85 protein-coding genes, 2 tRNA genes and 4 pseudogenes (1 of these 91 running past the window's edge) are annotated in these 115343 nt (G+C 43.0%); 49 read left to right on the top strand and 42 right to left on the bottom strand.

Features of this window, described 5'->3' with window-relative positions:
- Nucleotides 1-578, bottom strand: a 578-nt coding sequence (locus AAC852_RS03245; protein WP_340619784.1) for a condensation domain-containing protein, incomplete at its 3' end; no start/stop codon positions are given.
- Between the two features lie 863 nt (nucleotides 579-1441).
- The gene (locus tag AAC852_RS03250; RefSeq protein WP_340619785.1) at nucleotides 1442-2341 is read right to left on the bottom strand and encodes an AraC family transcriptional regulator; all 900 of its coding nucleotides are present in this window, start codon (nucleotides 2339-2341) and stop codon (nucleotides 1442-1444) included.
- A 457-nt stretch (nucleotides 2342-2798) separates the two neighbouring features.
- On the opposite strand from AAC852_RS03250, the gene AAC852_RS03255 reads away from it, so the two are divergent.
- From AAC852_RS03255 to AAC852_RS03320, 14 genes are all read left to right on the top strand, one after another.
- Nucleotides 2799-3011, top strand: coding sequence for a hypothetical protein (locus AAC852_RS03255; RefSeq protein ID WP_340619786.1), 213 nt, complete (start codon nucleotides 2799-2801; stop codon nucleotides 3009-3011).
- Nucleotides 2959-3546 (top strand): hypothetical protein, encoded by a 588-nt coding sequence (locus AAC852_RS03260; RefSeq protein WP_340619787.1) that lies wholly within the window; start codon nucleotides 2959-2961, stop codon nucleotides 3544-3546. The genes AAC852_RS03255 and AAC852_RS03260 overlap by 53 nt, the downstream gene beginning before the upstream one ends.
- A 3-nt stretch (nucleotides 3547-3549) precedes the next feature.
- Complete coding sequence (locus tag AAC852_RS03265) at nucleotides 3550-4656, top strand: thiamine pyrophosphate-dependent enzyme (RefSeq protein ID WP_340619788.1); 1107 nt, start codon at nucleotides 3550-3552, stop codon at nucleotides 4654-4656.
- 17 nt (nucleotides 4657-4673) lie between these two features.
- On the top strand, nucleotides 4674-4997 hold the full coding sequence (locus tag AAC852_RS03270; RefSeq protein ID WP_340619789.1) for an indolepyruvate ferredoxin oxidoreductase subunit alpha: 324 nt from the start codon (nucleotides 4674-4676) through the stop codon (nucleotides 4995-4997).
- Between the two features lie 32 nt (nucleotides 4998-5029).
- A complete protein-coding gene (locus AAC852_RS03275) occupies nucleotides 5030-5299 on the top strand; it encodes a hypothetical protein (protein WP_340619790.1) in 270 nt (89 codons plus the stop codon).
- Nucleotides 5229-6455: an indolepyruvate oxidoreductase subunit beta family protein gene (locus AAC852_RS03280; RefSeq protein ID WP_340619791.1), complete on the top strand. Its 1227-nt coding sequence runs from the start codon at nucleotides 5229-5231 to the stop codon at nucleotides 6453-6455. The genes AAC852_RS03275 and AAC852_RS03280 overlap by 71 nt, the downstream gene beginning before the upstream one ends.
- Before the next feature lie 13 nt (nucleotides 6456-6468).
- Nucleotides 6469-6888 carry an acyl-CoA thioesterase gene (locus AAC852_RS03285; RefSeq protein ID WP_340619792.1) on the top strand — a complete coding sequence of 140 codons (420 nt, stop codon included), beginning with the start codon at nucleotides 6469-6471 and terminating at the stop codon, nucleotides 6886-6888.
- Nucleotides 6889-7026: 138 nt separating this feature from the next.
- Entirely contained in the window at nucleotides 7027-9351 is a 2325-nt protein-coding gene (locus tag AAC852_RS03290) for a bifunctional salicylyl-CoA 5-hydroxylase/oxidoreductase (protein WP_340619793.1), read from the top strand.
- Nucleotides 9352-9401: 50 nt separating this feature from the next.
- The gene (locus AAC852_RS03295; protein ID WP_340619794.1) at nucleotides 9402-10271 is read left to right on the top strand and encodes a cupin domain-containing protein; all 870 of its coding nucleotides are present in this window, start codon (nucleotides 9402-9404) and stop codon (nucleotides 10269-10271) included.
- Nucleotides 10262-11173 (top strand): fumarylacetoacetate hydrolase family protein, encoded by a 912-nt coding sequence (locus tag AAC852_RS03300; protein WP_340619795.1) that lies wholly within the window; start codon nucleotides 10262-10264, stop codon nucleotides 11171-11173. The genes AAC852_RS03295 and AAC852_RS03300 overlap by 10 nt, the downstream gene beginning before the upstream one ends.
- A gap of 35 nt (nucleotides 11174-11208) precedes the next feature.
- Nucleotides 11209-12237 carry a carbon-nitrogen hydrolase family protein gene (locus AAC852_RS03305; RefSeq protein ID WP_340619796.1) on the top strand — a complete coding sequence of 343 codons (1029 nt, stop codon included), beginning with the start codon at nucleotides 11209-11211 and terminating at the stop codon, nucleotides 12235-12237.
- Nucleotides 12234-12983: a maleate cis-trans isomerase family protein gene (locus tag AAC852_RS03310; RefSeq protein WP_340619797.1), complete on the top strand. Its 750-nt coding sequence runs from the start codon at nucleotides 12234-12236 to the stop codon at nucleotides 12981-12983. Before AAC852_RS03305 ends, AAC852_RS03310 begins: the two co-directional genes overlap by 4 nt.
- Nucleotides 12984-13166: 183 nt before the next feature.
- Nucleotides 13167-14588: an aminotransferase-like domain-containing protein gene (locus tag AAC852_RS03315; RefSeq protein WP_340619798.1), complete on the top strand. Its 1422-nt coding sequence runs from the start codon at nucleotides 13167-13169 to the stop codon at nucleotides 14586-14588.
- A 125-nt stretch (nucleotides 14589-14713) separates the two neighbouring features.
- On the top strand, nucleotides 14714-15280 hold the full coding sequence (locus AAC852_RS03320) for a HutD/Ves family protein (protein ID WP_340619799.1): 567 nt from the start codon (nucleotides 14714-14716) through the stop codon (nucleotides 15278-15280).
- 121 nt (nucleotides 15281-15401) lie between these two features.
- Here the strand turns inward: AAC852_RS03320 and AAC852_RS03325 are convergent, their stop codons facing one another.
- Nucleotides 15402-16025 (bottom strand): beta/gamma crystallin domain-containing protein, encoded by a 624-nt coding sequence (locus AAC852_RS03325; protein WP_340619800.1) that lies wholly within the window; start codon nucleotides 16023-16025, stop codon nucleotides 15402-15404.
- Nucleotides 16026-16378: 353 nt separating this feature from the next.
- Nucleotides 16379-17569: an L-2-hydroxyglutarate oxidase gene (gene lhgO / locus AAC852_RS03330; protein WP_340619801.1), complete on the bottom strand. Its 1191-nt coding sequence runs from the start codon at nucleotides 17567-17569 to the stop codon at nucleotides 16379-16381.
- A 455-nt stretch (nucleotides 17570-18024) separates the two neighbouring features.
- Here lhgO and AAC852_RS03335 point away from each other — a divergent pair.
- From AAC852_RS03335 to AAC852_RS03365, 7 genes and pseudogenes are all read left to right on the top strand, one after another.
- Nucleotides 18025-18248, top strand: a pseudogene (locus AAC852_RS03335) (transposase); the annotation flags it as partial.
- 132 nt (nucleotides 18249-18380) lie between these two features.
- Nucleotides 18381-18728, top strand: a complete 348-nt coding sequence (locus tag AAC852_RS03340; protein WP_340619802.1) for a hypothetical protein — start codon at nucleotides 18381-18383, stop codon at nucleotides 18726-18728.
- A 485-nt stretch (nucleotides 18729-19213) separates the two neighbouring features.
- Nucleotides 19214-20050, top strand: coding sequence for an alpha/beta fold hydrolase (locus AAC852_RS03345; RefSeq protein WP_340619803.1), 837 nt, complete (start codon nucleotides 19214-19216; stop codon nucleotides 20048-20050).
- 41 nt (nucleotides 20051-20091) lie between these two features.
- Nucleotides 20092-20262 (top strand): hypothetical protein, encoded by a 171-nt coding sequence (locus AAC852_RS03350; RefSeq protein WP_340619804.1) that lies wholly within the window; start codon nucleotides 20092-20094, stop codon nucleotides 20260-20262.
- A 469-nt stretch (nucleotides 20263-20731) separates the two neighbouring features.
- Nucleotides 20732-23491 (top strand): amino acid adenylation domain-containing protein, encoded by a 2760-nt coding sequence (locus AAC852_RS03355; RefSeq protein WP_340619805.1) that lies wholly within the window; start codon nucleotides 20732-20734, stop codon nucleotides 23489-23491.
- Nucleotides 23492-23502: 11 nt separating this feature from the next.
- A complete protein-coding gene (locus AAC852_RS03360; protein WP_340619806.1) occupies nucleotides 23503-24249 on the top strand; it encodes a thioesterase II family protein in 747 nt (248 codons plus the stop codon).
- 770 nt (nucleotides 24250-25019) lie between these two features.
- Nucleotides 25020-26010 (top strand): annotated as a pseudogene (locus AAC852_RS03365) (beta-eliminating lyase-related protein).
- Between the two features lie 87 nt (nucleotides 26011-26097).
- On the opposite strand, the gene AAC852_RS03370 reads toward AAC852_RS03365, so the two are convergent.
- From AAC852_RS03370 to panP, 11 genes and pseudogenes are all read right to left on the bottom strand, one after another.
- On the bottom strand, nucleotides 26098-26841 hold the full coding sequence (locus AAC852_RS03370) for a metallophosphoesterase family protein (RefSeq protein ID WP_340619807.1): 744 nt from the start codon (nucleotides 26839-26841) through the stop codon (nucleotides 26098-26100).
- Nucleotides 26838-27536: a VUT family protein gene (locus AAC852_RS03375; RefSeq protein ID WP_340619808.1), complete on the bottom strand. Its 699-nt coding sequence runs from the start codon at nucleotides 27534-27536 to the stop codon at nucleotides 26838-26840. Before AAC852_RS03375 ends, AAC852_RS03370 begins: the two co-directional genes overlap by 4 nt.
- Nucleotides 27533-28015 (bottom strand): hypothetical protein, encoded by a 483-nt coding sequence (locus AAC852_RS03380; RefSeq protein ID WP_340619809.1) that lies wholly within the window; start codon nucleotides 28013-28015, stop codon nucleotides 27533-27535. The genes AAC852_RS03375 and AAC852_RS03380 overlap by 4 nt, the downstream gene beginning before the upstream one ends.
- Before the next feature lie 10 nt (nucleotides 28016-28025).
- Entirely contained in the window at nucleotides 28026-28679 is a 654-nt protein-coding gene (locus AAC852_RS03385; protein ID WP_340619810.1) for a helix-turn-helix domain-containing protein, read from the bottom strand.
- A gap of 428 nt (nucleotides 28680-29107) precedes the next feature.
- Entirely contained in the window at nucleotides 29108-35275 is a 6168-nt protein-coding gene (locus AAC852_RS20155) for an amino acid adenylation domain-containing protein (RefSeq protein WP_340619811.1), read from the bottom strand.
- Nucleotides 35226-39449: a non-ribosomal peptide synthetase gene (locus tag AAC852_RS20160; protein ID WP_340619812.1), complete on the bottom strand. Its 4224-nt coding sequence runs from the start codon at nucleotides 39447-39449 to the stop codon at nucleotides 35226-35228. Before AAC852_RS20160 ends, AAC852_RS20155 begins: the two co-directional genes overlap by 50 nt.
- 161 nt (nucleotides 39450-39610) lie before the next feature.
- A pseudogene (locus AAC852_RS19920) lies at nucleotides 39611-49196 on the bottom strand (non-ribosomal peptide synthetase); the annotation flags it as partial.
- Between the two features lie 35 nt (nucleotides 49197-49231).
- Entirely contained in the window at nucleotides 49232-52702 is a 3471-nt protein-coding gene (locus AAC852_RS03410; protein ID WP_340619815.1) for an amino acid adenylation domain-containing protein, read from the bottom strand.
- Nucleotides 52703-52728: 26 nt separating this feature from the next.
- Complete coding sequence (locus AAC852_RS03415) at nucleotides 52729-55983, bottom strand: non-ribosomal peptide synthetase (RefSeq protein WP_340619816.1); 3255 nt, start codon at nucleotides 55981-55983, stop codon at nucleotides 52729-52731.
- Nucleotides 55984-56472: 489 nt separating this feature from the next.
- A complete protein-coding gene (locus tag AAC852_RS03420) occupies nucleotides 56473-58110 on the bottom strand; it encodes a cyclic peptide export ABC transporter (protein WP_340619817.1) in 1638 nt (545 codons plus the stop codon).
- A 749-nt stretch (nucleotides 58111-58859) separates the two neighbouring features.
- Entirely contained in the window at nucleotides 58860-60533 is a 1674-nt protein-coding gene (gene panP / locus AAC852_RS03425) for a pyridoxal-dependent aspartate 1-decarboxylase PanP (protein WP_340619818.1), read from the bottom strand.
- 694 nt (nucleotides 60534-61227) lie between these two features.
- Here panP and AAC852_RS03430 point away from each other — a divergent pair.
- Both AAC852_RS03430 and AAC852_RS03435 read left to right on the top strand, forming a co-directional pair.
- Entirely contained in the window at nucleotides 61228-61458 is a 231-nt protein-coding gene (locus AAC852_RS03430; RefSeq protein ID WP_047681369.1) for a hypothetical protein, read from the top strand.
- 121 nt (nucleotides 61459-61579) lie between these two features.
- Nucleotides 61580-61762: a hypothetical protein gene (locus tag AAC852_RS03435; RefSeq protein WP_340619819.1), complete on the top strand. Its 183-nt coding sequence runs from the start codon at nucleotides 61580-61582 to the stop codon at nucleotides 61760-61762.
- 146 nt (nucleotides 61763-61908) lie between these two features.
- Here the strand turns inward: AAC852_RS03435 and AAC852_RS03440 are convergent, their stop codons facing one another.
- The 4 genes from AAC852_RS03440 to pth form a co-directional block, all read right to left on the bottom strand.
- Nucleotides 61909-64008 (bottom strand): peptidase domain-containing ABC transporter, encoded by a 2100-nt coding sequence (locus AAC852_RS03440; protein WP_340619820.1) that lies wholly within the window; start codon nucleotides 64006-64008, stop codon nucleotides 61909-61911.
- Complete coding sequence (locus tag AAC852_RS03445) at nucleotides 64001-65299, bottom strand: HlyD family secretion protein (RefSeq protein ID WP_340619821.1); 1299 nt, start codon at nucleotides 65297-65299, stop codon at nucleotides 64001-64003. Before AAC852_RS03445 ends, AAC852_RS03440 begins: the two co-directional genes overlap by 8 nt.
- 298 nt (nucleotides 65300-65597) lie before the next feature.
- Nucleotides 65598-66689 carry a redox-regulated ATPase YchF gene (gene ychF, locus AAC852_RS03450; RefSeq protein WP_340619822.1) on the bottom strand — a complete coding sequence of 364 codons (1092 nt, stop codon included), beginning with the start codon at nucleotides 66687-66689 and terminating at the stop codon, nucleotides 65598-65600.
- A 122-nt stretch (nucleotides 66690-66811) separates the two neighbouring features.
- Nucleotides 66812-67402 (bottom strand): aminoacyl-tRNA hydrolase, encoded by a 591-nt coding sequence (gene pth, locus AAC852_RS03455; RefSeq protein ID WP_340619823.1) that lies wholly within the window; start codon nucleotides 67400-67402, stop codon nucleotides 66812-66814.
- Nucleotides 67403-67672: 270 nt separating this feature from the next.
- On the opposite strand from pth, the gene ychH reads away from it, so the two are divergent.
- Nucleotides 67673-67951: a stress-induced protein YchH gene (gene ychH / locus AAC852_RS03460; protein WP_340619824.1), complete on the top strand. Its 279-nt coding sequence runs from the start codon at nucleotides 67673-67675 to the stop codon at nucleotides 67949-67951.
- Nucleotides 67952-68179: 228 nt separating this feature from the next.
- Here ychH and AAC852_RS03465 read toward each other — a convergent pair whose 3' ends face one another.
- The 6 genes from AAC852_RS03465 to lolB form a co-directional block, all read right to left on the bottom strand.
- Nucleotides 68180-70168: an autotransporter domain-containing protein gene (locus AAC852_RS03465; protein WP_340619825.1), complete on the bottom strand. Its 1989-nt coding sequence runs from the start codon at nucleotides 70166-70168 to the stop codon at nucleotides 68180-68182.
- A 346-nt stretch (nucleotides 70169-70514) separates the two neighbouring features.
- The gene (locus AAC852_RS03470; protein ID WP_340619826.1) at nucleotides 70515-71846 is read right to left on the bottom strand and encodes an autotransporter outer membrane beta-barrel domain-containing protein; all 1332 of its coding nucleotides are present in this window, start codon (nucleotides 71844-71846) and stop codon (nucleotides 70515-70517) included.
- An 88-nt stretch (nucleotides 71847-71934) separates the two neighbouring features.
- Nucleotides 71935-72525, bottom strand: coding sequence for an SGNH/GDSL hydrolase family protein (locus AAC852_RS03475; RefSeq protein ID WP_340619827.1), 591 nt, complete (start codon nucleotides 72523-72525; stop codon nucleotides 71935-71937).
- Nucleotides 72526-73402: 877 nt separating this feature from the next.
- Nucleotides 73403-74350 (bottom strand): ribose-phosphate diphosphokinase, encoded by a 948-nt coding sequence (gene prs / locus AAC852_RS03480; protein WP_340619828.1) that lies wholly within the window; start codon nucleotides 74348-74350, stop codon nucleotides 73403-73405.
- 181 nt (nucleotides 74351-74531) lie between these two features.
- Entirely contained in the window at nucleotides 74532-75431 is a 900-nt protein-coding gene (gene ispE / locus AAC852_RS03485; protein WP_340619829.1) for a 4-(cytidine 5'-diphospho)-2-C-methyl-D-erythritol kinase, read from the bottom strand.
- Nucleotides 75431-76048: a lipoprotein insertase outer membrane protein LolB gene (gene lolB, locus AAC852_RS03490; RefSeq protein WP_340619830.1), complete on the bottom strand. Its 618-nt coding sequence runs from the start codon at nucleotides 76046-76048 to the stop codon at nucleotides 75431-75433. Before lolB ends, ispE begins: the two co-directional genes overlap by 1 nt.
- 261 nt (nucleotides 76049-76309) lie before the next feature.
- On the opposite strand from lolB, the gene hemA reads away from it, so the two are divergent.
- The 5 genes from hemA (at nucleotide 76310) to kdsA (ending at nucleotide 81354) form a co-directional block, all read left to right on the top strand.
- Nucleotides 76310-77572 (top strand): glutamyl-tRNA reductase, encoded by a 1263-nt coding sequence (gene hemA / locus AAC852_RS03495; protein WP_340619831.1) that lies wholly within the window; start codon nucleotides 76310-76312, stop codon nucleotides 77570-77572.
- A 30-nt stretch (nucleotides 77573-77602) separates the two neighbouring features.
- Complete coding sequence (prfA, locus tag AAC852_RS03500) at nucleotides 77603-78685, top strand: peptide chain release factor 1 (RefSeq protein WP_340619832.1); 1083 nt, start codon at nucleotides 77603-77605, stop codon at nucleotides 78683-78685.
- A gap of 17 nt (nucleotides 78686-78702) precedes the next feature.
- The gene (prmC, locus tag AAC852_RS03505; RefSeq protein ID WP_340619833.1) at nucleotides 78703-79590 is read left to right on the top strand and encodes a peptide chain release factor N(5)-glutamine methyltransferase; all 888 of its coding nucleotides are present in this window, start codon (nucleotides 78703-78705) and stop codon (nucleotides 79588-79590) included.
- Nucleotides 79574-80383, top strand: coding sequence for an invasion regulator SirB1 (gene sirB1 / locus AAC852_RS03510; protein ID WP_340619834.1), 810 nt, complete (start codon nucleotides 79574-79576; stop codon nucleotides 80381-80383). Before prmC ends, sirB1 begins: the two co-directional genes overlap by 17 nt.
- Nucleotides 80384-80499: 116 nt before the next feature.
- Complete coding sequence (gene kdsA, locus AAC852_RS03515) at nucleotides 80500-81354, top strand: 3-deoxy-8-phosphooctulonate synthase (protein WP_340619835.1); 855 nt, start codon at nucleotides 80500-80502, stop codon at nucleotides 81352-81354.
- Between the two features lie 357 nt (nucleotides 81355-81711).
- Here the strand turns inward: kdsA and AAC852_RS03520 are convergent, their stop codons facing one another.
- The 5 genes and pseudogenes from AAC852_RS03520 to AAC852_RS03540 form a co-directional block, all read right to left on the bottom strand.
- Entirely contained in the window at nucleotides 81712-82047 is a 336-nt protein-coding gene (locus AAC852_RS03520; RefSeq protein WP_340619836.1) for a hypothetical protein, read from the bottom strand.
- A 44-nt stretch (nucleotides 82048-82091) separates the two neighbouring features.
- The gene (locus AAC852_RS03525; protein ID WP_340619837.1) at nucleotides 82092-82430 is read right to left on the bottom strand and encodes a hypothetical protein; all 339 of its coding nucleotides are present in this window, start codon (nucleotides 82428-82430) and stop codon (nucleotides 82092-82094) included.
- A gap of 423 nt (nucleotides 82431-82853) precedes the next feature.
- Entirely contained in the window at nucleotides 82854-84596 is a 1743-nt protein-coding gene (gene dauA, locus AAC852_RS03530) for a C4-dicarboxylic acid transporter DauA (protein WP_340619838.1), read from the bottom strand.
- 356 nt (nucleotides 84597-84952) lie between these two features.
- A pseudogene (locus tag AAC852_RS03535) lies at nucleotides 84953-85270 on the bottom strand (serine aminopeptidase domain-containing protein); the annotation flags it as partial.
- 42 nt (nucleotides 85271-85312) lie between these two features.
- Nucleotides 85313-85936, bottom strand: coding sequence for a CDP-alcohol phosphatidyltransferase family protein (locus AAC852_RS03540; protein WP_340619839.1), 624 nt, complete (start codon nucleotides 85934-85936; stop codon nucleotides 85313-85315).
- Between the two features lie 547 nt (nucleotides 85937-86483).
- Between AAC852_RS03540 and AAC852_RS03545 the strand changes: the two genes are divergently transcribed.
- The 3 genes from AAC852_RS03545 (at nucleotide 86484) to AAC852_RS03555 (ending at nucleotide 89084) form a co-directional block, all read left to right on the top strand.
- Complete coding sequence (locus tag AAC852_RS03545) at nucleotides 86484-87170, top strand: helix-turn-helix transcriptional regulator (protein ID WP_340619840.1); 687 nt, start codon at nucleotides 86484-86486, stop codon at nucleotides 87168-87170.
- A 239-nt stretch (nucleotides 87171-87409) separates the two neighbouring features.
- Nucleotides 87410-87781 (top strand): VOC family protein, encoded by a 372-nt coding sequence (locus AAC852_RS03550; RefSeq protein ID WP_340619841.1) that lies wholly within the window; start codon nucleotides 87410-87412, stop codon nucleotides 87779-87781.
- A 298-nt stretch (nucleotides 87782-88079) separates the two neighbouring features.
- Entirely contained in the window at nucleotides 88080-89084 is a 1005-nt protein-coding gene (locus AAC852_RS03555; protein WP_340619842.1) for an NAD(P)H-quinone oxidoreductase, read from the top strand.
- A gap of 74 nt (nucleotides 89085-89158) precedes the next feature.
- On the opposite strand, the gene AAC852_RS03560 is transcribed toward AAC852_RS03555, so the two are convergent.
- The 4 genes from AAC852_RS03560 to AAC852_RS03575 form a co-directional block, all read right to left on the bottom strand.
- Nucleotides 89159-90316, bottom strand: coding sequence for an iron-containing alcohol dehydrogenase (locus tag AAC852_RS03560; RefSeq protein ID WP_340619843.1), 1158 nt, complete (start codon nucleotides 90314-90316; stop codon nucleotides 89159-89161).
- A 236-nt stretch (nucleotides 90317-90552) separates the two neighbouring features.
- Nucleotides 90553-90642: transfer RNA gene (locus AAC852_RS03565), tRNA-Ser, on the bottom strand.
- Nucleotides 90643-90664: 22 nt separating this feature from the next.
- Nucleotides 90665-90754: transfer RNA gene (locus tag AAC852_RS03570), tRNA-Ser, on the bottom strand.
- Nucleotides 90755-90976: 222 nt separating this feature from the next.
- On the bottom strand, nucleotides 90977-91135 hold the full coding sequence (locus AAC852_RS03575) for a pyocin activator PrtN family protein (RefSeq protein WP_340619844.1): 159 nt from the start codon (nucleotides 91133-91135) through the stop codon (nucleotides 90977-90979).
- A gap of 363 nt (nucleotides 91136-91498) precedes the next feature.
- On the opposite strand from AAC852_RS03575, the gene AAC852_RS03580 reads away from it, so the two are divergent.
- The 4 genes from AAC852_RS03580 (at nucleotide 91499) to AAC852_RS03595 (ending at nucleotide 94406) form a co-directional block, all read left to right on the top strand.
- Nucleotides 91499-91933 (top strand): lysozyme, encoded by a 435-nt coding sequence (locus AAC852_RS03580; RefSeq protein WP_340619845.1) that lies wholly within the window; start codon nucleotides 91499-91501, stop codon nucleotides 91931-91933.
- Nucleotides 91930-92382 carry a lysis protein gene (locus tag AAC852_RS03585; protein WP_340619846.1) on the top strand — a complete coding sequence of 151 codons (453 nt, stop codon included), beginning with the start codon at nucleotides 91930-91932 and terminating at the stop codon, nucleotides 92380-92382. The genes AAC852_RS03580 and AAC852_RS03585 overlap by 4 nt, the downstream gene beginning before the upstream one ends.
- 443 nt (nucleotides 92383-92825) lie before the next feature.
- Nucleotides 92826-93767, top strand: a complete 942-nt coding sequence (ghrA, locus tag AAC852_RS03590) for a glyoxylate/hydroxypyruvate reductase GhrA (RefSeq protein WP_340619847.1) — start codon at nucleotides 92826-92828, stop codon at nucleotides 93765-93767.
- A 96-nt stretch (nucleotides 93768-93863) separates the two neighbouring features.
- Nucleotides 93864-94406 (top strand): TorD/DmsD family molecular chaperone, encoded by a 543-nt coding sequence (locus tag AAC852_RS03595; protein WP_340619848.1) that lies wholly within the window; start codon nucleotides 93864-93866, stop codon nucleotides 94404-94406.
- A 109-nt stretch (nucleotides 94407-94515) separates the two neighbouring features.
- Here AAC852_RS03595 and AAC852_RS03600 read toward each other — a convergent pair whose 3' ends face one another.
- Nucleotides 94516-95079 carry a lipoprotein gene (locus tag AAC852_RS03600; RefSeq protein WP_340619849.1) on the bottom strand — a complete coding sequence of 188 codons (564 nt, stop codon included), beginning with the start codon at nucleotides 95077-95079 and terminating at the stop codon, nucleotides 94516-94518.
- Nucleotides 95080-95129: 50 nt separating this feature from the next.
- Nucleotides 95130-96335 (bottom strand): multidrug efflux MFS transporter MdtH, encoded by a 1206-nt coding sequence (gene mdtH / locus AAC852_RS03605; protein ID WP_340619850.1) that lies wholly within the window; start codon nucleotides 96333-96335, stop codon nucleotides 95130-95132.
- A gap of 176 nt (nucleotides 96336-96511) precedes the next feature.
- Here mdtH and rimJ point away from each other — a divergent pair, with 176 nt between their 5' ends.
- Together rimJ and murJ are read left to right on the top strand one after the other, a co-directional pair.
- A complete protein-coding gene (gene rimJ / locus AAC852_RS03610) occupies nucleotides 96512-97084 on the top strand; it encodes a ribosomal protein S5-alanine N-acetyltransferase (protein WP_340619851.1) in 573 nt (190 codons plus the stop codon).
- Between the two features lie 229 nt (nucleotides 97085-97313).
- Entirely contained in the window at nucleotides 97314-98852 is a 1539-nt protein-coding gene (gene murJ / locus AAC852_RS03615; protein WP_340619852.1) for a murein biosynthesis integral membrane protein MurJ, read from the top strand.
- A gap of 61 nt (nucleotides 98853-98913) precedes the next feature.
- Here the strand turns inward: murJ and argS are convergent, their stop codons facing one another.
- Nucleotides 98914-100656: an arginine--tRNA ligase gene (gene argS / locus AAC852_RS03620; protein ID WP_340619854.1), complete on the bottom strand. Its 1743-nt coding sequence runs from the start codon at nucleotides 100654-100656 to the stop codon at nucleotides 98914-98916.
- A gap of 484 nt (nucleotides 100657-101140) precedes the next feature.
- Between argS and cutC the strand changes: the two genes are divergently transcribed.
- Nucleotides 101141-101887, top strand: a complete 747-nt coding sequence (cutC, locus tag AAC852_RS03625; RefSeq protein WP_340619855.1) for a copper homeostasis protein CutC — start codon at nucleotides 101141-101143, stop codon at nucleotides 101885-101887.
- A 142-nt stretch (nucleotides 101888-102029) separates the two neighbouring features.
- Here cutC and cmoB read toward each other — a convergent pair whose 3' ends face one another.
- From cmoB to AAC852_RS03640, 3 genes are all read right to left on the bottom strand, one after another.
- Nucleotides 102030-103001 carry a tRNA 5-methoxyuridine(34)/uridine 5-oxyacetic acid(34) synthase CmoB gene (gene cmoB, locus AAC852_RS03630; protein ID WP_340619856.1) on the bottom strand — a complete coding sequence of 324 codons (972 nt, stop codon included), beginning with the start codon at nucleotides 102999-103001 and terminating at the stop codon, nucleotides 102030-102032.
- Nucleotides 103001-103756 carry a carboxy-S-adenosyl-L-methionine synthase CmoA gene (gene cmoA, locus AAC852_RS03635; protein ID WP_340619857.1) on the bottom strand — a complete coding sequence of 252 codons (756 nt, stop codon included), beginning with the start codon at nucleotides 103754-103756 and terminating at the stop codon, nucleotides 103001-103003. The genes cmoB and cmoA overlap by 1 nt, the downstream gene beginning before the upstream one ends.
- 153 nt (nucleotides 103757-103909) lie before the next feature.
- Nucleotides 103910-104308 carry an MAPEG family protein gene (locus tag AAC852_RS03640; RefSeq protein WP_340619858.1) on the bottom strand — a complete coding sequence of 133 codons (399 nt, stop codon included), beginning with the start codon at nucleotides 104306-104308 and terminating at the stop codon, nucleotides 103910-103912.
- A gap of 263 nt (nucleotides 104309-104571) precedes the next feature.
- Here AAC852_RS03640 and aspS point away from each other — a divergent pair, with 263 nt between their 5' ends.
- The 8 genes from aspS to AAC852_RS03680 all read left to right on the top strand — a co-directional run bounded on the left by aspS (nucleotide 104572) and on the right by AAC852_RS03680 (nucleotide 111229).
- Nucleotides 104572-106341: an aspartate--tRNA ligase gene (gene aspS / locus AAC852_RS03645; RefSeq protein WP_340619859.1), complete on the top strand. Its 1770-nt coding sequence runs from the start codon at nucleotides 104572-104574 to the stop codon at nucleotides 106339-106341.
- On the top strand, nucleotides 106341-106775 hold the full coding sequence (gene nudB, locus AAC852_RS03650; protein ID WP_340619860.1) for a dihydroneopterin triphosphate diphosphatase: 435 nt from the start codon (nucleotides 106341-106343) through the stop codon (nucleotides 106773-106775). The genes aspS and nudB overlap by 1 nt, the downstream gene beginning before the upstream one ends.
- A gap of 91 nt (nucleotides 106776-106866) precedes the next feature.
- Complete coding sequence (locus tag AAC852_RS03655; protein WP_038269405.1) at nucleotides 106867-107610, top strand: YebC/PmpR family DNA-binding transcriptional regulator; 744 nt, start codon at nucleotides 106867-106869, stop codon at nucleotides 107608-107610.
- 135 nt (nucleotides 107611-107745) lie between these two features.
- Nucleotides 107746-108267, top strand: coding sequence for a crossover junction endodeoxyribonuclease RuvC (gene ruvC / locus AAC852_RS03660; protein ID WP_047682175.1), 522 nt, complete (start codon nucleotides 107746-107748; stop codon nucleotides 108265-108267).
- A 79-nt stretch (nucleotides 108268-108346) separates the two neighbouring features.
- On the top strand, nucleotides 108347-108964 hold the full coding sequence (gene ruvA, locus AAC852_RS03665) for a Holliday junction branch migration protein RuvA (RefSeq protein WP_340619861.1): 618 nt from the start codon (nucleotides 108347-108349) through the stop codon (nucleotides 108962-108964).
- A 16-nt stretch (nucleotides 108965-108980) separates the two neighbouring features.
- A complete protein-coding gene (gene ruvB / locus AAC852_RS03670) occupies nucleotides 108981-109988 on the top strand; it encodes a Holliday junction branch migration DNA helicase RuvB (protein ID WP_340619862.1) in 1008 nt (335 codons plus the stop codon).
- Nucleotides 109989-110131: 143 nt separating this feature from the next.
- A complete protein-coding gene (locus AAC852_RS03675; protein ID WP_340619863.1) occupies nucleotides 110132-110515 on the top strand; it encodes a YgiW/YdeI family stress tolerance OB fold protein in 384 nt (127 codons plus the stop codon).
- Between the two features lie 354 nt (nucleotides 110516-110869).
- Nucleotides 110870-111229 (top strand): hypothetical protein, encoded by a 360-nt coding sequence (locus AAC852_RS03680; RefSeq protein WP_340619864.1) that lies wholly within the window; start codon nucleotides 110870-110872, stop codon nucleotides 111227-111229.
- 292 nt (nucleotides 111230-111521) lie between these two features.
- Here the strand turns inward: AAC852_RS03680 and znuB are convergent, their stop codons facing one another.
- Complete coding sequence (znuB, locus tag AAC852_RS03685; RefSeq protein WP_340619865.1) at nucleotides 111522-112307, bottom strand: zinc ABC transporter permease subunit ZnuB; 786 nt, start codon at nucleotides 112305-112307, stop codon at nucleotides 111522-111524.
- Nucleotides 112307-113062 (bottom strand): zinc ABC transporter ATP-binding protein ZnuC, encoded by a 756-nt coding sequence (gene znuC, locus AAC852_RS03690; protein ID WP_340619866.1) that lies wholly within the window; start codon nucleotides 113060-113062, stop codon nucleotides 112307-112309. Before znuC ends, znuB begins: the two co-directional genes overlap by 1 nt.
- Before the next feature lie 92 nt (nucleotides 113063-113154).
- Between znuC and znuA the strand changes: the two genes are divergently transcribed.
- Nucleotides 113155-114111 carry a zinc ABC transporter substrate-binding protein ZnuA gene (gene znuA, locus AAC852_RS03695; RefSeq protein WP_340619867.1) on the top strand — a complete coding sequence of 319 codons (957 nt, stop codon included), beginning with the start codon at nucleotides 113155-113157 and terminating at the stop codon, nucleotides 114109-114111.
- A 20-nt stretch (nucleotides 114112-114131) separates the two neighbouring features.
- A protein-coding gene (gene mepM / locus AAC852_RS03700; protein WP_340619868.1) for a murein DD-endopeptidase MepM crosses the window boundary here: on the top strand, nucleotides 114132-115343 show its 5' portion. It continues 126 nt past the right edge of the window; 1212 of the gene's 1338 nt are visible here — the first part of the coding sequence; it begins with the start codon at nucleotides 114132-114134; its stop codon lies off the right edge, out of view.

The raw sequence follows: 115343 nt of genomic DNA on the forward strand, positions 1-115343 counted from the left end.
TCATAATGAATAGAGCTTAAATATTCTCTTGCTTTGGTAATTGTTGTTAAATATTGTGGAATATCAGACAGCCATGCTATTGATGTGCCATCCTTAAAGCATTTGTATAATTTATGGACATATTTATGGAGCCGGTATAATCCGACACCATCAATCATAATATGATGAATTTTAGTGAAAAAGTAATACCGTTTATCAGCCAGACGGATCAAGAAAATCTGATATGGTATTTCCTTCAAATAATCCATTGGTATTTCAAGGTGTTGCTGCATCCAGAATTTTGCTTCTTTTTCAGGTTCAGCCTGCATGGAAACATCGTGAAATATAATTGATTCCGGTGTACTCTGTTCTTCAATATATTGTATCGCTTCATTATCTGCATTAACCGATATACGCAAGCGCAACATATCAATATGTTGATGTAATACGTTCCACACTTTTTGTAACAGGGTTATATCAACCTCTTCTTCTATCACAGTATACCAATTAAGGTTATGTATCGGATTATTCTCATAAAGTGCTTGTTCGTAAAACACATCTTCCTGAGAAGGATGGAGGGGATATAAGTTCGGACGCAATGAATTCTCAGATATTCTCATAATAAATTATACGAATGTATTCCGTTTACAAGTTATTTGTAATTTATGGTGTAAATGAATAGATTTAATTATTTGCCTGACCTTAATTAATTTATGTTTTAGCATTCATATAATTAAGGGTGCTATGTATCTGATTTTATATCTTTAAATATTAAATTGTTATTTTTGTTTAATCGGTATTGGCATAATCTATCATAGTGTTATTACAGATAATCTTGCAATCTTTCAACACTCTCCTTAGTTAAAAATAGTTAATATTTATCGGTTAATGATTAAATTGTTATTTTTGGTATTTTCAAGTATACATCCTTGTCACCTACCTTATCTTTTTTAGTTTGTTTTTAGCAATATTATCATTGCTTTTATTTGTCACTTTATAGTCATAAAACCCTTTGCAGTGCAATAGTGATTCTCATTTGAGATGATGTCTATATTATTTTTTGTTTATTATAGCAATTTTTTTATGGTTTATAGAGGTAAGGTGGTATATTTAAAGCCCTTTGTAATCATCCGTTGATAATTTGATTGCTATATTGGTGTTTTTTTATTTTGATAAATAATTTTATTAAGTTATTTTGTTAGTAAGTTATTAATAATATTTTAATATTATTTTTGTTGGTGGATGAACAAAGTTTAAAGCTTAGATAGAGTTCTTATTCTCCAGTTTAAGATAGTGAATGAATTATAAATAATATATGAAGGCAAGAGCATTTATTATATACCCGTCGTCTTTCAAGTTGCTTCTTAAAATCCATAGGGTATAAATTTTTATCTCGGCTTATATTTGTTTTTTTTCGCCTTGATTTTTAATAATAAGATATTCGGAGATATATTGCTTAAATTCAACCACGCTTCAAACTTTCACTCGGTGTTTCACCATAGCGTGCTTTATATTCTGCACTGAATCGCCCCATATGGGCGAACCCCCAACGCAGGGCGACTCCCGTAACATTACTTGCTTCTCCTGCCAGTAGCTCTGTACGAACATGTTCCATGCGCAAGTCGCGTAAATACTGCATCGGGCTGATATTCAAAAATTCCCTGAAACCGGAATAGAGACTGCGAAGGCTGACGCCTGCCACTTGAGCAAGCTGCTCTGCCGTAATGGGTTCATGGGCGTGAGCCTGTAAATATTCCTGTACTTTTCGTACATGCCGTGGGCGGATGGAACAGCGACGATTTGCGGTGGAGCCGCTGTAATTATGCTGATGGGTGGACAGCAGGGTAACAGAAAGTAATTGCTCAATCTGACCAGTAATAAGTTTATATTGCTGAATACTAGGTAGTTGTGTCGTATATTCAAGCAGATAGAGCATCAGGCAGCGCCACGCCTGACAACGTTGCCATTCAAACCCCAATTCAAATACCAGTGGTTGATCCAAAGGATGCCCCAATTGTCCAATAAGGGTTCTTTCCAGCAAAGTGCGGGAGATCCTGACCATAAACTGGTCATTATCAGCACTCCAGCGCATGGAGGTATGTTGATCCGGGCTGAGGATGGATGCCAGATTTGGTGTTGAATCAAGGTGCTGACCACCGCTTTCAATACAGGCACCGCCTGATAACGGCATCTGAATAAGAAAAAAAGACTCCAGTGCGTTCGGATTAATTTCAACATTAGCCCCGTAACGCAGGCGACTCATGGAAAAGTCCCCAAACGGAATATAGTGCATTCTGGCATCCAGCTTTCGGCTGTTACCCAGTATATTTAGCTGGTGGGGTTTCATCACCCGACCGACCATCGATTTCACTTCATCAAGATCATTGGATGAAAAAAGCAAATGTTCTGGAGAATTGAGGTGAGACTCTATTTGGGGTACTGCATATTTTGGATCTGCGTACCTTGAATCAGAGCTTCTGGGTTCAGCTCTTTAAGCATTTATTAAAGCTATACAGTTTCCTACTAGCAGTATCCATATTTTGCTTAAATGAAAGATATATGATTGTGAATATATTCATGAGAAATATTACTCATTATTAAGATGGTAATAAGTTTCAACTGCTTTCATTCATATCTGTTTTAACGGGTTTTTTTATCTGCTCTCTGCATATTCTATCCAGACACTGCGTAAATCATAATTACATGACAAATCATGTATTGACCGTTGATTCATACTCTTATTACATAATGCCCATATCTGTTTTTTTGGAGATCTTTTTTTAACAAACTGGCAAAACAGAAACGTGAGGCGATTGATCATGGCAGAACGATCATTTGTTAAAGAAGTGGAAAAATTACGTTTGGGTCAGGGGGAACTTTTCCGTGGGGAAGGCATACTCGCTGTGACAAAAGCATTGTTGGAATCAGGCGTTGCTTATATTGCAGGTTATCAGGGAGCACCTATTTCCCATCTGATGGATGTTCTGGCTGATTGCGCAAGCGATCCTTTCCGAATATGGTATTCGTTTTGAAAACAGCGCCAGTGAAGCAACAGCCGCTGCCACACTTGCTGCTTCCGTTAATTATCCATTACGCGGTGCTGTCACATTTAAGGCAACTGTAGGCACAAATGTTGCTTCCGATGCGTTAGCAAATCTGGCATCCGGGGGCGTTTTAGGCGGTGCGCTGATTATTGTTGGCGAAGATTATGGTGAAGGTTTTTCCATCATGCAGGAGCGCAGCCATGTGTTTGCGATGAAATCCCAGATCTGGTTGCTTGATCCGCGTCCCAACCTGCCTTCCATTGTGCAGGCAGTAAAAATGGGGTTTGAGTTGTCGGAAGCCAGCCATACACCAGTGATGTTGCAGATGCGTATCCGTGCCTGTCATGTGCACGGTCGGTTTGTTTGCGCAGATAATCGCGTATCAGCATTCAAAATAAAAGATGCACTGACAAATCCGGCACGTGAGCTCAATCGGATTGTTTTGCCTCCTGCCAGTTTCTTACATGAGAAAGAGAAAATTCAGGAACGCTGGCCTGCTGCTGTGCGCTTTATTCAGCAGTAGTAATTGAACGAATTTTTTGCTGAAAGTGCTGATGACATAGGCATTGCTTTGCAGGGAGGATGCTATAACACCGTGATCAGATCCCTAAATTTGTTAGGGCTGGCGGATGTATTCGGTAACAGCCGGATTCCGCTGTATGTCATGAATGTAGCATATCCGTTGATCGATGAGGAATTTGAACGCTTTTGTTATGGCAAGCAGGCAATTTTAGTATTGGAAGAAGGTCAACCTAATTTTGTAGAACAAAATGTCGCCAATATCTTACGGCAGCGTGATATTACCATTCGATTACATGGTAAAGATTTACTGCCAATGGCGGGAGAATATGATACAGCCACCGTGTTAGCGGGAGTTCGTGCTTTCCTTGAACGTTACGGCAAGGTTGAAGCCGAAGTGTCAGCCGCAGCCTGTCAGGTGCGCATTCCTGCGGTTACTTTGCCCGCTGGGGATTCATCAGATAAAGACTTATCAGACAAAGAATCGTCAGTTACAGAAAAAAGTGCGGTTCATGTCCGTCCCCCCGGATTTTGTGCGGGTTGCCCGGAACGTCCGATCTTTACCGCTATGAAGTTGATAGAGCGGGAATTGGGGCAATATCATATCAGTGCGGATATTGGTTGCCACCTGTTTGCCATCTTGCCTCCATTCAATTTGGGGAATACCACGATGGGATATGGGTTAAGTGCAGCGAGCGCAGCAGCATTGAGTACGCCAGTTGTGGATAAGCGAGCGATTTCCGTGATGGGAGATGGGGGATTCTGGCACAACGGGTTGACGAGTGGCATTGCTAACAGTGTTTTTAATCGCAATGACAATCTGACCATTATTGTGGACAACAGCTACACTTCCGCCACAGGTGGGCAGGATATTCCATCTTCAACTGTTTTCAACGCCAGTCGCAGTACGGGTCATGATATCGAAAAAGCGGTTAAAGGTGTTGGGGTGAAGTGGATACGTACGATCAAACGTACCTATGACCTTAAAACCATGATCCATACTCTGCGGGAAGCCCTGACAACAAGTGAACAGGGGCCGAAAGTCGTGGTCGCACAGAGTGAATGTATGTTGAATAAACAGCGCCGTGAGAAAAAAAGAACAAAGAGGCGATAGCGGCAGGACAACGTATAGTGCGTGAACGTTTCGGCGTTGATCCTGATACTTGTACGGGAGATCACTCTTGTATCCGTTTGTCTGGTTGTCCTTCACTGTCGATTAAGCCAAATCCTGATCCCTTGCGTACCGATCCGGTGGCAACAGTATTGAATAGCTGTGTGGGTTGTGGATTGTGCGGGGAAGTTTCCCATGTCGTGGTATTGTGCCCTTCTTTCTTTAAGGCGCGGATCATAACCAACCCTAACCACTGGGAGCGGTTGCTCCACCGTATTCGTAAAAGATTCATCAGTTACTTGCAACGTCGTGATGCTAAACGTCGCGAGCGGTATGACGCTTAAAAGCCAAACCCTGTAGGCTCTAAGGGGAAATTATGTCTATGTCATCATCCATTCAGTCTCCGCTGATGAAACCGAACATCCAACCTATCAAAATTGCGATTTTGGCAATGGGAGGTGAGGGTGGTGGTGTACTGGCAGATTGGATCGTCAATTTAAGTGAAGAGCATGGTTATTTTGCTCAGGCAACATCTGTCCCCGGTGTCGCACAACGGACAGGAGCGACGATATATTATGTCGAACTGTTCCCCGGAGCAGATGATCCAGCAATCACGACAAGCTGCGTTACGTTTTGTCCATTTTGACATGGCATGGATGGCAGAAAAAAGTGGCAGTGTGATGAGTGCTGTGTTGTTTGGGGTACTCTGTGGTACGGGGCTCCTGCCATTCAGCCGTATGCATTTTGAAAAAACGATTATCAAGGGAGGCGTGGGGGTAAAACCTAGTCTGCAAGCATTTGGCTTGGGGTTGAGCAGGGTTCAGTCAGAAGGATCCGACTACCGGCCTTGCTATCAGCATTCTCATCATGAGCATTCTCAATATGGCCGCTTAAATCGTAATCGTTTCAGGCATAACCTTACCGATGACGAGAGCATAAAAGCTTTTTTATTGCGTATTCGAAAAACATTGCCTTCCTCTATCCATGAAATTGCTACTGAAGCCGTCAGGCGTTTGGTGGATTATCAAGATCCGGCTTATGCCGATTTATATCTTGATAAATTGCAGTATCTGATAGAGCAGACTGGAAAACATCATCAGCGACTACTGTGTGAAACTGCCCGTCATCTGGCGCTGTGGATGACTTATGAAGACACTATTCGGGTGGCAGATCTGAAAATCAGCGCCAGGAGATTCGGGCGGGTTTACAAAGAAGTGGGGGCACAGAGTAAACAGCTTGTTGAAATTAATGAATTCCTGCATCCCAGAGTGGAAGAGATCTGTGACACCTTGCCCGCCAATGTTGGCCGCTGGTTATCCCGTCCTCATTTTGTAAACCGGATACTGACAAAACTATTCAGCCGCGGTCGTGTAATTACCACTAGTTCAATTTGGGGATTTTTATTGCTGTATACGCTGGCGGGTTTACGCCGTGTCCGCCGGCGTACTTTGCGCTTTCAGCATGAAACCAAACGGATTGAAAATTGGTTGCAGCGGATCGTGATTGCAGTAAAACATGACCCAGCGCTGGCTGTGGAAATTGCCCTATGTCAGCAGTTGATTAAAGGATACGGTGATACCCATACCCGTGGATTGCGTAATTTTCAAAGCTTGATGGGTATCATTGATCGCCATCTCGTCCATCTGTCCCCGGCCAACTTGCGACAATTGCGTGAGGCGGCATTAGCGGATGAAGATGGCAGACGGTTACGTGAGTACCAACAGCATCTTGAAGCCACTATCTTAGAGCAACGTACTAAAATGGACGGTATTAAGACGACAGTATTAAAACGACAACATTGAGGAGGAGTCACTGATGAGCCGGCTTAAATTTGTACAGCCTCATAAGATTCGATTTTCTGAATGTGATCCCGCGGGGATTGTTTTTTATCCCCAATATTTTGTGATGTTCAATAATTTGTTCGAGGACTGGTTCGATGAATTAACTTCAATCGGATATGCCGATTACATTGCTAAGCATCGCTTTGGTCTGCCAACTGTTCATTTAGAGGCAGAGTTTAAGGCGATCAGCAGAATGGGCGATCAGGTTTGGCTGGAATTAAGTGTTGAGCAGATAGGCAAAAAATCACTGAAACTCCGCCAGCGCTGTATCAGCAGGAAAGGAGAATTAAGGATGAGCGCAGTTCAGACTTATGTGACGACATCACTGGATACGCATCAGGCCATCCCGATCCCTGATGAACTTTATTACTCATTAACTAAATCAATACGTTAATCAATACCTTAATCAATGCCTTAATTAAAACAATGACTCAACTATATATAACCTTAACTAAATACCTTAACTGAATCCCTGAACTTATGTGCCGTGGCAGGTATGGTGTAACAGGAGAGAAATCATGAACAAAAAAATATGAACATCGTATGTATTGGCGGCGGGCCAGCGGGTTTGTATTTCGGTTTGCTAATGAAATTACAAAATCCTGATAACCGTGTTGTCGTGATCGAGCGTAATCGTCCCTATGACACTTTTGGGTGGGGGGTGGTGTTTTCGGACGCAACATTGGAAAACCTGAATGCGGCAGATGCGGTATCAGCCAGTACCATTGGTGCAGAATTCAGCCGTTGGGAAAATATTGATATCCACTTCAAGGGAATGGTAAATCGTAGCGGCGGTCATGGATTTATCGGTATTGGTCGTAAGAAATTACTCAATATTCTGCAAGATCGCTGCCAGCAGTTGGGGGTTGAGTTGGTGTTCGAGGTACAGGTTAAGGACGAACAGGAAATCGCCCGAAGATACGATGCCGATTTGTTGATTGCTTCTGATGGGATCAACAGCCAAATTCGTACCCGTTATGCTGATGCTTTTGCACCTGATATTGATCAACGCCATTGTCGTTTTGTCTGGTTGGGAACCCGCAAGATATTTGATGCTTTTACGTTTTTGTTTGTCGAAACAGAACATGGCTGGTTTCAGGTTCATGCCTACCAATTTCAGGAAGGGTTATCGACTTTTATCGTTGAAACGACAGAAGAGGCATGGTTAGCCGCAGGTATCGATAAAATGTCACAGGAAGAGGGTATTGCATACTGTGAAAAGATATTTGCACCGTGGCTGGATGGACATGAGTTGATATCCAATGCAGCGCACTTACGCGGGGCTGCTATTTGGATCCGTTTTCCTCGTGTCATCTGCCATCATTGGGTGCACTGGATCAGGCCGGAGGGCGGTAACGGCAAAAATATACCGATCGTGTTAATGGGAGATGCTGCCCATACCGCCCACTTTTCTATTGGCTCCGGGACAAAACTGGCATTAGAAGATGCGATCGAACTGACTAACAGTCTGAAAATGCATCAGGGAGATTTGTCTGCGAGCTTGTCACATTACCAAAAAGTACGCAGTGTGGAAGTATTGAAAATTCAGAATGCGGCACGTAATTCCACGGAATGGTTTGAAAATGTAGCACGTTATGAAGATTTTCCGCCGGAACAGTTTGCGTATTCCTTGCTGACACGCTCACAACGTATTTCTCATGAAAACCTGAGATTGAGGGATAAAACATGGCTGGAAAGTTATGAACGTTGGTTTAATCAGCAGCCTGACCAACTCTCTCCCTTAACTCCACCGATACTGACACCTTATCCGGTGCGGGGAGTAACTTTGAAAAATCGAGTCGTGGTTTCTCCTACTCTACTGTATAAGGCCGTGGATGGTATACCAGGATTATTTCATCAGGTTCATCTTGGTAGCAGGGCATTAGGCGGTGTGGGGTTGGTGATCGCCGAAATGACAGCAATTTCACCACAGGCGCGTGTGACTCCTGCGTGCACAGGATTGTGGAATGATCAACAAGTGCAGGGATGGAAGTTGATCACCCATTTTATCCATCAAAACACAGATACCCTGATAGGTATTCAATTGGGACATGCCGGGCGACGAGGTTCAACCCAACGGGGATGGGAACAGTCTGACCATCCGTTGCCGGAAGGAAACTGGCCTCTGGTTTCAGCATCGGCTGTGCCTTATTTATCAGAGATTTCACAAATTCCGGCAGCGATCACTAGGGCACAAATGAGTGAGGTTATTACACAGTTTGTTGCGGCAACCCGCCGGGCTATTGATGCGGGCTTTGACTGGCTGGAAATTCAGGCCGCCCACGGTTATCTGCTTTCCAGTTTTATTTCACCGATAACTAACCTGCGTGATGATGAATATGGCGGTTCGTTGGAAAATCGACTTCGCTTCCCGTTAGCTGTTTTTAACGCAGTACGTGATGTCTGGCCGGCTAATTTGCCGATATCTGTGCGCATTTCTGCTACTGATTGGGTTGAAGGAGGAACGAGCATTGATGACGCTGTCTTGATCGCCCGGCACTTCCACAATGCGGGGGTGGATATGGTGGATTGTTCCACAGGGGAAGTTTCTGCTGAACAACGGCCTGTTTACGGGCGTATGTATCAGACTCCGATGGCTGATCGTATTCGTAATGAGGGTAATGTGCCGGTTATCGCGGTTGGTGCGATTACAGACGCTGATCAAATCAACGGAATTATCGCATCGGGCCGGGCCGATCTCTGTGCTTTATCACGTCCATTCTTATCCGATGGGGCCTGGTTGCTACATGAGTGTGCCAGATATGGCTGGACAAACGTCGATTGGCCGAAACCCTATCTTTATGGCAAACAGCAACTGGAACGCCAATTGATGCAGATACAGAGGGGGATTCAATAGATCTCAGGTTAGCTTTCAAATCACAGTTACCATCCGTACAGGAGATAGCCATGTCTCAACAAGAAAATGTTCAAGCACATGATCAATACCGGGAAAATATTATCGGTCGCGCTAATGTCGCCGATAATCCTGAACTGTTGGCTTATTACCAAGAACTGGAGAAACACAGAACAGGCGCACTCTGGACAATCGCTAATAAAATTGAACCGTGGCAACCGAAATCCGCTTCGGTTCCGGTACTTTGGCGTTATAGCGTTCTGCGTGAACATGGCGTTGATCCTGATGGTTCACAATGTATCTGGCAGGATGGTCTGGATATTCCGTTGGTCAATGTACTGGAAGCTGGCTTTTATAAGGTACATCCTGATTTACGTCAGGCGGTAACAGAACCTGTGGATGCCTCTGTTGCTCTCTGGGGAGCACCGGCTTTGCGTCCGCAAAATATCGGTTGGGATAAACCTTATTCTCCGTTGTTCAAATATCAATGGGAGCCAACCTATGCAGCACTGCAACGTTATGCCCGCGTTTCAGAAGGTTCACCCTTTGATGACATTCTGATGCACTACACTAATCCGCTGACCGGAGGTCATGTGATGCCAACTCTTGGTGCCAGTATGCAGTTATTACGCCCCGGATTTGTTGGTAAGGCACACAGGCATACTGGTAGTTTCATCTATCAGGTAGCGAAAGGGCAGGGTTACTCTGTTATTGATGGTCAGCGGTTTGACTGGCAGGTGCGGGATATTTTTTGTGTTCCTTCATGGGCGCAGCATGAACATGTCAATACATCACAAACGGAAGATGCCTGTTTATTCTGTTTCAATGACTTGCCAGTGATACAGGCATTACAGTTGTATTACGAAGAAACCCTGACCGATAACGACGGACATCAACGAGTAGGAGGAGAAAGATGCGTTTAATCACTTATCGTACTGAAATCACTGCTGCTGCACGATTGGGGGCAATTGTAAATGATCATGTAGTGGATTTGGCAAAATTGGCTGCTCATGCCGGAAGTGTCTTACCGGATAATATGCTGGATTTTATCGAATTGGGACCATTGGCCGTAAACAGTACAGCCATATTGTTAAATTCGTTTGAAGGCCTATGGCCAATCGGCGTGACCCGGCCATTGGAGAATGTAAAAATTCTGGCTCCCATTCCCCGCCCGCGCAAAAACATTTTCGGCATTGGTCTGAATTATGTTGAACATGTTGAGGAATCCAGTCTGTCTCTTGATACGGCAAAAGATCTGCCGAAAGAACCGATTATTTTTTCTAAGCCGCCAACCACAATCATTGGTCCGGGGGATGCAATTGAACACAATCGTGAAATTACCCGGCAATTGGATTGGGAAGTGGAGTTAGCCGTGATCATCGGGCAGCGTGCGAAGGGCGTACCAGAATCTGACGCACTGAACTATGTCTTTGGTTATAGTTTGATTATCGACATGAGCGCTCGTGATTGTCGCCGTGCCGGGCAGTGGATCTACTCTAAAGGTCAGGATACCTATGCCCCTTTTGGCCCTTGCATTGTCACTGCTGATGACATTCCTGACCCGCATAATCTTGCTTTGCGACTGAAAGTTAATGGCGTGACTAAGCAGGATTCCAATACTCATCATATGTTATTCAAGGTGAATGCTTTGATCGCAGATATCAGTAAGGGTATTACACTGGAGCCGGGAGATATCATTGCTACAGGAACGCCATCAGGTGTTGGAGCAGGGCGCGATCCGCAGGAATGGCTATGGCCGGGGGATGTCATTGAAGCACATCTTGAGAAAATAGGTGATTTGCGCCACCCCGTTATTGCTGTGTAACTCTTCAGATAGACGAAAGAAAACAGGAGCCTGATATGCTGAATCTTCCTAAATTCAAGGCAGCTACAGTACAGGCTGCGCCGATCTTTCTGGATACGAAAGCGACAGTTGATCTCGTTTGTCAGCTTATCCAGGAGGCGGCAAATAATGGCGCCAGTCTGGTGGCTTTTCCTGAAGTGTTTATTGCGGGGTATCCCTATTGGAACTGGATAATGACGCCCGTTCAGGGCAGTCCGTGGTTTGAAAAATTGTGCAAATCTGCCATTGAAGTGCCGGGGGCTGAGATCCATAAAATCGCTCAGGCTGCTGCTCGTCAGCATATTAATGTCGTGATTGGCGTGAATGAGCATAGTTCCACAGGTATTGCAACGCTCTATAACACGCTGGTGACTATTTCTGATGACGGGCGTATTTTGGGACGCCATCGTAAACTGGTCCCGACATGGGCTGAAAAACTGACATGGGCGAATGGTGATGCTGCTTCATTAAAAGTGCATGATACGAGTATTGGCCCACTGGGGGTACTGGCCTGTGGTGAGAATACCAATCCGTTGGCACGTTTTGCTTTGTTATCTCAGGGAGAGCTGGTTCATGTTGCCAGTTATATTTCTCTGCCGGTTGCACCCGCAGATTATGATATGGCTGAGGCGATCCGTTTACGTGCGGCGGCGCATTGCTTTGAAGGTAAAGTTTTTACCCTCGTTTCCTGTTCCACTATTTCCCCGGAAATCACACAGGCTATGGCAGCCAGCCATCCCGAAGCTAACCAATTGCTGGCACGTCCTAATAGTGCGTTTACGGGAGTTATCGGGCCGGATGGGCGTGTGATTGGTCATCCCCTGATTGATAAAGAAGGAATTGTCTATGCGGAAATTGATCTGAATCGTTGTATTCAACCCCGCCAGATGCACGACATAACAGGGCATTACAACCGTTTTGATATTTTTAATTTGAAAGTGAATCGCCGTGCTACGAACGCGATCCAGTTTGTTGATTCATGGGATCAGGCTGATTCTAATCTGTGTGCTGATTGGGCTAATCCCACACAAGAGGATCGTTTATGAGTGAACAGCGTAACTTCCGAGTCGGGCTAATTGTGCCTTCGTCAAATACCACTACGGAAACGGAAATTCCCGCTATTCTGCGCACGCGCGAAATGCTTACCCCTGAACGTTTTACCTTTCATTCCAGCCGCATGAGAATGAAAACGGTCGGGAAAGATGAACTGGCATTAATGGATGCAGATAGTGATCGTTGCGCATGGGAATTGTCGGATGCGTCAGTGGATATTGTGGGATATGCCTGTCTGGTAGCCATTATGAGCATGGGGAAAGGATACCATCGAATTTCGGAAAAACGTCTTCATTTACAGACACTGGAAAATGGTTATCCGGCTCCGGTTGTCACAAGCGCAGGAGCATTGGTGAACGGACTTCACGCTTTGGGAGCGAAACGGATCTCTATATTGACACCTTATATGAAGCCATTGACCCAATTAGTGATTGATTACATCGAAAATGAGGGCATTGAAGTCATTGATAGCATCGCGTTGGAAATCGCGGATAACCTCGCTGTCGGGCGACAAGATCCCCTTGCACCAGTGGAAATTACTAAGCGCTTGAACAGTAATGTTGATGTTATCGTCGCTTCTGCCTGTGTACAAATGCCTTCATTGGCATCAGTACCTTTGATCGAGGCGCGTGTGGGAGTGCCTGTCATCTCCGCATCTGTGGCAACGACTTATATGATACTGAAACAGCTTGGGCTAGGCACATTCGCGCCGGGATTTGGTTCACTGTTATCTGAATAGATCCCCGTGTCTTAAACAGGCCAGCAAAGTGAGAAGGTGCAGGCAAATAAAATGTAGGTATTCGGGTATAATAGTGAAAGATTATTAATACTCTGGATATATACCCTATGGTTTTCAGAATGCAGCCAACAACACTGCAATTGGGAAGATAATGGGTATAGCAGTTTAACCAAAGGCCTGCATATGACGCGCTACGAACAACTGGCAGTAACGATCCGCCAACAGATAGAGGATGACATTTGGCAAGTGGGGGACAGGCTGCCATCACTGCGGGAATCGGTGAAATCGTCGGGATTAAGTTTGATGACGGTGCTGCAAGCCTATCAATTACTGGAAAGTCAGGGCTGGATCGTGGCACGTCCGCAATCAGGCTATTATGTTGCCCCGCGGATAAAACCATTTGCAGCGGCAAAAGGGGGAAAGAAACTGAATCTGAGTGAAAATGTGGAAATTAGTGCCTCAATTTTTGATGTCTTACAAGCGTGTAAAGATCCACAAATCGTTCCTTTTGGTTCCGCATTTCCTGATCCTTCCTTGTTAGTAGAACCCAGATTAGCTAAGACACTGGCGTCAGTCGCTCGTCGCTTTGTTCCCCATAGCTCATTGGCTAACTTACCACCGGGAAACGAACGATTGAGGCGTAATATATCCCGCCGTTATGCCGCCCAGGGCATCCATGTTTCTCCTGATGAAATTGTGATCACCGCAGGCGCAATGGAATCGTTGAGTTTCAGCTTACAGTCAGCGACTTTCCCCGGAGATTGGGTAGTGATTGAGTCACCGGCTTTTTATGGTGCATTACAGGCCATAGAGCGTTTACGTTTGAAAGCCATTGCCATAAAAACGGATCCGAAAACAGGTATTGATTTGGATGTACTGGAAGAAGTTGTTGGTAAATATCAAATAAAAGCTTGCTGGCTGATGTCCCGATTTCAGAACCCGTTGTGTGTCAGTATGCCAACAGAAAATAAACAACGATTAGTTGAGATTCTGAACCGAAGCGGCATTATCCTGATTGAAGATGATGTTTATGGCGAACTCTATTTTGATCAGGATCCGCCGATGCCAATCAAAGCATGGGATAAGGAAAATAATTTCATGCACTGTGCATCCTTTTCAAAATGTCTCGCTCCCGGATATCGCGTCGGATGGGTAGCGGCGGGAAAGCATGTGATAAAGATCCAACAATTGCAGATGATGAGCACCGTTTCAGCCAGTATTCCCACACAGTTGGCGATTGCGGAATATCTGACTCAGGGAGGATATGATACCCATATACGGCGATTACGGCGTCAATTGGAGCAACGGCAAATTCAAATGCTGCGGGCAGTCAGGGAATATTTCCCTCAGTCGGTCAAAGTTAACAGCACTCGTGGTGGTTATTTTATCTGGCTGGAATTCGAACCGCCTTTCAATGCTAATCGGTTATATCAACTGGCGCTGGCTAAAGGCATCAGCATTGCGCCCGGCAGCATGTTTTCCACCAGTTCTCAGTTTGATCACGCTTTCCGGTTGAATACCTCATTTGCATGGAATGAAACTCAGGCGGCAGCCATGAAAACATTGGGAAGTTTATGTCGTATGTTATTAAAGGAATACGGGTAATTAATCACATTTTAATTGTTTCTTGGTTGCGGCAGGAAAAATTATTTGCGAAGTTTACAATTGGACATTTATTGCCTCTTCAGGTGTAAGTAGAACAGTAACAGTAGTGAAAGGAGAGCATGAGAATGAAATGTTTCGATTATGCAACGTTACCAAGAGAACAATGGGCTGGAGGGATCGGGGAAGTCAGGGATATTGTTTGCTGGCCGGTTGCTGATGATTTCGCTTGGCGTGCCTGCTTCACATCTATTCATCAAAATGGGGCACTGGGGCAATTTCCTGATATTGATCGCTCCATCGTATTATTGAAAGGAAAAGGCATCCGTTTAACCAGTCCCGGTTTTCTGGAACATGAGCTGGTAAAAAAAATGACCCCTTTCCATTTTTCCGGTGATATTCGGGGGCATGTTGAAGTGTTGGATGGATCTGTTCAATGCTTCAATATCCTGATCCGCCGTTCTTCCTGGGTTTCTGAAATTTCTGTGGTGACTGCTGAACGCCGCTTACCGACATCCCACAGCGGAGTGTTGTATGTTCTGAAAGGGCGTTGGGAAATGATCGGCACAAATTCTGTTCAGCTTGCTTTTGGTCAAGGTGCATGGTGGTTGCCAGAGGATATACGGGAAGGGGCGATTAAACCGTTAGTTGCTGATAGCCAGTTATTGTGGGTGGATTTATACCCGAATGAGTAAATATTAATGAATTTATCATTAAAGCTAGTTTGGCTATATTAATTTGAACTGAAGTCATTATTAATAAGCCCCTTTTCAGGGGCTATATTAAAATTACTCACTGTACAAATTTGTTTTTACTTTATTTGTTGTGAGGAAATTCTTCTAAATAGAAATTAAAATGATAACTGCTGGCTTTTTCAAACCGCATATAGAGAGGTTTTGTATCATAAGTAACAATATCAAGGTCAGTACCATTATATTTAAAATAAACAGCACCATGAGTTACTACGATATTCTGATCATTAAATACGGCTACGGAGGTGACATATAGTTGCCTATCTTTTGGTATTAGGCCAACGACCTCATAGCCGCCATTTGAATAACAGTTTACAGCATCAGGAATAGTATAAGTTTGGATATTTGCCCTAAATACCTGATCTATTCCTGATTCGTTAATCAATTTTATTGCCAGCAAATCACGGTTTGACGGAGATACAATAAACTTTGACAAACCTTGAATATCACTAATATCAGCCTGACTTGTATCCCATTCGCGATAAATTTGTCCTGCTTGACTATCACTGCCATGCCGCCAGGCAAAAACTATTGACTCTAGGCCAACTTCGACAGAAAGAAACTTATCATTTAGTGGAGTGCCTATTAAATTTACTTCTGTACTATTTTCTGGGTATTGATAAGAACAACCTGTGTAATTCTTTTGGGTATAAAATATAGCGCCATTGGCGAGCTTAGTTTTAGACATAATAGATATTCTCCTTACGTTTATTCCAACAATGTCAAACTAGAATAAGGAGAAGAAATTATGTGTCAAGATGGTGGATAACTCTTATATTGAGAGATGGTTTTAAAAAAGATTTGTTTAAATTTAGATGTATGAAAATTAATAAATGAGAGCGTTTTTATTTGTCAAGGTTTGATTTTGTTTAATCTCTAAAATATTTATTTTCTTAATAGCCTTTCATATAAATTATTATCATAAACTTTGATGAAAATGATATGTCTAAAAAACAAATTTAGTTATTTTAGGTGCATTGTGACCACTTCGGTAAGCGCATGGTGAGTTTACCGTGCGCTTACTTCTGAACAACTCAGCGCTTAAATTGTTTCAAAATATTGTCTTACAATTTCTCTGCCAATTTCAAACGATGCCGTAGCGGCAGGCGAGGGAGCATTGCAAACGTGCAGTGAGCGATGGCCCTTCACAAAGTGAAAATCATCCACCAGTTTGCCATCAATTGTTAATGCCTGGGCACGAACACCCGCTGGCCCCGGTATGATATCTTCGGGCTGTAAATCAGGAATGAGCTGACGGGCATTGTCAGTAAAGCGCTGGCGTGAATAGGAACGGCTTATTTCTGCCAGCCCTTCACCAAAATAGCGTGTGGCAATTTTCCAGAATCCTTTGTAGGTCAGTATTTCCGTCAGATCCCGCAGGCTGAAATCTGTTTTATGATAGCCTTCACGCTTAAATGCTAATACTGCATTAGGGCCAACATCCCGTTTGCCATTGTACATGCGTGTGAAATGAACACCTAAAAACGGAAGATCAGGGTTGGGAACAGGGTAAATCAAGTGATTAACCAAATAGTTTTTACTGCTATCCAATACGTAATATTCACCACGGAATGGTACAATCTTGATACCCGTATCATAGCCCGCCAGCTCAGCAATCCTGTCGCTATGCAATCCGGCACAGTTCACCAGCCATTTGGCCTGATAACCGCGTTGTTGAGTCTGTACCTCAACATAACCACTATGTTCACGGATAGCTTTTACCTGTTGTTGACAGTGAATATCTCCGCCTCTGCTTTGTATGATCTCAGCCAGTTTTGCTGCAATTTCCTGATAATTCACGATCCCTGTATCCTGCACCAAAATGGCTTCCAGGCCGTTGACATAAGGCTCACGTTCTTTCAAAGCAGCTTGTGATAACCGGCTAACATTAAGATCATTTTGTAAACCGCGTTGATAAATGTTTTCCAATAAAAGGAGTTCTTTTAATTGAGTTGCAACAATAACTTTACCGCAGCGGTCGTAATATAAGCCATGTTCTTGGCAAAACTGATATATCGTTTGATTGCCTTTTTTTGCCAGACGCGCTTTCAGACTGTCGGGGGGATAGTAAATGCCAGAATGGACAACATTGCTGTTATGGCCACTCTGATGAGCAGCCACATTCTTTTCTTTATCTAATACTAGCAGGCGTAAGTGTGGATGATGTTCTTGCAGGGCATTGGCAGTACCAAGCCCAACTAATCCTGCACCAATAATAATCACGTCATACATTTTTACTTTGCCTCTTTAATTGTTTTTTCTCAATTGGCTTCAAAGTCATGCTTGCAGCTATTGTCTGGTAATGCTGTCTAGTCGTGTTTATAGCGCAGGAGATGAATACCACCTGATAACACAATCAGCATTATTCCCGCTAAATCTGTCCATATACCCGGCTTAATTAAAAGAATAGCGGCAATAGTGAAGATAACTCTTTCCAGCCAGTGGGCCTTGATCATCCAGAAGTTGGAGGTTGCGATAGAAAGAGAGTAAATACCAATTCATGCCGTCATTATCATGTAAAGAATGGGCAGTACATTCAAGTCACTGCCTTGCATCAATAATGTGAGGTTGTATACCAAAATAAAAGGGATGATAAAGCCGGGTAAAGCCAGCCTGCATAGGATCGGAACGGGCGATGCTGGCACCCGCCTTAATTAAAATCGGTGATACGATTACGGCAACAACATGAGTTGCATTATCTGCCGCCTTACAGCCCTAATATCAATCTGATAGAGCGATTATGGAAATATGTGAATGAGCAGATGCGTAATAATATCTATTTCGAAAATCTAGCGGTTTTTCGTGAGGTTATCCATTATTTTTTCATGTCACGCTACGGGAAAAAGCAATAGAACTTACTTCTCGGTTTACTGATAACTTTCAGATTTTGAAACCTGCATCTTCAAATTAGATGGGGATATTACGAATATACATAAACGCCAATTATTCAAAAAAATTAATAAGATTCGTAAAAAATGATACTTAGATATTATAGATAAACAGTTACATTATAGTGTCAAAATTTCTCACACAGGAAAGTCACATGTTACAAATATTGGCGACTCAAATACCTCGCCTGGAACTGACTGAAAGTATTATTGCAGCTAAACTTGCTAAAAATCTTTCATGGAAAGAAATTGCAAATGGTACAGGAATGAATGTTGCTTTTGTTACGGCGGCTTTATTTGGGCAACATCCGTTGCCTATTGAGGCAGCAAAGAAGGTTGTTGAACAATCAGGTCTTACGGATGATGCAATAAAGCTTCTACAGGCTGCCCCTATGCGAGGTTCAATTCCAACAGGAGTACCAACTGATCCAACGATTTATCGTTTTTATGAAATGTTGCTCCTTCATCTTCCAAGTTGCAGGTTTGTTGGTTGTGCTCACTGACCCTAATCACATACATATTTTTCATTTAACAAGATACTGCCTGGTAATACTAGATATTATTATGGGTAATAAGGTATTTGAAATATAGAGATAGATATTACAATCATAAAGTTAATAGGTTATTCATTTATTTTTGTGGAAGTTTGAACAGCATCACGTCTTGATTCAACATAATCAATTCTATAGTTAATGACTATTTTTCATAGTAAAAATATTTCATATTGCAACACGGCAGTTATTGAAAGAATTAATCAGAAAAATTCAAAAATAATGATAATGAATTCCTAAAGTTGTTATTCATTTAAGAATCATTGAGGGAAAAAATCAGATGTATGTGAATGTTAATAATTGAGAGGGGGAAGAAAATAACGTAGTGTCATGCCATTTGTATGTAAGACATAATGGTATCAAGATAAAATGCAATAAATTACTGTATTTTTCAGCAGAAAAATTACTCTTCAATTCATTCATTAGGAGATAGAATCATGGCTGCTGCACACACTAATATTCACTACTATGATATATCCACCCATTATGCCCGTATTTCAGTATTAGATACTGGCGGTGATCGGCTCCCGGTTCTTTTAATACATGGTAATTCAAGTAGTAAAGAGATATTTCGCCATCAGATTGAATACCTTAAAAAGGACTATCGGGTTTTAGCTCTTGATTTACCGGGGCATGGTGCATCTTCTAATGCCAATGATCCACGTCAGACATATTCAATGCCGGGTTATGCCCGCACTGTTATTGAAGTACTGAACAAGATCGGAATTAACAGAGTGGTTGTTTTTGGCTGGTCATTAGGGGGGCATATCGGGCTGGAAATGCTGGCACTGTACCCCAAAATGATTGGGCTGATGATTTGTGGTACACCCCCTGTGGCGGCTGGTAAAGAGAATGTCGCACTTGGTTTTCGTCAAAGTGAGCATATGGGGCTTGCCGGGAAAGCTGATTTCACTGAAGAGGATGTGAAGAATTATGCCTATCAAACAGTAGGTGTTAACGCTCCTCATGAGCCGTTTATCTTTGAAGCAGTAGCAAGAACAGATGGTTTGTCACGCCAGTATATGTTTGAGGCTTTTACTTCCCCACAGGCGACAGATCAAAAGTTATTGGCTGAAACAAGTAAAATACCTTTGGCTATCGTGAATGGGGCAGGTGATCCTTTTATCAATGCCGAATATATTGAAAGTTTGCATTATCAAAATCTTTGGCAAGATCAAATTTTTAGTTTGATCGGTGTGGATCATGCACCGTTTTGGGAAGCTCCAGTCAGATTTAATTCGATATTGTCTGATTTTCTTTGTGATTTCCAATAACATCGATTAGGTAATTGAAAATATTATAGGCTGGGGAATTTATGAGAATGTATTCAAATAATTTTTCCAGCCTCATATATTTTTTCCTTCATTCTCCTGATGAACCTAAAGAGTGGATTATGGATAAAACCCGTTCGGTATTGGTTCACTACGTAGGGGAGGAGTTCCAGCAGCAGCCAAAGCAGGCACTGTCCGACATTGATAGTATCTAAGGCGATAATAAAGTGATAATAGGGTAACGGTAGGATAATGATATAATGTTGATCTCTGACAGTAATATGTTGAAAAAATCACCGTGGGCAGGTCGGATATAATTTTATTTGTTTAATATTTTAATACACCATTTAATTGTGTTTCCATCATTTCTATTATTCCCATTATATAACGTGATATTTGCATGATAAGTTAGGCTAGTCTGACAATGATTATGAAAAAAAGAGTTATGAAAATAATATTTTCTATTATAGAAAGATGTTTTCGATATTATTAATCTATACCCGTTTCTTCAATGTTAATATTAACTGGAGTAAATTTATTTCTATTCACAGCTAATCTATTCAAAATTAGACTATTTACAGTAAACAAAGAGGTAACTAAAAAATGAAGGACATACATTTGCGCAGAATAATGTGCTGATTACCATGAATGACAGTCAATTTATGGAATAAAAGGAAGATAATTATGCGTGTTGAGTCATTGTCAGAGCGTCATTCAAATCATTCCGTATTTTGTTGTGTGCATGAACTATTTGAGCAGCAGGTAGCGAAAACACCGGATGTTATTGCCATAAGATTTGGTGAGCAATCATTGTCTTATGATGAATTAAATCGTAGAGCAAACAGGTTGGCCCATTATATCCGTCGGCACCACCATCATGATGGTGAAAAAATTTCTCCGGTAGGTATTTGTCTTGAACGTAGCATTGATGCGATTGTTGCGGTTATTGGTGTTTTAAAAGCCGGAGCTGCTTATGTCCCGATTGATCTGAGTTATCCTATTGAGCGTCAATCTTACATTTTGGCCGATTCTAATGTTTCAGTCGTTATTTCCCGTGGTGATATTGAATTATCAGTTCCTGAGACTATCACACGTATTGATTTAGCTCAGTATGATTTTTCCGACAGTAATAATAAAGAGAATACCAATAGCGATAGTTGTGATAGCGATAGTTGTGACATAGAAAACCTGGCAGTAGTTTACTCCCCTCAAGATCTCGCCTATTTAATTTATACCTCAGGTTCGACAGGAAAACCTAAAGGGGTTTGTATGCCTCACCAGTCGTTGGTGAATATGTTAGTCTGGCAAATTCATCAGCAAGGCGATTATTTTGGCAAGAAAACGTTGCAATTCTCTCCACTAAGCTTTGATGTTTCATTCCAGGAAATATTTTCAACTTTATCCAGCGGTGGTGAGTTAGTGTTGATCTCCAATCACTTACGATTGGATCAATTGGCTCTGGTCGCGTTTATTGCAGAGCAGCGGATTGAACGAATATTTTTGCCTTATGTGGCATTAAATGGTTTGGCAATGGCGGCGATTGCACAGGAATGTTACCCAGAAAGCCTTATTGATGTGATCACGGCGGGGGAACAATTGGTTATTACCACCGCTATCCGGCAATTTTTTCAGGCATTGCCCCATTGCCGCCTGCATAACCACTATGGCCCATCAGAAGCACATGTTGTGACGGCTTACACTTTGGAGGGCAAAGCAGAAAAATGGCCGGTTTTGCCTCCTATTGGTGCACCGATTGACAATATTGAAATCTATCTGCTGGATACCAACAACTGTGTTATTAAGGGTGAAACACCGGGTGAGCTGTGTATTGCGGGGGCACAATTGGCTGAGGGTTATCATCAACGGCCGGAAGAAACTGCGGCTAAGTTTGTCAATATCGCGGTAAATAGTATGCCTCCCAAACGAATGTATCGCACCGGTGATTTAGCAAAATGGCGGAAGGATGGTTTACTGGACATTCTTGGCCGGATGGATTTTCAGGTCAAAGTACGGGGTTATCGTGTTGAACTGGGTGAAGTTGAAGTGCTGTTGATGAAACACCCGGCTGTGCGTGATGCTGTTGTATTGATACAAACAGCGCGGGAACAAAGTGAAAGTTCAGAAGACAACCGGTTGATTGCTTTTGTGATTATTTCAGAACGTGCTTTGCAGCATCATTCACAGAGCAGTGTGAAAGAGAGCATTCAGCAATTCATGAAAAGAGTGGCGCCTGATTATATGCGGCCGGCAGCTATTGTTATTGTCAATCATTTTCCTTTATCTGCCAGTGGCAAACTCGATCGCAAGGCTTTTCCGGTTATTGCTATTGGGAAACTTAAACAACAGGATGCCGCACCGGCAAAAGAGGGGATCGAAAAAATACTGGCTGAAACATGGCGTGAATTGTTCGGGGTTAAAAAAGTCAGCAGACATGCACAATTCTTCAATTTGGGCGGTAATTCACTGTCGGCTATAAAAATGGTACAGGAATTACGTCGCCGCGGATTGATGATGGAAGTACATATGCTGTATCAATATCCTGTATTGTCCGAATTAGCCATTCATTTGCAGGCTTGCAACTCAACAGATATCGACGCCAATGGGATGGAATGCGCCAAGATGACGGCATCTTTGTTAAAAGGTGATAAACCGTCTTCAACGCCATTCGATGTGGAAACATATTTAGGTATCAATACCGTGACGGCCCAAGCGTGGCGGCTGTTACCGGAGAATTTGTGTCATCAAATACGCCAACAAGCTAAGGTACATGCTGTCAGTGTTGCTGCCATTTTTCACTTGGCCTGGGGGAAAACAATGGGGTGTCTGGTTGGACATAATGACGCTGTTTTTGGCACGGTTTTATCGGGATATATGTGTGCAGGCGCAGATACTGAGAAAGAGGCAGAGCAATTTATTCGCCACTTTATCCATATACTACCAATGCATATGCGACTGGATAATTTGCCTGTGCTTGATTGCCTCTGGCTTGTTCAAGGCAATCTGGCACAGTTGGTTAAACACCAGAAGGTATCGCAGGCATTGACTCTGCAATCGTTACAACAGAAATTATCACAATTGTCGGGATCGGACCCATTATTTACTTCATTATTGAATTATTATCATAGTGAAATACGTAGCATCTCTCCGGCAGAACCACTATTGGCAGTAACGCCTTCTGGTGATGCCGAGTCTTTCAGTCGCGCTGGTATTGTGAAACACCCGATTTACATCAGCATTGAAGATATCGGCAAAGACTTTGCGATCCACATACAGGCTGAACAGGGGATTCATCTTGAACGTGTCAGTGATATTTTCCAAATGATATTACAGAAAATCGTTAACGCTCTGGACCGTGCGCCGGAGAAAAAAATAGACCGTATTAACCCAATTACCGATAATTCCGATTATTTTATGACGTACTTAACAAATAACCAGATTAACTAAAGGCCTTAATTTTGACTGATTCAATCCTGTACCCTGCGTTCGAAAGAGCAGAAGCGAAAGTTCAACTTGTGTTTTTACATCATGCTGGTGGCTCCAGCTACTCTTATTTGCAACTTTCTCAGAAGCTATCTGGATTTATTGAAACTTACTGTATGGAACTGGCAGGCAGGGGCTCGCGTTTTATACAGCCATTTCAGACGGATGCTGAAACGGTAATATCCGATCTTCTGGTTTCGATCAAACGGTTGAAACTGGGAGAAGAGAAGCCCTTGTTGTTGTTTGGTCATAGCCTGGGAACAGAGCTTGCTTACCATGTAGCCCGAAGAATCAAAAGTGAGGCACCGGAAAAGAAATTGGGCCTTATCCTTTCTGCGCGGGGAACGTCCTCTCCGGATGATTTACGAAATGAGACATTATCGGAAGCAGAAATAATAGGTTTGCTGAAAGCATTTGGAGAGACACCGCAGGATGTTTTCGCACACCCTGAATTGCGAAAATATGTGGTTAATGCCATGCGAAGTGATCTTCGTCTGCTGGCTTCTTTATCCCGATTGCCGAAGCCAGCGATAAACTGTCAGGCTTATGTGATTGGTGCGGATCATGATGAGCACGTGCCTGTCCCTTGGTTGGCGCAATGGCGAGAAATATTTACCACGCCCGTGACACAAAAAGTTTTTGCAGGTGAGCATTTTTACTTGTTTTCCAATGATGAAGTTATTGATTGGATAGAAGAACGGGCGCGGGAATTGGCGGCCTAATTTTCCAAACTATATTTCCAAACTATACCCAATGGATTTCAAGCTGCATCGCGGTGGCAAGGGAATGATAAATTCGTCGGGAACGAATTTACTCAGCCAAAGGCCGGCCTCCGGTGAGAGGCCGGAACCTCTCATTAATCACCGGGAGCATAAATAACTATGTGACCGGGGGTGAATGAGCGTAGCCAACAAAGAGACAGTGTGAAAGACGAAAGGGTTATCTATAGGCGGGTGCCGGCTATGCTGACACCCGTATTTGCAGATACATTGAGGCTAAAATAAATATAGCGCTATCTAAACCATTTTCTGCCATAAATTGTAACGAATAGATGTTAAAAACAATTATACGTGTAAGCAATTTGGAAATTAAATTCTATTACCCTCTGTGATTTTCTATATTTAATTCAATTTTTTTATTGTTAATTTGTAAATATTCATTCTGCAGTTGTATTTATGTTAAATAAGTATGGGCATAAATACTTTGTTGTTGTATAAGCTCGTGCTGAAAACACTCATGTAGTAATAAGGTCAATGTATGAAATTATGGCTGGTGTTATATAAGTTTTTTTTCAAAATACAGTCTAATATTGGCTATAGAATATTGCAACCGCTCCCTTCCTATCTTTAAATCACTCTTTGCTAAAAATTATTTTTAAAACTTTACATTTATAAGCAAAAAGACTTGTGCATTCTCACTGAGAAATAGTCAGTGTTTTGTTCATTATGCAATGTGGTGCTTTATTGTTTTTCTTTCTAATAGGTATATTAATATGAAGCGTATTCTAGAACCTTTTCGCATTAAAATGGTAGAAAATATTTATATCACAACTCGTGCAGAGCGTGAGGCTGTATTGGAAGCTGCGGGATATAATCCATTTATGCTGCCTTCTGATAGGGTTTATATTGATCCACTGACTGATTCTGGAACAGGTTCGATGAGTAATCAACAGTGGGCTGGTATGATGATGGGAGATGAAGCTTATGCAGGGTCTCGCAACTATTATCATTTAGTCGATAAAGTCAAAGAGTTGATCGGTTATAAATATACTGTTCCTACTCATCAAGGACGTGGAGCGGAGCAGATTTTATTTCCTGCTCTGATTGCCCGAAAAAAATTAAAAGGTGAAGCTAAAAAACCCGTATTTATTTCTAATTTTCATTTTGATACAACAATAGCACATGTGGAACTAAAATGAGATATTATTTAATGAAGTGAGAGTTAACTGTATTCCGAATGAGAGGTTCGTGACTTATGGCGGGCTTGCCGGGCGTGATATGGAAGCGATGGCAATTGGTCTTGAAGAGGGGATGGATGAGAATTTTCTGTCTTATCGTATTGGTCAGGTGACTTATTTGGGAGAGCAGTTAAGGAAAGCGGGGCTCCCTATTCAATATCCGGTTGGAGGGCACGCTGTCTTTGTCGATGCAAAACGGTTTTTACCCCATATACCGAGTGAGCAGTTTCCAGCTCAGGCGTTGAATAATGAATTATATTTAGAAGCAGGTATCAGAAGCGTGGAAATTGGCTCGTTATTATTGGGGCGTGACCCGCAGACAGGTAAACAAAAAGAATCACCGATGGAATTGATGAGGTTGGCTATTCCTCGCCGTGTTTATACCAATGATCATATGGATTATGTCGTAGAGGCTTTTATTGAGTTAAAACAGCGAGCGACTGGTATCCGAGGGTTAACTTTTACTTATGAGCCACCAGTGTTACGCCATTTCATGGCCAGATTTAAGCCAGTTTCTGAGAAGTAAGTGATATACGTTGTAACTTTCAAAATGTAGTATCACAACACAATCTCAAGTTGCCTATACTGCAACTTGAGATTAGGGATATAAATATTAATAACTACATGAAACCACGGATAAATCAGTTGAAAAATCAATAATATTAAAACCAAAACCTTTTGCTGTTTTGACGGTATTTGTGCCTAATAACCATTGGAATGAAACTGCTGGTGCAACACTTATTGTCATCTCATTTTTATGCCAAATACGTGAAGTATGTGCATGACCGCAACCAATAAATTTAATTTTATACCTTTCACATAGCGCCAGTAGGGCATTTGCGTTTTCCAGCATACAACTATCTACAATTGGCGTACCAACCGATTTGACATGGTGATGCATAAATAAAGCAATATTAAATCTACTGTTTTTAATAATTCTTTGTTCTAATTCTGCAAGGTTATCTTTAGTGATGAAGCCATAATCTTCACCTTCGACAACAGTGTCGATATCAGTAATATACCAATTGTCCCTATTATATTCACGGGAGAGGATATTATATTTTGGTTTGATTTCTGTAAGGGCGATATTAAAATTCTCCTTGAGATCATGGTTGCCAAGTATTGTGATGTAAGGTGTGTTGAGTGACTCCATTTTATTGAAAAAATATCTGTAAGCATCGGTGTCACCATCATTTGCAATGTCACCTGAGACTATAATTAACTCTATTTCGGTAATAGTCTGAATGCGACGTATTTCCTCACAGAGGATATCGAAATTGTTATAAAGATTTACATCAAATATTGTTTTTTCTCTTTTCTGAGGCAGGTGTATATCTGTTAACTGAATCACTTTCATTTTTTATTGCCTCCAAAACTAAACGGATTGTATGATATTCCCCAATCATATACATCGGCAGATTCTAATTTTTTGACTTTATCTGCTAAGATGATACCGATAGGTAAAAGTATAATAGACATTATTACTTTATAAGACCAAGTTGTAGAAATTATTATGACCAATTCATTTACACTATATTTTGAAGAAAGGCTTATAGGGTATGATGATAATAAAAGAGAGGCTTGTGTAATCATTGAAGCAATGATATATCTGAGAAAAAAGAAGCGACCAAGGAAAACTTTTTTTAAAGAAGATATTACAAACCCGTTGATAAAGTAAGAAATTGGCACAGAAGTCCATGTGCCTACCATAACGCGCCAAAATTCGCCAAACAATGACTTAAAATTCATTGAAATCTGATTATTTTCTGGTTGAGTATGTGACGCAATAAAAATGACCATGACAAAAATTGATTGGCATAAGACCATGATCCAAACTGTTTTTACTCCTTGTCTATAACCATAAACTTCTGTTTGAACTGTGGATATAAGAAAATAAAAAGAAAATAGAATTCCACTAAAAGTGATTTTAAGGCCATAAAAATCCAGAGTCTTATAGACAAGAACATCACAAGTTATCATGATGGTGACGGATAAAGAAATGAATAAAGAGTTATACTTGAAATTTGAGTTGGTGGGGTAGATTTGAGTCACTTTATTACCTTTAAGTTTGCAGATTTAGATGATTTTATTCTTTCTGATTTTGAAATTTCATCGGAGATTTTTCTTCCATCTTTTAATCCAGATAGGTAGGCTATCCTTATAAGGCTGGCAGGATCTAATTTCTCGATAATATTCTGATCTGAAAGCAGCTCTTTTCCATTTATTGTTCTGCGAGAATATTCATTTTGTATAGTAAATGACAGATCTCTGTTTTCTTCTATTATCTTGAATTTTTGTTTTTCTTTCAGATCATGCTCTTCAAATTTCGCTATAAAAATAATATCATAAGGATCGATGTTATATAATAAATCACTTTCAAAAATATCTTCTGCTCTTACTTTTATACATGTATGAGTACCTAATTCTTTTAATATGTAAAACCCGTTTTCTTTTATTGGTTCGAACTTCTGCAAATTGTAAATGTAACGAGGTTTGAATATCTTTCTGAAAAGATCAATTATTCTACGCACAATTAAATTCCTATTTTAAGTTTTTAATTGATTTAATCAAAACCCCAATTATTGTGTAATTTTGGCTGAATGTTGTTTTTCGATCATTATCAATACCTAATATTGAAAAGTAAATTCCACGCTCACCGACAAAGGCTTGTCTGAAACAAATAGGCGTATCCTTAATTTTTACTAGAACTATATCACTGTCACAAACTGATTCAGTTTTGGAAATGATTGCAATGGTGTTGCTATCAAAATACGGAGATAAAAGATTGTTTCCAAATTCTACTGCGAAGAGTGAGCTTTTCTGGTTATCCTGGATACTGATTTTGTATAGATTGGTGTGGATTATTTTCCCACTTACATATCCATCTAATTCATCATAACGAATTAGAGGTATTGATGAAATAGTTTCTTCTTGTCGACAAGATTCAGATAATTTACCATCGGTAATTTCACCAACGTTTACACCAAATATATCAGCAATGGATGAGACTGTAGCAATAGTAGGATTTCCAACACCACGCCTAAGACTGTTAATCGTAGCAATTCCAAGTCCCGTCAATTTACTTAGGGCTTGTGAATCTATATTGTTTTTTTTCATTAAGAAGTCAATGTTTTGTGAAATGTTAGAAAGTAAAGCATCAGCTTCAGTTGATTTTTTATTGTTCGGATCTTGCATTATATTATCTCGTTGATATTATCTTGTCAGATGTCGGTGTTTATAAGCGTATCTTATAGATTGATATTTTATAATACAAGAGTTCAAAATAAGAAAAACGCTGATATCTTAGTAACATACAAAAAATAATATTAAAGGTAGTATATTTTTTGATATGTGAACTATATAAGTTTCGTTTTCTTGATAAAAATCTATTCTATCTGGCTTTTAATACACTAGGGGAACTATACCTTATGGATTTCAAAAAGCTGTAACTTGAAAGACGGTGGGTATAATACAAAAATAATTACTATAGTTATAATTGGTTAAGTTTATTTTCTATCTATTAGTGGATTCATAATGTATCTTTTACACTGAGGAAGTAATATAAATAGTTATAATTAGAATTTAAAAGATAACGCCCGCAACAGCGGGCGTTATTCATATTTTTATTTCCTCTCTATAATCGCTTTAAGTAATACCTTACCCACATCCTGAATATTAGGTTGCATCACAATAGAACCGTGGTCTCCTTTAATCGGGATAATAGTCAGTCGTTCATTTGGTACAATTTTATCCCATCCAAGAGTGGCATTTCCTTGAGCTGCTTCTTCGGTTGCTCTGAATAGCGTAACGTCTACGGCTGCCGGAGATGGCGTATAGCTGTAGGCTGCAACAGCGATATTGTGGCGTAATTGCAAGAGATCGTTGATATTCTCAAGCGTGATTTGTGGTGGTAGCAAATTGTTCTGTTCTGCAAAGGTCAGCATCGCATTGTAATCACGATTTTTAGCCAATCTATACAGCTCATCACTGAAATGCTCCGGAATGCCTTCTGGCAGTAATTCAAGCAATGTGGTGCTTTTCTCAAATGGTATTCCGGCTTGCTGTTCTTCTGGAGTGAAGAATTCCAGATAGTTGGAGGCGGAATCCAGTAATCCGACAAAATTGACTGTCTCACCATCATCGACCAGTTGGCAGGCTATTTCATAAGCAATAGTTCCGCCTGATGACCATCCTGCCAGATAATAAGGGCCATGAGCCTGTACCTGACGGATACATTCAATATATGTTTGAGCCATTTTATTAACGGTGAGTTGTGCATCTTCTTCTGCATAGGCGTCACTGGTCGCGAGTCCATAAATTGACAGTTCACTGTCTTCAATATAAGGAGCAAGATCGTAAGCATAGTGAATATCTCCATCTACCGCATGGACAAGAAACAGTGAGATGTCACCATTACCTTTACGAATAGTCACCAGATTTTCTTGTTGAGAAAGTGTAGCGTCTGACTGTATAAAAGCAGCCAGTTCACTGATGGTCGGATGGACAAGCAGATCACGTATCCCGATATCTTTGCCTAATACTTGTTGCAGGCGAACAGCAACCTGCAAAGTTAACAGGGAATGACCACCAAGCTCCAGGAAGTGATCGTGTCGTCCTACCTGTTCCAGTTTGAGTACGTCCTGCCATATTTCTGCAATGATTTCCTCTGTTTTACCGACGGGGGCTTCATAAGCACGACTGATAACAGCGGATTTATCCGGTATCGGTAATGCCCGACGATCTAATTTGCCGTTTGGTGTCAACGGGAATGTCTCCAGGATCACAAAAGCACTGGGAACCATATAGCTGGCTAAATGAGTGTGTAAGGCTGCCCGCAGATTTTCCAGATCTACCGTTGCTTCTGGTTGTGGTACTACATAGGCCACCAGGCGTTTATCATTGGGAATGTCTTCCCGTACTATAACAAGCGCGTCTTTGATACCAGAGTAAGCGAATAATCTGGCTTCAATTTCCCCCAGTTCGATACGGAATCCGCGGATCTTAACCTGAAAATCGTTACGTCCGAGATACTCAATCGTACCGTCCGGCAACCAGCATCCTAAATCACCGGTTTTATACATTCTTGCATCGGCTTGATGGCTGAATGGATCAGGAATAAAGCGTTTCCCTGTGAGTTCAGGTTGATTGAGATAACCGCGGGCAACGCCTGCGCCGCCAATATGGATTTCACCGGCAACACCAAGAGGAACAGATCGCCCCTGAGTATCCAAAATATAAATGCGGGTATTGGTTAATGGATAACCAATAGGCAGGTTTACCGCAGTATAAGCGGAATGACCATCTACTTTTAATACCGTCGCGATGACAGTGGTTTCTGTTGGTCCATAGGAGTTGATCCAGTGGCAGGATTGAGTTTCAGGCAGTGATTTCCAGAGGTTGAGATGGTGAAGCTCTGCTTTTTCTCCCCCAACAATCACCAGACGTAAAGAAGGGCTGAAACCGCACCGCCCTGAGGCTAATTCTTGTACCCATTGATGCCAGAAGGCAGTGGGGAGGTCAGTAACGGTGATTTGCTGTTCCCGTAAGAAGCGGGCAAAGTTGCTATCCGGTACGCGAAGATCAGTAGGTCGCAGAATTAAAGTCGCACCTGTTGCCAGTGTGGCAAAAATATCGGAGACGGTGGTGTCAAAAGCAACAGATGTAAATTGCAGCACGCGGTCAGCAGGTGTCAGTTCGTTAGTCTGGCGTTGGACATGAACAAAACTAACTACATTGTGGTGCTCAATCATCACGCCTTTCGGCTGGCCGGTCGAGCCAGAGGTATAGATGATATAGGCCAGATGGTGCGGAGCCAGCCCTGACAAATGCGGTTCAGGGTCGTGGGTACAATGCTGTGCCACGGCCGTTAAATAATCTTCATCATCCATTAACCAAACTGGTACGTGAGTTGTCAGACGATTCTGTAAATGTTGCTGAGTCAGTAACAATTTGGGTTTGCAGTCTGCCAGGATATAGCTCAACCTCTCGGTCGGATAATCTGTGTCCAGTGGTACATAACCGGCACCGGCTTTCAGGATCCCGAACAGGCCGATAATCATATCCAGACTGCGTTCAACACAAATAGCTACCCGATCATCCGGTTGCACTCCCGCGGCAATCAAAGCGTGGGCCAACTGGTTGGCACGTTGGTTCAGCTCAGTGTAACTAAGTTGTCCTTCACCACTTATCAAGGCAATGGCATCAGGTGAAACAACGGCTTGTTGTTCGAATAACTGATGGAGCAGCATATCTTGCGGATAAACAATTTCAGCACCGTTGAAATCTACCATTAACTGTGTGTGTTCTTCTGGTGGCAAGATAGTTATTGTCTGAATATCCTGTTTTGGTGTGTTTTGCAGTGCAGTCACCAATTCTTTTAGCGCGGTCACCACGTAGGCATTAATGCGAGCAGGGTCGATTTGCTGGTTACACTGAGCGGTCAGTTCAAATCCATCCTCATAAGCATCGACATCCAGTGATAAAGGATAATTACTGCGTGACTCTTTCGTGTTGAGCGTTTCAATACCTTCCCAGATTGATGAGAGCTCTTGTTCATCTTCATCAGACTCATCTGAGCTATGACGGAAATTGAGCAGACTGTTAAATAATGGCAGAGAAGCGGGAATGCCACTGCAACGCTGGGCAATTGCCAAAGGGGCTTGTTCATGTATCAGTAAGGTACTGAGTTGCTGGTAAGTATCTTGTACTGTTTGTTGAACGTTGCGTCCCCGCAGAATAACCCGGACAGGCAATGTGTTGATAAACATCCCCAATATCCGCTCTGTCTCTTCTCCACTCTGTAATCTTCCCAGTAACACTGTTCCGAAGACGACATCATCACGACCACTGCATTGTGCCAGTACCTGAGCCCAGGCAACATGGAACAAAACCGCAGTGCTGACACTCTGCTGGCGGGCACATTGCTGGATCATTTGAACCAGGTCATCGTCCAACGTCAGAATATCTTCCACAATTTCATCGTTATTATTCTGAATATCGAGTAAACCAAATGGCAGGGTAGGTTCTTCTACATCACCAAGTAGCTGCCGGAAATAGCTCTGATGCTGTTCAAGGGGAACATTTTTAGTCTGGGCAATAAAATTGCGATAGGGTAAAGGCGTTGGCAATTGCTCACTTTTTCCCTGTAGCAAGGTATTGACTTCATTAAATACCAATTTCAGCGATAAATGGTCACAGACTAAATGATGATGCAGCAAGGATAACAGCCATTTGTCACTATGCGGATCTTTAGCGATGCTGGCGGACAATAAGGGGGCTTTGGTGACATCCATGCGTACCACGTCAGGATCGGTATAATCGCGCAGTTGTTGTTCAGCATCAATTTCAGATGACAATTCCAGCTCTGTAACAGGCATTGATGCATGGCGATGAACCACTTGGACCGGCTCCGGCAGATTTTCCCAATACACTGCACTGCGCAGAATATCATGGCGGGCAATGACCTGTTGCACGGTCTGCAAAAACTCATCCAGACGTGCACGGTTGTCGAAAGTCATCAACAGATTGTCCAGATAGGTATCGCCGGTTGTTTCCAATAAATGGTGGAAGAGGATACCCTCCTGTAATGGCCCCAATGGATAAATATCCTGAATATTGGCAACGCCATCGGCAACTTGATCCACAATTTGATCAATGTTGTCTTGCGTCAGCGTGACCAACGGCAACATATCCGGTGTGATAGCCTGGCAGTCATCAGAGATAAGATTGGGGGGGACATCATAGGTAATGCAGTCATTAGCTGTTGTTTTTGTCAAACGTTCTGCCATTGCCATCAATGAGGGAGAAGAGAAGACGGCACTGATTGCCAAAGTAAAACCACGCTGGCGTAACTGTTCAATCAGACTAACCACCAACAGTGAATGTCCACCCAATTCAAAGAAATTGTCATACCGTCCGACTTGCTCTAACCCCAATAAAGTCTGCCAGATAGTTGCTAAAAGTTGCTCAGTTTCCCCTTGAGGAGCCTGATATTCACGGCTGACAATTGCAGAGCGATCCGGTGCAGGCAGGGCCTGACGATCCAGTTTACCGTTCGGAGTCAGCGGGAAGGCATCCAGAACCACAAAGGCGCTAGGCAACATGTATTCCATCAGACGGGAGCCAAGCTGTTCACGTAGTTGAACAATATCTAATGTTATTTCCGGTTTCGGTATCAGATAGGCGACCAAACGTTTATCACCGTTTTCATCTTCACGTGCGATAACGATGGCATCTTTAACTCCATCACAGGCAGCCAGTTGAGCTTCAATTTCTCCCAGTTCAATACGGTATCCGCGGATCTTGACCTGAAAGTCATTGCGTTCCAGATATTCAATGGTGCCGTCCGGTAGCCAGCGGCCTAAATCACCAGTTTTGTACATGCGGGCATTTGGTTGTTCACTGAATGTATCAGGGACAAAACGTTCAGCGGTAAGGTCGGGGCGATTCAGATAACCACGGGCAACCCCGGCGCCACCGATATGAATTTCACCGGCAACACCAAGGGGAACGGGTTGTCCGTCTTTATCCAGAATATAGATCCGGCTATTGGTGAGCGGGTAACCAATCGGCAGAATTTCTGCCATGTAAGGTGAATGACTATCCAGTTTTAGGACAGTAGCGATAACCGTAGTTTCCGTCGGGCCGTAAGAGTTAATCCATTGGCATGAATGCGTTTCCGGCATGGATTGCCAGGTCATGAAATGGCGGAGTTCGGCTTTTTCACCGCCAACGATCACCAGACGCAGATATGGGCTGAAACCGCAACGACCTGCTGCCATCTCCTGTACCCATAAGTGCCAGAAGGCAGTCGGGAGATCGGAGACAGTGATTTGTTGTTCCCGCAGAAATTCGGTAAAGGTGATATCGGGAATGCGCAGATCCGCAGAGCGCAGAACTAAAGTTGCACCAACCGCCAGTGTGGCAAAAATGTCGGATACGGTGGTGTCAAAGGCAACAGACGTAAATTGCAGTACACGGTCAGATGATGTCAGTTCATTGGTCTGGCATTGGACGTGAACAAAATTGACTACATTGTGATGTTCAATCATCACACCTTTTGGTTGGCCGGTCGAGCCGGAGGTATAGATGATATAGGCCAGATGGTGTGGTTCCAGCCCTAGCAGGAGTGGATCAGGGTTGTGTGTCGGTTGTTGTGCCATCGCAGCCAGATGGTTGTCACTGTCCAGTATCCAGGTTGGTATATCCGTTGATAAACGCGTTTGTAAGTGCTGTTGGGTCAGTAACAGCTTAGGCTGGCTGTCTGACAGAATATAAGCCAATCGCACGACCGGATATTCGCTATCCAGTGGTACATAGCCCGCACCGGATTTTAATATTGCCAACATAGCAATCACTATATCCAGACTGCGTTCGACACAGAAAGCTACGCGGTCATCAGGTTGTACACCTGCTGAAATCAGTGCGTGTGCCAGTTGGTTGGCTCGTTGGTTCAGTTCTGCATAACTGAGATGCTCTTCACCGCCATGCTGGTACGTTTCCTGTACCATTTGTTGAACAGAGCGATTCTGTAGGGTAAGGCGGACAGGTAACGTATTGATGAACATACCCAATATTCTTGCCGTGTCTTCCCCGCCTTGTAACCGCCCCAATAAAACAGTACCGAAGATCACATCATCCCGGCCGCTGCATTTCGCCAGTACCTGTGCCCAGGCAACATGAAACAGAACCGCAGCACTGACACCTTGCTGGCGGGCACAATCCCGTAGTGCTTGTGCCAACTCATTGTCCAGGGTGAAAACAGCTTCTGCAATCTTGGCTGCCCTGTACATCGAGCAGGCCAAAGGGCAGAGTCGGCTCTTCCACATCACCCAACAGTTGTTGGAAATAAGCTTGATGATTTTCCAACGGAATGTTTTTGGTCTGAGCGATAAAATTGCGATAAGGCAAGGGCGCAGGCAAGTTTTCACTTTGTCCCAGTAATAAGGCTTCAACTTCGCCGAATATCACTTCCAGTGACAAATGATCACAAACCAGATGATGGTGTTGTAATGCCAGTAACCAACGCGGATTTTGTGCAGTACGGTCTTGTGAAGAATAGGTTTGTGAGGAATAGTCTTGTGAAGGACGCTCTTGCACAATGCTGGCGGACAGTAATGGCGCTCTTGTAATATCCATACGTGTCGAATGAGAGTCGGTATGATGGCGCAGTTGTTGTTCCGCGCTGTCTTCTCCTGACAGTGTTAATTCTTTAACAGGAAGTGGTGCCTGACGATAAACCACCTGAACGGGCTCTGGCAAGTTATGCCATTGGACGGCACTTCGCAGGATATCATGACGATCGATAACTTTCTGCATAGCCAGCAGGAAAGTATCCAGACGTTGGCGGCTGTCAAAAGTCATGATGACGCTATCGAGATAAATATCGCCTTCGGTTTCCAATAAATGTTGGAACAGGATCCCTTGCTGCAAAGGACCGAGGGGGTAGATATCCTGAATATTGCTGCCCCCCCCTGTTACCTGAGCGACTATCTGATCAATATTACCCTGTGACAACGTGACTAATGGCAGCATGTCCGGTGTAATTGCCTGACAGTTAGTTGGGATCAGGTTTGGTGGCACAACCGGGCTGTTTACCTCTGAACCAGCGTGCGCCGTTAGATGCGTTGCCATCGCAGCTAATGTTGGCGCGGAGAAAACAGCACTGACATCAAGAGCATAATTACGCTGACGTAGCTGTTCAATCAGGCTGACGACTAATAATGAATGGCCTCCCAGCTCAAAGAAATTGTCATGACGCCCGACGTGTTCCACTCCGAGCAATTCTTGCCAGACGGTTGCCAGTTGTTGTTCTGCTTCTCCTTCTGGAGCCTGATATTCCCGGCTGATGATAGCTGTATGATCGGGGGCTGGCAGTGCCTTGCGATCAACCTTTCCGTTAGGCGTCAGTGGAAAGGCATCCAGAATGACATATGCGCTCGGCAGCATATATTCCATCAATTGGGTGCTCAATTGTTCACGCAACTGAATGATATCCAGAGTTGTTGAAAATTGTGGCACCAGATACGCCACCAGACGTTTATTGCCGCTTTCGTCTTCATGCGCGGTAACAACGACATCCTTGACACCATCACATTTAGCCAGTTGTGTTTCAATTTCTCCCAGTTCAATGCGGAAACCCCGGATCTTGACCTGGAAATCATTACGCTCCAGATATTCAATCGAGCCATCAGGCAGCCAACGGCCTAAGTCTCCGGTTTTATACATCCGGGCATCAGGTTGTTCACTGAATGGATCCGTCACGAACCGTTCAGCGGTGAGGTCAGGGCGGTTCAGATACCCGCGGGCGACGCCTAAGCCACCGATATAGATTTCACCCGCAACGCCAATGGGTACAGGTTGCCCCTGAGTATTGAGGATATAAATGCGGGTATTGGTGAGCGGGTATCCAATGGGGACTGTACCCGTCAGGCAAGGGGAGTGACTGTCTGGTTTCCATACTGTGGCAATCACAGTGGTTTCCGTTGGGCCGTAAGAGTTTATCCAGCGGCAGGATTGGGTGTCCGCTAACGATTGCCAGGTGTTGAAGTGACGGAGTTCGGCTTTTTCTCCGCCGACAATCACCAGACGAAGAGAAGGGCTGAAACCACAGCGGCCGGCCGCCATCTCCTGTACCCACAGGTGCCAGAATGCGGTAGGTAAATCGGAAACGGTGACCGCCTGTTCCTGTAAGAATTGGCTGAAGTTTTTGTCAGGGATGCGCAGATGGGCAGCTCTCAGCACTAATGTTGCTCCGACGGCCAGGGTGGCAAAAATATCGGAGACGGTGGTATCGAAGGCCACCGAGGTAAATTGCAGTACCCGATCCGCCGGGGTCAGTTCATTGGTTTGACACTGGACATGAACAAAATTGACCACATTGCGATGTTCAATCATTACGCCTTTCGGTTGCCCGGTCGAGCCGGAGGTGTAGATGATATAGGCCAGATGATGGGGTTCCAATCCCAGTTGTTGTGGTTCAGGATTGTGGTCGGGCTGTTGTGCCACATAGTCCAGATAGTCATCATCATCCATGACCCAGACGGGTACTTTGGTCGTTAAACGGCTCTGTAAGTGATGCTGAGTCAATAATAATTTAGGTTCGCAATCTGACAGAATGTAAGCCAGACGTTCAGTGGGGTATTCAGGATCTAATGGCACATAACCGGCACCAGCTTTCAAGATCCCGAACAGGCCAATAATCATGTCCAGTCCACGCCCGACACCAATCGCTACGCGGTCATCCGGCTGTACACCAGCGGTAATCAGGGCATGGGCCAGTTGGTTAGCCCGCTGGTTCAGTTCGGCATAACTGAGTTGTTCTTCACCGCTAATCAACGCAGTAGCATCAGGTGAATGCCCGGCTTGTTGCTCAAGGAACTGTTGGAGCAACATATCTTGTGGATAACTGGCTTCTCTGGCATTGAAATCTGCCAGTAATTGGGTACGTTCATGTGGCATTAGCAGTGGAAGATCTGCTACACGTTGAGAATCATCGCTAACCATAGCGGCCAGAAGAGTTTGCAGATAACCTGCCATACGTTTCATGGTGGCCTGGTCAAACAGATCACTGGCATATTCCAGTTCACCGATTAACCCGTTTTCGGTGTCATGGAGTGATAACGAAAGATCGAAGTGTGAACTGTCTTCAGATAGATCCAGTTCACTGATGGTTAATTCTGGCAGCTCAAACTGCTGTTGTCCGGGAGTATTATCCAGTGACAGCATAACCTGAAAGATAGGACTATAACTCAGGCTGCGGGGTGGCTTTAATGCTTCAACTAATTGTTCAAATGGAAAATCCTGATGTTCAAAAGCCTGCAAAGTATGTGCTTTCACATGTGCCAGTAATTCGCTGACAGTGGGGTTATTCTGTATTTGAACCCGTAACGCTAAGGTATTGACAAAAAAGCCGATTAACGGTTCCAGATCACGATGTTTACGATTAGCGACGGGAGTACCTATTACTACATCATCTTGCCCACTCAGGCGGGAAAGTAATATTGACCACCCTGCCAGCAGAGTCATAAATAAAGTCGTGCCATGACGTTGAGCGAATGCCTTTAATTTTCCCGTCAAATCAGGTGACAATGTAACAATAGCCTCTCCTCCGGCATAGGTTTGCCGTGAAGGACGAGGTCTGTCAGTCGGAAGTGTCAAAAGTGTCGGGGCATCTTGTAGAGCGCTACGCCAATAATCCAGTTGTTTCTCCAGCTCGTTACCCTGTAATTTCTGCCGTTGCCAGAGAGTATAATCAGCATATTGGATCCTCAGTGGGGGTAATGGGTCAGGCATCCCGTGGCAGAAACTTGGGTAAATGGTGGAAAATTCCTGCATTAACACGTTGACTGACCAACCATCCGAAATAATGTGGTGCTGAGTTAATAGCAGGGTATGTTCATCTTCTGCGAGCTTGAATAATTGCCCCCGTATTAAGGGGCCGTTTTCAAAATCAAAGGGTTGGGTTGCTTCAAACCGCATAGCGCTTTGAATGGTCGCCTGCTGTTCATCTTTAGTTAACCGGCTGAGATCTTCAGTCATTAAAGAAAAACCATAATCTGCATTATGAACGACTTGCAGGGCGGTTCCCTCCGCCCTAGTTTTTCCTTCAACCTTAACGTTATTTTCCGTCAATGTCGTTGATGTATGCGCAACCGATGTAATCGTAGTACGCAAGATCTCATGACGGGCGACAATCCGATCCAGCGCGGCCTGTAAGGCCGGCTTGTTCAGATGACCTTGCAGATGGAGGGCGGTCGGAATGTGGTACGCTGTCAGCGCCGCCGGATCTAATTGTGCAAGGAACCATAGGCGCTGTTGCGCCCAGGATAATGGTATTTCCTGCTGCGGATTTCTGGCAGGGATTTGATCTTTCTCCGCTGTCAGACTGCTTTGAATACGTTCTTTCAGTTTCTTCTGGAGTACTGCTTGCCTTAATTGATTCAGTGTTTGTTCATTTTTATTCATTGTTGACCTCCATTGGGTTGATCTCCATTTAGCATGGCAAGCAACTCTTCTTCGGATAGGTTTTCCAGCTCTTTTTGCATATCTTCAATATCTTGATCAAAAAAGGTTTCTACCTGTTTTGACAGAATAAATTCAGCAAGTTTGGATAGGATTGAATGACGGAAAATATCTGCAATTGAGATTTCCAGATGGAATTCTTCATGTAGTCGCGTTGATAATTGCATGATTGATAAAGAATTTCCTCCAAGTTCAAAGAAATCATCATGACGACCAACCAACTCCAGTCCCAGTAGGGTTTGCCAGATAGCAGCCAGTTGTTGTTCGGCTTCTCCTTGTGGTGCTTCATACTCCCGTGTTGCAGTAGCAGAACGGTCAGGTGCAGGCAGAGACTTACGATCCAGTTTACCGTTCGGGTTCAGAGGGAAAGCATCCAGTACGATAAAGGCACTGGGGATCATGTAATCCAGCAGATGATTGCTCAGTTGTTCGCGTAAGCTGGCGACTTCCAGAGTGGCATCAGGTTGTGGCACCAGATAAGCCACCAGACGCTTATCGCCTGTTTCGTCTTCACGAACCATGGCGATAGCATCTTTGACTCCCTCACAAGCTGCTAGCTGAGTTTCGATTTCACCGAGTTCAATGCGGAATCCACGGAGCTTGATCTGAAAATCATTGCGTCCGAGGTATTCAATCGTACCGTCCGGCAGCCAGCGGCCTAAGTCACCGGTTTTGTACATGCGGGCATGTGACGGTTCGGTTGATGAGTCCGCAAATGGATCAGGGACAAAACGGTCTGCCGTGAGTTCAGGTTGATTGAGATAACCACGGGCCACACCCGCACCTGCAATATAGATTTCACCAGAAACGCCCATCGGGACAGGTTCTCCGCGCGTATCAAGGATATAGATGCGAGTGTTGGCGAGAGGATAGCCAATCGGTAAAGTTTCTGCGGTATAGACAGAAGTGCTATCCCATTTCAGTACCGTAGCAATCACGGTGGTTTCCGTTGGGCCATAAGAGTTAATCCAACGGCATGAACGGGTCTCAGGCAGCGATTGCCAGGTCATAAAATGACGCAGTTCCGCTTTTTCTCCGCCGACAATCACCAGACGCAGAGAAGGGCTGAAACCACAACGTCCTGCGGCCATCTCTTGTACCCATAGATGCCAGAAAGCGGTAGGTAAATCCGTCACCGTGATTTTCTGTTGCTGTAAGAATCGGGCAAAGGCGCTATCTGGTACACGCAGTTCGGATGGACGTAAGACTAAAGTTGCACCGGCAGCGAGTGTCGCAAAGATATCCGACACAGTGGTATCGAACGCCACGGAAGTAAATTGCAGTACCCGATCTGCCGGAGTCAGCTCATTGGTCTGACGCTGGACATGCACAAAATTGACTACATTGCGGTGTTCAATCATCACCCCTTTGGGTTGCCCAGTGGAGCCGGAAGTATAGATGATATAGGCCAGATGATGGGGTTTCAGCCCTAACTGTTGCGGTTCTGGATTGTGAGTGGGCTGCTGTGCCATCAGCTCCGCATGATGATGATTATCCAGGTTCCAGACAGGTACATCGGTTGATAAGCGAGTCTGTAAGTGTTGCTGAGTCAGCAATAACTTAGGTGCACAATCTGACAGAATATAATTCAGGCGTTCAGTCGGGTAGTCTGTATCCAGTGGCACATAACCGGCACCAGCTTTCAGGATGCTGAACAAGCCAACCACCATATCCAAACCACGCTCAACACAAATCGCCACGCGATCATCAGGCTGTACCCCTGCTGTAATTAGTGCGTGTGCCAGTTGATTGGCTCTCTGGTTCAGTTCCTGGTAAGTGAGTTGCTGTTCTTCACCAATTTGTTCTTCACCAATTTGCTCTGCGCTAATTTGTCTGCCGTGAATCAGCGCAATAGCATCGGGAGTGAGCGCAACCTGCTGTTCAAATAGCTGCTGGAGTAACATATCCTGAGGACAGTCAACTTTGGCCTTATTAAAATCTACCAGTAGCTGTGTACGCTCTGCCGGTGGCAGGATGGTGATAGATTGAATAGGTTGCTTTGACCTATTCTGTAATGCCGTTACCAGCGCTCTTAACGCTGTAACCATATAAGCGTTAATACGGGTCGGGTTAACCTGACGGTTACATTGAGCCGTTAACGCAAAGCCATTTTCAAAATCATCCACATCCAATGACAAGGGGTAATTACTGCGTTCTTCACTGCTGAACGTCTGAATACCTTCCCAAACTGGTGAACCCGCTTGTTGATCGTATCGTTGGCTATGACGGAAATTGAGCAGACTACTAAAAAGTGGCTGAGGTGCCTGAATACCACTGCAACGTTGGGCGATAGCTAACGGGGTCTGTTCATGCTCTAGTAATGCACTGAGTTGCTGGTAAGTTTCCTGTACTACCTGTTGCGCAGTACGTTCCTGTAACATAATACGTACAGGCAGAGTATTGATGAACATGCCGAGTACTTGAGTGGTATCCGTTCCTCGTTGAGAACGACCCAATAAGACTGTACCGAAAACAACATCTTCCCGTCCGCTGCATTGTGCGAGAACTTGTGCCCACGCCACATGGAACAGAACAGCGGCACTGACTCCCTGTTGACGGGCACAGTCACGTATCTGATGAGCTAATTCATCATCTAAAGCAAATTCAGCTTCTTCTATCTTACTGTTTTCATCTGAATCGTCGTGTTCATCGTGATTACCTTGTACATCAAGTAAGTCAAAAGGCAGAGTAGGTTCATCCACATCACCCAAAAGCTGGTGGAAATAGGTTTGATGTTTTTCAATTGGCACCGAACGGATCTGGGCGATAAAGTTACGGTAAGGCAGAGAAGGCGGTAATGGGTCTTTTTGCCCAAGCAGTAACATTTCAACTTCATTGAAGATCATTTCCAGTGACAAATGGTCACAAACCAAATGGTGGTAGAGCAATGCCAAATGCCAACAGTCAGTTTGTGGATCTTTGGCAATATTGGCGGCCAATAAAGGTGCTTTGGTGATATCCATCCGTATTAAACGGGGGTCTGTCGCATCACGTAATTGTTGTACAGTGTCGATATCAGATGACAGCTCTGATTCGATGACTGGCAGAGGTGCATGGCGGTAAACTACCTGCACAGGCTCCGGCAGGTTATCCCAATGAAATGCACTGCGTAGAATATCGTGGCGGTCAATGACCTGTTGCAATGTCAGCAGGAAAGTATCCAGACGTGCCCGGCTGTCAAAACTCATCAGCAGATTGTCCAGATAAATATCGCCTTTTGTTTCCAGCAAATGATGGAACAAAATTCCTTCCTGTAACGGCCCAACCGGATAGATATCCTGAACATTGGTCACACCACCAGCAACATGAGTCACAATCTGGTCAATGTGATCCTGAGTCAGAGTAACTAACGGTAACATTTGCGGTGTGATGGATTGGCAATCGTCAGTAATGAGGTTAGGTGGTACATCATATGTAACAGTATCATCCAATACTGTATCCATCAGGCGTGCGGCCATTGCCATCAATGTTGGAGAGGAGAAGACGGTACTGACTTCCAGAGTGAAACCTCGCTGACGAAGTTCTTCGATTAAACTGACAACCAGCAACGAATGCCCGCCTAATTCAAAGAAATTGTCATGACGTCCAACTTGCTCCAGTCCCAACAAGGCTTGCCAAACAGATGCTAATTGCTGTTCAGTTTCCCCCTGAGGTGCCTGATATTCCCGACTGATAATAGCGGAGCGGTCGGGAGCGGGTAGCGCTTTACGATCCAGTTTGCCATTCGGAGTCACAGGGAAGGCGTCTAAGATGACATAGGCACTAGGTAGCATGTACTCCATCAGGCGGGTACTCAGTTGTTCACGCAACTGAATGATATCCAGTGTTGTTATAGATTGCGTTGTTATAGATTGAGGGATCAGATAGGCCACCAGGCGTTTATTGCCGCTTTCATCTTCACGGGCCACAACAATCGCATCTTTGACGCCGTCACACTGCGCCAGTTGGGCTTCAATTTCCCCCAGTTCAATCCGGAAGCCGCGGATCTTGACCTGAAAATCATTGCGCTCCCGGTATTCAATGGTGCCGTCCGGCAGCCAGCGGCCTAAGTCGCCGGTTTTATACATCCGGGCCCCGGCGTGATCACTGAACGGATCGGAGACAAAGCGTTCACGGGTCAGGTCTGGGCGGTTCAGATACCCGCGGGCCACGCCGGCACCGCCGATATGGATCTCACCGGCCACCCCGACAGGCACCGGTTGCCCCTGGGTATCCAGAATATAAAGACGGGAGTTGGTCAGGGGGTAACCGATGGGCACTGAGCCGGCGGGACAAGTTGCCGGGGTATCCGGTTGCCATACCGTGGCAATCACGGTGGTTTCTGTTGGGCCGTAGGAGTTAATCCAGCGGCAGGACTGGGTTTCGGCTCGATTGCCAGGTATTGAAGTGACGCAGCTCAGCTTTTTCCCCGCCGACAATCACCAGCCGTAAAGACGGGCTGAAACCACAGCGGCCGGCCGCCATCTCCTGTACCCACAGGTGCCAGAATGCGGTGGGTAAATCGCAGACGGTGATCGCCTGTGTCTGTAGGAACTGGCTAAAGGCGTTATCCGGAATACGCAGGTGCGCCGGGCGCAGCACTAACGTTGCCCCGGTGGCCAGGGTAGCGAAAATATCGGAGACGGTGGTATCAAAGGCCACCGAGGTAAATTGCAGTACCCGGTCCGCCGGGATCAGGGCATTGGTCTGGCGCTGGACATGGACAAAATTGACCACGTTGCGGTGTTCAATCATCACCCCTTTGGGCTGCCCGGTGGAGCCGGAGGTATAGATGATATAAGCCAGATGATGCGGGGCCAGCCCCAGTTGCTGGGGGGCCGGGTTGTGGCCGGGGTGCCGGGCCAGCGTGCTCAGATAATCGGGGTGATCCATGACCCAGACCGGCATATCGGTGGTGAGGCGGTGTTGTAACTGTTGCTGGGTCAAGAGCAGTTTAGGGGCACAGTCGGCCAGTATATAATTCAGCCGCCCGGTCGGGTAATCCGGATCTAACGGCACATAACCGGCCCCGGCTTTCAGGATACCGAACAGACCAACAATCATATCAGCGCCGCGCTCAACACAAATGGCGACACGGTCATCCGGCTGTACACCGGCCGCTATCAGGGCATGGGCCAGTTGGTTAGCCTGCCGGTTCAGTTCGGCATAACTCAGTTGCTGTTCGCCGTACACCAGCGCGGTGGCGGCCGGTGAGTTGGCTACTTGCTGTTCGAAAAGTTGTTGCAGCAGCAGATCCGGCGGGTAACTGACGGCAGGGGCATTAAATTCTGTCAGTAGCTGAGTCCGCTCAGACGGCGTTAAGAGCGGCAGATCGGCCACCGTCTGGCTGTCATCAGCCACCATCGCCGTCAGCAGGGTTTGCAGATGCCCCGCCATACGTTCAACCGTGGCCGGGTCAAACAGATCACTGGCGTATTCCAGTTCACCGATTAACCCGTTTTCGGTGTCATTGAGTGACAGTGACAAATCAAACTGGGTGGTTTTTCTGTCTAACGGCAGTGCACTGAGCGTTAATTCCGGCAGATCAAAACGTTGTTGACGGGAGGTATTATCCAAATCCATCATCACCTGAAATATCGGGCTGTGACTCAGGCTGCGTGGCGGTTGTAATGCCTCCACTAATTGCTCAAAAGGCAAATCCTGATGGGCGTAGGCGTCCAGCGCATGGGCCTTAACACGGGCTAATAACTGTTTGATGGTAGGGTTATCCTCCAGCCGGACTCTTAAGGCCAGTGTATTGGCGAAGAAACCTATCAACGGCTCTAACTCACGGTACTGGCGGTTGGCAACCGGCGTGCCGATAACCACATCGGGTTGTCCGCTGAGCCGTGACAGCAAAACTGCCCAGCCGGCCAGCAGGGTCATAAACAGGGTGGTGCCATGACGCTGGCTCAGGGCATGTAAACCGGTGCTCAGGGCCGGGGACAGAGAAAAATGAATCAGATCTCCCCGGTAGCTTTGTTCCAGCGGACGGACGCGGTCGGCAGGCAGTTCCAGCAAAACCGGCGCATCCTGTAGTGCACTGCGCCAGTAATTCACCTGCTGGTCCAGCCTGTCTCCCTGCAACCATTGGCGCTGCCACAGGGCGTAGTCAGCGTACTGGATAGGCAGTGGTGGCAGCGGATCAGGCTGTTGTTGGCAGAAGGCCTGATAAAGGGCTGAGAACTCTTTCGTCAGGACCGTCAGCGACCAGCCATCAGAGATAATATGGTGCTGGGTCACCAGCAGAATATGGTGTTGATCCGCGCGCTTCAGCAATTGGGCGCGGACTAACGGCCCTTGCACGAAATCAAAATCCTGCCGGGCTTCCGCTTGTGTTGCCGCGTCCAATGCGGTTTGCTGCGCTGCCGGGGATAACGGGCTGAGATCTTGGTATATCAGGGCAAAACCCCGGTCAGCCTCAGCGATAATCTGACGCGCTTCCCCGTTAATAACGGTGATCGTGGTGCGCAGAATTTCATGACGGGCCACAATGCGATCCAGTGCCGCTTGCAGGGCGGCCAGATTTAAAACGCCGTGCAGTTCTAAGCCCCCGGCGATGTGATAGGCGGCCTGGGCGGCGCTGTCCAGTTGTGCCAGGAACCAGAGCCGTTGCTGCGCCCAGGAAAGGGGTAACGGCTGCTGGCGGTCCGCCGGTAAAATCAGCGGCTGGACGGATTGGGCGGCATGCACCAGTGACGGGGCTAAATCGGCCAGTACCGGGTGAGTGAACAGATCTTGCAGTGTCACTTCCAGGTTCAGCTTCTCCCGTAAACGGGCGGCAACCTGTACGGTCAATAACGAATGCCCGCCCAGTTCAAAGAAATTATCGTGGCGGCCGATTTGTTCTACGCCCAACAAATCTTGCCAGATTTCAGCCAGTGTCTGTTCAATTTCACCCTGTGGTGCGGCATATTCACGGCGCACAAGTGCCGCACTGTCCGGGGCGGGCAGTGCGTTGCGGTCCAGTTTGCCATTCGGAGTCACAGGGAAGGCGTCTAAGATGACATAGGCGCCGGGCAGCATATAGTCCATCAGGCGGGTACTGAGCTGTTCACGTAATTGCACCAGATCCAGGGTAATTTCAGGCTGCGGCACCAGATAGGCCACCAGGCGTTTATTGCCGCTTTCATCTTCACGGGCCACAACAATCGCATCTTTGACGCCGTCACACTGCGCCAGTTGGGCTTCAATTTCCCCCAGTTCAATCCGGAAGCCGCGGATCTTGACCTGAAAATCATTGCGCTCCCGGTATTCAATGGTGCCGTCCGGCAGCCAGCGGCCTAAGTCGCCGGTTTTATACATCCGGGCCCCGGCGTGATCACTGAACGGATCGGAGACAAAGCGTTCACGGGTCAGGTCTGGGCGGTTCAGATACCCGCGGGCCACGCCGGCACCGCCGATATGGATTTCACCGGCCACCCCGACAGGCACCGGTTGCCCCTGGGTATCCAGAATATAAAGACGGGAGTTGGTCAGGGGGTAACCGATGGGCACTGAGCCGGCGGGACAAGTTGCCGGGGTATCCGGTTGCCATACCGTGGCAATCACGGTGGTTTCTGTTGGGCCGTAGGAGTTAATCCAGCGGCAGGACTGGGTTTCGGCTAACGATTGCCAGGTATTGAAGTGACGCAGCTCGGCTTTTTCCCCGCCGACAATCACCAGCCGTAAAGACGGGCTGAAACCACAGCGGCCGGCCGCCATCTCCTGTACCCACAGGTGCCAGAATGCGGTGGGTAAATCGCAGACGGTGATCGCCTGTGTCTGTAGGAACTGGCTAAAGGCGTTATCCGGAATACGCAGGTGCGCCGGGCGCAGCACTAACGTTGCCCCGGTGGCCAGGGTAGCGAAAATATCGGAGACGGTGGTATCAAAGGCCACCGAGGTAAATTGCAGTACCCGGTCCGCCGGGATCAGGGCATTGGTCTGGCGCTGGACGTGGACAAAATTGACCACGTTGCGGTGTTCAATCATCACCCCTTTGGGCTGCCCGGTGGAGCCGGAGGTATAGATGATATAAGCCAGATGATGCGGGGCCAGCCCCAGTTGCTGGGGGGCCGGGTTGTGGCCGGGGTGCCGGGCCAGCGTGCTCAGATAATCGGGGTGATCCATGACCCAGACCGGCATATCGGTGGTGAGGCGGTGTTGTAACTGTTGCTGGGTCAAGAGCAGTTTAGGGGCACAGTCGGCCAGTATATAATTCAGCCGCCCGGTCGGGTAATCCGGATCTAACGGCACATAACCGGCCCCGGCTTTCAGGATACCGAACAGACCAACAATCATATCAGCGCCGCGCTCAACACAAATGGCGACACGGTCATCCGGCTGTACACCGGCTGCTATCAGGGCATGGGCCAGTTGGTTAGCCTGCCGGTTCAGTTCGGCATAACTCAGTTGTTGTTCGCCGTACACCAGCGCGGTGGCAGCCGGTGAGTTGGCTACTTGCTGTTCGAAAAGTTGTTGCAGCAGCAGATCCGGCGGGTAACTGACGGCAGGGGCATTAAATTCTGTCAGTAGCTGAGTCCGCTCAGACGGCGTTAAGAGCGGCAGATCGGCCACCGTCTGGCTGTCATCAGCCACCATCGCCGTCAGCAGGGTTTGCAGATGCCCCGCCATACGTTCAACTGTGGCCGGGTCAAACAGATCACTGGCGTATTCCAGTTCACCGATTAACCCGTTTTCGGTGTCATTGAGTGACAGTGACAAATCAAACTGGGTGGTTTTTCTGTCTAACGGCAGTGCACTGAGCGTTAATTCCGGCAGATCAAAACGTTGTTGACGGGAGGTATTATCCAAATCCATCATCACCTGAAATATCGGGCTGTGACTCAGGCTGCGTGGCGGTTGTAATGCCTCCACTAATTGCTCAAAAGGCAAATCCTGATGGGCGTAGGCGTCCAGCGCATGGGCCTTAACACGGGCTAATAACTGTTTGATGGTAGGGTTATCCTCCAGCCGGACTCTTAAGGCCAGTGTATTGGCGAAGAAACCTATCAACGGCTCTAACTCACGGTACTGGCGGTTGGCAACCGGCGTGCCGATAACCACATCGGGTTGTCCGCTGAGCCGTGACAGCAAAACTGCCCAGCCGGCCAGCAGGGTCATAAACAGGGTGGTGCCATGACGCTGGCTCAGGGCATGTAAACCGGTGTTCAGGGCCGGGGACAGAGAAAAATGAACCAGATCTCCCCGGTAGCTTTGTTCCAGCGGACGGACGCGGTCGGCAGGCAGTTCCAGCAAAACCGGCGCATCCTGTAGTGCACTGCGCCAGTAATTCACCTGCTGGTCCAGCCTGTCTCCCTGCAACCATTGGCGCTGCCACAGGGCGTAGTCAGCGTACTGGATAGGCAGTGGTGGCAGCGGATCAGGCTGTTGTTGGCAGAAGGCCTGATAAAGGGCTGAGAACTCTTTCGTCAGGACTGTCAGCGACCAGCCATCAGAGATAATATGGTGCTGGGTCACCAGCAGAATATGGTGTTGATCCGCGCGCTTCAGCAATTGGGCGCGGACTAACGGCCCTTGCACGAAATCAAAATCCTGCCGGGCTTCCGCTTGTGTTGCCGCGTCCAGTGCGGTTTGCTGCGCTGCCGGGGATAACGGGCTGAGATCTTGGTATATCAGGGCAAAACCCCGGTCAGCCTCAGCGATAATCTGACGCGCTTCCCCGTTAATAACGGTGATCGTGGTGCGCAGAATTTCATGACGGGCCACAATGCGATCCAGTGCCGCTTGCAGGGCGGCCAGATTTAAAACGCCGTGCAGGCATCTAAGCCCCCGGCGATGTGATAGGCGGCCTGGGCGGCGCTGTCCAGTTGTGCCAGGAACCAGAGCCGTTGCTGCGCCCAGGAAAGGGGTAACGGCTGCTGGCGGTCCGCCGGTAAAATCAGCGGGATAACCGGCTGGACGGATTGGGCGGCATGCACCAGTGACGGGGCTAAATCGGCCAGTACCGGGTGAGTGAACAGATCTTGCAGTGTCACTTCCAGGTTCAGCTTCTCCCGTAAACGGGCGGCAACCTGTACGGTCAATAACGAATGCCCGCCCAGTTCAAAGAAATTATCGTGGCGGCCGATTTGTTCTACACCCAATAAATCTTGCCAGATTTCAGCCAGTGTCTGTTCAATTTCACCCTGTGGTGCGGCATATTCACGGCGCACAAGTGCCGCACTGTCCGGGGCGGGCAGTGCGTTGCGGTCCAGTTTGCCATTCGGAGTCACAGGGAAGGCGTCTAAGATGACATAGGCGCCGGGCAGCATATAGTCCATCAGGCGGGTACTGAGCTGTTCACGTAATTGCACCAGATCCAGGGTAATTTCAGGCTGCGGCACCAGATAGGCCACCAGGCGTTTATTGCCGCTTTCATCTTCACGGGCCACAACAATCGCATCTTTGACGCCGTCACACTGCGCCAGTTGGGCTTCAATTTCCCCCAGTTCAATCCGGAAGCCGCGGATCTTGACCTGAAAATCATTGCGCTCCCGGTATTCAATGGTGCCGTCCGGCAGCCAGCGGCCTAAGTCGCCGGTTTTATACATCCGGGCCCCGGCGTGATCACTGAACGGATCGGAGACAAAGCGTTCACGGGTCAGGTCTGGGCGGTTCAGATACCCGCGGGCCACGCCGGCACCGCCGATATGGATTTCACCGGCCACCCCGACAGGCACCGGTTGCCCCTGGGTATCCAGAATATAAAGACGGGAGTTGGTCAGGGGGTAACCGATGGGCACTGAGCCGGCGGGACAAGTTGCCGGGGTATCCGGTTGCCATACCGTGGCAATCACGGTGGTTTCTGTTGGGCCGTAGGAGTTAATCCAGCGGCAGGACTGGGTTTCGGCTAACGATTGCCAGGTATTGAAGTGACGCAGCTCGGCTTTTTCCCCGCCGACAATCACCAGCCGTAAAGACGGGCTGAAACCACAGCGGCCGGCCGCCATCTCCTGTACCCACAGGTGCCAGAATGCGGTGGGTAAATCGCAGACGGTGATCGCCTGTGTCTGTAGGAACTGGCTAAAGGCGTTATCCGGAATACGCAGGTGCGCCGGGCGCAGCACTAACGTTGCCCCGGTGGCCAGGGTAGCGAAAATATCGGAGACGGTGGTATCAAAGGCCACCGAGGTAAATTGCAGTACCCGGTCCGCCGGGATCAGGGCATTGGTCTGGCGCTGGACATGGACAAAATTGACCACGTTGCGGTGTTCAATCATCACCCCTTTGGGCTGCCCGGTGGAGCCGGAGGTATAGATGATATAAGCCAGATGATGCGGGGCCAGCCCCAGTTGCTGGGGGGCCGGGTTGTGGCCGGGGTGCCGGGCCAGCGTGCTCAGATAATCGGGGTGATCCATGACCCAGACCGGCATATCGGTGGTGAGGCGGTGTTGTAACTGTTGCTGGGTCAAGAGCAGTTTAGGGGCACAGTCGGCCAGTATGTAATTCAGCCGCCCGGTCGGGTAATCCGGATCTAACGGCACATAACCGGCCCCGGCTTTCAGGATACCGAACAGACCAACAATCATATCAGCGCCGCGCTCAACACAAATGGCGACACGGTCATCCGGCTGTACACCGGCCGCTATCAGGGCATGGGCCAGTTGGTTAGCCTGCCGGTTCAGTTCGGCATAACTCAGTTGCTGTTCGCCGTACACCAGCGCGGTGGCAGCCGGTGAGTTGGCTACTTGCTGTTCGAAAAGTTGTTGCAGCAGCAGATCCGGCGGGTAACTGACGGCAGGGGCATTAAATTCTGTCAGTAGCTGAGTCCGCTCAGACGGCGTTAAGAGCGGCAGATCGGCCACCGTCTGGCTGTCATCAGCCACCATCGCCGTCAGCAGGGTTTGCAGATGCCCCGCCATACGTTCAACTGTGGCCGGGTCAAACAGATCACTGGCGTATTCCAGTTCACCGATTAACCCGTCTTCGGTGTCATTGAGTGACAGCGTCAAATCAAAGTAAGCGCTTTCTCTGACCAGAGGAAGTTCACGCAGTTTTAGTCCTGCTAACTCAAAATTCCTTTGTTCTGATTTATTATCGAGAGTCAGCATAACCTGGAAAATAGGACTATGACTTAAACTGCGAGTTGGTCGCAGAGCTTCGACCAATTGTTCAAATGGTAAATTCTGATGCTCATAAGCGCTTAATGCACAATTTTTCACTTGAGCCAGCAATTCGCTGACATTTGGGTTGTCATCTAATTGAATGCGTAACGCCAGTGTATTGGCAAAGAAACCGATTAAAGGCTCCAGCTCATGCTGTGGACGGTTGGCAATTGGCGTGCCTATCACCAGATCGGATTGCCCACTGATGCGGGAAAGCAGCACTGCCCAACCTGCCATCAACGTCATAAATAAAGTTGTGCCATGACGTTGGCTGAGGTTTTTTAATCCCGTACTTAATTCTGGTGAAAATGCCAGATCGACGCGGTTACCTCTGTAACTCTGTTGTATCGGACGAGGGTTGTCGGTGGGTAATTCGAGCAATTCAGGTGCACCCTGTAAACGATTACGCCAGTAATTTAGTTGAGTTTCCAGTATATCGCCTTGTAGCCACTGTTGTTGCCAGAGAACATAGTCAGCATATTGGAGCTTCAATTCAGGTAATGGATCGGGTTGCCTCTGACTGAAAGCCTGATAAAGAGCAGAGAGTTCATGTATCAATATCTTGACTGACCAGCCATCTGAAATAATGTGATGCTGGGTCAACAACAGAACATGTTCGTTTGCTGCTAAACGGAGCAAATGCCCTCTGAGTAATGGTCCACAGGTAAAATCGAAAGGCTTGACAGCTTCAAGGTGGGCGCGCTCTTCAACTGTTGTTTGTTGTTCTGGTCCTGGTAAATGGCTGATATCTTCAGTCGTCAAAGTAAAACCACTGTTGGCATCCCCGATAACTTGCCGGGCAGTACCCTCAATAGCCACAAAAGTTGTCCGCAGGCTCTCATGGCGGGCAACAATCCGATCCAAAGCCGCTTGTAGCGCATTCAGGTTAAGCTGACCTTGTAGATGTAGCCCTATTGACATGTGATACGCTGTCTGGGCTGCGGGATCTAATTGGGTCAGAAACCACAGGCGTTGTTGTGTCCAGGATAATGGCACATCGCCGTTACGGGCTTGGGGACGAATTTCTGCTTTTTGTGTATGTTGACGAGATAGCTTGGCAGTTTTGGCCAACTCAAGTAGTCTTTTCCGTTCAGCTAATGGTAAAGATGTTAATTCATTATTATTCATGTTTAAGTACCATTTGAGAGCCAGATTTATTCCATTGATTTATAGATATTTTGTAGGGAATCTATATCAAATTGCAGTAATTGAGCGTTGATAATGCATTCTTCAAGCTGACAGATAGAAGGATGTGCAAACAATTGCTGGATAGAGATATCAACATCAAAGATTTCATTAATTCTTGATTGAAGTTGTAAAACCAAGAGTGAGTGACCACCGAGCTCAAAGAAATTGTCATAACGTCCGATACGATCTATCTTCAATACCGTTTGCCAGATATCAGCCAGTTGTTCTTCAATTTCACCTTGTGGTGCTGCGTATTCTTTTGTGCTCACAGACGAGTGATCAGGAATGGGGAGAGCGCGGCGATCCAATTTGCCACTTAATGTCAGTGGGAAAGCATCCAACATGACAAATGCGCTAGGGATCATGTAATCAGGCAGGCTATTACCCAATTGTTCCCGCAGTTCGGGAATATTTAGTGGAGTATCTGATTGCGGGATGATGTAGGCGGCCAGCCTTGTATCTGCTGAGTCATATGTTCGTGCAACAACCACAACTTGCTGAACACCAGCACATTGGGCCAGATGAGTTTCGATTTCTTCCAACTCAATGCGATTTCCTCGTATCTTGACCTGAAAATCATTACGCCCCAGATAATCAATGCTGCCATCAGGTAGCCAACGCCCCAAATCTCCCGTTTTATACATCCGTGCATCCGGGCGATTGCTGAATGGATCATGAACAAAACGTTCCGCCGTTAGTTCAGGACGATTTAAGTAACCGCGGGCAACACCAATACCACCAATATGGATCTCCCCGGTCACTCCAATAGGAACAAGCCGGCCAAGTTTATCCAGGATATAGATTTGTGTATTGGCGATAGGATGACCAATTGGTACTAAATCGACATATTTTTCTGATCCACAACGCCAGGATGTTACGTCAATTGCGGCTTCAGTCGGGCCATATAAATTATGCAGTTCACTATGAGGGAAGTGAGATAGGCACTGTTGTTGCAGGGAATAGGGTAAGGCTTCTCCACTACACAAAATCTGACGTAAAGAAGGGCAACGTCCTGCCGGAGTGAGATGAATGAAACTTTGCAACATAGAGGGAACAAAATGGATAGTTGTGATACCTCTGGATTCAATCTCTTCCAGCAAATAAAGGGGATCTTTGTGACCTCCGGGACGTGCCATAACTAATTTAGCACCGGAAAGCAAAGGCAGGAAAAATTCCCATACTGAAACATCGAAACTGAATGGGGTTTTCTGCAAGACGAGATCGTTAGGGTTCAATTGATATTCATCTTTAGCCCAAAGCAAGCGGTTAACGACACCACGATGCTCATTCATTACTCCTTTAGGTAAACCTGTTGACCCTGAAGTATACAGGACATAAGCCAAATTACGTGATGTCAGCCCCAAATCGATGACAGCGAGATTATCTTCCCGCTGATTAGCGATAGTTGCCTGAAATTCTTCGTTTTCCCATATCCACAAAGGAACATGAGTGTCTGGTAAGTGGCTTTGTAACCCATGATGGCTCAGGACAAGTGCCGGTTCACTGTCGGTCAGAATATACCTGAGACGATCCGCCGGATATTCTGGATCGAGAGGAACATAAGCTGCACCCGCTTTTAATATTCCTAGCAACGCGATGACCATATCCGGGCTACGTTCCATGCAGAGACCGATACGATTATCTGCCTGAATACCAGCGGCAACGAAAGCGTGTGCGAGTTTATTGGCCTGACGATTCAATTCCTGGTAAGTCAATTGCTGGTTATCACAAACCAGTGCAATTGCTGCCGGCGCATAGTTGACTTGTTGTTCGAATAGTTGGTGAAGCAGAACATTTTGCGGGTAGGAGACGTCAGTTGCATTAAAATTATAGAGAATGTGTTGGCGTTCTGATTCATCCATCAACGGTAAGCTGTCGATAGTCTGTTGATCATCATCGGCCATTGCTGCCAGTAAGGTGAAATAATTGTCCATAAGTTGAGTGATTAACTCAGCATCGAACAATTTAGTATCATAATGGAAACCGCAATTAATCTGTTGATCGACTTTTATTATATTAACCATCAATGGAACAGGCATATCGCCATAATAAGGATATGTGAAAGATCGCAGTTCTGCTCCCCCCCAATGCACTGTATTACTGCCACTCTGATCCATCCATAACGATGGCAGGTTACTGACATATCTGGGTTGTTGGAAAGTTATGGTCGTTTGGAAAACAAGATGGGTATTGGTGTTACGTTGTAACTTAATTTGTTCCAGGATTTTGGGGAAAGGATATTTTTGGTTCTCAATCGCCTGGCGAATAATTTTAGCCGCCTGTAAGATATGTTCCTGTACAGTTATCCTGCCATTGATCTGAGCACGTAAGGCAACCGGGTTGACAAATTCACCGACTAATTTACCCCAGGCAGCCCGGCTGCGGCCCGGCATTATAGAGCCGACAAGAATATCATCCTGACCAGTATAGCGATGTAACAGAATTTGATAGGCTGCCAGAAAAATAGCAAACAGGCTATTACCGTATTTCGTTGCTAACGTATGCAGTTTTGCAGCCAGCGTTTCGGGAAGCTTACGGGGAAGCGTGATCCTATTTATTGCTGAAGGGGATTGATTAATGTTTGATTTATTGCTGGTAGGTAATTGTAATTCTGTTAAATAATTGCTCAGGTTATCGCACCAGAATTGTTGTTGTTTTTTTGCACTGTTACTGTCCAGCCATTGTTGTTGCCAGATAACATAGTCTTGGTAACTGAGTTTTGATGCCGGAGGCAATTCTTGTCCAGATAAGAGATTACCCAGCTCCTCCAGTAATATCCAATAGGACCAGCCATCGACAACAATGTGGTCAAAGGTTAATACCATGATGTTTTCCTGATCATGATATTGATACCAACTGGCATAAACACGCAGTGGATTCTCCAGATCGAAAGCGTACCAACAATCATTACAGACAACTTGTTGCAGCGTTTCCTCACTCAGATCTCTGGCATCATGTCTTGTGATCTTAATCGCAGCATTTTCTGCTATTTGGTATCCTAACTTACCGTCATATTGACCAAAACTGGCCCGTAACATAGGGTGGCGTTTTATCAGTTGATTGAGCGCGTTTTCTAATTTTTCAGCAGTTAAGCCTTTAACTCTGGCACAAAATGCATTATTACTCTGTCCCCTCTGGGCCGGGTTAATTTGATATTGAAACCAACGGCTGCTTTGTGCTTCTGATAAAGCAAATGAATTCAATGTTTCAGGATAATTCATTTTATAGCTCCCCTTTTATGGGTATATGGAAAAATAAAAATTTGAGAACTGATAAAACAAAAAAATAAGAACAGAATTTAAGGCCAAAAATATTGGTCAAATAAAGTTCAATAAATTTATTTTCCGGCAGAAAATTAATGCGGTGGAAGTTCAACGCAATAAAAAAAACCATTACGGTGATATGAATGGCATTTCACAGGAAAGTTATAAGTTAATCTCATTTTGTATATAAACTGTACTTTGCCTTTATTATGGTATTTAAGGTGTTAGATTATATATTAAATGAAAAAACTTTACATAGTGATATTCCCTTTCTTTTATATCTAATTTTATTATAGGTAATAAGTGTTATTATTATGAATATTTTATATTACATAGCAATCTAAATAATAATATATATTCTATAAAAAAAGAGCCTGTTTAACGAGGCTCTTAAAATGGGCGAGGATATATTTATAATAAGTAGGTTGTCTTTGATCTAGATCATTTTTAGCCAGAATAATAGCTATTAGCGTTTATCTCTTTAATGTGTCCATCTTCCAACTTAATTACGCGTTCTGCAATATCAAAATATGCATCATCATGGCTAATAACAATAACAGTCTTACCACGAGCTTTTAGTTCCGGCAGTAATTCTGTATAGAATATTCTTTTAAATACAGGGTCTTGATCCGCTGCCCATTCATCAAATAGATAAATAGGACGATCTTCCAGATAAGCAGATACTAAGGCTAAGCGTTTTCTCTGACCGGCTGAAAGTTCAGTTGTCGAGAATTGTCCGTCAACGATTTTAACTTTATGGCTCATGTTTAAAGCTTCAATATAATGAGTTGCTTTTTCGGTAACATTTGCCCCGGTATTTAACAATTGATCGAATAAATGGTAATTAGAGAAAACGGCTGAAAAATATTGGCGATAATGTTCATTATTTGTCTTATCCATTTTTATACCATTAAGCCAGATAGAGCCGGATTCTTGTTCGAACAAACCGACTAACAGCATGGCAAGTGTTGTCTTTCCACTTCCGTTTCCACCAACAATAAAAATGATTTCGCCTTGAGAAATAGTCAGACTCATCGGCCCTAGCTTAAACTCCCGATCTTCTTTGTCGGTCGTGTAGTGGTGAACAACATCTTTCAATTCAAGTGATAGTGGTTGTTCATTTGCAAATGGGTTTTGTGTATTAGCTTGCTGTATATACAGAGATTCTTCCAACTGGCTATCCAGTCGTTTCATTTTTTGTAGTGAAATTTCGGCTTGTCTTAATTCCGGAATGGCGCCGATCACTTCACTGATTGGGCCGGATAAAAATAGAACAATCAGAGTGACTGTCATCAAATTAGAAGGCTCTTGAGGTAACCAGATAGGTACAACAAAAATCATCAAGCCGATGACAATATAAAAGACCACCGAACCGGCATTCAGTACCCAGGCGTAGTTATTATTTGTTTTAATGCAGATCTCTTTGAATTTTTTTGCTCCGGGAGAAATGACTCTGTCAATAAATGCATTGCCTTTCTGGCTATTGAGTTTTAACTCTTTGCTGCCATCAATTAGTTGTTGGAAGCTGAGGTATATCTTATCTACTTGCTCACGCATTTCTTCCATCAAGCGTATAGGGCGCTTTTCCAAAAAATAGAAGATATACATTGTGAGCAGACAGACAATGGTCAGAATGATAAACAGTTGCCAGGAAATCCAGGCTAAGTAGCCGAAACAAGCGATAATAAGTGTGATATTGCCAAAGACGGTTGGCGCTAACATAAAAGAGTGTATAAATACATCGACATCTTTGGTCAGAACAGCTAACAGGCCATGTTTCCCGATATTATTCAGCTTCTTAAAAGGTGCCCGTAATATTTTATTACTCAGACTCAATCGCAGGGAATAAATCGCTGCCTGAGTTAAATGTGATAGCAGAATTTCTGATAAAGTTTTAGTAATAAAAAAAAGAATACAGATACCAAAGAAGTTCCAGATAAATGTTGAGAGATTAGCTGCACCTGTAATTCCCTGGCTAATCATGCCTACTACTGATGCACCGGCAAACCCGCTGATTAATGCAAATATTGTTGATAAAAACAACAATATCCAGGATTGACGATAGAGATAAGCTATTAGTGTCATAAGAATAAACCATTATAGGAGATTATGAGTAATATAAAAAATATATACTGGTCAATGAGACTCAACATGGTTATTTTTTTCTGGTGAAATTTCAAGGAAGATTTATAAACATAAATATGAATGAATTTAAATCGTGATAAAAGTCACAATTAATGTGTAATGGGTTGTAATAGATATGACATTAATTGATAGAGTTTATTTGTAATTGTGGGATAAAGGAGAATAAATAATTTCTCTAAGTAATCAGATAGTAACGTAGGTGTACTTTTATGCGATTCTATATCATTTCATTAACATAATAGACATTCCTTCCATCTTTTAAATTGCCTCTTTGTTGGTTACGACCACTCAGCGTGGTCAATGTAGTTATAAACATGTAAGTTATAAACATATAGTTATAATTAAATAATTATAAACATATACGTATAAACATAGCGTTGTCTGTGCTTCCAGAGATTTGACCGGCTTTGTTAGTTGCACTTTCTCACTTCTTGTATAGCAAAGGAGTGAAAAGGTGATCTGACATTATAAATATTTATTTGAGTTAAAAGATTTGGTTTTAAATATTATTTATTTAATCGCTGAAGCGGTTAAATAATACAAGTATTATTTAGGTGGTGGATAGATTTAATTCTGGAATGACTGTTTCGCTCTGTTTTTTTATACATATCATCCCAAAATCTCTATTGGGTATATGCCCAATAGAGTTCGAATTATCACTTGAAAGATGAAGCGGATATTAAGTTATCTCAATTGATTAAGTTCTGTAAGGTTTGCCATAACGGACTTTGCTGTGCCAGTTTGCGTTGATCTTCCAACATGCACTCAAGTATTTTCAAAGTCGTCAATGGATTTGCTAGCACAACACGTAAAACAGTTGTTGGTTGTCGATCCCATTGTACCGGCCTGAGACTGGTACGTGAGACAAAAAACTTTCCGGTAGCCCACTGCATAGACTGGATATTTTGGTTCAGTACATTCAGGGTATCGTGTAGTTTTTTCCGCACAGATTCAGGGGCGTTGCGTAGTGCCGTCAATGCCATTGGTGGTATATACCGGTAAGTAAGCAGACAAAGTTGTGGTTCGCTGACTAATTCGAAGTCTTCCTGCTGGCGGATAATGTCTGCAAATTGCTGTGTCTTCTCGATACTGCTATCTATTAATTGGGCAAAACCCTGCCGGCCAAGCAGGTGCAAGTTACTGTGCAACATAAGCGACATCGCACTGCGTGAACCTTCCAACGTGTGGCGGCCTAAATCTTTTGAACCCTTACGTACAATATAATTAGCATGTTGGGCAATAGAATCCGTCAGAGTAGGCTGGCGAAACAGTACCATGCCTGTTCCCATAGGGACGTACATTTGTTTATGAGCGTCAATTGCCACAGTATCAGCGCGCTCAATGCCTTTGAATAAATGTCGATAGCGTTCTGACAATAAGCTTGCGCCTCCCCAGGCAGCATCAACATGGAAGTGACACTGCTCGCGCTCGGCGATATCTGCCAGCATGTCCAATGGATCGATTGAACCGATTTCGGTTGTTCCCGCTATTCCGACAATTGCCATGGGCTTGATATTGCGCTGACGCAGATTTTTCAGGTGTGAGCAGAGGGAATCAATGCAAATCCGTCCGTTTTTATCGGCATCAACACTGATTAGTGCATCTTGTCCAAGGCCGAGCACATCCACGGTTTTTTTCAGTGAATAGTGGCCTAGTTCTGATACTAAAATCGCCACTCCATTGTAACCGTAATGGAGTAAAGCTCTGGCCAGCCCTTCACGTTTGAGACCAGTAAAATTTTCGTCGGCTGGCATGAGCTGGTTTCGGCATGCCCACATGGCTGTCAGATTAGCCAGTGTTCCGCCAGAACAGAAGGCTGCCAGAGCATAATCACCACTGTGCAGCCATTGTTTATAAAAGCGTTCATCACAACCGTATACCAATTTGTGCATCATACCCAATACCTGGCGTTCCAGCACGGTCAGAACATGCGATGTTTCCAGTTTAACTAAATTTTGATTCAGGGCCGTTAATATCTTGCCAAGGGCAGGTAAATGTCTGGGAAGGGCTGATGTCATATGACCAACAAAAGTAGGGGATGACACAGGCATCACTTGATTAAGAACATCTTCATTCAAATTTTGGATATATTTTTCGGTATCGATGGGAATTTCTGGTATGAATACCGAAGAGAATTTCCTCTCCAGTTCTGCTAATCCATGCACTGGTTTGTTTAGTTCACGGCAACAATAACCTACAGGATCATCTGCAATCTTCTCTTCCAGTTCAGACAACGCTTTTTCACCGATATTGGTGGTAAATTGGTCGAATAGTTCTTGCCACTCTTGTGTGTCCAAATAATTATCGTGAGGAGTTGTCTTTTCTGTTTCATTGTGATTCAGCCTGTCAAGAGAACTCTGCATAGTTTGTTTGCCTCTCCAGAATCGCTAATTAATGTAGTGTGAATAGCATAATCATATCATTGTCAGGTGCAAGTAGTTGGATACCGCTGAACGGTATGTATATCCCTCTGGTGTACTGGATTATTGCCTCCTTTATCTCTCTCTTTTTCTGTACAGAACAGATCAAACTAAGAATGAGATTCATTTGTTCTGTATAGATATTATTAAAAAATATTGATAGTTTTTCTGTGGAAAAATAATAGTAAGGCTATACTCAGGCTAATATGATTTATATTAATTCTCGGATCATAGTAAGTCATGATTGATAAATTGAAAGTAACCAAGTAAATCAGTATTTTTAAATTTCTTATCAGTTTCTTTTATCTATTGATGATGAAAATAGTTTCTAATGGGAAAAATAGTCACTACTCCAAAAATAGTATGTGATAAATGGTTGGTTGTTTAATAAAAGTTAAGAACGAATAATTTATGGTGATATCAGAACAGCAGAGAAATCTGGCTCCAGAAAAATATAAATTTGATCTGAGTCACAGAAAGATTTTATTCAATGACTTTAGGGTCATTTTTTAAATTTATTTGTCTCACTTTATAATTATTTTAATTTTTCTGGAACCATAATTAAAACCATTATCTATTTATGTATTATGGTTCTAATTTAGTTAAATGATGATACTAATAAGTAATGAGGTGATATATGAAAGAGTTAACAATTATTGAATTGGAGCAGGTTGCAGGTGGTACTTTTAACTGGCGTAAAGCAGTAAAAGCCGGCATTCACGCCTTTGGTAAAACAATTGATGATACCGTTGATTTCCTTTCCAATGAAGGCTATATTTCGAAAGACTTAGGCGGATTTATTAAAGGTGAGGTAGATGCTTTGGGAAATCTTGGCTGTGATATACTTGATTGTATCAATGATGAGTAACTTCCAAATTTCAGAGTACATACTCATAAAATAGAATAATATTAAGTTCATGTGATTTTTTAATTAATGTACTAAGAAGTTAATATCAATCGTAATTAATTATGAAATAATGAGGCGATATATGAAAGAATTAACAACTATTGAATTAGGGCAAGTCTCAGGTGCTGGCTCTGTTATAAATAAAGGCGATCTATTGAAAGAAACTATCGAATATAAAAATGGAATAATTGATGATATTCTACACTTTTTTGATCGTGAATGGCCAATTATCCCCCCATATCTCGAACCCGTATGTGATAATTAATTCATATAAGTTATAAGCATCAATTTTAAATTTTATGTATGTTATAAATCATTAGCCACTCTATTAGAATGGCTAATGATTTTTCTAAAAATATTTACTATATATTTTAAGGTATAGAAGAAAATCAATTGAAAAATGAATGATATCTATGATATAGAGATAACACGCTCAGCAGACTTAATTGTTGATGGTCTATGAGCAATAATAATTCTGGTAATATTCAATGCAGAGATTGATTCGTTGATATACGCTTCATTAGTTAAATCCAGATGGCTGGTTGCTTCATCCATAAATAAAATACTTGGACGACGATATAGCGCTCTGGCTATCAATAACCTTTGTATTTGTCCACCAGATAATCCATTGCCTAATTCACCAATAAGTGTTTCATACCCCATTGGCATCAATAAAATATCATCATGGATGCTGCACCGTTTAGCACATTCTTGTATAAGATCAATATTGGGTGAAGGTTCAAAACCGGATATGTTTTCAGCGATAGAGCCGGAAAGTAATTTATCATCTTGCAACACACAGGCAATACACTTCCGGTAGTTATTTAGACCAATGACATTAATATCAAGCCCGTTCATTAAAATAGTACCTTTATCTGGTTCTAATAACCCACTCATTAATTTCATGAGTGTTGTTTTTCCAGCCCCAGATGGGCCAACAATGGCCACACTTTCTCCCGCTTTGACATTAAGATTAAAGCCGGATATCACCGGTTTTGATAAGCTATCATATTGATAATGTAAATCATGAACTGTTAAATCAACAGGTTGTCCTGAAACGCCGATTTCCCGCGCAGGGACTTCTCTTTCTGGCTCAGAAAGGACGATATCGGCAATCCTTTCATTATGTAAATTTAACATGCGCAATTTAATTGCCATGTCGATCAAATTACTTGCTCTGTCAGCAAATTGTCCCCGGTATGCGTTAAAAGCAACAAACATTCCGAGAGTCATTTGGTTGTCTATCACTAATGATGCACCTAACCACAGGATGATAATTTGTTCACAAGTGGTAATAAAAACATTAATGATATTAAAAATTGAACTTATCTTATTGAGTTTAGTATTTGAGTTCAGGGTATCAATATTCAGGTTTAACCAGGATTTTGCCCGAGTTTCACATAATCCCAACGCCTTTAAAGTATTAATACTGTATAACGTTTCCATAAAATGGGAGTTTGCTCTGGCCTCTTTAACTATCTGTTCTTCAGAAAGCTGTCTGTAATATTGATATGTCAGAAATCTGACTATTATATAGATGATAGTGAACCCTGATACAATCCAAACTAGCCAGTTACCATAAAGCAGCATCATAACAAAGACGCTGATCAACATAATGGTGTCAATAATTCCATTAACAATATTTTGGGTAAAAGTTGTGCGAATAATATTTAGTGAACCGAAGCGTGACTGAATATCACCTAGCTTACGTTTTTCAAAGTAAGCTAACGGTAATTTCATTAAGTGGTCGAATACACCTGATTTCCATTGTACATCAACAAATGCTTCCATAGTAATGGATATCCAGCTACGTAACGTTGATACACTGACTCTAAATAAGATAAAGAAGAGCAAGCCACAACAAATAATAGTTAAAAGGCTATGATCTTGAGCAACGATAACATGATCCATGACCAATTGTGTCCCCACTGGGAGCAGTATATTAATAGCCTCTATGACAACCGATAAGAAGAAAATTTTCCCCAGTGCAGATTTAATTCCTTGAATATTATTTAACAAGGAGATAATACGTAATCTATTTTGTTTTTTTACAGGAGTAAAATCATTACCCGGCCATAATTCCAATGCAATACCCGTAAAGTGTTTGGAAAACTCCTGAGTACTCATTACCCGTTGCCCAAATGCTGGATCATGGATAGTAATTTTATTTTTTTTTACACTTACTAAGACAACAAAATGATTCATATCCCAATGTAAAACACAAGGGGGTTTTAATGCATGAAGCTCATCAAGATCTAACGACACAGCCCTGGTTTTAAATTTGAGGGTAGTAGCTATGCTAATCAATGCAGGGAGTGTCGCCCCTCGTGTAGAAATTCCAAACTGACTGCGTAAACTGGATAAGTCGATTTGTAACCCATGATAATGAAATACCATTGCTAAACTTGCTAATCCACATTCGGCTGCTTCAGTTTGTAAAATTTTGGGGATTCTTCTTCTGAATCCTAAATTTAATTTTTCAGTAATGACGTCAAAAGATGCTTTATTCATTGCTAGGGCCTGTTAATGTTTTTTTCATATCATAGAATGGTGAGAACATCCATTGATAAAGAGGTCTTTTTTCAAGGAAGAAAGTAGACTGGGCTTTCATGCCATTAGATAAATATAAATTTTTTCCGTTATAACTAAACTGGTTCTTATCCAGACTTACTAACACCTTATAATAAGACTCGGCTTTTTCCCCAATCTTATTTATCGGTGAACTTTTATAATGAGACATTTCTTGAGAAGATGCCGGGACATATGAAATGTTATTGATATGTCCTGAAAACTGGCCGAATTTTTCAAATGGGAAGGCATCATAACGTATATTAATTGCATCACCTTTTGTAATATAGGGTAAACTATTATTAGGGACCCATAGGATTAAATAATAAGTTGGTTCTACACCGTTTGGGATCACCTGAGCTAAATTGTCATTTGTAATGACCATTTGCCCCACGGTAAATCCAAGTGATTCAATACGTCCATCAATAGGGGAGGTGATGAATAGGGCGCCACTGGCCGCCATTTCGGCTAGCTGCCGCTGTAGATCGTCTCGTTGAATTTTATATTGTGAAATTTGTTTATCAAAATCCGCTTGTTTGAGCATGATATCACTATTTAGACTTGTGATCTTTAATGAATCGCTGATATATTGACTGTAGAGATTTTGGTATGTGTTTTGCTGCTGGTAATAAGAGTACCCATAATTATTAAATTGATCTTTCGTGATAAGACCTCGTTTCTGATAGTTCTTGTAGTTTTTCATATTTTCTTTTGCAAATTCAATACCCTGTCGTGCATTTTCAACTACAATTCTGTCCTTCTCGTGGGATAATTCATATTGTTTTTTTTGTTCTTCGAGGCTTTCTAAAGTGATACGTTTATTATATTGCAGGTTTTGAATAATATTATTGACTTGTATTAATTGATTTTTGAGGGAGTTTTTTGTATTAGTACTGATTTTGCCAGACTCTGTAATTTGGCTGAAATCTACCTGATAAATTCTCTGACCTTTTTTTACTTTGTCACCGACTTTGACGAATGTCTTTGAAATAAATCCTTGTTGAGAGGATAAAATATTTATTGGATGAGGATTAGTTATCACTTCACCATAAACACTAATTCTTCTTGTATAACTTCCAAAAGTAATAAATATAAATAAAACAGTTAAAAAAGTTAATGAAGTAATACAAATAACCCAAGCTGGAATTTTTGCTATCAATAGTGCTTTTCCCATCCATTTGGATTTTTGGTTATCTAAGGCTTCTTGCCTAAATAACTTATTCATAGCAGTCATATGTAATTAATCTTCATGCTTTGTTTAGTGATTATGGTTTGAGGAATAGCTGAAAATATCAATTTATCAGTGTGATGTCGGTAGATTAGGCCTTGCTTGATGCAATATTACTGTAATATAGTTAACCTGAATGCCACTTCAACCATTAATAAAATTTCTTAATATGGGGTTGCAAAATTTTGTCTTGAAATATCAAAAATAGGTGGGCTTATAAAAGAAAAATCCGCGTTATCACGCGGATTTTTAGCATAAATCTCATCGATGAGTATTGGACAAGATAAGTAAATTTGTTCGTAGATCAGACGTTGAATAAGAAATTCATTACATCGCCATCTTTAACAATATAATCTTTCCCTTCAGCACGCATTTTGCCTGCTTCTTTTGCACCTTGTTCACCTTTGTAAGTAATAAAATCTTCAAATGAAATTGTTTGGGCACGGATAAAGCCTTTTTCAAAATCAGTGTGGATCTTACCCGCAGCCTGTGGCGCCGTTGCACCGACTGGGATTGTCCATGCACGAACTTCTTTTACCCCTGCGGTGAAATAGGTTTGCAGGTTCAGCAACTGATATCCGGCACGAATAACGCGGTTTAAACCAGGTTCTTCCAGCCCAAGCTCTGCCATGAATTCTTCACGGTCTGCATCTTCCAGTTCTGCGATATCCGCTTCAATAGCTGCGCAAACCGGAACAACTACAGAGCCTTCATGTTCTGCAATAGCACGAACGATATCAAGATGTGGATTGTTTTCAAAACCATCTTCATTGACGTTGGCAATGTACATAGTTGGTTTCAATGTCAGGAAACTCAGATAGCGAATTACCGCTTTTTCTTCCACGCTCAGGTTTAAAGAACGCAACATACCCGCTTGCTCAAGATGAGGAAGACACTTTTCGAGCACTTCTAATTCAGCTTTAGCATCTTTATCACCACCTTTAGCTTTCTTCTGAACACGCTGGATAGCGCGTTCACAGGTATCCAGATCTGACAATGCCAGCTCAGTGTTGATGACTTCAATATCGGCGGCCGGATCAACCTGACCGGAAACGTGAACGATATTGTCGTTATCGAAACAGCGTACAACATGACCGATTGCTTCCGTCTCGCGAATGTTAGTCAGGAACTGGTTACCCAGACCTTCGCCTTTTGAAGCCCCTTTTACCAGACCAGCAATATCTACGAATTCCATTGTGGTTGGGAGGATGCGCTGTGGTTTTACAATTTCAGCTAGCTGGTCGAGACGTGGATCCGGCATTGGTACAACACCCGTGTTTGGCTCGATAGTGCAGAAAGGGAAGTTTGCTGCTTCGATACCTGCTTTGGTCAGCGCATTAAATAATGTAGATTTCCCAACGTTAGGCAGGCCAACGATACCGCATTTGAATCCCATAGATTTATCACCTTTGATCACTTATAAACCGACAGAAAATAGTCTGTCGGTGAGTTATAAAAAATTGGCGTTATTATACACGCAATAGTCTGATGCGCTACGCTCTACTCCCAGCGGACCTGCTAAGCGCTGGCTTTAAAAGCGTGCAGGCGGTTAATGGCTTTACTCATACCATCATTCATAAGAATGTCAGTACAGTTGAGAGCTTCAGCAATAGCATCATCAATCAGTTTTTGTTCATTGGCAGGGGGCTTGCCGAGAACAAATCCCACAACTTTGTTTTTATCACCCGGATGGCCGATGCCAATACGCAGACGATGAAAATTAGGATTGTTGCCAAATTTGCTCTGGATATCCTTCAGGCCGTTATGCCCGCCATTGCTGCCACCTAGCTTCATTTTTGCGACACCGGGGGGAAGATCAAGCTCATCGTGTGCAACCAGAATTTCATCTGGCTGGATGCGGTAGAACCCGGCTAAAGCAAGAACAGACTTGCCACTGAGGTTCATGAATGTCGTTGGCACAAGCAGACGGACATCTTGCCCATTCATATAGATACGAGCGGTATAACCAAAAAATTTACTCTCTTCTTTTAAGGGCTGGTTATGGCGTTGTGCTAATAAATCGACAAACCATGCTCCTGCATTATGTCGGGTTTGTGCATATTCAGCACCGGGGTTTGCCAGACCAACGATTAATTTTATGTTACTCACAGTGTTTGATTTCGCTTATTGGCATTAAGGTATTAAAAAAAGAGGCTTAGTGTACCTGCCTGAAGGCTTGAGTACAAAACTCATTATGATATTAGATAATAAAGGGAAAATAAGTTAAAAATCGTACAGCTTGTGATCGCCAGCGCAATAACCTTTTAGATGTTATGGCTATAATGTCTAAAAGGAGGTATCTGCTTTCGTGCTTTTGAATTCGTTTGTTGACAAATTGCGTTCACAAACTACGTTCACAAAAAGTATTGGAGGTTGGTTATGAAACGTAAAAAAGCCTTTATTTTGGGTAATATTTTTATGGGGTTAGGCATGATAGCAATGCTTATCAGTTTAGCCTATGTCTTGCTCAGCCACATATTCAGTTTTAGTGAATCTGAATTTTTGGTAGGGATCGCACTAATGGGATTATTTGTTGGTGCATTGATTTGGCTAGGGGGAGCCAGTCTTGGAGGGCGGGAGCAGGTTACCGATAAGTATTGGTGGTTGAAGAATTATGATGAACGTTATCGCCGTAAAAAACAACATAAACATTCATAATTCTTATTATGTTATTTTTTAGATGTTGCTGATTTTGACGTAACACACGAAATAATAAACACATAATATGAAACGTATACCTCACTTTTTAACTGACTCGATTTATAATATAGATGATCAATCGAATCAGCGCTCTGTACTGTAGATTTTTGTCATACGCCCAATAGATTTCAAGTTGCAGTCTTGCTGGCTGCAACTTGAAAGGCAAAAGAATACATATAATTAACGCTAAAAACTTGCATTGATACCCAAGCTGAAATTGTAATCAGGCTCCTGGGCACTTCCTTCATTACGTGTTACGGAAACAATTCCATGTAAATTTTTTAAAAATTCAGCATTGATACCTACTGTATATTGACGCCAGTCTTTACTCTGTTTGCCGCTATCCATAACAAACGATGTCTTGGTGGCATTAATGGCGCTGCGCAGTTTGAAATGGGTATCGCCGAACTGGTGATTAAACTGAACAGAAGCATACGGATTAAAACGACCTAACTGAGTATCTATACGCCAGCCGAGAGAGCCTACTTTGGAAGTGTATTTCTGATCAGAAAAGTGCATAGAGGTACTGTTGTGAGCATATTCACGGTAACCTTTTATATTACCTTTATCCCAGGTGTACTGGATGATCGGGCTGGTAGTGATGACCTTAGTGACAGGAATATCCCAACCCGCCGTAAGACGAGTACCCCATTGTTTACCTGTGGTTGATCCGACTTCTCTGCGGATTGCTTTGCCAAGTTGGATACTACGGGTCAGGCTATCGTAATTAATACGGGCATAGTGGATATCGCCACCTATCCACGCATTGTTATAGAGATTCCATAAGCCATAAGTAGTCACAACATGGCCAAGCCCCTCATAGGTGAATCTGGAGGCGAGGGTACGTTCATCTTGGTAGTTAGAATATACTGCGCCCAGTAGCAGGCCATCAGTTAGTTGGTAGTCGCTGCCCAATGTAAGGACATGGTTACCACTGTTTGTATAACCACCAAAAATACCGATTTTCCCCTGTGAATTACCTCCATAGCGAAGTTGTTGTAGGTGACCATCAAGGGAAGCCCGAACACCTTTAACCGCGAGTCGGTTAACTTGAGTCAGTGACATCACAAGTGATGGGGCTATATAAATAGAGGTAATGTATTGGCCAATAATCTGATGCCCTAATGGCGTTGGATGGAAACTATCGGAGAATAAAAATTCTCTGTCTTTATTGAACTCTTTATCTTTAGAAGAACAAGAACTGGCTAATTTTCCCTGAGGGCAGGCATAACCTAGCGTATTTTGAATGCCATAAATATAGGGATTTGCCATCACTTCACGCATCAGAGCATTGACATCAGCACGCAGGATATTGCCATTATTTTGGCTGATTTTATCATCTATCAGCTTATTATAAGTATCGGTAAGCTCTGAGGCGTTTTTATTGGTTTTTTCATAGGCCTCAGTCAGTTTTTTTTCAATTATTTCAGCGGGTATTCCAAATTCCTCCTGGGCTTTTTTAGCTAATTCTTCAAATATTTTCTTAAGGGCGAATTTGCGAGCTTTATCACTGGGGATATCATACTGGTCAATTTTCTTATGGACTTTATCTAGAACTTCTTGAATCTTCTCTTCAGAAGAACCTATTTTTTTTAAGCTATTGTTAATCAATGTTTCTAACACCTTAGGTGTCATTCCCACATCGGGAGCCGTAGGTACAATAATGAGCCCGGCACCCGCTTTAACGAGTCGGTTAATTTGCTCTACAGTAGCATCAGCACTGGCATTGACAATTTTACGTGATTTAGAAAAGTCACCCTGACCGGCAACTAAAGCCTCAGAAAGATCGTTACCGCCTACCCAGTGAATATAGATACCATTTGGATCGGCTTTTCCGTTATGTTGTTTGAGATAATCATCAAGTTGTTCTTTGGTATTTGGCTGAAAGATATTCAATTTAGGATCTTGTCGTGGCATCGGCAGGGCTGTTGAACCTCCCTTAGCGTAATTAGTTCCTTTTTTGTTAGAAGGGATTAATTTTTTACCAATAAGTTGATGAGAAATATACTCATCGTACAGTTCGTTATTGGCTCCGTCCGTTGTGAAACGACTGTAATTTCCCCCGTCACTCAGGCTATCACCAAAAACATAGACATTGTCGTAAGCATAAGCGTTTGTAAAGAAATTAACCAAAAATATTGTTGTTGTTGATATTCCAAAAAGTACCTTTTTCATTCGAATTCCCCGGTCAATGTAGCCATTACTTTTCAGTCAGCACAAAACCTCGAATAACAAACCTCTAATTAAGGAGATTTTTATTTTTTCTCGAATCTGTCCGTCTTAATTTATTCTTTGGTCGAGAGCTGATCCCTTTGATAATTTCTATGTGATATTACTTCTGGCTATATATACGGAAAGTCAACACCATGCAGGCGTATGTATACGTAGGTTGAACGATGAAAAAAAAGCATGATAGGAATACGAAAGCGCAAGGAGGTTTCATTTTCCTTGCGCTTTTGGAATGTTACGCATGTTACTGCGATAGTTTTATCAGATACATCACATTACTACGTGTACAACATTAGAAACTGGCATTGATACCCAGATTGAAGTTGTAGTTAGGATCTTGCGAGTTGCCTTCATTACGGGTTACGGAAGCGAAGCCACGTACGTTACCAAACAGATTAGCGTTCACCCCAACTGTATATTGACGCCAGTTTTTGCTTTGTTTGCCACTATCCATAACAAACGATGTTTTGGTGGAATTAATGGCGCTGCGCAGTTTGAAATGGGTATCGCCGAACTGGTGATTAAATTGAACAGAAGCATAAGGGTTGAAACGGCCCAATTGGGTATCTACACGCCAACCTAATGTACCAACTTTAGACGTGTAATTCTGGTCACTAAAGTGCATGGAAGTACTATTGTTGCCGGATTCACGGTAGCCTTTAACATCACCTTTATCCCAGGCGAACTGGATGATCGGGCTGGTGGTGATGACGTCAGCGACAGGGATATCCCAACCTGCGGCAAAACGAGCACCCCATTGTTTACCTGTGGTTGAGCCTGATTCTCTGCGGGTAGCTTCACCAAGTTGGATACTACGGGTCAGGCTATCGTAATTAATACGGGCATAATGGAGATCACCACTTAACCATGCGTTGTTAAACACGTTCCACAATCCATAGGCGGTTGCAACATGGGCATTTCCATTATAGGTGAAATTGGAGGTAGGGGAGTGTTCAGTTTTGTCGTTAGAATACAGCGCACCCAGTAACAAGCCTTCTGTCAGTTGATAATCGCCACCTAAGGTGAACGTGTTATTGCGGCTGCCGCTATAGCCACCGAATACGCCCAATTTCCCCGCTTCATTGCCCCCACTGCGCAGTTGTTGCAGGTGACCATCAAGGGAAGCACGAGCGCCTTTAATCGGGGCACGGTTGACTTGATTCAGGGTCATTACCTGTGATGGGGCGATATAAATAGATTCAATATATTGTCCCAGAATTTTGTGTGCAAGTGGGGTAGGATGGAATTCATCAGAGAATAAAAACTCTCTATCTTTATTGAATTCATTATCTTTAGAAGAACAAGAACTGGCTAATTTTCCCTGCGGGCAGGCATAACCTAGCGTATTCTGAATACCATAAATATAAGGGTTATCGATTACTTCATGTAGCAGGCCATTAATATCAGCACGCAGGATATTGCCATTGCTCTGGCTGATTTGAGCATCGACTATCTCGTTATAAGAATTGGTGAGTTTTGTTGCGCCCTCGCTGGCCTTTTTATATCCCTTTGTAAGCTCTTTTTCAATTTCAGTAGCGGATAATGGTTTTTCGCCAGGCTCTAATGGTTTTTTCTTTAGTATCTGTTCAGCTTTTTGCGATAATTCTTTAAATAATTGTTGCAAAGCAAACTCACGGGTGGCACCGCTGGGAATATCATGCGTATTAATTCTCTGATGTACTTCTTTCAGAGTATACTCAATTGTAACGTCATCAATTGTGGTCTTTTAAACCTTGTTTGAGCACCGTTTCGAGAAGTCTAGGTGTTGTACCTACATCAGGCACGGTGGGTGCAATAACCAATCCGGCTCCAGCATCTACCAACTGTGTAATTTGTCCCGCGGTTGCACTTGCACTTTTTTGCACAATATCGTGTGCAATAGAAGGATTCTTCTGGCCAGCTATCAAAGCCGCAGCAAGATCATTACCACCAACCCAATGGATATAGATGCCATTAGAATCTGCTCGCTTATTACTTTTCAGATAGCTGCTGACTTGTTTGTTCGTTGTATTATCATTTAATTCCCCAATAGAAATCGCCCCACCTTTGGCATAATTAGTTCCACCTTCATTTGAAGGTATTAATTCGCTGCCGGTAAGTTTCCAAGAAATATATTCAGCATAAAGTTGCTCACTTTTTCCATTTGTTGTAAAGCGTTTTATATCTAGTTTATCCGTCTTACTATTTCCGGTGTCACTTAAGCTATCACCAAAAACGTAAATTTTATCATAAGCATAAGCATTAGAAACGGCGCCGATTGAAAGCGCTAACAGTGCAGGTGTGAATAAAAATGCCTTTTTCATTAGCATTCTCCTTAAAGTAGTTTTTCTTATTTATCATTTACCAGCGTATTGACGTCTAATAGCAAAGCCTGATTGACGCCCCTTCGTCAGATTTTGAGGTGCTGATGGGTTGAATATTTTAAATTGATATACTCTTAGTCAGGCTGTTAACCTATTGATAACAATTCTTTGGATTAAGTACTGATTCCCTGTTAACAATATTCCATATCGAGTTGATTTATTTGTATATAATGTGTTCTAAAAAATGTTTGGTGTTTATACCTTTCATTAACCAGATTAAAGCAACAATCAATATTGACGTTATTTAATTTAAAGTTGATTTCATTAGAGAATTTTGATTTTTCTGATGAAAAATATTTAACAAAATAATTGTTGTGCGACTTGTCTATTTTTTGTCATTACATGCTTCTTGAGAGTATTTCGAAGATGGATATCAATTCTTCACCATTAATAACTCACAAGGCGTAGTAGAAAACGGCCGACAGGTTAGCAGTATCTGTGGCACCATACCAGTATTGTTACTCATGTTAATTACTGGACATACCAGATGATTTATTAAGCTGTCATAAGGTTGGTTTTTTTCTGTTCTTATATCCAGGTTGTTGTTTTATTTAATATGAAGTTTGTTGAATTAATTAACTATTTGATATAGCTAATTATTTTAACGTTATAAATATTTCGTCTTTTAATTAAATCCATCGGAATTATTAAATTCATGGATTAGATAAAACAGAAAAACCCGTTGGTACATCTGTACCAACGGGTTTTTTCAGCGATGACTTATTTAATCACTTGTATAAGTTTGTGCTCAAAATCTGCACTACACTATACCTTAGTGTTCGAAACCTCGGTATTCAAAACCTTGGTGTTCAAAACCTTAGTGTTCAAACATTGCAGAGATTGACTCTTCATTGCTGATACGGCGGATTGCTTCAGCAAGCATGCCAGACAGTGTCAGAGTACGAACTTTGTTCAACGCCTTGACCTCAGCAGACAGAGGAATTGTGTCACAGACAACGAATTCATCTATCATTGAGTTCTTGATGTTTTCTACAGCATTACCAGAGAAAATAGGGTGGGTTGCATAAGCAAATACCCGCTTTGCTCCGCGCTCTTTCAATGCCTCAGCGGCCTTACACAGCGTGCCACCTGTGTCGATCATATCATCAACCAGAATACAGTCACGGCCAGCCACATCACCAATGATGTGCATAACTTGAGAAACGTTCGCACGTGGGCGGCGTTTATCAATAATAGCCATATCAGTATCGTTCAACAGCTTAGCAATAGCACGGGCGCGGACGACACCGCCAATGTCTGGGGATACAACAATCGGGTTTTCCAAATCTTTCTGGAGCATATCTTCCAGAAGAATTGGGCTACCAAATACATTATCAACCGGAACATCAAAGAAGCCTTGGATCTGCTCGGCGTGCAGGTCAACCGTGAGAACACGGTCTACACCAACGCTGGACAAAAAGTCTGCAACGACTTTGGCAGTGATAGGCACACGCGCTGAACGAACACGGCGATCCTGACGGGCATAACCGAAGTAAGGAATTACAGCAGTAATACGTCCGGCAGAAGCGCGACGCAGTGCGTCGACCATAACGACCAATTCCATTAGGTTATCATTGGTTGGTGCACAAGTGGACTGGATGATGAATACATCGCCACCGCGTACATTTTCGTTGATTTGAACACTGACTTCACCGTCGCTAAAGCGACCGACAGCAGCGTCTCCCAGGCTTGTGTACAGACGGTTGGCAACACGTTGTGCTAGTTCAGGGGTGGCATTACCAGCAAAAAGCTTCATATCGGGCACGAGAAAAACCTCAGGCTTGCGTCCAGAGAGATATTGTTGACCAATTGAACATTACCTTCACCTTTCAAGTTGCCTCTTTGTTGGCTGTGTTCACTTACCCTGGTCACATAGTTATCTATGCTCCAGGGAATTCGTTCTCTTTCCGCCGAGATGCAACTCGAAATCTATTGGGTATAATTATTCATTGGTTCAATAACATGTTTATCCCAGAGCGGAATGTATGCAACGGTGAAATGTTAACGCCACGCGCAACAAAGCCCTGCATCCACTCTGGGGCTTGATTAAACACCTTACGGGCTGATGCTTCTGATTCGAACTCGCCGAAAACACATGCACCAGTTCCGGTCAGGCGTGACGGGGTGTATTCTAACAGCCATGAAAGAAGCTGTTCAACCTCACGAAAACGTTTTCTTGCGATTGGTTCACAATCATTTTTGAATGGTGCCTGTAATAATGCGGGTAAAGTGCGGATCGGAGAATTTCTTTTTAATTCAGGATCTGTGAAGATTGTCGGGGTTGAGATCTCAATTCCGGGATGGGCAACCAGAAACCATTTCTCTTTTGGAGAGGCTGGTTGAAGTTTTTCCCCGATACCTTCTGCAAAAGCAGCATGGCCTTTGACAAATACCGGAACATCAGCCCCCAATTTGAGGCCAAGTTGTGCCAGCTCATCATCAGATAAATTGGCTTGCCAGTGGTAATTCAGGGCGATAAGCACGGTTGCTGCATTGGAAGAACCTCCACCTAGCCCCCCGCCCATTGGCAGACGTTTGTTAATATGAATATCGGCTCCCAGATATGGGGTGATAACTGAGCTCTTATTATCTTGTAATAAATAGCATTGTAATAAATGGTTCTGTAATAAACGGGCTGCCCGTACGATTAGGTTATCATCATGTGCTACGCCTTTAACAGGAGTCAACAGGCGAATTTGGTTATCCTGACGGGGAGTAATAGTCATTTCATCACCGTAGTCCAGAAACTGAAACAGCGTTTGCAGTTCGTGGTAACCATCAAGGCGTCGTCCGGTGATATATAAAAATAAATTTAATTTTGCCGGGGAAGGCCAGGTCAAAGTCATTATTGGGTAGTCCAGTTATCCATTTTTAATTTGATACGGTTATTGCCCTGAATGAGCTCCAGCCGGTTTGGTAATGCGGGAGTGATTGAAGTGTCATATCCCAGGTAATTGACTTGCCAGACTTCATTACCTGCGCCATCGCTTACGGATTTTAGCAGATAATTTTTATCTAGCTGGAAATTTTTGGCGTTTCCGGGCAGACCAATAATCCAATTTTTCAGATTATCCAAAGGGATGTTCATATGGGTGAATTGATAAATTAAGTCTTCAGGATTATCACTGATATATTTCTTTCCTTCATGATCAGTAAGCTGGATCATATTTGGCTGGACGAATAATTCCAACTCAGTTGTTCCTAATGGATTAAGCAGCAGCAGTTTGTAATTATTAACGGCATATTGTTGCCAGAAAAAACGGGCATACACTTTTTTTTCATTTGCCAGGTAAGCAAAAGAACCTCGTGTCTGATAATGTTTTAAATTTTGTAGTTGTTGTTTGCGATCATTCCATTGCGGAGAATTTGCTGACCCTGTTCCGATCGGTGCTTGCGTAACGGTACAGGCCGTCAGCAAAACAGCGGAGAGGGGAAGTAAACGAAAAAATAATGCTATTTTCATACAGTAACCTTTGGCTGACAGACAAAATGGTCTGGTGGCGAATAATGTGCCATCAAAGTCTATAATCAAGGGGATAATTTAGCGAAGTTTTGCCAACATTTCTCGAATAATTACAGCGGAACTGTTCTATTGACTTTTATTGGATTGTCGCATCAAGTAGAATGCTCGACCAATGAGAGTCCTTATGAAGGGTATAGGTTTATGAGAATGATTATTAATATTGTCATGGACTTATGCCCATGATAACTCAACGCAGTTAAGATGACTTTATTAGCACTCGGTATTAATCATAAAACAGCGCCTGTTTCCTTACGTGAGCGGGTAGCCTTTTCTCCAGATACGATAGGGCTTGCGCTTGATAACCTGCTCCAGCAGCCGTTGGTGCGGGGTGGGGTGGTGTTGTCAACCTGCAATCGCACGGAACTCTATCTCAGTGTTGAGCAGCAAGATAATTTAAAAGAGCAATTGATCGATTGGTTATGTGAATACCATCAACTTCATCCTGAAGAGATTAGCACAAGCCTTTACTGGCATCTTGATAGTGAAGCAGTCAGTCATTTAATGAGAGTTGCCAGCGGCCTGGACTCATTGGTGCTTGGGGAGCCGCAGATTTTAGGGCAGGTGAAAAAAGCTTTTGCCGAGTCACAAAACTACCAGTCCTTGTCAGGAGAGTTGGAACGTCTGTTCCAAAAATCGTTTTCTGTTGCTAAACGAGTGAGAACCGAAACAGAGATTGGAGCCAATGCAGTTTCTGTCGCCTTCGCAGCTTGTACACTCGCACGACAGATTTTCGAATCCCTCTCTCAATTAAATATTCTGCTGGTGGGGGCAGGAGAAACTATTGAGCTTGTGGCACGCCATCTTAAGGAACATCAGGTAAATCGTATAATAATTGCCAACCGCACGAAGGAACGGGCACACGCACTGGCTAATGAGGTTAATGCTGAAATTATTTCTCTGCCAGAAATTGATACCCGTCTGGCAGAAGCGGATATTGTGATCAGTTCTACTGCCAGCCCTTTACCGATTATCGGCAAGGGTATGGTTGAACGGGCATTAAAATTACGCCGCAATCAACCTATGCTACTGGTTGATATTGCTGTTCCCCGTGATATTGAACCGGATGTTGAGAAATTGAGTGACGTTTACCTGTACAGTGTTGATGACTTACAGGCTATCATTCAGCAAAATCTTGCTCAGCGCAAAGCTGCTGCTGTGATTGCTGAAGGAATTGTGCAACAAGAGAGCACTCATTTTATGGATTGGTTGCGTTCCCAGGGAGCAGTCAATACAATTCGCGAATATCGGGAACAGGCAGAAAAAATCAGGGCTGAAATGACTGCAAAAGCATTAATATCCATACGGCAAGGTGCTGATGCAGAGCAGGTCATTAACCAATTGACTCATCAATTGACAAATCGTCTGATCCATATACCGACTAAATCACTCCAACAGGCTGCCAGCGATGGTGATTTTGAGCGCCTGAATCTTTTGCGGGACAGCCTTGGGCTGGATCACAACTAACCCTATTTTAAATAAGGTCTGATATTACGAATGAAGCCTTCTATTGTCTCTAAACTGGAAGCATTGCAAGAACGCCATGAAGAAGTTTTGGCTCATCTCGGTGACGCCGATGTGATTGCTGATCAAGAGCGTTTTCGCGCATTATCAAAAGAATATGCACAACTGACTGATGTCACTAGCTGTTTTAAAACCTGGAAAACGATTCAGGATGATATACAGACTGCTGAGATGATGCTTGATGATCCCGAAATGCGGGAAATGGCGCAGGAAGAACTCAAGGACGCAAAAGTTCGTAATGAAGAGCTGGAGCAACAGCTACAATTATTGCTGTTACCCAAAGACCCAGATGATGAACGGAACTGTTTTCTTGAAGTCCGTGCAGGAACAGGTGGTGATGAAGCTGCAATCTTTGCAGGAGATCTGTTCCGTATGTATAGTCGCTATGCTGAAGCCCGTCGTTGGAAAGTAGAAATTATGAGCGCCAACGAAGGTGAGCACGGTGGTTATAAAGAAATTATTGCGAAAGTTTCAGGCGATCAGGTCTATGGTCATTTGAAATTTGAATCAGGTGGTCACCGTGTTCAGCGAGTACCGGAAACGGAATCTCAGGGCCGTATTCATACTTCTGCCTGTACTGTTGCGGTTCTGCCGGAAATTCCGGAAGCCGAATTGCCGGAAATCAGCCCCAGTGATTTAAAAATTGATACTTACCGCTCTTCTGGTGCCGGAGGGCAGCACGTTAATACCACCGATTCAGCTATTCGGATTACCCATATTCCGACAGGAATTGTGGTGGAATGTCAGGATGAGCGCTCACAGCACAAAAACAAGGCTAAGGCTTTGTCTGTACTGGCTGCTCGCATTCGTGCCGCTGAGGCGCAGAAACGTCAAGAAGCAGAGGCTTCAGAACGTCGTAATCTTCTTGGTTCTGGTGACCGTTCAGATCGCAACCGCACCTATAATTTCCCGCAAGGACGAGTTACTGATCATCGCATCAACTTGACGTTATACCGTCTTGATGAAGTCATGGAAGGTAAACTGGATATGTTGATCCAGCCAATCATTACCGAATATCAGGCCGATCAATTATCTGCCCTGTCAGAACAGGAATAACAGCCAGAGCAGGATTAATGAATTATCAACATTGGCTACAATACGCAACGGCTCAGTTGTCTGATAACTTGCCTGGTAGTGACAGCCCTAAACGTGATGCGGAAATCCTGTTGGGATACGTGACAGGACGTTCCCGCACTTATCTGATTGCTTTCAGCGAAACTTCCATTTCAGAGGAAGAGTCTCACAGGCTTGATCATTTATTGGCTCGCCGTATGCAAGGTGAGCCGATTGCTTATATTGTGGGTGAAAAAGAGTTCTGGTCATTGCCGCTTACCGTATCACCGGCAACGTTGATTCCGCGCCCTGATACCGAGTGCCTGGTTGAAAAAGCGCTGGAGTTACTGCCGGAAACGCCCGCAAAAATTCTGGATCTTGGTACAGGAACAGGAGCAATTGCTCTGGCACTGGCAAGTGAGAGACGTGATTGCCATGTGACAGGGGTTGATATCAACCCTGAGGCAGTCGTACTAGCAAAATATAATGTGGAAAAAATTAATACAGGGGAAATTGTCTCACAACGTGTAATTCACAATGTGAATTTTTTACAAAGTGAGTGGTTTTCTGCAGTGGGTGACAGACAATTTGATATGATTGTCAGTAATCCTCCGTATATAGACGAGAATGACCCTCATCTGCAAGAGGGCGATGTCAGGTTTGAACCAGCTACTGCATTGATTGCGGCCCATAATGGTCTGGCAGATTTAAAGGCAATTGTGGAACAAGCCCGCCATTTTTTATTACCGAGTGGATGGCTGTTATTGGAACATGGCTGGAAACAGGGAGCTGTTGTGAGGAGCCTGTTTTTAGAGAAGGGTTATCATCAGATAGCAACTTTTCAAGATTATGGTGGTAATGAACGTATCACGGTAGGTCGATGGAATAAAAATGAACCCCATAGCTAATTATGAATTCAATAATGCTCCTCTGATTGATGGTATTATTTTGGTTACAAAGACTATTCGTCCTGATTTTCCACAAACCTCAGTGGCAGAACAGTTAACTGTATTGGTTGAAGAAGCACGGCAGGTACTTTCTTCAGTCAATGATACCAGGGCAAAATTGCAATCGTTGCTGACACTTTTTTATCGGGAATGGAAGTTTGGTGGGGCAAATGGGGTGTACTGCCTATCGGATACTTTATGGCTGGATAGTGTACTTCATTCACGTCAAGGTGCTCCGGTTGCGTTAGGTACGCTGTTTGCGCACATAGCTCAGGCATTGGCAATGCCTGTACAGCCAGTGATATTTCCAACACAGTTGATATTACGTATCGATTTGCCTGAACAACCTACGTGGTTCATTAATCCCATGAATGGGGAGACGCTCAATGAGCATACCCTTGATGTCTGGTTGAAAGGTAACATTGGTCCAACGGTTCGGTTGGAAAAGAAAGATTTGCAGGAAGCAGATAACAGTAGCATCGTGCGCAAGATTACAGATACGATCAAAGTTTCTTTAATGGAAGAGAAAAAGATGGAACTGGCACTCAAAGCCAGTGAAGTCGTATTGATGTTTGATCCTGATGATCCGTATGAAATCCGTGATCGTGGGCTTATTTATGCTCAGCTCGATTGTAATCATATCGCTGTTTCGGATTTGAGTTATTTTGTAGAGCATTGCCCTGAAGATCCAATCTCAGAGATGATAAAAATGCAGATTAACTCTATAGAGCAACCGCCAATAGTACTGCATTAACAGTATTAGTATTTAAATAAATAGCACTTATCGTGCGATGACGAAATGTCTGCGCCTGATTTTATGTTTTATTAATACAGCAAATTTATTTGCGCTTAACAACAGAAGGTATAAGCATGCAACAGAAAGTGGTTAATATTGGTGATATTAAGGTCGCAAATGATCTGCCATTTGTATTGTTTGGTGGCATGAACGTTCTTGAGTCACGGGATTTGGCCATGCAGATTTGTGAGCACTATGTCACAGTAACACAAAAACTGGGCATTCCTTATGTTTTCAAAGCATCTTTTGATAAGGCTAACCGTTCTTCTATCCACTCTTATCGTGGCCCTGGTCTGGAAGAGGGAATGAAAATCTTTCAGGAACTGAAACAGACTTTCGGCGTAAAAATCATCACTGATGTGCATGAACCTGCACAAGCTCAACCTGTGGCTGAAGTGGTTGATGTTATCCAGCTTCCGGCTTTCCTCGCCCGTCAAACTGATCTGGTTGAAGCGATGGCGAAAACGGGAGCTGTGATTAATATTAAAAAACCACAATTTGTTAGTCCGGGGCAAATGGGTAATATCGTGGAAAAATTCAAAGAAGGTGGCAATGAACAGGTGATCCTGTGTGACCGTGGTAGTAACTTCGGTTATGACAATCTGGTTGTTGATATGTTAGGTTTTGGTGTAATGAAACAAGCAACCAATGGTTCACCTGTGATTTTTGATGTAACACATTCATTGCAGTGTCGAGATCCTTTTGGTGCAGCTTCCGGAGGCCGCCGCGGGCAGGTTGCTGAACTGGCTCGTGCGGGAATGGCAGTGGGCATTGCAGGTTTATTCCTTGAAGCGCATCCAGACCCAGAAAATGCAAAATGTGATGGCCCATCCGCACTACCATTGGCAAAACTAGAACCATTCTTGATGCAAATGAAAGCAATTGATGATGTAGTGAAAGGTTTACCGACATTGGATACCAGTAAGTAATAATTTAATCGATTGAAATATTGAGTAATATGCGGTTACAGATAATTATTATTGTAACCGCTTTTATATATCCGGTGTTTTTCAAATCGCAGCTTGAAAGTCATATTATTAATTTTTGGGACCTCTATAAAATAGCTGATCAATAATTTGAATTGTCAAATTTTACACAGAATATACGGGATTTTTTATTATAATGGAGCGATGAATGATGCACCACTCCATTATAATATGGAAGAGAGATTATGTTAATATTAATATGTTCTTGGTTATAAATTATGATATCAATATGCTAGATTTTATCTTGTATAGATTAGCATTAGTTAATTTTTGATGATTAAAAAATGTAAATAATATTAATTACTCTTGTGTTGTACTTGTTAAATAAAAATAAAATTCAACGTCTCTTCCTTGATGAAGATGAATGCTTGGCTTTTCAAAATGAGACATAAGATCTTTTGATGCGGCAGATTGTGCAAAATATTGCAACTGTAATGCACTTGTGACACTTTGAAATACTATGCCAGTTAGTATAGGAATACCTGGAATCTGAAAAACCTCCCACGAATTAGATTTTATATATGTTGATGCGTATTTCTCCTTTTTGTCGAAGTAAAGGTATATAGATACGTAAAAATTGAATTCAGTATAGTTAGCTATGTACTTATTGGGATTATAATGATCAGTACTATCCATTTCATAATCTCCTGTTAGTTATGTTAAATGATATTATATTGTGATTAAATCATCGGAATGATAGAAACCTGAAAATATTCAGGTGGAGTAACTTCATTCATTTCTTTATAATTAAGAACGAATTTTTCATATTTTAAAAAACTAGTTACTTTTGGCTCTTGCTCCGTAGCTTTTAAACCCATACTAAAGTCAATTTTGTCATACTGTATAATAAAATCAAGTCGCGATATATAGTCTCCATCAACATCTAAAAATTTTTGTTCATGAGGGTTAATTGTTTTCTTGGAAACTGAAGGGCTAACTGTACCCTTCACATACTCTGCCCCGATAATTACCAAAATAGGTACTTCTGTATTGTTATAAAATGTTTTTCCTACTCTCATGATGCTCCCCTTAATAATGAAAAATAGAATCTTTACATCCGACTTTCCGCAGCTATATCTGTAATATTTTGATCTCTAAGTGTTTGTATGTATATTGCATACACACTAATTTTTAATGAAAACAATAAATTATGAATGAAGTGCGAAATGAAGGTATACTATTAAAGATAGGTCATAAACGGTAATTGTCAAGATTGTTGTCACTCTATATACCAATCTAACTTCAAGATGCGTATGATTTCTCCCCGCGAAGCGGGGAGAAATCAAGTTTCATATAGTGTTGTAGATTGCAACTTGAAGTTTAATGCGTATATAACTTAAGCCGCTAAGATAATGAATAACAGTAAATCTATCATGGATAATCCCGTAAAAAATGGTTCCACGGGATCAGTTTGGTGCCTATTTGGATAAGTCAAGAAAATCTTAACAATGGCTGGCTTTTTCTGCTGAAATACAAATTTCAGGGGAATAATCAAACTTCATCTCTTTTAATGCCTTGGGTAAGGTAGCATAAAAACTAAGTTGTCCTTCAATGGGTACGATTTTCGCTCTTGCCAGTGTTTTCAATGGTTGGAAAGGAATGTCACAGACTACAACATGCTTCTGTCCTTTCGCCATTTCGCGCACAAAACCTTGAAAAGCATGTAGCCCTCCAGCATCCAGAACAGGAACGGCATCCCACTGCATAATAATAATCTGATATTCTGTACTTTTTTCTTTCAATTCAGTAAAAATACGCTCGGCAGCAGCGAAGAAAAGAGGGCCGTTAATCCGGACAGCTAATATCCCTTGTTCATTATCCGTCATTGCTGAGGTACTAATCCGGGTCATGTTGGCAATTTTGCGCATAAACAAAAGTGATGCCAGAACAATGCCAATAGTAATTGCTATCACCATATCAAATAACACAGTTAATGATAGACACAGCAGCATCACAACAATGTCATCTCTGGGGGCATGACGAACTAAATCCACAACCTTGTGAGTTTCGCTCATATTCCAGGCTACTATCAATAAAATCGCAGACATTGCCGCTAAAGGTAAATATGAGAGCATTGGGGCCAAAAATAACAGTGCTAATAATACCAGTAAGGAGTGAATGACTGTGGCAATAGGGGAGGTTGCACCTGCACGTACATTGGCGGCTGAGCGAGCAATAGCCGCAGTTGCGGTAATGCCTCCAAAAAAAGGTGCAACAATATTACCTAATCCCTGTCCAAGTAGTTCGCTGTTGGAGTGATGTTTTTTCCCTGTCATGCCGTCAAGAATGACTGCACATAATAATGATTCAATAGCACCTAGCATAGCCATTGAAAAGGCAGCGGGCAGTAATGCAGAGACGGTATTCCAGCTAATATCGGAAGAACTTGAACCAGGTAAATTCCATGGCAGCACAAATTGAGGAAGGATTGGCGGAATGCCCTGACCTTGTGCTCCATCCTCCAGTGTGTAACTAAACGAAGAACCGATAGTAGCGACATCATGCCCCAATAGATGCATCACTCCCATTATAGCCGTACCGGCAACCAAAGCAGGTAGATGACCTGGTAACTTAAGTCCCAATTTAGGCCAGAAAATCAGTATCAGAAGAGTGGTCAGGCCAATAAGCGTATCACTCAACTGAAATGAAGGGAGCGACTGAGAGAGAGCAATAATTTTATCAATATAATTTTCGGGGACATGTGTGAGTTGCAGGCCAAAGAAATTTTGTATCTGCATTGTGGCGATGGTAATAGCAATACCAGAAGTAAACCCAAGTGTAACGGACAGTGGGATGTATTCAATAAGCCGACCCAAACGTGCTAATCCCATCGCAATCAGGATAACACCAGACATAAGTGTTGCTATCAGCAAGCCACTCAAACCAAATTGCTGTGATACTGGATAAAGAATGACCACAAAAGCAGCCGTTGGCCCGGAAACGCTATAACGTGAACCACCTGTCATGGCAATAATCATACCTGCGATGGCGGCTGTATACAGCCCATATTGAGGTGCAACTCCACTTCCTATTGCCAGAGCCATTGCCAGAGGAATGGCAATAACACCAACAGTGATACCGGCAATAGCATCTTTGATAAAACGGGAAAAAGAGTAAGATTCCTTCAAACAGGAGTCAATAAACGCACTAAATAGTCGTATCCCATTAATTTTACGAGTATTCATTTTAATATAAGACCTAAAAATAAGTTGCCCATACAACGGACTAAAATAAGTAATTAGTACAAGGATACCGCTTTTATCGTCCAATAAAAGTGTTATACGTCAAAAAGTTACCGGATAGGTGAGCGTTGAATCAATAAAAATCAAATGAATGGTATTTTTTTATAATTTCACTATGAAATAATGTGTTCAGCATTTTATGTTTGTTTATTAAGCATGAATCTTATCATGATAAATTACCTGAAAATAATAATACAAACTATGCTTTTATATCTTTAGTATGGGATAGAGTATTTAAAATCTATAATAAAGAAACGTTCAATCAAGAATAGGATTATGGTTCGTTGTATCAACGAGATTTGATCAATAATCACAATATTTTCCATGGTGATACTATATTGAGTGGCGATAAATCGGACAAACTCATCGACATCACGGATTGACGTACCCATTGATGGGCTGTAGCCGCGTGCTCCTTTGGTTTGACCGTGCCCACGGGCATCCCAGGCAAACATTGTAACATCAGGTAGATTGAGTTCATCAACAATGTGTTGAACTCGCCCTGAATGTTCATGACCACGGTGAAAAATAATGATCGCTTTTTCTGCTTTAGTCTGTTGTGATGGCCAGTAACGATAAAACAGAGAAACATTATCAGATGTTGTTAAATAGTGCATCTTCAGCGATGCGCTGATTGAATGTTTGCGTCATGTCAATGCCTATTCGGATTGTGATTGTTCAATCAGCCTGATTTCATTTAGTGCTCTGACAACCCGGTTATAGCACGTTATCAAGAGTAAAATGGTTACAATAGGAAACAAATAACTGCTCCAATTTAAAGCTGAAGGAAAAAATGCAATAACCAATCCATAAACCCCAAAGACAAAAGCCCGGTCACTTTTCCCCATCGGGCCGTCATAACGCCTTGATGCACCAATTGTTTGTGCCAATATGCCAATAAATTCAGTCAGAATGGTAAGAAACAGAATAAGCAGTAAACTGATATTGCTGACATGAGGTAAAAAACAAAAAGGGAGATAAAGAGCCACATCGGAAATGACATCTCCCAATTCATTATAAATAGCTCCCAAATGAGATTTTTGGTTGTGTTCCCGCGCCAACATGCCATCAATGGCATTCAGTGCCATTCGAATAAAAAGAAAAATAGGCAGGAGCCAATAGAGGTGGGGAGAGGGAAATAAACTCAATAATAAACCAACAAAAATTGACAAAAACAGCGCAGCTAATGTGACCTGATTGGCTGTGCATCCTCGTTGATGAAGTTGAATGACGATAGGGCGCAACAGGTTCTGAAAACGGGGTTTTAAATCATATATAGTCATTATTCCCTAAATCCTTTAGAGGTAAAACCGTTAGTCTTATTAATATAAAGTGTAATGTCAAATATTTATGTGTGGGAAAATATAATGATAGAAATAAGTCATCTTATGGTTGTTAAGCCTGCCATTGACAATAAAAAAGATAGTTTTAGCCTAAATTAACTGAAAAGGTATTTATTTATAATTCATATATAAATTTTGTTGAATATAACTATAAATTACAAGATATAATTCATAAAGTTACAAAGTGGGAAATAAAGAATATAGAGCAATATAATATGAAACAAGTAAAGCGATAAATATTACAAGTAGACTTGTCTCTATTCGATAGGAGAGCTTAATGCTGTAGTCCACAAGCTATATGATCTTGGTAAAGAAGCCGCAACTTCTGTCGATCATAATGCCCTCTTTGCCGGTGTACCATTTTTACTTAAGGAACTGTTTACGCAATGGAAAGGTACATCACTGATCAACGGTTCTCGCTACATGAAAGATATCATTGCCCCTGATTTATTGGATTATTGTGAATAAATTAAATAGGAATGGAAAATTGTCCAGAGCACAGCGTTTGTTATCTCTAATGGAAATGTTACGCAGTTATCATTTTCCTGTGCAAGGGAAAGTATTGGCACAAAAAATGAACATTAGTTTAAGAACACTTTATCGGGATATTGCGACCTTGCAGGAGCAGGGCGCGATTATCGAAGGTGAGCCGGGAATAGGGTATGTCTTAAGACCGGGTTTTGTTTTGCCGCCACTCATGTTTACTCAAAATGAAATAGAAGCACTGGCATTAGGCGCCAATTGGGTGGCCAAGCGTGCAGATCCACAATTAAGAGAATCGGCAAACAGCGTTGTCAGTAAAATTGCGGCTGTTATTCCAACAGAATTGAAGCAACTTTTGGAGAACAATTCCTTATTAATTGGGCCGATAGCAACAGATATTCAACCCATAATCGATATCCAGTCTATAAGGCAAGCGATCCGTACCAGACTGAAAGTTACCTTCGTTTATTTAGATTTAAAAGGTAATGAGTCTGAAAGAACGATTTGGCCATTCGCGTTGGGGTACTTTGAAAATATCAGTATTGTGATAGGTTGGTGTGAATTACGAGAGGCGTTTCGTCATTTCAGGTCAGACAGGATAATGAGTTTGAAGGTGGAAAGGCAGTGTTATCCCCGTTCAAGGCAATCTTTACTCAAGGAGTGGCGGGAATTTGAAAAAATAACTTGCTAACCAGAAAGACTACTGACAAAAACTGTCACTTGGTGTTGATATTTTACAACTATTCTAAGTAATACGTTCAATAGAATAGTTGGCGATATTTTATATAGTTGAATTAGTATTAAGATTAAAAGCAATTGTTGAATAAATAAGAAATATTCACCAGGGAAAAATTAAAAAAAAGATATCAGTGTCTTATCTGAATATTGATAAAAAATGTATTTAATGAAATGAATGTAGGGGGTAATGTGGTGGCTATATCTGCTAAACCTAATCTTCAGCTTGTTTATGTTTCTGATATTGAGCGTTCAACCGCGTTTTATAAAATGATCTTTAATACTGAACCAATATTTATAAGTTCCCGCTATGTGGCATTCCCTGCTGATGGAGAAGCGCTGTTTGCTATTTGGTCAGGAGGAACAAAACCAGATCTTGCAATTCCACGATTTTCTGAAATTGGTATTATGTTATCGAACAGTAGAGATATCGATAAATTGTTTGAGGAATGGAAACAGGAATCTGCAATTAAAGTCTTACAAGAACCTTATACCGAAGTGTTTGGCCGAACATTTCTTGTTGAAGATCCCGATGGTCATATTATTCGGGTATGTCCTTTGGATTAGAGAGTATAGATAGTTTAAGTATAACGTTTAAAAATACGCAAAAATAGAAGATCCATTTAGGAGCAATTATAATAAGAGCCTATTATAGTATTAGGCTCTTAATTTTTTATATCAATAAATTTCAAGATTTGAATTTTAATTTGTTGTTTGGCTTTGTTGATGGTTTGTTAGATGGTATTTTTTGGGGAGGAACGCTGAATCTATTTGTTCCTTATTATAAAGATAAGCAAAAAAGTGTTTGAGAAGGATGTATCCATCTCTTAACTAATGAAGTCGGCTTGTGAAGGGCGAAAATGATATGACAACAGATTTATTGCCTGAAAGTATGGCTGTAATCGAAATCAGGCATCATGGTGAACCAGAAGTTCTGACTCTGGTGAAGAAACCCATTCCACAATTGGGAAACAGGGATATTTTGATCAAAGTGGTCGCGGCGGGAGTTAACAGACCGGATGTTTTACAACGTTGTGGTTATTATCCACCACCGCCCAGTGCTTCAAAACTTCCTGGTTTGGAAGTATCAGGTTCAGTGATTGCTATTGGCTCTGATGTAAAAGATTATGCTGTAGGTGATCAGGTATGTGCATTAGTTGCCGGAGGGGGGTATGCGGAATATTGCAAGGTGCATGAAAGCAACGCTTTACCTGTACCAAAAGGTTATAGCTTTGTAGAAGCTGCGGCACTGCCGGAAACATTTTTCACTGTGTGGATAAACTTATTTCAACTTGCCCAACTTAAAGCAGGTGAAACTGTTTTGATCCATGGGGGAACATCCGGTATTGGTACGACTGCCACACTGCTTGCGAAAGCATTTGGTGCTTATGTCATTACCACTGTGGGTTCTGAAGAGAAACGTCAGGCCAGCCTCTCATTAGGCGCGGATATTGCTATCAATTATCGAACTGAAGATTTTGTTACGCAGACCCATTTGGTGACCAATGGGCGAGGGGCGGATGTGATTGTCGATCTGATCGCTGGAGAATATGTGGCGAAAAACTTTCAAGCTGCGGCTGTAGAAGGTAGGATTACCCAAATTGGTTTGCTGGGTGGTAAAGCGAGAGAGCTGGATTTATCCCCTTTGATGCAAAAGCGTTTGACTCTTACTGGCTCGATGTTGCGTCCCCGTAGTATTGAAGATAAGGCATTTATAGCTCACGATTTGTATAAAAAAGTTTGGCCGTTATTGGAGCAGGGTAAGATTAGGCCTCAGATCTTTAAAACATTTCCATTGGCACAAGCTGCTAAAGCACATGCATTGATGGAAAGTGGCGAACATATCGGCAAGATTATGTTGACTATATAAAAAGGTTACGTAATGCAGGTTCTGAGCAATACCCTGGATTAACAGGGTATTATTTTTCCGCAATAAACAGGCTATTAATTCCACAATTGCTTATAAATGGCTACCATTTCCGCAATGGTTGGAATACGTGGATTATTACCTGGTGAACCTGAGCCTTCAGCTTGTCTTGCCATTATTTCCACAACCTCAAAGAAACGTGTTTTATTGATACCAAATTGCTCTGGTGTCGGCACAGAAAACTCTTTATTTAGATCGGCTAAAGTTGTCAGAAGTTTTTCACCGGCTACATCGTCATTGTCTGTTAGTTTTGCAAAAGTTAGTGCGCGTGCACATTCGGCATAACGCTCTTTAGCTGCATCTAAAGAAAAACGGGTAACAGCAGGCAGTAACATGGCATTGGATAAACCATGTGGAACATGGAAGAAAGCGCCTATAGGGCGGCTCATACCGTGTACAAGTGCAACAGAAGAGTTAGAAAATGCAATGCCTGCCAGAGTTGAACCCAGTATCATTGCTTCACGGGCAGCGTTATTATTGCCGTTATGATATACCTTGCGCAGGTTGGGGCCGATGAGTTTCATGGCAGCAAGAGCCTGGCTATCTGAATAGGGATTGGCTTTCCGGCTAACATAGGCTTCAATGGCATGAGTCATTGCATCAATGCCGGTATCTGCCGTTGTTCTTGCCGGAACGCTGATAGTCAACTCATAATCGATAATAGCGGCGATAGGCATGAATCCCGTACCTATGCAAAGCAATTTTTCATCGGTTTTTTCATCAGTAATAATAGTGAAGCGAGTACATTCTGAACCTGTTCCTGCCGTTGTCGGAATGGCAATCACAGGTAACCCCTGTTCATTGAATTGGCGGGGGAAACGGTATTCGTTGATTGTTCCGCCAAATTTACCAATCACGGCAATGGCTTTTGCACTGTCAATTGGGCTTCCTCCACCAAGTGCAATAACAGCGTCAAACAAACCATTTTTTACCTTTTCAATCCCGGCTTGGATAGAAGCAGCAGTAGGTTCAGGTATTGTGTCAGCATAGACATCACTTTCGATACCCGCTTTTTGCAGGATAGATTGCAGTTTATCAAGATAACCTAACTGAACCATCATTTTGTCTGTCACAATCAGCGGATTTTTACTGCGGATACTTTGCAGAATTTTCGGGAGATTGATGAGAGTCCCACCACCTATTTCCATAATACGAGGTAACACGACAGTGGACATATATAGCTCCTTAACGTTAGGAAATAAAGATAATGATAAAAGAGGTTGGTCGAATGTCGAAGATAATAGAAGGTGAAAAAATAAAACGATCACCAATATTTTTAATAAATTGTTTATTAGAAAATTATTCGTGAGAAGTGAGCTATGTCGCGATGAACAATTAAAGATAAGAAGTTTGGTTCAGAAGAAAATGACTAAATTGGCTTAGTGAGAATAATCAGGCTTTCTTAAAGAAGTGGCGGTGAGGGAGGGATTCGAACCCTCGATACACTTTCGCGTATACACACTTTCCAGGCGTGCTCCTTCAACCACTCGGACACCTCACCGTGTTTTTAGTTTTTCAAAATATGGCGGTGAGGGAGGGATTCGAACCCTCGATACGTTTTCACGTATACACACTTTCCAGGCGTGCTCCTTCAACCACTCGGACACCTCACCATATTTTGTTGTTACAGGAATTCTTTCTGTGTTCGTCGCTGCAACGGGGCGCTACTATAGGGAAAAGCAGTGCAGGCGTCAACAGACTTGTCACGATTTTTTCAGGCTTTTTGACTGATTAGACAAATAAAAAACAATTTGATTGCCTGGTAAACACTTTTTCGTATCCCACTCATTTATAGCTACTTGCAATCTTGCAGTAACTAAATTTTTTATTATAAATCAATTTATTATGATTTTGGTGCTATTGGGGGCTACGATAACAGCACTCGGTAGTTTTTTAGCGGCCTGCTCTCTTTGCTTATCAATATATGCGGCAAGATCATTCACATGAACGATTCGCAGTAATTTCTGACTATCAGCTAACTTATGGTCACGCATCTTATTAATTTCATCCCTCGCTATTGATATAAAAACCAGTAATGCCCGTTGGAATTGATTAGGGATATATGCGGTGTAATGGGAATATCGCCCTAAGGTATTTCTGGAACAGACTGACAGTTGGCCACAGATGATTAAGGGAATATGTGGTGTGAATGTGCTTCCCCTGATTGTAATGTTATATCAGGTTAATTGCTGGTGGACACTGCCTAAACTCAGAAACCATTGGCGTGATGATCAGTTCCTTCTAAAACTTGTTCGTCAACCTCAATACAAATGGATGAATAATCATTTCAATTTTTACAAAAGTTACCGATTTCTCAGGCTAATGGCAGAGTGTGAATAACAACGGGGAAAAATCTGATGAAAATCAGCGAGAACGGATTACGCTTTATTCAACAATGGGAAGGTCTGAAACTAAAAGCCTACCCTGACCCGGCAACAGGTGGCTTTCCGTGGACAATTGGTTACGGGCACACAAAAGGCGTCAAACCAGGACAAAAGATAACCGAACAACAGGCTGAAGCATTCTTACATGATGACCTCGAACCTATTTACATCACCATTGAATCGTCTGTTAAGGTGCCACTGACTCAAGGTCAATTTGATGCGTTGTGTTCGTTCACGTTCAATTGTGGCGTCGGTAACTTTGTTCGTTCCACCTTGCTTAAGAAGCTTAATGCCAGTGACTACAAAAGCGCAGCAGATGAATTCCTGAGATGGAATAAAGCCGCGGGTAAGGTATTACGGGGGTTGAATAATCGCAGGGCATCTGAACGTCAGATGTTTTTATCATGAAACTCAATAGCCAATATCTCACCCTTAGTGCTCTGGTGATTGTCTCTGGTCTACTGGCGTTCTATTACAGTGAGTATCAGGACAAGGCCAAGGAATACGCCAGGTTAAAGCGACAGTATGATGCGCAGGTCATTGCGATAAATAAGCAGCAAGAGCGAATAAAGCACTTTGCCAAACTGGATAATCAATACACACAGGAACTCGCCAATGCCAAGACTGAAATTGACACTCTTCGGACTGATATTGCCGCTGGTCGTCGCAAGTTGCGTATCAAGGCCACCTGTCCCCCCGTGTCTGAAACCACTGCCTCCCGCGGCGTGGGCGATGCAACCACCATCGAACTCACTGGAGAAACTGGATCAACTGCTATCGATATCCGAGCCGGAATTATCAGCGACCGGGAAAAATTAAGATATTTGCAGGATTACGTTAAAACACAATGCAACTGAATGAGGTAACCATGTCTCCAATGATGAAATATTTTGAATACTCGTATTTGCCAGAGCACCTATAGGAAGTATTCTCTGTCGAAACCAGATATTCGAAATATAACGGAACGATTGCCAGCTTCAACTAAAATAAAAAAAAAACAATTCAATTAGTTACAATCTGAAATTAAAGTCAAGATTTCTGTGTCCATTCCCTACTATAGTAGGCCATAATTGAAGTTCTCCTGTCTGGGCTCCTTAAGTTTTGGGAGCTATCAGGGGTGCTGTTAATTTAAAAATAACCTTACGTACTCGAAAATAAGCAAAAATATCAATTCAGGAAATTCAATGCGATAGTGAATAATTATGGAAAATTGGCATGAAATTGGGGTATTTTTTCTTTTTATTTAACCTTTCAGCAATCGGTTAAATCTATCAAAAAAACAATAAAGGAATGAAATTATATGAACATCATTTTTTTTAGCCCTTCATTTAATGCCGATGAGTGGATCCAAGGAATAGAAAAACGCTTGCCTAATGCCAAAGTGAGAAACTGGGTCAGTGGAGATCATGCTCCGGCTGATTATGCGCTTGTTTGGCACCCTCCTTATGAAATGTTAGCGAATCGTAAAAATCTCAAAGGAATATTTGCGTTAGGTGCTGGTGTTGATTCCATTCTCCAGCAAGAGTTAGACAATCCCGGCATGTTACCCGCTAAGGTTCCATTGATTCGTCTCGAAGATACTGGTATGAGTCGTCAGATGCAGGAATATGCCATTAGTTCAGTTTTGTACTATTTCCGCCGAATGGATGAGTATAAACGGTATCAGGAGCAGCGCATTTGGCAGCCATTACTTCCTCACGATCGGAAAGATTTCGTTATTGGGGTATTAGGCGCAGGAGTATTGGGGCGTAGTGTGATCGGAAAGTTAGTGGAGTTTGATTTTACTGTACGTTGTTGGAGTAAGACAGCAAAAGAATTTGATAATGTTGAAAGTTTTTATGGAAAAGAACAATTAGGTGAATTTCTTTCTGACTGTAAGGTGTTGATTAACCTTCTTCCTAATACACCTGAAACCCGTGGAATTTTAAACCTATCGTCATTCAGCCAGTTAAAAAAAGCAGCGTATATTATTAATATTGCAAGAGGTTCTCACCTTGTTGAGCAAGATCTTCTGACTGCCATTGATAAAGGATATATCGCAGGTGCAACGCTTGATGTGTTTGCAGAAGAGCCGTTATCAAATATGCACCCATTCTGGACTCATCCTCGTATCAATATTACGCCGCATATTGCCGCAACGACTATTCCTGAACTGGCGATGGATATCATTAGTGAAAATATCCAACGAATAGAACAAGGGAAAACACCAACAGGTCTTGTTGATATGTCACTTGGTTATTAATAAGCAGCTTTACAGCATGGCTGAGGATTAGGGACAATATCCCCATTATCTTTCAAGTTATCGTTTTATTTTAAGTTGTTGGGATTAAATTAAGTCATGAACGAGTTTTCTATTATTTGCCGCATACTAGGTACGCTGTTTAATCGAGCACCACAGGATCCGTTGTTACAACCTTTGATGACCATGGTTACTGAAGGAAAGTTAAAACAAGCATGGCCTTTAGAACAGAATGAGCTGTTAGATCGTTTACAACAAAATTGCGAATTGTCCGTAATAGAGTCTGACTATCAGGCTTTGTTTGTAGGAAAGTCAGCTAAGGTTGCGATTTGTCGATCTGACTATACTGACGGAACAGAAAATGAAGTGCGTCAATTCCTGATAGCACGGGGAATGCCATTATCGGATACTGCGGCAGATCAGTTTGGTTCTTTATTGCTGGCAGCATCATGGTTAGAAGATCAGGCGGCAGAAGATGAAGTTCAGGCTCAGATAACATTATTTGATGAATATCTCTTGCCGTGGTGCGGGCAATTTCTTGGAAAAGTTGAAGCACATGCTATCAGTGGTTTTTATCGAACTCTGGCTATCATGAGCCGTGAGGCATTACAGGCATTACGTGAAGAGTTAGAGTCTGAGTGATGTTGTCACTTTGTTGATTCCATTTGAGGTGGTAATTGAGTGAATTATCGCTGAAATAAGGGGTAAATTATTTATAATTTACCCCTTATTATTTCAACGACAATTAAAATTATTTATCAGTTAGTCCGATAACCAGTTTACCCGGTTTAATTTCCAGTCCTTTGGCAAATTTTGTAGCAGCAGCTTCCGCCTTACTTTTTTGTGGATTCAAAACATAAACCGGATGAGTATTAAAAAATTCACTTAACGAACTATTCAGATAAGGCATCAGTGCTTTGATAGGTTTCGCTGCTTTTTCAGGTGTTGTCTGATAGTCGACGATTTCCAGTTCCTTAACAAAAATAGCTCCTTTTTCTGCATCAAATACGGGTTTCGCTCTGAGAGTTAATTTCATATCAGCTTGTATAGACCCAAATATTGTTGCAATTTCAACTTTTGCCTGACTGGTTAGTTCAATTTTTTCCGGATCCTGACGGCCTATCTGGCTGGTTAAATTTCCCAAACTAATATTGGCGCTTGATATTCCAGAAATACTGATTTCTTTCTGGTAATGTACTTTTTTTAAAAGATAATCATTGAGCAGACCTTCATTAATACTGATATCCCTAAATTGATCACAGCCACTGAGTAAACCAACCAGCACTAATGCTGCCCCTAATAAAAATTTTTTCATATTGTCTCCTTTATTTTCAATGGGCAGATTTTACACCATTACTTACATCATTAATGTCTACTCATGGTGACTGGCTCAATTTTTTTCTGATTAAATTGGCGATGGAGAGCATAAATGGTGAGTAAACCGATCAATCCTAAAAAGATCCAGGGTAATTGAGGCATGTTCAAAGCATGGCCTGTATCATAAAGCCAGCCACCACCGGTGTAACCGAATACGCCACCCAGAGCCAGTCCTAAGCGGCTGAATCCCATATAGCTGCCGCGTGCTCTGGGATCTGCCAGCCCAGCGCTAAGTATTTCACGGGCAGGCTCTGCTGTTACTGTGCCTAAATAAAACAAGGCAATCAGAGCAAACAGAAGATGTAATTGGTCGATCCAACCGATTGGAAACATGCAGAAACTCATTAAAAATAAACCCATTATCAGGCGTTGTTCCAGCCGGAAATATTTTTCGCTCCAGCGTGCGATAGGATAAAGCAATGTTAGGGAAATGGCGGCTTCAATGGCATACATCCATTTAACGGCTGTATGGCTACCAGAAATTTCATGGATAACAATCGGGAACATCAACATGACTTGTACTGACAAAATAAAATATCCCGTTAGGGTCAGTACATAATAAAAGAATCGTCGATCTTTAATGACCCTTATCATGCCTTCTTTGATAGGAGAACGAATTGTCGAAATACGATATGCCGGCAATAGCCAGGCATTCGCTATTGCTGCTAAAACAAAAATTCCAGCTCCGATCCAGCACACGATATTGAAATTGTATTGTAGTAACCAACTTCCTATTAGTGCACCAATCACAGCTCCAGCGCTGTCTTGCATCAACAGTAGTGAATAGAAACGCCCACGCTCATGAGGGCGGGTCAGTTTTATCACCAGTGCAGCTCTGGGGGGATCGAACAGTGTGCCACCCAGAGCAGACAATGCGCAGGAAAGTATTAGTATCCACGGTTCAGAAGCCATTGCCATCAAGGCAAAGCCTGATGCACGCAATAACATACCAGTGACAATCATCGGTTTGGCACCAAACTTATCAGCAATAGCGCCACCAAAGATCCCTAATCCTTGCTGAATGAGTTGGCGAAGCCCCAATGCGAAACCAACAATGACAGCCGCCCAACCTAATTGTTCAACAAAACGAATAGAAATTAATGGAAAAACAACGAAAAATCCTAAAACGACCAGTAAATTATCAAATAACAGAAAATATTTTCCTAAACTACGGGCTTGTGAAACCGATGACATTTCGCACCATTGAGATATGAGGGAGTAAAGAATGAAATTTCTATCATTCTGGACGTAATTTTATCTTTAGGATAGAGGGTTTATAGATGATATTTTTTTATCGTGAGACAATGATATTATTTTTTATTAGCGATAAATTATTCAGAGTTTTTGCAAAATAAATATCAGGAGAAGGCATGTTTGGTTATCGGTCTACATCGCCTAAAGTTCGTTTGATTACAGACAGGATGGTTGTTCGTCTGGTATATGAGCGTGATGCTTATCGTTTGGCTGAATATTATTCAGAAAATAAAGATTTTCTTAAACCGTGGGAGCCAACAAGAGATAGCAGTTTTTATCGGCCTTCAGGTTGGACAAACAGACTGAGTTATATTGCAGAATTGCAACGGCAAAATACGACTTTCAATTTTGTGTTATTAGACCCTGATGAATGCGAAATTATCGGAGTAGCAAATTTCACCAATGTTGTACGTGGTGCATTCCATTCTTGTTATCTTGGCTACTCTTTGGCGGAAAAACGACAAGGGCAGGGGTTAATGTATGAAGCGTTACAACCTGCTATCCGCTATATGCAGGGTCATCAGAAAATGCACCGAATTATGGCCAACTATATGCCACATAATCATAGAAGTGGAAACTTGCTTAAAAAGCTAAATTTTGAGCGGGAGGGATATGCCAGGAAATACCTCATGATAGATGGAACCTGGCAAGATCATGTTTTGACGGCATTAACTAATGATAACTGGTGAAAAAGGTGACAGATTATTTGCTGAGTTTGCAGGATTAAAAATAATTAATAAAAAAGAGATAGCCAATGTAGACAGAGTTTTTGTTTGTTAAACTTTGCCTATCAGTGCTATCTCATCAGATCATATTCTTTGTCATAGGTCGTTGTGCTTTGTCATGTTGAGCATGTCTGGTGGAATGACTTTACGCTTTCATTCTCATGTCATAAAAATACACTTTTAAAATAATATCATGAACTTATTAAAATCACTGGCAGCAGTCAGTTCAATGACGATGTTTTCACGCGTGCTAGGCTTCATTCGTGATGCCATTATTGCCCGTATATTTGGCGCAGGAGTGGCAACAGACGCCTTTTTTGTTGCTTTTAAATTGCCTAATCTGTTACGCCGCATTTTTGCTGAAGGGGCTTTTTCGCAGGCTTTTGTTCCCATTCTTGCTGAATACAAAAATCAGCAAGGGGATGAAGCAACACGGACATTTATTGCCTATGTTTCAGGTATGTTGACGTTGATTCTGGCGATTGTCACAGTGATTGGTATGATCGCAGCACCTTGGGTGATTTATGTTACTGCGCCGGGTTTTACCGATACACCAGACAAATTTATTTTAACTCGTGATTTACTCAGAATCACATTTCCGTATATCTTTTTAATTTCTTTAGCATCTTTGGCAGGGGCAATCCTCAATACCTGGAATCGTTTTTCTGTTCCCGCTTTTGCTCCAACACTGCTGAATATCAGCATGATCGTCTTTTCACTGTTTGTGGCACCTTATTGTGATCCTCCAGTAATGGCTTTGGGATGGGCCGTTGTTGCTGGTGGCATTTTGCAACTGGCATACCAACTTCCTCATCTGAAAAAAATAGGCATGTTAGTATTGCCGCGAGTTTCTTTCCGCGACAGTGGCGTATGGCGAGTTATCCGTCAGATGGGGCCTGCCATTCTGGGGGTATCAGTCAGCCAGATTTCTCTGATCATCAATACGATTTTTGCCTCGTTTCTGGTTTCAGGCTCTGTTTCATGGATGTATTACGCTGATCGTTTAATGGAATTACCTTCTGGCGTATTAGGAGTGGCATTGGGAACGATTTTGCTGCCTTCTCTGGCGAAAAGTTTTTCCAGTGGAAACCATGAAGAATATCGTAAATTAATGGACTGGGGATTACGTCTCTGTTTTCTTTTAGCACTCCCTTGCGCGGTAGCGTTGGGCATTCTGGCAGAACCCTTGACAGTTTCACTTTTCCAGTATGGTAATTTTTCCGCGTTTGATGCAGAAATGACGCAACGGGCATTGATTGCCTATTGCTTCGGATTAATGGGATTGATTGTGGTTAAAGTTTTGGCCCCTGGTTTTTATTCTCGTCAGGATATTAAAACGCCGGTCAAAATTGCGATTGCTACTTTGGTTCTGACTCAGTTAATGAACCTTGCCTTTATCGGCCCCCTAAAACATGCGGGGTTAGCACTTTCCATTGGTTTAGCAGCTTGTTTTAATGCAGCTATGCTCTACTGGCAATTGCGTAAACGTGAAATATTTAAACCATTAGCAGGATGGGGAGTATTTTTGCTTAAGTTGTTAATGGCGATTGTAGTGATGATGGGGGTATTACTGGCAATGTTGTGGATTATGCCTGCCTGGGAGCAAGGAAATATGGCATTGCGTCTGCTACGATTGATGGGCGTTGTCATTGCTGGTGCTGGTAGCTATTTTGCAGCATTAGCTTTGATGGGGTTCCGATTAAAGGATTTTGCCCATCGAGGATTGCAGTGATTATTTGACATTTATCTGATATTGATAAAAAACGGGCGTAAAAATCATTTTACGCCCGTTTTTATAAAGTGCGATTACATCCGTCTACGGTCTGGATACCTAAAGTATCAAGACCTTGTTTTAAGGTCTTCGCTGTCAACAGCGCCAATTTCAGGCGGCTTTGACGCAATTCTTCACTTTCAGCGTTCAGGATCGGGCAATGTTCATAGAAACCGGAGAACAAGCCTGCCAGGTCATACAGATAAGCACACATCACATGCGGTGTCCCTTCACGGGCTACAGTAGTGATAGTTTCTTCAAACTGTAACAGACGGGTAGCTAATACTTGTTCACGCTCTTCGTTCAGGACGACTGGTAATATCAGGCTGCTTTCATCGATTTCAGCGCGTTTGAAGATAGAAGAGACGCGGGTATAAGCATACTGCATATAAGGCGCGGTGTTGCCATCAAAAGCCAGCATATTATCCCAGTCAAATACATAGTCTGTGGTGCGACTCTTGGAAAGATCGGCGTATTTCACTGCGCCAATGCCTACTGCTTCGACGACTTTTTTCAGTTCATCTTCCGGCATATCCGGGTTTTTCTCACGGATAAGCACACCCGCACGTTCAATGGCTTCATCCAGTAAATCAGACAATTTCACTGTACCACCTGCACGGGTTTTGAATGGTTTTCCATCTTTACCCAGCATCATACCGAACATATGGTGTTCCAGTGACATGGAGTCAGGGATGTAGCCAGCTTTACGTACGATTGACCAAGCTTGCATCAGATGTTGATGCTGACGTGAATCAATATAGTAGAGAACCCGATCAGCATTCAGCACTTCATGGCGGTATTTGGCACAGGCAATATCTGTAGTGGTATAAAGATAACCACCATCTTTCTTTTGAATGATAACCCCCATTGGTTCACCTTCTTTATTCTTGAATTCATCAAGGTAAACCACAGTCGCTCCATCACTTTCAACAGCAATGCCACGTTGTTTCAGATCAGTAACGATCCCCGGCAGCATATTGTTATACAGGCTTTCCCCCATAACATCTTTTTCTGTCAGAGTGACATTCAGACGATTATAGGTTGCCTGATTTTGTGACATGGTTATCTCAACCAACTTACGCCACATGTTACGACAATATTCGTCACCGCCTTGCAGTTTCACTACATAGTTACGGGCACGAACGGCAAATTCTTCATCTTCATCGTAGTTTTTCTTGGCGGCGCGGTAGAACTCTTCCAGATCAGCCAATGCCATATCGCTGGCATTTTCATTCTGCACTTTTTCCAGATAAGCGATCAGCATCCCGAATTGGGTTCCCCAATCACCAAGATGGTTGGCGCGAATAACTTTATGGCCGAGGAATTCAAGAGTACGTGCGGCAGCATCACCAATGATAGTTGAGCGGATATGACCAATGTGCATCTGTTTAGCAACATTAGGAGCAGAATAATCGATAACGATAGTTTGTGGTTCTACAGGAGAAATGCCCAGTTTTTCAGCTTTCAGCGCGTTTTCTGTATTTATGGCAACCCACTCTTTATCAAGAAAAATGTTGATAAAACCGGGGCCAGCGATTTCGACTTTGCTGGCAATTCCTTGCAGATCCAGCAAATTGACGACTTTTTCTGCCAGTTGTCGGGGAGGCATACCTACTTTTTTAGCTGCCGCCATGACCCCATTTGCCTGATAGTCACCAAATTGTGCCTTTGCAGATTGACGAACGTGAGCTTCACTATCGGTTGGAGCACCAGCTTCAATCAGCGCACTACTGATTTTTTCTGAAAGAATAGCCTGTATATTCACAGTGTTACCTTAAATTACGCGCTGAAAATCACACATTTCTATAATGCAGCATTTTCAAGCGTGTGGGTTATGAGAAAATAACGGGTTTTATACCATATTCAACACCCTGCATGCTACTGCCAGCCTGTGTTGGCAGGGTTACTTTTTGTTTTTCAGCTCTCTTTCGGTGGATTCTTCGTCGAGGTAGTTGAGGTGAATGTGTTGTAGGCCTTTGCCAAGATAAATAATTTAAAATGAAACTGTCCTTAAATGAGAATGTAATCTCGATCAAGTATTATTCGCTTTCTATCAAGAAGTATTGACAGAAATGCGGAGCGCTTGGCAAAAGTGACTTTTTATTGTGTTATTTCAGTAAAAAACTCTGATCTTGTGATTTCTGACATGCCATTTTAAAAATATAGTTGTCATAGTTAATAAGTTCGGTAATGAAATATTTCGGATATATTTATGACGTGTTGGTAGATTGATATTCAAGGGGCTTTTAATGTTAAAGCTAGAAATTTGCTGTTATAGCATAAGTTGTGCTCTGGTTGCACAAGAAGCAGGGGCTGATCGAATTGAACTGAGTGCAGGCCCGTTAGAAGGGGGCTTAACACCCAGCGCAGGCGCATTACAACAGTCGTTACAATGTCTATCTATTCCTGTTCATCCCATTGTCCGGCCCAGAGGGGGAGATTTCTGTTACGATAAACTTGATTTTGAGGCCATGAAAAATGATGTTTCTCTTGTTCGTGACATGGGGTTTCCCGGTGTTTCCTTCGGTGTCTTGGACGAAGAAGGAAAGGTTGATATGTTGCGTATGAGGCAACTAATGGCATTAGCAGGGAATATGGCTGTCACTTTTCACCGTGCCTTTGATATGTGTTGTGACCCTCTCAACGCATTGGAAAGACTTACCGATCTTGGAGTAAAGCGTATCTTGACATCTGGCCAGCAAAATAGTGCTGAACTGGGTTTACATTTGTTAAAAGAGTTGTCGCAAGCGAGCCGTGGGCCAAGCATTATGCCAGGAGCGGGTGTCCGGGCCAGTAATATCAGTAAGTTTTTAGAGATTGGGGTGACGGAAGTTCATAGTTCAGCGGGCAAAATTGTATCTTCTAAAATGAATTATCGTAAGGCGGGGGTGAGCATGAGTTCCGAAAATAGTGAAATGGGGGAATATTCTCATTACAGTGTCGATCCTGAATTAGTGGAATCCATGAAGGGTGTGATGAGTTTGATCGATCGCTAGTCTGGCTATGATTGGCTTTACTAAAGTAGTCTCTAAACAATTAGTCGTATCTGAACAACTAGTAGCATCTGAGTATTGAAGGTGTGAACTGCCATAACGGGGCAATTCACACGTCAATAAGTTGTTTATCGCTTTTACAGAATTAGGGCTTGCGGGCAATGAGAATAGCACGCAGTGGCGCTGGATAACCTTCTATTGTTTTACTTTGATCTGATGGATCAAGGAAATCAGCCAAAGATTCTGTTTTCATCCATGCTGTCCGGCGTTGTTCATCGATTGTTGTAATTGCATGATCAACGATTCTGACATCAACAAAACCACATTTTTCCAGCCATGTTTTTAACATCTTAGCTGAAGGAATAAAATAAACATTTCGCATTTGCGCGTAACGCTCACCCGGAATGAGGCAGTGGTTTTCATCACCTTCGATCACCAAACTTTCCAGTACCAGTTCACCGCCAGAAACCAGTTGATTTTTTAGCTGCCACAGATGATCAAGGGGAGAGCGACGATGGTAAAGTACTCCCATAGAGAATACGGTATCGAAAGCTTTCAGCTCAGGTAATTGCTCAATACCCAGTGGAAGAAGATGCGCACGTTGGTCATTGCCCAATAGTTTTCTGACTGCTTCAAATTGGCAAAGGAAAAGTTGGGTAGGATCGATACCTACCGCTAATGCAGCGCCTTCGCCTACCATGCGCCACATGTGGTAACCGCTACCACAACCGACATCAAGTACAGTTTTGCCTTCTAAAGAAGAAATATGAGGCAGAACACGATCCCATTTCCAGTCAGAACGCCATTCGGTATTAATCTCAATGCCGTAAAATGAAAAAGGCCCTTTGCGCCATGGTATCAGAAGTTTCAGGATATTGTGGATACGCGTCTTTTCCCCTTCTGATAGATCGGGTTCATGGGTTGCAATAACCCCATTTTTCAGATCAACATGAGTGGGTTTGATAACAGGCAAATTTTCCAGAATTTTTATCCACGAACCAAACTGACCATGCAATGATGTTTGCTGCCAGTCGCTTAGTTGGGCGGGCAGGTAATTTAGCCAATGGCTCAGATGGTTTTTAGCAATTAGCTGATAAAAGTTACCGAAATCGATCATTATTCAGCTCCTTTTATAGCTAATAGTGAGCCGAAATTGAAACATTGAAACCACACTTCTGTATGCTGAAAACCAGATTTTTTCAGGCGAGTTTTGTGGGTTTCAATAGAATCTGTCCGCATGACATTTTCCAGCATACTACGTTTTTGACTGATTTCTAGTTCGCTATAACCATTGGCTCGTTTGAAGTCGTGGTGCATGTTGAATAATAACTCACCCATGTTCTGATCTTCAAAATTGAATTTTTCAGACAGTACCAAAACACCACCGGGTTTCAGCCCGGCATAGATTTTGTTTAATATTTTCTGGCGATCCTCTGGATGAAGGAACTGTAATGTGAAATTTAATACCACCATTGAGGCGTTTTGAATGTCGGTATCAAGAATATCCTGTTCGATCACCTCAACGGGAGTTTTTGCTTTGAAAGCGTCGATATGACGGCGACAGCGTTCGATCATGGCAGGTGAATTATCAATAGCGATAATGCGGCAGCCATCAGAATTGATATTGCGGCGAATGGATAAGGTTGCTGCACCGAGAGAACAACCGAGATCGTAGATCTGGCTGTCTGGAGTCACAAAGCGGCTTGCCAGCATACCAATCATAGAAATGATATTTGAGTAACCAGGAATGGAGCGTTTCACCATGTCTGGAAAGACTTCGGCAACACGTTCGTCGAAACTCCAGTCTCCTAATTTAGCGATTGGAGTAGATAACAGACTATCCCGTTGATTGTGAGGATCTTGATTTGACATAACAACATTGGTTTTAGAAACAATTAAGAATTGGCTATTCTAACAGAATGCAAGAAAAGGCAGAAAGTGCTAATCCAACAGAACCTTCTTTTAAGCAGCCAAAAAGATGCCAATTCGAATCAATAATTGGCTTCTTTATCAGTTAAATATAGGTTACGAATAAGGAGAAAATATCTGTTCCCAGGGCAAATAGTATATATTAGCCACGATCATTATTATCATTGACATAAATGTTGCCCCCATGCCCATTCGCCGCCAGCGGAGCTCACGATGGTGCAGGCCATAGTAGTGTAATAACCTGCCTGCAAGTAATAGTATGCCACAGATATGCAGCATCCATACTGCTGCGCCATTCATCTCCATTATTAATAACAAAAGTAGAGAAATAGGGATATATTCAACAGCATTACCATGAATACGAATGGCTGTCTGTAATTCGTAAAAACCACCATCACCATATGTAACCCGATACTGTGTTCTTAACTTAATCACATCAAAAGACAGTTTAATTACCAGTAATGCGCCCAATACGATATAAAGTGAGCTAATCATTTATAACTCCGTTGCCTAACCAAAAACGGCTAACTGATGATAAACCTCAAAAGTAAAACTGTCGCTATAAATCATAATACTTGATGATAAATTCTATCTGATTTATCCGATAGAAAAAATTGTCTTGGCAGGAACCGTGTTATAGCCTTATCTCTGGATAGAATTTCCAGTATAATGACCTCTTTTTTGACAATTCTTCCTAAAAGAACAATGCCAAAATTTCCGCAGCAGAATGCATAACGAGCTGAGTAAAAGGATATTGTATGCGTACTAATTATTGTGGGCAGTTGAGCCGGGCCCATGAAGGCCAAAAAGTGACTCTTTGTGGTTGGGTAAACCGTCGTCGTGATTTGGGTGGCCTGATTTTTATTGATATGCGAGATCGCGAAGGTATCGTTCAGGTATTCTTTGATCCGGATAAAAAAGACGCATTTGCTCAGGCTTCTGAACTGCGTAATGAGTTTTGTATTCAAATTACGGGGACTGTACGTGCCCGCCCTGACAGCCAAATCAATAAGGATATGGCAACAGGAGAAATTGAAGTTTTCGCTGAAAGCCTTGAAATCTTCAACCGTTCAGAACCATTGCCACTGGACAGCAATCAGAATAACAGTGAAGAACAGCGCCTGAAATATCGTTATCTTGATCTGCGTCGTCCTGAAATGTCACAACGCTTAAAAACCCGAGCAAAAATCACCAGTTTTGTTCGTCGTTTTATGGATAATGCTGGTTTTCTGGATGTGGAAACACCAATGCTGACTAAAGCAACACCGGAAGGTGCGCGGGATTATCTAGTACCAAGCCGTGTTCATAAAGGCAAATTTTATGCACTGCCTCAGTCTCCACAGTTGTTTAAACAATTACTGATGATGTCCGGTTTTGACCGTTATTATCAGATTGTAAAATGTTTCCGCGATGAAGACCTGCGTGCAGATCGTCAGCCTGAATTTACTCAGATTGACGTTGAAACCTCATTTATGACTTCTGAGCAGGTTCGTGAAATCATGGAAAGAATGATCCGTGAGCTATGGCTGGAAGTCCGTGGTGTCGATTTAGGAACGTTCCCAATCATGACGTTTGCTGAAGCTATGCGTCGCTTTGGTTCTGATAAACCGGATCTGCGTAACCCGCTGGAATTAGTTGATGTCGCTGATTTGGTCAAAGGAGTGGAATTTTCCGTTTTCGCAGAACCTGCAAATGATTCAAAAGGGCGTGTAGTAACAATTTGTGTACCGGGTGGTGCTGAACTGAGCCGTAAGCAAATTGACGAATACGGTAAGTTTGTTGGCATCTATGGTGCGAAAGGGTTGGCATGGATGAAAGTCAACAATCGTGCAGCAGGTCTGGACGGTGTTCAAAGCCCGATTGCTAAGTTTTTGTCCACAGAGGTGGTTGAGAGTTTGTTGTCCCGCACTAATGCGCGGGATGGCGATATCCTGTTCTTCGGTGCAGGTCAGAAAAATATGGTCACTGATGCAATGGGTGCACTGCGTCTGAAATTAGGCCGTGATTTGAATCTGACTGATCTGGCAAGCTGGAAACCACTTTGGGTCGTTGACTTTCCCATGTTTGAAGACGACGGGGAAGGTGGGCTGGCTGCAATGCACCATCCATTTACTTCACCACGTGATATGTCAGCCGAAGATCTGGAAAACAGACCGGAATCTGCTATTGCCAATGCTTATGATATGGTTATCAATGGTTATGAAGTGGGTGGCGGCTCTGTCCGTATCCATCGTAATGATATGCAGCAGGCGGTATTCCGTATTCTGGGTATCAACGAAGAAGAACAGCAGGAAAAATTTGGTTTCCTTCTGAATGCACTGAAATACGGTACTCCTCCTCATGCCGGGCTGGCTTTTGGTCTGGATCGCCTCGTTATGTTGTTGACGGATACTGACAATATTCGTGATGTTATCGCATTCCCGAAAACAACAGCGGCAGCATGTCTGATGACTGAAGCACCAAGCTACGCCAATCCGGCGGCATTGGAAGAGTTAGCCATTTCAGTGACTAAAAAAGAGAGCGAATAATGAATTATAAGCGCCCTGAATCTGTACTGGTTGTTATTTATGCTGCCGACAGCAAAAGGGTGCTAATGTTACAGAGGCGGGACGATCCTGATTTCTGGCAATCTGTTACTGGTAGCCTGGAAGAGGACGAAACGCCTTATCAGGCAGCATTGCGTGAAGTACAGGAAGAGATTGGTATTGATATTGCCAGGGCGGATTTTGAACTGATAGATTGTCAGCGCTGTCTTTATTATGAGATTTTTTCACATTTACGTTATCGATATGCTCCCGGTGTGATACGAAACAAAGAACATTGGTTTCTGCTGGCGTTACCTGAGGAGCGTGAAATTTTGCTGACGGAGCACTTGACTTATCAATGGCTGGTAGCGAAAGAGGCGGCTAAGTTGACTAAGTCATGGAGCAATCGGCAGGCAATTGAAGAATTTGTTATTTAGTCTATCAAGCCTGATGGATTTCAATTTGCAGTGAACAAAGCAAGCAGATTGGGATGTGCAGGGTAATAAACGTTTTATCGGAGATATTTTCATGGCAGGTCATAGTAAGTGGGCCAATACGAAACATCGTAAAGCTGCGCAGGATGCAAAACGCGGTAAAATTTTCACTAAAATTATCCGCGAGTTGGTAACCGCTGCACGTCTGGGCGGAGGTGATCCTGCTTCTAACCCACGTCTTCGTGCTGCAATCGATAAGGCACTGTCCAACAACATGACTCGTGATACGTTAAACCGCGCTATTGCCCGTGGCGTTGGTAATGATGAGTCAGATAATATGGAAACTATCATTTATGAAGGTTATGGACCGGGTGGTACTGCTGTGATGGTCGAGTGCCTGAGCGATAACCGCAACCGTACAGTTTCTGATGTTCGTCACGCATTTACCAAAACGGGGGGTAACCTGGGTACTGATGGCTCTGTTGCCTATCTGTTCACCAAAAAGGGTGTGATTTCTTACGCACCAGGTCTGGATGAAGATGCTGTAATGGAAGCGGCTTTGGAAGCAGGTGCTGATGATGTTGAAACTTATGATGATGGTGCGATCGACGTCTACACTACACCAGAGACTTTTGGTGATGTTAAAGATGCGCTGGATGCAGCAGGTTTCAAAGCGGATTCTGCTGAAGTTTCTATGATCCCATCTACCAAAGCAGAACTGGATGCGGAAACTGCGCCTAAATTGCTTCGTCTGATTGATATGCTTGAAGATTCTGACGACGTTCAAGAGGTTTACCATAATGGTGAAATCTCTGATGAAGTTGCAGCTCTGCTGTAATCAACATCAAGATTCACAGCGTAGAGAAAATGCACCTCGTGTCAGGGCATTTTCTCTAACGTTTTATTCCATGCTTTTTTGTTCCACTTTTTTTATTCCACTTTTTTACTCCATACTACAGGTGAATAAATAGATATGGCGGTTATTCTTGGTATTGACCCTGGTTCCAGAGTGACAGGGTATGGTGTTATCCGCCAGCAGGGACGACAGCTTATTTATCTTGGTAGTGGTTGCATTCGAACAAAAGTTGATGATCTTCCCAGTCGTTTGCAGCGGATCTATGCAGGTATTACCGAAATTATTACCCAATTCCAACCTGATGCTTTTGCAATAGAGCAAGTTTTTATGGCAAAAAATGCAGACTCCGCTTTGAAGCTGGGACAGGCTCGTGGTGTAGCGATTGTGGCGGCGGTTAATGAATCTATTCCTGTATTTGAGTATGCGGCGCGTCAAGTTAAACAGACGGTTGTTGGGACTGGTGCAGCAGATAAGAGCCAGGTTCAGCATATGGTACGTTCGATGCTGAAACTATCGGCTAATCCACAGGCTGATGCGGCAGATGCCTTAGCGATTGCAATTACACATTGTCATTTGAGCCAAAATTTACTCCGTGTAGGCGATCCACGGTTAAATTTGACGCGCGGGCGTCTGAAATAGCTTTGCCTGGATATACGTCCAGCTTCTTTTATGCTATAAGCTGTGTCGAATCATTTATTTTATTTTCAGGGGGTAAGTAGTGATAGGGCGTTTGAGAGGAATTGTATTGGAAAAACAGCCACCATTGGTTTTATTGGAAACGAATGGTGTAGGTTATGAAGTCCATATGCCAATGACCTGTTTCTATGAACTACCTGAAATCGGCCAAGAAGCTATTTTATTTACTCAATTTATTGTGCGTGAAGATGCTCAATTATTATATGGTTTTAATGATAAGCAAGAGCGTGCACTTTTCCGCGAACTGATTAAAGTCAATGGCGTCGGGCCGAAACTGGCGCTAGCGATCCTTTCTGGTATGTCTGCCCAACAATTCGTGACAGCTATTGAGCAGGAAGCCATTACTTCTCTGGTTAAGCTGCCGGGAGTCGGTAAAAAAACAGCAGAAAGGTTAGTGGTAGAAATGAAAGATCGCTTTAAAGGGCTTAAGGGCGATCTGTTTAACCAAAATAGTGATATTAATTTGCCAGCGGCAACTCAAGTGGCTAATTCTGATGCTGATATTGAAGCGGAAGCAGCGGCAGCATTAGTTTCATTGGGATATAAACCGCAGGAAGCCAGCCGGATGGTTAGCAAAGTTGCTAAACCGGGTACAGATTGTGAAACTCTCATCCGAGAAGCGCTTCGTGCGGCTCTGTAATTGCAGGAGTTAAGTGATGATTGAAGCTGACCGTCTGGTCTCAGCAGAAATTCTGCAAGATGATGAAGCTATTGATCGTGCTATCAGGCCCAAATTGCTGTCTGAATATGTTGGTCAACCTCATGTTTGTGAGCAGATGGAGATCTTTATTCAGGCTGCGCGGCAACGGGGGGACGCGCTGGATCATCTGCTGATTTTCGGTCCGCCTGGATTAGGTAAAACTACGTTGGCAAATATTGTTGCCAACGAAATGGGGGTAAATCTCCGCACAACTTCAGGGCCGGTATTAGAAAAAGCAGGGGATCTCGCCGCCATGCTAACAAACCTTGAACCTCATGATGTTCTGTTTATTGATGAAATCCATCGGTTGTCTCCGGTTGTAGAAGAAATTCTCTATCCGGCAATGGAAGATTATCAACTGGATATCATGATTGGGGAAGGTCCGGCCGCCCGTTCAATCAAAATTGATCTACCTCCGTTTACTTTAGTCGGAGCAACAACCCGTGCAGGATCTTTGACTTCTCCCTTGCGTGATCGGTTTGGTATTGTACAACGCCTTGAATTTTATAATGTGGATGACTTACAAAGCATCGTTTCCCGTAGTGCCCGTTATATAGGGTTGAGTATTTCAGATGACGGAGCAAGACAAATTGCGATGCGCTCCCGTGGAACGCCCCGTATTACAAACCGCTTGCTGCGCCGGGTGCGTGATTTTGCTCAGGTAAAAGGTGATGGTTCCGTTAACGGTGACATTGCTGCGAAGGCCCTTGATATGCTGAATGTGGATTCAGCGGGCTTTGATTACCTCGACCGTAAACTACTGGTTGCCATTATTGATAAATTTATGGGTGGGCCGGTTGGCTTGGATAACCTTGCGGCAGCAATTGGTGAAGAGCGGGAAACTATAGAGGATGTTTTGGAGCCTTTCTTGATCCAGCAAGGATTCATTCAGCGCACACCACGAGGCCGTATTGCAACCAATCATGCCTATCGACACTTTGGTTTAAGTAAAGAAAGCGAGTAAAAACTACTTGAAAAATAACTAACGTATATGCAAAAATCGTGCTATTGTGACGAAGTTAACAGTAATGTCAGATGATTTTTTGACTTCTTAAGCCTCGCTGATTGCGGGGTTTTTTATTTGCACACACAATCAAAGAGAAACACATGAAAAAAACACTGAGCGTTATTATTTTCAGCATCTTTTCTTTTAATGCTTTAGCACAGCAGGGGGGGTTCGTTTCCCCGGATAGCACTGGTTATTCTCAAGGAGGATTTAAAGGCCCGACTTTCGGCCTGACCAGCGTTGCGAAAGCAAAGTCCCTTCATGATGACTCATGGGTTGTTCTGGAAGGTAATATTGTTAAACAGGTTGGCCACGAACTCTATGAATTCAGGGATAACAGTGGCTCTGTTTACGTTGACATTGATGACAAAATCTGGCTAGGTCAGACGGTCACTCCGACCGATAAAGTTCATATCGAAGGTGAAGTGGACAAAGACTGGAACAGTATTGAGATTGATGCCAAAGTTATTCACGTTGTGAAATAACACAGGTGTTTTAAATACAGCCCCGCATTCGCGGGGCTTTTTACTTGCATGGCAGAAAGGATAAACCACGTCAATATTTGCCATTTGAATATCCTCTTAAATAGGAGAATGATACATCAATCAGTAAATTGATATTATTACCTATTTGCGAGATTTTTTGTTTTTGAAATAAAAGAAAACCTTATTATGATAATTTTCATTTCTTTGGTGATTACTAATTAGTTTTTATGACTGGCTTTTATATGAGCTAATTTATCAATGTCATCCTTATTTTAATATGGCGCATTCAGATATCGTGTGGATAATATTTAGTCGATGCCTGAAAAGATTGACTTATATAAATAAGGGGGGGCTATGATAAATAAAAAAGTGAATGTTCTTGCAGGATTGTTTTTATCTCTGCTTGCTGGGGCCAGTATGGCTACGGAGAAAGCAGTAACTGAAAACCTAGGAGTTGTTTCGCCTGATAATTTCCACTGTACAAAAATAATGACTTCTGGGAATTATATAGGAAAATTGGATTATTTGATTTCTTTAGATCATTTGGGAACAAATGTTTATTGGTTTGTAGGATTAGAATCAAATGATATAGGATGTGTTAGTGTTGATGCATCAAAGGCAAGACATGCTGAAGTTGTTCACGATGCTTTTGTTCGAGGAAAAACCGTAAAAATTAAACTCGAAGGGCATTATATAAAGGCAATAGTATATTAATATGCTACAAACTTGCACGAAATGTTTTTTTGTCAAACCGGCATTTTAATAAAATGCCGATTTTTTACTTTTCTATATTTCAATAATTATTTACAGATGATCATTACAATGTAAAGAATGCCAAGGCTGATGGCAGCTTAGATACCTACGTTCTAATATTAATATCTTGTCGTGTCGATACTTTTTATTATCTTGAAATTTGGTCTTAAAGAAAAAGGGTCATCATCATTAAGATCATAACCCTTGTGTTTATCTAATCAGAGAATCGAGATTTTTCTATTAACTTGAATGATTAACTTCTTGCTTTACACGTTAAACTCAATGCAAATAACACGGCAGCACAAAGGACAACAGAAGGCCCTGCTGGTGTGTTATAAAATGCAGATAAAGCTAGCCCGCCAGTAACAGAGAGCATTCCTATACCAATGGCGAAAATTGCCATCTGTTCAGGTGTACGAGCGAAGCGGCGGGCGGTAGCGGCGGGAATAATTAACAGAGAGGTGATAATCAGTGCACCGACAAATTTCATTGCCAGCCCAATAGTCAGAGCTGTTACCAACATCAACAGTACTCGCAGCCGTTGAATTTTAATGCCATCCACGAAAGCCAGATCCTGACTGACCGTCATCGACAGTAAAGCACGCCATTGCCATACTAATAATCCTGCAACAGTTGCAACACCTGCTGAAATCATCCAGAGATCTTCATAAGTCACAGAGAGTAAATCACCGAATAAATAGGCCATCAGATCAACCCGGATGCTGGTCATAAAGCTGACAACGACTAGGCCTAATGACAAGGCGCTATGGGCCATAATCCCCAGTAAGGTATCAACAGCGAGTTGTGGGCGTTTTTCCAGCCAGACTAAAATAACGGCCAATATCAGCGTAACAGCAATAACAGCATAAAATGGATTAATACTTAATAAAAATCCGAATGCTACACCGAGCAATGATGCATGTGCCAGTGTATCGCCAAAATAGGACATTCTGCGCCAAACGACAAAAGATCCAAGAGGCCCTGCGGCAACTGCCAATAAAATTCCGGCCAGCCAACCCGGAAATAGTAGTTCAATCATTAACGTGGCTCTCCACCCTTTTTCAAAATAATTTTTCCTCTTAGATCATGATGATGATTATGATGATGGCGATAAACTGCCAGTTGTTCTGCACCATGACGACCAAACATCGCAATAAATTCTGGATGCATGGATACCACTTCAGGAGTACCTGAACAGCAAATGTGTTGATTAAGGCATAAAACCTCGTCTGTTTTCGCCATCACTAAGTGCAGGTCATGAGATACCATAAGGACGGCGCAATTAAGTTCTGTTCTGATTTGATTGATTAAATCATAAAGTGCTAGCTGACCATTCACATCCACACCTTGTGTCGGTTCGTCAAGAACCAGAAGTTGAGGATGATTGAGTAATGCTCTGGCAAGTAAAACCCGTTGGGTTTCTCCACCTGATAGCTTCTGCATGGGGTATTGCAATAAATGTGTAGCTTTAACTCGTTGCAAAACAGGGATGATATCTGCTGATTTAACACCCGGTTTTAGCATAATGAAACGTTTAACGGTCAAAGGTAAGGTGGGATCAAGATTAAGTTTTTGTGGGACATATCCTATCTTTAGCGTATGGTTGTGTTCAATAGTGCCGGAAGTTGGGTGAATTAAACCCAGAACGATGCGTACTAACGTTGATTTACCTGCTCCATTGGGGCCGATTAACGTTAGGATCTTACCTTGTGTAAGGTTGAAAGAGATATTGTTTAATACCTTGCGGCTACCAAATTTAACCGTAATGTTTTTTAGGGTGATCATAGTTGACATGTTACATAACAGACATGTTAAAAGTGTCTTGCAGAATCATTGGAATGTTATAATATAACATTTTTAGATTCAATGCATGGAATATTCATATTATGTTACACAAACCACAAAAATACGCGCATACATTTTTTCGTCAGGTAGCATTGGTTACTGTATTAACAATGGGTATTAATTACTCTGTTCAGGCAGATGTCGTCACATCTATGCGACCATTAGGTTTTATTGCTGCCGCGATTGCGGACGGTGTAACAGATACTCAGGTGCTTTTACCTGATGGCGCTTCTCCACATGATTACGCTTTAAGACCTTCAGATATCCGTAAACTTAATCAGGCAGATTTGGTTGTCTGGATTGGCCCGGATATGGAGACATTTTTAGCAAAGCCAATAGAAAAAATTGCACAGAATAAACAATTGGAATTGGCGAATTTACCTACTATCAAACCTCTATTACTGAAAAATAGCGAAGGTGAACATGATTCAAATGAATCGAATCAGCATGAACATGAAACCGATCACGAACATCACCACCACGGCCAATATAATATGCATATTTGGCTATCACCAGAAATTGCGCAGAAAGCCGCTCAGGCGATATATTCCCGGCTTGTTGAGCTATACCCTCAACAGAAACAACAATTAGAAGTAAACCTACGTAAATTCAATGGACAGCTTGTACAAACTAACAAGAATATTACCCATATTCTGAAACCCGTGCTAGGACAGGGATATTTCGTTTTTCATGACGCTTATGGTTACTTTGAAACACACTATCAGTTGTCACCATTGGGTGTTTTTACTGTGAACCCTGAAATACAACCTGGTGCGCAAAGACTACATTACATACGAACACAATTGGTTGAGCAAAAAGCAAAGTGTATTTTTGCTGAACCTCAATTCAGGCCAGCCGTCATTCATGCCGTAGCAAAAGGTACTAATGTGCGTATTGGAACACTTGACCCATTGGGAAGTGACATCGTATTGAATAAAGACAGTTACATGAAATTTATAACTCAACTGTCGGAGCAATACCTTGGCTGCCTGAATTAGTATAATAAGGAATTTTATTAGTGCAGCAGATAGTTAAAACTATCGTTCTGGTATATAACAACCTGCCTAAGCCACACAAGATCATGCTTGGTTCTTTGACTTTGGTTACTTTGGCTGTAGCTGTGTGGCGGCCGGTTGTTTATCACGAACAAGAAGAAAGAATGGAAAGAACGGGGCACATTATCCTCACAACTCCCGATAGTATCCCTAATGATAGTATCCCTGATGCGACAGATGACACGATAGGTGATGGTAATGAACAATTCTCGGATGAGGGAATTAGGGATGAGGAGAGTGGCACTGATACAACGGCAAATATTCCCCACCAGTATGTTGTTTCCAGTGGTGATACTCTAAGTTCTATTTTAAACCAGTTTGGTATAGATTCGTCTGATGTTGCTTTGTTAGCAAATCAAAATAAGGCGCTGCGTGATTTAAATATTGGTCAGTCATTATCATGGACTATTGACGATAATGGCAGTCTGAAAACGTTAACCTGGGGAGTATCGCGTCGTGAAACGCGTATTTATACCCGTGAGGGTGATGTTTTCAAAGAGACAAAGGAATATCAGAAGGGAGAATGGATAAATAGTGTCATTACCAGTGCTGTGGATGGCAGTTTCACGGGAAGTGCTTTGTCGGCGGGTTTAACCAGTAGTGAAGTAAGAGAAGTGACCAAAGCATTACAATGGCAGATAGATTTCCGCCGATTACGTAAAGGTGATCGGTTTTCTGTATTGATGTCCCGTGAAATGCTTGATGGGAAAAGTGAACAGAGCCAATTATTGGGTGTTCGTTTGCAAAGTGGCGGTAATGATTATTACGCGTTCCGTGCAGAAGATGGTCGTTTTTACGATAGTAACGCATCAGGTTTGGAACGGGGGTTCTTACGTTTTCCAACAACAAAACAATTCAGGGTATCTTCTCCTTTTAATCCTCGTCGCTTAAATCCTGTTACAGGACGGGTTACAGCCCATAAAGGGGTTGATTTTGCTATGCCTGTAGGGACGCCTGTTCTGGCTGTTGGTGACGGAGAAGTTATCGTTGCCAAGTTTGATGGTGCCGCAGGTAATTTCGTTGCTATTAGACATGGTCGTCAATATACAACCCGATATATGCATATGAGAAAACTGCTGGTGAGACCTGGTCAGAAAGTGAAGCGTGGGGAACGTATCGGTTTATCAGGTAATACGGGTCGTTCAACAGGCCCTCACTTACACTTTGAGTTTTGG

Origin of the sequence: Xenorhabdus siamensis (assembly GCF_037996745.1) — a bacterium.
Lineage (GTDB): Bacteria > Pseudomonadota > Gammaproteobacteria > Enterobacterales > Enterobacteriaceae > Xenorhabdus > Xenorhabdus indica.

Excerpts from the sequence above, each read along its gene's own strand:
- AAC852_RS03640 (WP_340619858.1), bottom strand. The coding sequence starts at position 104,308 with ATGATTAGCTCACTTTATATCGTATTGGGCGCATTACTGGTAATTAAA.
- AAC852_RS03385 (WP_340619810.1), bottom strand. The coding sequence starts at position 28,679 with ATGCAAGATCCGAACAATAAAAAATCAACTGAAGCTGATGCTTTACTT.
- prmC (WP_340619833.1), top strand. The coding sequence starts at position 78,703 with ATGAATTATCAACATTGGCTACAATACGCAACGGCTCAGTTGTCTGAT.
- kdsA (WP_340619835.1), top strand. The coding sequence starts at position 80,500 with ATGCAACAGAAAGTGGTTAATATTGGTGATATTAAGGTCGCAAATGAT.
- ghrA (WP_340619847.1), top strand. The coding sequence starts at position 92,826 with ATGAACATCATTTTTTTTAGCCCTTCATTTAATGCCGATGAGTGGATC.
- mdtH (WP_340619850.1), bottom strand. The coding sequence starts at position 96,335 with ATGTCATCGGTTTCACAAGCCCGTAGTTTAGGAAAATATTTTCTGTTA.
- AAC852_RS03355 (WP_340619805.1), top strand. The coding sequence starts at position 20,732 with ATGCGTGTTGAGTCATTGTCAGAGCGTCATTCAAATCATTCCGTATTT.
- ruvB (WP_340619862.1), top strand. The coding sequence starts at position 108,981 with ATGATTGAAGCTGACCGTCTGGTCTCAGCAGAAATTCTGCAAGATGAT.
- AAC852_RS03340 (WP_340619802.1), top strand. The coding sequence starts at position 18,381 with ATGTTACAAATATTGGCGACTCAAATACCTCGCCTGGAACTGACTGAA.
- AAC852_RS03250 (WP_340619785.1), bottom strand. The coding sequence starts at position 2,341 with ATGGTCGGTCGGGTGATGAAACCCCACCAGCTAAATATACTGGGTAAC.
- AAC852_RS03325 (WP_340619800.1), bottom strand. The coding sequence starts at position 16,025 with ATGTCTAAAACTAAGCTCGCCAATGGCGCTATATTTTATACCCAAAAG.
- znuC (WP_340619866.1), bottom strand. The coding sequence starts at position 113,062 with ATGTCAACTATGATCACCCTAAAAAACATTACGGTTAAATTTGGTAGC.
- znuB (WP_340619865.1), bottom strand. The coding sequence starts at position 112,307 with ATGATTGAACTACTATTTCCGGGTTGGCTGGCCGGAATTTTATTGGCA.
- AAC852_RS03580 (WP_340619845.1), top strand. The coding sequence starts at position 91,499 with ATGAAAATCAGCGAGAACGGATTACGCTTTATTCAACAATGGGAAGGT.
- ychF (WP_340619822.1), bottom strand. The coding sequence starts at position 66,689 with ATGGGATTCAAATGCGGTATCGTTGGCCTGCCTAACGTTGGGAAATCT.
- AAC852_RS03430 (WP_047681369.1), top strand. The coding sequence starts at position 61,228 with ATGAAAGAGTTAACAATTATTGAATTGGAGCAGGTTGCAGGTGGTACT.
- AAC852_RS03595 (WP_340619848.1), top strand. The coding sequence starts at position 93,864 with ATGAACGAGTTTTCTATTATTTGCCGCATACTAGGTACGCTGTTTAAT.
- AAC852_RS03410 (WP_340619815.1), bottom strand. The coding sequence starts at position 52,702 with ATGAATAATAATGAATTAACATCTTTACCATTAGCTGAACGGAAAAGA.
- cmoB (WP_340619856.1), bottom strand. The coding sequence starts at position 103,001 with ATGATCGATTTCGGTAACTTTTATCAGCTAATTGCTAAAAACCATCTG.
- AAC852_RS03285 (WP_340619792.1), top strand. The coding sequence starts at position 6,469 with ATGAGCCGGCTTAAATTTGTACAGCCTCATAAGATTCGATTTTCTGAA.
- AAC852_RS03680 (WP_340619864.1), top strand. The coding sequence starts at position 110,870 with ATGATAAATAAAAAAGTGAATGTTCTTGCAGGATTGTTTTTATCTCTG.
- aspS (WP_340619859.1), top strand. The coding sequence starts at position 104,572 with ATGCGTACTAATTATTGTGGGCAGTTGAGCCGGGCCCATGAAGGCCAA.
- AAC852_RS03275 (WP_340619790.1), top strand. The coding sequence starts at position 5,030 with ATGTCTATGTCATCATCCATTCAGTCTCCGCTGATGAAACCGAACATC.
- AAC852_RS03370 (WP_340619807.1), bottom strand. The coding sequence starts at position 26,841 with ATGAAAGTGATTCAGTTAACAGATATACACCTGCCTCAGAAAAGAGAA.
- AAC852_RS03420 (WP_340619817.1), bottom strand. The coding sequence starts at position 58,110 with ATGACACTAATAGCTTATCTCTATCGTCAATCCTGGATATTGTTGTTT.
- AAC852_RS03300 (WP_340619795.1), top strand. The coding sequence starts at position 10,262 with ATGCGTTTAATCACTTATCGTACTGAAATCACTGCTGCTGCACGATTG.
- AAC852_RS03305 (WP_340619796.1), top strand. The coding sequence starts at position 11,209 with ATGCTGAATCTTCCTAAATTCAAGGCAGCTACAGTACAGGCTGCGCCG.
- lolB (WP_340619830.1), bottom strand. The coding sequence starts at position 76,048 with ATGAAAATAGCATTATTTTTTCGTTTACTTCCCCTCTCCGCTGTTTTG.
- murJ (WP_340619852.1), top strand. The coding sequence starts at position 97,314 with ATGAACTTATTAAAATCACTGGCAGCAGTCAGTTCAATGACGATGTTT.
- prfA (WP_340619832.1), top strand. The coding sequence starts at position 77,603 with ATGAAGCCTTCTATTGTCTCTAAACTGGAAGCATTGCAAGAACGCCAT.
- AAC852_RS03260 (WP_340619787.1), top strand. The coding sequence starts at position 2,959 with ATGTTCTGGCTGATTGCGCAAGCGATCCTTTCCGAATATGGTATTCGT.
- AAC852_RS03310 (WP_340619797.1), top strand. The coding sequence starts at position 12,234 with ATGAGTGAACAGCGTAACTTCCGAGTCGGGCTAATTGTGCCTTCGTCA.
- AAC852_RS20155 (WP_340619811.1), bottom strand. The coding sequence starts at position 35,275 with ATGTACAGGGCAGCCAAGATTGCAGAAGCTGTTTTCACCCTGGACAAT.
- cmoA (WP_340619857.1), bottom strand. The coding sequence starts at position 103,756 with ATGTCAAATCAAGATCCTCACAATCAACGGGATAGTCTGTTATCTACT.
- sirB1 (WP_340619834.1), top strand. The coding sequence starts at position 79,574 with ATGAACCCCATAGCTAATTATGAATTCAATAATGCTCCTCTGATTGAT.
- AAC852_RS03585 (WP_340619846.1), top strand. The coding sequence starts at position 91,930 with ATGAAACTCAATAGCCAATATCTCACCCTTAGTGCTCTGGTGATTGTC.
- AAC852_RS03525 (WP_340619837.1), bottom strand. The coding sequence starts at position 82,430 with ATGAGAGTAGGAAAAACATTTTATAACAATACAGAAGTACCTATTTTG.
- hemA (WP_340619831.1), top strand. The coding sequence starts at position 76,310 with ATGACTTTATTAGCACTCGGTATTAATCATAAAACAGCGCCTGTTTCC.
- dauA (WP_340619838.1), bottom strand. The coding sequence starts at position 84,596 with ATGAATACTCGTAAAATTAATGGGATACGACTATTTAGTGCGTTTATT.
- nudB (WP_340619860.1), top strand. The coding sequence starts at position 106,341 with ATGAATTATAAGCGCCCTGAATCTGTACTGGTTGTTATTTATGCTGCC.
- znuA (WP_340619867.1), top strand. The coding sequence starts at position 113,155 with ATGTTACACAAACCACAAAAATACGCGCATACATTTTTTCGTCAGGTA.
- AAC852_RS03315 (WP_340619798.1), top strand. The coding sequence starts at position 13,167 with ATGACGCGCTACGAACAACTGGCAGTAACGATCCGCCAACAGATAGAG.
- rimJ (WP_340619851.1), top strand. The coding sequence starts at position 96,512 with ATGTTTGGTTATCGGTCTACATCGCCTAAAGTTCGTTTGATTACAGAC.
- AAC852_RS03520 (WP_340619836.1), bottom strand. The coding sequence starts at position 82,047 with ATGGATAGTACTGATCATTATAATCCCAATAAGTACATAGCTAACTAT.
- AAC852_RS03555 (WP_340619842.1), top strand. The coding sequence starts at position 88,080 with ATGACAACAGATTTATTGCCTGAAAGTATGGCTGTAATCGAAATCAGG.
- AAC852_RS03600 (WP_340619849.1), bottom strand. The coding sequence starts at position 95,079 with ATGAAAAAATTTTTATTAGGGGCAGCATTAGTGCTGGTTGGTTTACTC.
- AAC852_RS03560 (WP_340619843.1), bottom strand. The coding sequence starts at position 90,316 with ATGTCCACTGTCGTGTTACCTCGTATTATGGAAATAGGTGGTGGGACT.
- AAC852_RS03540 (WP_340619839.1), bottom strand. The coding sequence starts at position 85,936 with ATGACTATATATGATTTAAAACCCCGTTTTCAGAACCTGTTGCGCCCT.
- ispE (WP_340619829.1), bottom strand. The coding sequence starts at position 75,431 with ATGACTTTGACCTGGCCTTCCCCGGCAAAATTAAATTTATTTTTATAT.
- AAC852_RS03415 (WP_340619816.1), bottom strand. The coding sequence starts at position 55,983 with ATGAATTATCCTGAAACATTGAATTCATTTGCTTTATCAGAAGCACAA.
- ruvC (WP_047682175.1), top strand. The coding sequence starts at position 107,746 with ATGGCGGTTATTCTTGGTATTGACCCTGGTTCCAGAGTGACAGGGTAT.
- AAC852_RS03280 (WP_340619791.1), top strand. The coding sequence starts at position 5,229 with ATGTCGAACTGTTCCCCGGAGCAGATGATCCAGCAATCACGACAAGCT.
- ychH (WP_340619824.1), top strand. The coding sequence starts at position 67,673 with ATGAAACGTAAAAAAGCCTTTATTTTGGGTAATATTTTTATGGGGTTA.
- AAC852_RS03675 (WP_340619863.1), top strand. The coding sequence starts at position 110,132 with ATGAAAAAAACACTGAGCGTTATTATTTTCAGCATCTTTTCTTTTAAT.
- AAC852_RS03465 (WP_340619825.1), bottom strand. The coding sequence starts at position 70,168 with ATGAAAAAGGTACTTTTTGGAATATCAACAACAACAATATTTTTGGTT.
- panP (WP_340619818.1), bottom strand. The coding sequence starts at position 60,533 with ATGCAGAGTTCTCTTGACAGGCTGAATCACAATGAAACAGAAAAGACA.
- AAC852_RS03290 (WP_340619793.1), top strand. The coding sequence starts at position 7,027 with ATGAACATCGTATGTATTGGCGGCGGGCCAGCGGGTTTGTATTTCGGT.
- AAC852_RS03255 (WP_340619786.1), top strand. The coding sequence starts at position 2,799 with ATGGCAGAACGATCATTTGTTAAAGAAGTGGAAAAATTACGTTTGGGT.
- AAC852_RS03350 (WP_340619804.1), top strand. The coding sequence starts at position 20,092 with ATGAGAATGTATTCAAATAATTTTTCCAGCCTCATATATTTTTTCCTT.
- AAC852_RS03295 (WP_340619794.1), top strand. The coding sequence starts at position 9,402 with ATGTCTCAACAAGAAAATGTTCAAGCACATGATCAATACCGGGAAAAT.
- AAC852_RS03345 (WP_340619803.1), top strand. The coding sequence starts at position 19,214 with ATGGCTGCTGCACACACTAATATTCACTACTATGATATATCCACCCAT.
- AAC852_RS03575 (WP_340619844.1), bottom strand. The coding sequence starts at position 91,135 with ATGCGTGACCATAAGTTAGCTGATAGTCAGAAATTACTGCGAATCGTT.
- AAC852_RS20160 (WP_340619812.1), bottom strand. The coding sequence starts at position 39,449 with ATGAATAAAAATGAACAAACACTGAATCAATTAAGGCAAGCAGTACTC.
- AAC852_RS03475 (WP_340619827.1), bottom strand. The coding sequence starts at position 72,525 with ATGAAAAAGGCATTTTTATTCACACCTGCACTGTTAGCGCTTTCAATC.
- AAC852_RS03435 (WP_340619819.1), top strand. The coding sequence starts at position 61,580 with ATGAAAGAATTAACAACTATTGAATTAGGGCAAGTCTCAGGTGCTGGC.
- AAC852_RS03655 (WP_038269405.1), top strand. The coding sequence starts at position 106,867 with ATGGCAGGTCATAGTAAGTGGGCCAATACGAAACATCGTAAAGCTGCG.
- AAC852_RS03320 (WP_340619799.1), top strand. The coding sequence starts at position 14,714 with ATGAAATGTTTCGATTATGCAACGTTACCAAGAGAACAATGGGCTGGA.
- lhgO (WP_340619801.1), bottom strand. The coding sequence starts at position 17,569 with ATGTATGACGTGATTATTATTGGTGCAGGATTAGTTGGGCTTGGTACT.
- AAC852_RS03445 (WP_340619821.1), bottom strand. The coding sequence starts at position 65,299 with ATGACTGCTATGAATAAGTTATTTAGGCAAGAAGCCTTAGATAACCAA.
- AAC852_RS03440 (WP_340619820.1), bottom strand. The coding sequence starts at position 64,008 with ATGAATAAAGCATCTTTTGACGTCATTACTGAAAAATTAAATTTAGGA.
- cutC (WP_340619855.1), top strand. The coding sequence starts at position 101,141 with ATGTTAAAGCTAGAAATTTGCTGTTATAGCATAAGTTGTGCTCTGGTT.